Here is a 110398-nt window from a genome sequence, read left to right on the forward strand (position 1 = left end):
ATCATCGAGGCCAAGAGCCGCGGCATCTACGAGGCGCCCGGCATGGCCCTGCTGCACGCGGTGTATGAGCGTCTGGTCAACGCGATCCACAACGAGGACACCCTCGCCCACTACCACAACGAGGGGCGGCGCCTCGGCCGGCTGATGTACGAGGGCCGCTGGCTGGACCCGCAGGCGCTGATGGTGCGCGAGTCGCTGCAGCGCTGGGTCGGCGCGGCCGTCACCGGCGAGGTGACGCTGCGGCTGCGGCGCGGTGAGGACTACTCGATCCTCGACACCACGGGCCCGGCCTTCAGCTACCACCCGGACAAGCTGTCCATGGAGCGCACCGAGGACTCGGCGTTCGGCCCGGTGGACCGGATCGGGCAGCTCACCATGCGTAACCTCGACATCGCCGACTCGCGCGCCAAGCTGGAGCAGTACGCCGGGCTCGGCCTGATCGGTACCTCCAACCCCGCCATCGGTGCCGCCCAGGCGGCCGCGACCGGGCTGATCGGCTCCATGCCGGAGGGCGGCGCCGAGGCCATCGCGTCCCGCGGCGAGGTCTCCGGCGACGAGGAGATGCTGGACCGCGCCGCGATGGAGTTCGGCACCGACTGACCTACCCGACCACCGGAAAAGGCCGGTTCGGCGCCGACGGCGCCGAACCGGCCTTTTCCGTCACCCGCCCGGGGCGGGGCGGCGGGTGTCAGACCGGTGCGCTCTCCCGGTCGGCGTCCGCCCGCGTCCGGTCCTGCTTCCGTGCGGCCAGGATGACGAGCACGCCGGCGACGACACCCACGAAGTACGGAGACGGCACCAGCAGGACGCCGCCGACGAAGCACCACACCGCCAGGCCCCAGCCGATGCCGGCGGGCACGGCCACCGCGCGTCCGGCGAGGTGCCAGGTCAGGCAGCCCAGGAGGATCAGGGGCACGGCGAAGCTTCCCGGGCCGGCCCAGAAGGTGACCTGGTTCTGGAGGACCTCCCCCGCCGGGTCGGCGGGCCCGTCCGCCCCCGCCCGTGCGAGCGGGACGGCCGCCCACAGCCCCCGGTCCACCCACTTGGCCACGTCGTCCCAGGCGAAGACGGCCATCAAGGACAGGTGGCCCGTGCCCAGCGTGATCATGATGCCGCTCGCCCAGCGCAGCAGTCGCTTACAAGTAGTCATGGTCGTCAGGCCCCTTCACCGTGCCGCGCCGCGAGCTCGTGGCGGTCACGCCAGGCTCGTTCCCACTCCCGGGTCAGGGCCGGGTAGACGATGGCGTACCGGAAGGGTGCGATGGCGGCCATGTAGAGCCGCCCCCACCGTCCGTTGGGCTTGACGAGGACCGTCATCCGCAGCTCGTGGTCACCGTCCGCCCCGCGCACCCAGCCGAGGTGCATCACGGTGTGCACGGTCTTGTTCGCCAGTTCGCGCGCGGACTCGGTCGGGAGTTCGTAGACGGCCTTCAGGGGCATGGCGTCGGTGTCCTCGCCCCGTGGGGCGTCGCGGAGGTCGTCGGGGAGGCGGTCGCGGAGCGAGACGACCCGCGCGCCGACGCCCGCCGTCGGCTTGTCCCAGCCGAGGAGGGCGCCGAGCTTCCACCGCACGGCGAACAGGAACCGCACCGGCAGGGGCTGCCGTGCGAGCCCGCCGGACACCCGCATCGCGGTCAGCATCAGGGGAAAGTCGTCGGGCCCGGCGCCGGGGGTGCGGAACGCCCACACGTCCTCGACCCCGAAGTCGGAGGTGAACTCGTGGATGCGCCACGGCCGCTCGGTGTAGGTGGACTTCGCGAGTCGCGCCACGTGTCGACCTCTCGTTCTGTACGGAGTCGTATATTGATCTGTACGGTAGCGTACAAACTCACGTCATGACACCCCTTTCGAGAGCAGGTGAGCAGGTGCCCCCCGTCCCTCGTACACCGCGAAGTCGCTGGATCGAAGCGGGACTCGACGCCCTCGCCCGGGGCGGCCCCGACGCCGTGCGCGTCGAGGCTCTGGCCGCCGAGATGGGGGTGACGAAGGGCGGCTTCTACGGGTACTTCGACGGGCGGGCGGCGTTGCTCGCCGAGATGCTCGACGAGTGGGAGCACCGGTCCACCCACGCCGTCCTGGAGCAGGTCGAGTCCGAGGGCGGGAGCCCCGCCGAGCGGCTCCAGCGAGCCGGCCGGCTGACCTTCTCGGACGATCTGCACCGGATCGATCTCGCGGTCCGCGAGTGGGCTCGCCACGATCCGTCGGTCGCGGCGCGGCTGCGGCGGATCGACAACACCCGGATGGACTTCCTCCGCACGATGTTCGGGAGCTTCATCGCGGACCGCGACGAGGTCGAGGCACGCAGCACTCTCCTCTTCGCCCTGGCGATCGGCCGCCACTTCATCGCCGCCGACCACCCGGGCCGCACCCCCCGCGAAGCCATCAACCTGGCCGGAGAACTCCTCCTGCGCCCCTCCCTGTGAGCACGCGACGGGGGCGCGGCGCCCAGGCGGCGCCCGCCCGATGCGCGGCCTCGCCGATCCCCTGACCCAGGGCTCGCTCATGCTGGCCGAAGAGGGATGCGGCATGTTCGTACGGCTGGTGGTGAACGGCCCGCGGGCGGGCGAGATCTGGCGCATCGATCCTGACTGGGGCGGCTTCGTTCCGGCGCACCCGAATTTCCGCGTCTGGTACACCCACTGGCTGGAACGCCCGTGGCCCCCGGCCCGAGGCGCAGCTCCGGGCGGGTCACCGTGAACGCCCACCGAATCGTGGAGTTCGCAGGTCGGCCTGAACGGGGAGAACGGCATCTTCAACGCCCCGGCGGTCCGTTCAGAGGTCGAACTCGATGTGCTCGAGATCGGTGAACTCCACCAGTAGACCGTCGGCGCGGCGGCCCCGGTCCTTGAAGTAGATCTCCTGGAGGCCCTCGGCCGCGATGTCGCGCAGGCGTTGCTCCGTGGCTCCCTGGTCGCGGGCGTCGAAGAGGCGGGCGGCGAACTCGGGGGGCAGCGCCACGGTGAGGTGGCGCATCCGGCTGTCGTCGGTGCTGCCGGGGGCGGCGGTGTAGCCGAAGCGGGCGCGGGTGTCGACGACGATGCCGTCGGTGGTGGCGGCCCTCTCCTTCGCCTTCGCGCGGATCTGCGGCTGCCACCGCCGGGTGACCTCGGCCGCAAGGCGGGCGGCGAGCTCGGGGCGGGGCCGCCTGATCTGGTCCTTCACGTACCGTTCCACGGTGCGCTGGGAGATCCCGAGGACCTCGGCCGCCGCCCTGGTCCCCTTGAGCTGCCTGACCAGGTAGCGCATCCTCGCCCCGGCCGACTTCGGGACGGGGCGGGTGAACGCCTTCCGGACCGCCTGGTCGAGGCCGTCGCCGAGCTGTGCCATGATCCGCTACTCCCCGTCGTCCTGGTGCGTGACGTCGCCGTCCTTGATGTACCGGGCGAGGTTCAGCTCCGGGGCGTCGTACCGCTCCCGTACGCCCTCGCCCCAGAGCACGCTCTGGGTGCCCTCGTGCTTCACCATGCCCGGGCTGACGCCGAGCCGGAAGCCGCCCGGCAGGGGCTTGCCGTCGTGGTACGGCAGGAAGTCGAGCGGGGACGGTCCGTCGGACGCGTAGACGGCGCAGTCGGACAGGATCGCGACCGGGTACCGGCCGGTGACCGCGGCGTGCTTGAGCAGCTTGCGGTGCATGTTGATCCGCGTGCGGGAGATGACGGCGGCGCGGATGTCGGGTCGCCAGGTCGGGCGGGAGAGCGCCCGCCAGGGCTCGCCGGGCTTCCAGCCCTCGCCGCGCGGGCGTTCACGGAGCTTGCCGATGCCGCCCTTGACCGTCGCCTTGATCGCGGACAGGACGATCGCGAGGTGCGGGTCCACCTGCTTGTGGCCGTCCATGGCCGCGAGAAAGGCCTCCGGGGAGAGGTCGGCGGTCACGCCGAGGTCGGCCATCGTCGCCACGTACGCGTCGCGCAGCCGGTTGTACCAGCCGTCGAGGTAGCGGCCGTTCTCGTACCGGACGTACGCCTCGGTCGGCGCGACGTCGTAGCCGAGCTCCACCGCGTACGCGACGGTCGGCGTCGCGTACCAGGCCGGGCCCTCCGGCCGGTCGCCCCTCGGCGTGAACGGGCTCGGCAGCAGGTCGCCGTCCAGGCGCCGCCACTCCTTGCCGACGACGACACGGGAGAGGTCGACGTGCGAGAGGTCGACCAGCCAGGCGCCGGGCAGCTTCGGGTCGAAGACGGGGTTCCGGACGTGCGTCGGCGCGCCCAGGCCCACGATCGTGCCGTTGGCACCGGCGGCGAACGCCATGTTCACGTCGATGCCGACCAGATGCGGCTTGAGGCACTCGTCGTCGGTGAGCGGCCTCGCCCAGTCGTACGCCTCCTCGACCAGGACCTCGGCCGGGGTACGCCGGTGGAAGCGCGGCAGGCCGGCGAGGAGGGGGTGGCCGTCGGGGGCCTCGCAGGGCGCGGGGTCGACCGGGTCCTTGCCCAGGCTGCCCGGGTTGTGCTCGCTGTGCCGTACGCCGTTCTCGTCCGGCTCGGAGGCGCGGGTCGGCGGGTGCAGCGCCGTCATCAGCTCCAGTCCGGTCACGGCGGTGGAGCCCCGCGGCGTCATCACCCGGGTGGCGTACACGCCGAGGAGCCGGGCCAGTTCGGCCGGCGGAAGCGTGGCGGCGGTGCCCCAGTGGCGGGTGTCGAGCGCGCCCCAGGACGGTACGCACAGCTGTACGCACGAGCGCTCGGAGCCCCGCGCCGGGCGGTAGATGCGCGCCCACGGGCCGAATCCGCGCTTGGTCAGCTTCCATTCGGCGCGCGCCAGCTGCTTGACGACCTTGTGGCCCTCGGGCAGCCGTCCGGCGGTCCGCTCCTCGTCGGTCAGCCGGACGGGCAGTCCGTAGCGCTCGCAGGCGGCCTCGGTGAGCACGAGCAGCGGGTCGGCGTCCTTGCCCGGACCGGACAGCTTCGGCGCGCCGAGCTTCGCCTCGGTGAGGGTCCACTCGACCAGGCTCGCGACGGACTTCGCGGGCACGTCGAGGACGAGACCGCCGACGCAGTACGCGAGGGCGTGGCCGTCCTCGACGTCGACGACCGCGAGCGGGCCGTGTGCGAAGCGGGGGTCGGTGCCGGCCGCCGATGCCGATGCCGATGCCGATGCCGATGATGTCCTGGCGGCGGGGGCCCGGCGGGGGGCGGCGGTACGGGTGGGGCGCTCGGGGTTCCGGGCGGCGGGCGTGGCCGCGACGGCGGCGACCTCGGGCGCCGGAGGGCTGGAGGGGGTTCGCGGCGCCGGCGGCTCGGGCACGGCAGGCGGGGTGGGCGCGGTGGGCGGCTCGGGCGGCGTCGCGACGGGCGGGGCTGGGTAGAGGGCGGCGAGCTTCTCCAGGAGGCGCGCGTACGCCTCGCGCTCCGGCGGCCTCGGTTCGGTCCGGCCCGCCTCCCAGCCGCTGACGGTCGCGCGCCGCACCTTCAGCGCGCCGGCCACCTGGTCCAGTGTCAGCCCGTGCGCCAGACGCAGGCGCTTGCGCTCCTCCGGCGGGGGCAGGGGGGACGCGGACGCGATCAGCGCGTCGACGGCGTCGAACAGCTCCGACATGGAACACCTCCAGGCCGTCACCCTACTGCCCGGACCGTACGGACCGCGCACATCAGGCGTGCATGTCGCGTACGCACGCCGTACGTCGCCCGGCGGGCCGCCGGGCGACGTACGGGGTGCGGGGTGCGGCACATGCGGCGGCGTGCGGCCGGTTACTGCAGAACTGCCCCGGCGCGCATGGCGAGGAAGTTCGCCTTGTAGGCGTCGTGGGCCGTCGCGCCGGACAGGCGGATCAGGGCCTCGTCGTTCTCCCGCAGCGAGGAGAAGTCCAGGTTGTGCGAGCCGGTGAAGGTCCACTTCGTATCGGGGTGGCCCGCGTAGTTGCCCTCGATCAGCAGGTACTTGGAGTGGACGAAGTAGCCGTCGGCGTCGAGACGGTAGGGCTTGATCCGGGCGTGGCCCTGCAGGGTCGCGAGGTCGTTGGAGTCCTTGAAGACCACTTCGATCCAGCAGTCCTGGTCGGCGAGCGAGCGCAGCTTGGCCGCGATCTCGTCCCGGTGCAGGGCCCAGGCGGCGATCCGCACGATGGTCTTGTGGGAGGCCGTGCCGACGGTCGTGTTCCCGGTGCAGGAGACGTTGTTCAGGAACCCGAGCACGATGTCGCCGCTCTGCTGCGGGAAGAAGTAGTACTTCGTGTCGCCGGCCTCGCCCTGCCGGTAGTAGTCACTGGTCTTGTTCATGGCGGCGAGGTCGTTGAAGTAGCCGGTGTACGCCGTGTAGAGGGCGGTGTTGCCGACGACGGTGTACGCGTTGTTCCACTGCCGGGTCGTGGCCGAGACCGTCTGGTTGGCGGAGCTCTGGATGACCACGTCCTCGGCGACTCCCACGTCGCCGACGCGGGAGAAGAGGAAGAACTTGTTGTGGTTGATCGGGTTGGTGCCGCCCGCCGCGATGCAGGCGCCGCCGCTGGTGCACACCTGCACCCAGGAGCCCTGGGTCTTGTCGGTCCCCAGCGCGGCGATCAGGTTCTGCGCGGGCGCCGGGTTCGGTGCCTCGATTGACTTGTGGTCCAGGACGACGCGTACGTTGACGCCCCGGCCGTGCGCGGCGACGAGGGCGTCGGTGTAGTCCTGGTCCTGCATGACGTAGAGGGCGGCCCGCAGGGTGCGTCCCCCTTGGGTGTTGTCGATCGCCCGGATGATGTGGCTCTTCACGGCGTTCTGTTCGGCCGCCGTCCCCTTCGGGTTGTTGAAGACGGCACCGGTGACGACGGGGGGCGCGTCCTCCGCGACCGCGGGTGTGATGCCGGAGAACAGAAGGGCGAAGGCGACCGACATGGTCGCCCAGAAACGCTGACGGATGACTCCTCCTCGGCTGGATGGTGGCATGAGCCTGCCATGAGCCGTCGAGGAGGAAGAAGGGAGGGTGCACCGGATGGGTGCGGTGCGGCCGGACGGGGCGTGCGGCCGGCCCGGCCCGCCGCGGCGAGCGGCGGCGGCCGGGCCCGCGGCGTGCTCAGCGGGCCCGTGTCAGCCGGGCCAGGTGCCGGTGACCTTGCGGACGGCGGTGGCTCCGCTGCGGTCCACGACGGCCTTCACCGCGGCGAAGATGGCGCCCTGCACCGCCGCGGCGAGCAGGATCTCGCGCCAGGAGCGTTCCTCGTCGGTGGCGCCCGGTGCGTCCTCCTCGTGGCCCAGCAGCTTCCATGCCTGCTTGAAGAGCGCTCCGGCCATCATTCCGGTGGCGGCGCCCATCAGCAGACCCACCGGCTTGTACATGAGCTTCGACTTCTTCATGTCACCGTCCCCCGTTCCTGCGGGACCGCCACAGGACGGCCACGACCAGGATCAGCCCGGCCGCGCCGGCCATGACCAGGGCGCGGTGGCGCTGCGCCGCCTCGGCGGCGTGGCCGGCCTTCTCCCTGACGGGCGGCGGCGTCCTGTCCTGGGCCGCGTGGAGTGCGTGGGCCGCCTTGTCCTCGATCCGGGTGATCGTGTGCGAGGTCTTCCCCTTGGCGGCCGCCTTGACCTCGGCCGCCTTCTCCTGTGCGCGGGTCTTGACGTCCGCCCGCGCGGCCAGGGCCTCGATGGTCCTGCCCAGCTCCTCGCGGGTGACTTCGACCTCCTCGCGCAGCTGCTCGGGGGTGGGGGCGGACTTCTCACCGGGGGCCTTGTCGCCGGTCATCGGTGCACCCTTTCCTTGATCTCGGCCACATCGGCCTTCACGCTGTCGATGGTCTTGTCGGGGGTGGGTGGGGCCGCGCGGCGGACTTCCCGCTTGCCGACGGCGGCGAGGATCGCCGCGAGGGCCGCGAGGACGCCCGTGACGATCAGCGCCGACGCCCATACGGGCAGCGCAAGGGCGAGGGCGGCGATCGCGGCGGCCACCAGCGCCTGCAGGGCCAGGACGGCGACGAGGCCGGCGCCGCCGAAGAGGCCGCCGCCCATGCCGAACTTCTTGCCCTTGGCCTGCATCTCCGCCTGGGCCAGGCGCAACTCCTGGCGTACCAGCGTCGTCAACTGCTCGGCGGCCTGCTTCACCAGCGCGCTCGTCGAGTCGTGATCGTTCGTAGGTGCCGGGCGATGTACGGGGTGGTTCATCGCTGGAGCCTGCCTTCCCTCTCTGCCCGTGCGACCGACCGGGTCGCGGGTCTGGATGTCGCGGGTCCGGATGTCGCGGGTCTGGATGCTGTCCGGATCTGCGGGAGCCCCTGGGGCGCCGGTACCCGCCCCACGCCTCCTCATCCGTCGCCGCGGGGGCCCGTGTCGTCCGGTTCACCCATCCGCCGACGGTCCTCCTCGCTCCACTTGCTGGTCTCGCGGGGTTCGACGTACGGCTCCTCGTCGGCGGGGTGCCCGTCGAGGATCGCGCGTTCCCGGGACAGCTCGGCGTCGAACTCCAGGCCCAGCAGGATCGCCAGATTCGTGATCCAGAGCCATACGAGGAAGATGATGACGCCGGCGAGCGTGCCGTAGGTCTTGTTGTAGGAGCCGAAGTTCGCGACGTACAGCGCGAAGCCGCCGGAGGCGATCATCCAGATCACCAGCGCGAGGAAGCTTCCGGGCGTGATCCAGCGGAAGCCGCGGCCCTTCGCGTTCGGGGCGGCCCAGTACAGCAACGCGATCATGATCGTGACCAGCACCACGAGCACCGGCCATTTCGCGATCGACCAGGCCGTCACCGCGGCGTCGCTGACGCCGAGCGCGGACCCGGCCTGCCGGGCGAGGCCGCCGCTGAACACCACGATCAGGGCGCTGACGCAGGCGAGGATCATCAGCGCCAGCGTCAGCAGCACGCGCAAGGGGGTCAGCTTCCAGACCGGGCGGCCCTCGGGCATGTCGTAGACGGCGTTGGAGGAGCGGATGAACGCCGCCACGTACCCGGACGCGGACCACAGGGCGGCCAGCAGACCGACGACGGCCAGCACGGATCCGGTGCCGCCGCTCCCCTGCAACTGCTCCACGGCCCCGGTGATGATGTCGCGGGCCGAGCCGGGGGTCAGCTGGGTGAGATTGTCCAGGATGCTCTGCGTCGCCGACTTTCCCGTCACCCCGAGGAGCGAGACGAGGACGAGGAGTGCCGGGAACAGCGCGAGGACGCCGTAGTACGTCAGCGCCGCGGCGCGGTCCGGCAGCTCGTCGTCCTTGAACTCCTTCAAGGTGCGGCGCAGGACCGCTCCCCAGGACCTCTTGCCCATCTCGGTGGGCCCGTCGGGCCCGCCGGGGCTGTCGGGAGCCGGTGCGGGTTGCCTGTCTCGACCTGTGTCAGCCATGACACGCGGTTAACCAGAAACGCCGACGCGAACCATGCGACAGGCCTTCCCGTCCGGATGCGCCGTGAGCCGTGTCTCATCCGCGCCGCCGCGCTTGTGTATGCAACGAGTTGCATAGAAGGATTCGAGGCATGGCGCTCGAACACGCGATCCTCGTGTCGCTGCTGGAGAAGCCGGGCTCCGGCTATGAGCTGGCCCGGCGCTTCGAGCGGTCCATCGGGTACTTCTGGACCGCCAGTCACCAGCAGATCTACCGCGTGCTCAAGCGCATGGAGAGCGACGGCTGGGTCGACGTCCGGGACGTGCCGCAGCAGGGCCGCCCGGACAAGAAGGAGTACTCCGTCGCGGCCCTGGGACGGGACGCCCTCGCCGGCTGGCTGCACGAGCCGATCCAGCCCGAGAGCGTCCGGCACGACCTCGCCGTGAAGATCCGGGGCGCGGCCTTCGACGACCCGGCGGCGCTGATCCGCGAGGTCGAGCGCCACCGGCAGGCGCACACCGAGCGTCTGGCTCATTACCTCGCGGGCGAGGCGCGCGACTTCCCGGAATCGCGGGCGCCCGACGACGCAGCCCCCGGACTTCCGCCCGATGCCGGGCGGGAGCTCCAACACGTCGTGCTGCGCGGTGGCATCGCGTACGAGCGGATGATGCTCGACTGGCTCGACGACGTGCTCGCCACCCTTCGACGGCTCGGTTCCGCGCGCTGATCGTGCGCCGACCCGACCCGTCGGTACGACCCTTCCCCTCTTCACTCCACCCGAAGGCGGACATCCATGGCCGATTCGCTGCTGTTCAACCCGCGCACGTACGACCCGGCGCACTTCGACCCGGAGACCCGCAGGCTGCTGCGCGCCACCGTCGACTGGTTCGAGGACCGCGGCAAGCGCAGGCTGATCGAGGACTACCGTTCCCGTGCCTGGCTGGGCGACTTCCTCGCCTTCGCCGCCAAGGAGGGGCTGTTCGCGACGTTCCTCACCCCCGCCGCCGCGGCCGACCACGACGACAAGCGCTGGGACACCGCCCGGATCGCCGCGCTGAACGAGATCTTCGGCTTCTACGGCCTCGACTACTGGTACGCCTGGCAGGTGACGATCCTCGGTCTGGGCCCGGTGTGGCAGAGCGACAACGCCGCCGCCCGCGCCCGCGCGGCCGAACTCCTCTCCCAGGGCGAGGTGTTCGCCTTCGGCCTGTCCGAGAAGACCCACGGCGCCGACATCTACTCCACCGACATGCTGCTCGAGCCGGACGGCGAGGGCGGTTTCCGGGCCACCGGCTCCAAGTACTACATCGGCAACGGCAACGCCGCCGGCCTCGTCTCCGTCTTCGGCCGTCGCACCGATGTCGAGGGTCCCGACGGCTACGTCTTCTTCGCCGCCGACAGCCGCCACCCGGCGTACCACCTGGTGAAGAACGTCGTCGACTCCTCGAAGTACGTCAGCGAGTTCCGTCTGGAGGACTACCCCGTCGGGCCCGAGGACGTGCTGCACACCGGCCGCTCCGCCTTCGACGCCGCCCTGAACACCGTCAACGTCGGCAAGTTCAACCTCTGCACCGCCTCCATCGGCATCTGCGAGCACGCGATGTACGAGGCCGTGACCCACGCCCAGGGCCGCATCCTCTACGGCCGGCCCGTGACCGCCTTCCCGCACGTGCGCCGGGAGTTGACCGACGCGTACGTCCGTCTCGTCGGCATGAAGCTGTTCAGCGACCGCGCCGTCGACTACTTCCGCTCCGCCGGCCCGGACGACCGTCGCTACCTCCTCTTCAACCCGATGACGAAGATGAAGGTGACCACCGAGGGCGAGAAGGTCATCGACCTGATGTGGGACGTCATCGCCGCCAAGGGCTTCGAGAAGGACAACTACTTCGCGCAGGCCGCGATCGAGATCCGGGGGCTGCCCAAGCTGGAGGGCACGGTCCACGTCAACCTCGCGCTGATCCTCAAGTTCATGCGCAACCACCTGCTGGACCCGGCCGAGTACGCGCCCGTGCCCACGCGGCTCGACGCGGCCGACGACGCCTTCCTCTTCCGGCAGGGTCCGGCCCGCGGTCTGGGCTCCGTACGCTTCCACGACTGGCGTACCGCCTACGACGCGTACGCCGACGTGCCCAACGTCGGCCGGTTCCGGGAGCAGGCGGACGCCCTCTGCGATTTCGTCACCACCGCCGCGCCCGACGAGGAGCAGAGCCGCGACCTCGACCTCCTCCTCGCGGTCGGCCAGCTGTTCGCGCTCGTCGTGCACGGTCAGCTGATCCTGGAGCAGGCGCGCCTGACGGAGCTCGACGGGGACGTGCTGGACGAGCTGTTCGCCGTGCTCGTACGCGACTTCTCCGCGCACGCCGTCGAGCTCCACGGCAAGGACTCCGCCACCGCGGCGCAGCAGCGCTGGGCCCTGGACGCGGTCCGGCGCCCGGTCGTCGACGAGGCCCGCTCGGCGCGGGTCTGGGAGCGCGTCGAGGCGCTGGCGGGGGCGTACGAGATGGCGCCGTGACCCTGCGGTAGGCAGGTGGCCGGCGCCGGCCGGAGGCGCGGTCCACGCGTGACCGTCGGCGTGGTCGGCTCGTGGCCTTCGGCGTGGTCGGCGCGTGCCGGTCATGTCGTTCGCGGGCCGTCACCGGAGTCCGGCAGCCGCCGGAGCTTCGGGGGCGGCCCGTGCGGCATTAGGCTCGGGGCCGTGAGCAGCGAGGTGGCGGACGGTACGGCGGCGGCGACGACGGGCGAGGGGCGGTACCGGCGGGAGGAAGTGGCCCGGGCGGCCGGCGTGAAGGTCCGCAATCTCCGCTACTACCAGGAGCGCGGGCTACTGCCCCCGCCCCGCCGGGAGGGCCGGATCGCCTGGTACTCCGACGAGCACCTGACGCGGCTGCGGCTGATCGACGACCTGCTCGGCCGCGGCTACACCGTGAACGGCATCGCCGAGGTGCTGGATGCGTGGGAGCAGGGCGGCGGTATCGCCCAACTCCTCGGCCTCGGGCGGGAGATGGCGCAGGGGTGGGCGCAGGAGGAACCCGTCACGATGGACCTGGCCGAACTGCGGGAGCTGTTCGGCCCGGCGGCGACGCCCCAGGACACCCGGCGGGCCGCGGCGCTCGAGTACGTACGGATCGAGGGGGACACCGTCACCTTCCGGAGCCGGCGGCTGCTGGAGGCGACGCTGACGCTGGTGCGGCAAGGGGTGCCGCTCGCGGAGATCCTGGACGCGGGTGACTTCGTCCAGAGTCAGGCCGCGGCGCTGGCGGAGCGGTTCGTCGCCCTGTTCCGGCGGCATGTGATCGGCCCGGAGGGCCTGGAGCGGCTTTCGGCCGCGCGGTTGGATCACATCGGGGAGACCGCGGCGGCGCTGCGTCCGGTGGCGGGTGAGGTGGTGGCCACAGAGTTCGCACGGGCGATGGCCCGGAGGGTGGAGGCGGAAGTCGCCGCGCTGCTGCGTACGGAGCAGTAGGAGTTGTCCGAAAGGCAGCTCTCGCACAACCTTGCCAACCACCATTGGCACTCTTACATTCAACTCCACGGTCATACCGGCGAGTAACGATCACGCGCGACGGGACCGGATCACCCACCATGCCTCTCCCCACCCATCAAAGGGGATCTTCCATGGAACACGCATCGGACAACCGCGAGTTAGGCGACGGCCGGGTCAGATGGCGGCGCTTCGCCGTCCTGACGGTCCCGGCCGTGGGCGTCACCGCCGCGCTCGGCATCGCACTGGCCCAAGGAGCGCTCGCCGCCTCCTTCGCCGTCTCGGGCCAGCAGTTCAAGGTCTCGGCCGCGAGCCTGACCGGTGAGGGCTTCGTCCAGTACGGCAGCGTGGACGTCAACGCCCGGGAGGAACTCATCCCGGTGGCCGTCACCGCCATCAGGGAGGCCAAGCTCCACAGCCTCTGCCAGTCGGTGGTCACCACGCTGCCGGTGATCGGCGACGTCTCGCTCAACCTGACCGCCGGTCAGAAGACGCCGGTCGAGGCGACGAACCTCTTCGTCGACGCCACCCAGCTCTCCGGCAACGCGGCCTTCACCAACATCGAGATCGGCCGCGACGCCTCCACCCTGGACAAGGGCCCCGCCGACGCCCAGGGCATGCAGGACCTCTTCTCCCAGCAGGCCGACACCGTCACCATCACCGATCTGAAGCAGACGGCGTGGGCCACCAACGCCGGCACCTTCAAGCTCTCCGGTCTGCACATGAAGGTCAACAAGGGCAAGAAGGAATGCTTCTGACCCCCTGGCGGAAGCGGTTCCGGCGGTGGCGCCGCAGCCGTCCGTTCTGGGGCGGGCTCGCCGCCGTCCTCGCGGGGGCCGAGATCTGCGCCCTGCCGCTCGCTCCGCTGAAGGTCATGCTCACCCAGGGCGTGGCGGGGATCCCGTCCGTCCTGATGGGCCTCGTGATGATCGTCCTCGGCGTCTCGGTCTGGTTCGCCCCGCATTACCGCACCCTCGCCGGGATCGTCACCACCCTCATCGCCACCGCCGCACTGGTGCTGTCGAACCTCGGAGGGTTTCTCGTCGGGACCCTGCTGGGCATCGTCGGCGGCGGCCTCATGTTCGCCTGGCAGCCGCGCACCCCCGCCACCGCCGAACACGCGCCACCCTCCGCCGCACCGCTCTCCGATCCCCAAGGAGCACAGCCATGAGCCGCACCCACACCACCCTCACCCTCGCCCTCGGACTCGCCGCCGCCGGCGCGCTGACCCTCGGCACCGTCGCCGCCACCGCCGCGCCCTTACCGACGGCGTCGGCCGGCTCGACCACCGTCACACCGGCGGGCCACGCCTTCAAGGCGACGCTCAGCGGCAAGGCGACCTTCAAGGCCGGCTCGGTCACCGTGACCTGCTCGGTCTCCGTGTCCACCGGCACGGTCCCGGCCGCCCCCGGCAACCACAACCCGGCCGGACCGGTCTCCTCGCCGATCTCCGCCCCGACGTACAGCTCCTGCACGTCGAGCATGGCCGGCGTCACGCCGACCGTCACCACCAGCGGCGCCTGGCAGGTCTCCATGCAGAACGGGGCGCCCATCACGGCGACGATGACCGTCCCGACGGGCGGCCTCGTGCTCAAGACGACCGGTCTGGCCACCTGTACGGTCGTCGCCGCGCCCACCGCCCCGGCGAGCGCCCCCGGCACCTGGGCCAACGGCGCACCGCCGTCGCTGACGTTCACCAACGCCTCGGTCCCGGTCAAGGTCACCGGCGGGTTCGGCTGCCCGACCAGTGCGACGAGCTCCACCTTCAACGCGGTCTACACCGTGGCGGACACCACGGACCCGGCCCAGCAGATCACCGTGGCCCCGTAGGTCCGTACCGGGCGGGCCCGTCGCGGGACGGGCCCGCCCGGCATCTCCGCGATCAGCCCTCCGGCGGACAGCCGGACATACGACCGGCGGTTCGGGGGAAGGGAAGCCTCTGGCACATACGCACCCAAACGTGACAGAAGGCGAGGCGGGCGCATGGACGGGATCGTGCTGCTGCGCGAGGACCACGCGACGGTCGAGAAACTGTTCAAGAAGTTCGAGAAGACCGACGACGACGCTCACAAGGAGCGCCGGAGCATCGCGGATCAGGTGATCGAGGAGCTGACGGCGCACGCCTGGATCGAGGAGCAGATCTTCTATCCCGCGGCGCGCGAAGGAGCCCCCGACACGACCGATCACGTCCTGGAGAGCATCGAGGAGCACCACGCGGTGGTGTGGATGCTCTCCGAGCTCAAGGACATGCCGCCCACCGACGAGCGCTTCAAGGCGAAGATGAGCGTCCTCATGGAGAACGTCCGTCACCACGTCGAGGAGGAGGAGAAGGACTGGTTCCCCGAGGTCCGCAAGGCGCTCGGCCGCAAGCGACTGGTCGAGCTCGGGGAACAGATGCAGAAGGCCAAGCAGAAGGCTCCGCGCGATCCGCTCGCCGTGCCGAGCGCCACCCATGCCTGAGGCCGGCCTCCGGGAGATCCCGGTCTCCCTCGTCTCCCTCGTTTCCCTGCGGGTCAACGGGACGGAGCTTTCGCTACGGCTCGACAACCGCACGACTCTCCTGGACGCGCTGCGCGAACACCTGGACCTGGTCGGCGCGAAGAAGGGGTGCGACCACGGGCAGTGCGGCGCGTGCACCGTCCTCGTCGACGGGCGACGGGCCAACAGCTGCATGCTGTTCGCCGTGGCCTGCGACGGCTCGGACATCACCACGGTCGAGGGCCTCGCCGAGGGCGAGCGACTCCATCCGGTCCAGGAGGCGTTCGTCGCCCACGACGCCCTGCAGTGCGGTTACTGCACACCCGGCCAGATCTGTTCCGCCGTCGGCATGCTGGACGAGGCCGCCGAAGGACACCCCTCGTACGCGACCACGCTCGACGGCCGCGACACCCCCGGTACGCCTGATGGCCGCGACGCCCTCGACGCCCAGGAGATCAGGGAGCGGATGAGCGGCAACCTGTGCCGGTGCGGCGCCTATCCGAACATCGTCGACGCGATCGCCGAGGCGGCGAGGTCATGAGGCCCTTCTCGTACCTGCGCGCCGCGACGGCCGAGGAGGCGCTCGACACGTTCGCCGCCCGTCCAGGCGCCCAGTTCCTTGGTGGCGGGACCAATCTCGTGGACCTGATGAAGCTCGGGGTCACCGCCCCGGAGTTCCTCATCGACGTCAGCCGCCTCCCGCTGGACACCGTCGAGGCGACCGCCGACGGCGGACTCCACGTCGGGGCCACCGTCCGCAACAGCGACCTGGCCGCCCACCCGGTCGTCCGCACCCGCTACACCGCCCTGTCGCAGGCTCTCCTCTCCGGGGCCTCCGGGCAGTTGCGCAACACCGCGACCACCGGCGGGAACCTGCTCCAGCGCACCCGGTGCCTCTACTTCCAGGACACGTCCAAGCCCTGCAACAAACGCGAGCCGGGGACGGGATGCCCCGCCCGCGAGGGTGTCCACCGGGACCTCGCGGTGCTCGGCCACTCGGCGCACTGCGTCGCCACCCATCCCTCGGACATGGCGGTCGCGCTCGCCGCCCTCGACGCCGTGGTCCACGTGCGCGGGGCGGACGGCGAGCGGACGGTGCCCGTCACCGACTTCCACCGGCTGCCCGGGGACCGGCCCGACGTGGACACCGTCCTCCTCCCGGGAGAACTGATCACCGGCGTGACCATGCCACCCCGCCCGGACGGCGGGCACAGCGCTTACCGCAAGGCCCGGGACCGCGCCTCGTACGCCTTCGCCCTCGCCTCCGTCGCCGCCGCGGTGCGCGTCGAGGACGGCGTCGTCCGGGAGGCCTCGCTCGCTTTCGGAGGGCTCGCCCACCGGCCCTGGCGCGCCCGCGCGGCCGAGGAGGTGCTGCGCGGCGCGCCCGCCACCGCGGATACGTTCGCGCGGGCCGCCGACGCCGAACTGGCCGCCGCCGAGCCGCTGCGCGACAACGCCTTCAAGGTGGCGCTCGCCCGCAATCTCACCGTGAGCGTCCTGAGCGACCTCGCTTCCCGCGCCGAAGAAGGAGCCCGGCCCCCGACATGACCGACGCACTCTCCCCGGACACCTCCCTGACGGCGCCGACCGCGCCTTCTGCCCCCGGCTCCGCCGTTCCGCGGCGCGAGGCCCGTGAGAAGGTCACCGGCGCGGCCCGTTACGCGGCCGAACACACCCCGCCGGACTGCGCCTACGCCTGGCCCGTACCCGCCACCGTCGCGCGCGGCCGTGTCACGGCCGTCCACACCGCCGCCGCCCTGGCGCTGCCCGGTGTGCACGCGGTCCTCACCCACGCCGACGCACCGCGCCTCGGCCCCTGCGACGACCCCACGCTCGCCCTGCTCCAGGACGACCGCGTGCCCCACCGCGGCTGGTACATCGCCCTGGTCGTGGCCGACTCCCCGGAGAACGCTCGCGCCGCCGCCGATGCCCTGCGCGTCGAGTACGAGACCGATGAGCACGACGTACGCCTGAGCGTCGACCACCCGCGGCTCTACACCCCGGAAGAGGCGAACGCCGAGGAGCCGGCCGTACGGGAACGGGGCGACTTCGACGCGGCCTTCGCCACCGCCGACGTCCGCGTCGACGCGACGTACACCATGCCGGCGCTGCACAACCATCCGATGGAGCCGCACGCGTCCACGGCCTGGTGGACCGACGACGGCCGGCTGACCGTGTACGACTCGAGCCAGGGCTCGACGACCGTACGGGACGTCCTCGCGGGCCTCTTCAAGGTGCCCGAAGACATGGTCACCGTCCTCTCCGAGCACGTCGGAGGCGGCTTCGGCTCCAAGGGCACGCCCCGCCCCCAGGTGGTGCTCGCCGCGATGGCCGCCCGCCACACCGGCCGCCCGGTCAAGCTGGCGCTCCCCCGCCACCAGCTCGCCGCCGTCGTCGGCCACCGCGCCCCCACCGTGCAGCGGGTACGGCTCGGGGCCGGCGCCGACGGTGTCATCACGGCGCTCGCCCACGAGGTCGTCACCCACACGTCGACGGTCAAGGAGTTCGTCGAGCAGGCCGCCGTACCGGCGCGCACCATGTACACCTCGCCGAACAGCCGCACCGCCCACCGGGTGGTGGCACTCGACGTGCCGACCCCCTCGTGGATGCGCGCGCCGGGCGAGGCATCGGGGATGTACGCCCTGGAATCGGCGATGGACGAACTGGCCGTCGCCACCGGGATCGACCCCATGGAGCTGCGTCTGCGCAACGAACCGGCCACCGAGCCGGACAGCGGCAGGCCCTTCAGCAGCCGGCATCTCGCCGACTGTCTCCGCGAGGGTGCGCGGCGCTTCGGCTGGGAGCGGCGCGAGTCCCGCGCCGGCGTCCGCCGTGCGGGGGACCTGCTCCTGGGCACCGGGGTGGCCTCGGCCACCTATCCCGTCCTCGTCAGCCCCTCCACCGCCACCGCGCACGCCGACCGGGACGGCACGTACACCGTCCTGGTCAACGCCACCGACATCGGCACCGGCGCGCGGACCGTGCTCGCGCAGATCGCCGCCGAGGCGCTGGGCACCCGCCCGGAGGCGGTACGGGTCGACATCGGACGCAGCACGCTGCCCGCCGCCCCGCTCGCGGGCGGCTCGTCGGGCACGGCGTCCTGGGGGTGGGCCGTGCACAAGGCCTGTACCGCCCTCGCGGGGCGGCTGCGCGCGCACCCGGGCGAGCTGCCGGCCGAGGGGATGTCCGCGTCGGCGGACACGGAGGAGGAGGCGGGGCGGGAGTCGCCGTACGCCCGGCACGCGTTCGGGGCGCACTTCGCGGAGGTGCAGGTGGACGCCGTGACCGGCGAGGTGCGCGTACGCCGCCTCCTCGGTGTGTACGCCGCCGGGCGGATCCTCAATCCCCGTACGGCCCGCTCGCAGTTCATCGGCGGGATGACGATGGGGATCGGGATGGCCCTGACCGAGTCGAGCACCATGGACGCGGGCTTCGGGGACTTCGCGGAGCGCGACCTGGCCGCGTACCACGTCCCCTCGTGCGCCGACGTACCCGCGATCGAGGCGTACTGGGTCGAGGAGGACGATCCGCATCTCAATCCGATGGGGTCCAAGGGGATCGGCGAGATCGGGATCGTCGGCACCGCCGCGGCCGTGGCCAACGCCGTCCACCACGCGGTGGGGGTGCGGCTGCGGGATCTACCGCTGACGCCGGACCGCCTGCTGCCGCACCTCGCTCCGGGGCCTCAGGCGGTCGGGTAGGGGCCGGGTACGGGGCTGAGGAGCCACCGTCACCGCGTGTGGTCGCCGATGTCCGGGTCGTGGTCGGGCGTGGTCCAGGAGTCGCGGCCGTGCCGGGCGTTCGTCTGGGTCGGGTCCCCGACCGGGCGCCGACGGCGTGCGGCGCGGCGGCTCCCCCACCAGAAGGCGGCGAGCAGCACGCCGACGATCACCACGCCGATGGCGACGGCGAAGAGGAGGGCGTTCGAGCCGGCCGCCGCGAGTGTGACCGTGGAGTCGGCGGAAAGAGTGTGCGCGATCATGTTCGCCTTTCTCGGATCGGGCCCGCCCCGGCGCGTACGCGCCGGGGCGGATCACAGAGGGGCTGAGGCGGGACGCCTCACCAGTAGTGAGATCGGCCTCCCACCGCGTGCCCGGCGGCGCCTGCCACCCACAGCACCAGGCCCACGATCGCGAGGATCAGGCCTATGGTCCACAGAATGGAAATTCCTGTGACGAACCCGATGATCAGCAGGATCACTCCGAGGATAATCACGACGACCTCCCAGCATCCCCGTGGAATGACTCCGCCGCGATTAGCGGAGCGATAAGGCACTGTGCGAATACCATCACCGACGCCATATCATTCGCGTTCGGCGGAAGATTGTTCTGAGACATCGGAACGGTCACGTCCGGCTCCCTCTCCGTCGGTGAGAAGCGCCTCGTCCGCCTCCCTGCGGGCTTCCTCGTCGCCGCTCTCCCCGACCGCCTCGGACGGGGTGGTCTCCGGGCGGCCTGCTTCGCGCTTGTCCTCGGTCATGTCGCACTCCTTCGATGTCGGGGTGTCCGCCGGTCGCCGGTTCAGGACGGCGGGTAGGGGGCCGCCTTGAGTCGCCGGGCGAGGTGCGCCGTGTTGGCGGCGAGCGTGGCGGTGGTACGGGCGGTGGCCTCGGGGGTCTTGTCGAGGTCCTGGAAGTCGGTGCCCTGCATGGCCTCGCCGACCCAGTAGGTGACCGCGCCGGGGGCGAGGGAGAAGCCGACGTCGTTGAGGCCCTGGAAGAGGTCCGCGCTGCTCTTGTGCGCGCCGTCCTCGTTGCCGACCACGCAGACGGCCGCCACCTTCCCGTAGGTGAGCAGGCGGCCCTCCTCGTCCGTCTCGGACAGTTCGGCGTCCAGCCGCTCCAGCACGCGCTGGGCGATGCTCGACGGGTGTCCGAGCCAGATGGGGGTCGAGAGGACGAGGATGTCGGAGCCCAGAATCGTGTCCCGGATCTCGGGCCACTCGTCCCCTTCGCCCATGTCCGTCTTCACGCCGGGCAGGACGTTCCGGTCGGCGATGCGGATGGTCTTGCCGGTGACACCGTGCTCGCCGAGGGCGGCCATGGTCTGTTCCGCCAGCAGTTGCGAGCTGGAGGGGGCGGGCGAGGGGGACAGGGTGCAGACGAGTGCGACGGCGCGCAGGGGTGTGGTGTCCATGGGTTCGCCGCTACCCCGCGACGCGTCCTCCATGTCACCGGACGCGCCATATTGCGGCATATGGGCAGAGCACCCCGGCATCACGGCACCGCGGCATCACGGCATCACGGCATCGAGACGCCGCATGACCGCGTGCCGCCCCGCGGTGGCGGGGCGGCACGCGGTCATGCGGCGCTGTGGGCGCTCAGATCCGGCCGCGCGCGAGGCGGGTCAGCGGCCCGACCGGCGGCTTGGCCGTGGTGCGGCCGATGGCGAAGGCGGCGCCGGCCACTCCGGCGACACCCGCCGCGGCGCCGGCCGCGATCGCCTTGCGCTCCTTGACAACCGTCCATGCCGTCGTGGCCGCGGTGGCCGCCTTGGCGGCGTTGGCCGTCACCACCTGCTGGCCGCTCTGCAGACCGTTCGCCGCCGCGCGGCCGACCCGCTTGGTGGCCTCACCGGCGGAGCGCACACTCACCGCGGCGGCCTTCTCCGCGTCCTGGAGCGAGCTCTCGGCCGCGTTCGCCGCCGCCGAGGTCTTCTCCGCGGTCTGCTTGGTGGCCGTCTTCCTGGCACGTGTGGTGCGGGAATTCTTGGTGTTGTCGCTCTGAGCAGTCATGTGATTCCTCCTTGCCGCTCAACCGGGTATGAAACGGGGGGCGTTCTCACTCATCGAGTCGTGGGAAGCAGAGACCCCAGGGGTCCCAGATCAAGATTGAGATCGTCCATCGAAAGGCCGTACCTCCGGCACAGCTCTTCCATTCGTTCGTGCAGAATCATCAATGTCATTCCGATGCGTTCCTCCTGTTCCTCGCTGAGGTCTCCCCGGTCGACCCGGTGAACGGCGGTACGTTCCATGAGCTGGCGCAGCAGCTCGACGACGGTCAGGACGAGTTTGATGAGATCGCGTTCCACCGTGTCGGGGTCGGTGGCGAGCCTTCGGGCCACGCCACCGGCCGCCGTGAGCCGCTCGTCGAGGCCGTCGAAGTCATCGAGGCCGTCGAGGTCGTCGACACGGGTGGGAGCGGGGGTGGTGTCCTTCATCGCGATGCCCTCCTACCGGCGGCTTCGGGGGCCGGTCCGTCGCCTGCGGGCGCGGTCGCCCAGGGGGCGGGCGCGTCCTCGGTGATCGACCTGATCACCGCCCGCAGGTTGATGTGGACCAGGTCGACGTCCGCGACGGACAGGACCAGATCGCCGGTCAGCACGGCTCCTCCGTTCAGGAGCCGGTCCAGGAGGTCGATCAGGGCCACCGGCGGCCCGGCGAGGGGTTCGGTGTCCCGGAAGCCGCCGACCTGAAGCGGTCCGCTCGTCACGACGCGACCTCGTCCCCGCTCGTGTCCGGCGTCGCGAACGAGTAGGGAGCCCAGGGGCCGGTCACCTCGACACGTACGGCCGGAGCGCGCCGGCTCAGGGCCCCGACCCGCTCGCGGAACCGGTCCACGTCCTCGACGGCCACCAGGTACGCCTCGTTGGTGAGGTTCTCCCCGGCGCCGCTCGCCAACTCGCCCTGCTGGGGGCGGTGTACGGCGCGTGCCCGGGCGAACTCCCCCGCCACCGCCGCCGCCTCGGCGGCGATGTCGCCGGCGGCGCGGTAGAGGTCCTGGGTGCGGTGCCGCTGGGCCCGGCGCTGTGCCAGGTACGCCCGTCCCGGACTCGAGGGGGCCGCCGACGCGGTGGACACCTCGGCCGGCTCGGCCGGCTCGGCGGCGCCCGGGTCCACGGAGACCTTCACGCCCAGCTCGACGTGTCCGTCGAGCTCTGCCAGGAGCTCTTCGAAGCGTCGCCGCTCTTCGGTCAGCATCGCGACCACCCGGTCGTCGCCGCTGTAGACGGTGGCAAGGCGCAGGGGCAGCACGACCGTCTCGGCGAACGCGGCGTCCACGACGGTGTGGTGCGCGCGTGCCATCGCCTCCAGTGCGGTCAGGTCCTCCAGCAGGACGCGCAGCGCCCGTTCGCCGAAGACGTCCGACGGGACGGTCGACACGAGCGCGACGAGGCCCGCGCCGTCGATCAGCCGCAGGCCGTGACCGTCCACTCCACTCAGGCGGCCGACGACACGGCCGAGCGCCCCGTCGTCGCGGCCGACCGCGTACACGTACGTCAGCTCGTGCCCGCCGTGTTCGTGCCGGTCGTGCCCGGTGTCGCCGGTGCCCGGCGTCCGCACCGCCGTCCCTTCGTACGTGCTCACCTCGTGCCCTCCTCTCGCGCACCCCCGGCGTCGGCGGGGTCGAGCGCCGAGCGCAGCCGGTCGAGTTCGCCGCGCAGCCGTTCGTTCTCCTCGGCGAGGAGCTCTGCCCGATCGGTCGCCGCGGGCCGGGCTTCGACCGGTCGCGGCGGCCGGCTCGCCCGGGAGGAGAGCGAGGGGTCGTGCTCCCACCAGTCGATGCCCATCTCCTTCGCCTTGTCGACCGAGGCGACCAGGAGCCGGAGCTTGATCGTCAGGAGCTCGATGTCGAGGAGATTGATCTGGATGTCACCCGCGATGACGATGCCCTTGTCGAGCACCCGCTCCAGGATGTCCGCGAGGTTCGCGGACGAGCCCTGGTGGCCGGGGGCGGGTGTGCTGCGCGGTGGGGCCGCCAGGCGGCCTGCCAGTGAATCGGACACGGTGTCGTCCTGTCTGCTTACGGGTGTTCTCGGTCGGCGGTGGTCATGAGCCGCTGCCGCGTCCTCGCCGGTACGCCTCGATCTCGTCGAGCCGGTCCAGCAGTTCGTCCTCGCGCCGGTCGAACTCCTCGGCGTCGATACGGGAGTTCTCCAGGTCGTCGACGAGCGCGGCCAGTTGCCCGCGCACGCGCTCCGGGTCGTAGTACTCCCGTTCCGCCGCGAGCAGCACCTGGTCGAGGACCCAGGCCGTGCCCCGGACGGGCGCCATCGGCAGGGTCAGAATGCTGGTGACGAGTCCCATGACCAGCACCTCCTCCCGTGAGGGGTCACACGAAGCTGTACGGCGGAAGCGGGCCGGTCAGGGTGAAGCTGTACCCCTCCCCCAGCCGTTCCGCCTCCTCCCGTACGGCGTGCAGGAAGGTGTCCGTCGACGCGGTCGGGACGAGGAACGACACGTTCAGGAAGTGGGTCGCTCCGGGTTCGCCTCGGGAGAGGCGGGCCGCGGCGGGAGCCAGGCGCTTCGTCGTCTCCTCCGCCTGTGCCTCGCCCCGGGCGGCCACCTCCCGGGCGACCAGCTCGCCGAGGGCGATCCGGTCGTCGTGGGCTCCGGGGTCCGTGCGCGTGCGCCGGTTGAGCTCCCGGGCCTCCTCGGACCCCGCCATGATCTCCAGGAGCATGTCCTGCTCGTCCCGGGCGGCCTTGAGGTGGTACTCGACATGGCCGTCCAGCTCGGCCAACCGCTCCTGGTAGCTGCGGGCGTCGCGACCCAGGACCTCGGCGACCCGTTCGTCGTCCGGTCCGAGCAGACCGAAGCGCATCGGCAGGGTCGCCCCGTCGGCCATCAGGGCCTCCAGCACGCTCTCGTGTGCCACCACGTCGCGGCGTTTGGCCCGCAGGCCGGGCGGCGCGTCGCTGACGACGGCGGCCACGGGGCCGGAGATGACCGTGCGCAGGGGCGACGGCGGGTCGCCCACGCCTTGAAGGTCGTCGAGACGCAGGGGATGGTCGGCTCCGGTGATGGCGTACACGTAGGTGGACACCCGTCACTCCTCTCGCTTGGCTGACGAACGGCTGGACGTGGAGGAGCGGGCCGTGCGCTTGCTCGGCTCCTCCTCCGGTTCCTCGCGCTTGCGGTGCAGGGTGTCCGAGATCATTTCGGCGGCTCCGCTCAGCGCGCCTTTCGATTTTCCTTTGGCGCCGTTCTCGGTGATGTCACCGACGATGTCGGTGAGTTGCGTCGGCGCCTTGCGTCCGGATTCCAGGTCGAGCCGGTTGCACGCCTCGGCGAATCGCAGATACGTGTCGACGCTGGCGACGACCACGCGGACGTCGATCTTGAGTATTTCGATCCCGACGAGGGAGACGCGGACGAACGCGTCGATCACGAGACCTCGGTCGAGAATGAGTTCCAGAACGTCGTAGAGATTGCCCGAGCCGCTTCCGCCGCTCGTGGCGCTGGACTGCTGGACGAGTGTCACGATGAAACTCCTTCCGTCAGCGGCGGTCGATCTGGCCCCGTGCGTACCGCCTCGTACGTTCGTAGGCGAGGAGCCGGCCCTGGGGGTCGAGAGCGACGTGGTACGACGCCATCACGGTCATGGTGTCGGGCACCTTTTCCAGTTCGACCACTTCCACGTCGGCCGACCAGCCCTCGTCGGTGGATTTCACCGCCGAGACGGATCCCGGTTCGCACCGCAGGAGTTCCGAGAGTTGAGCGGAGGCGCTGCGCATCGCGGTGGAAATGTCGATGCGCTCTCCGGAATTCTTGCCATGTTCGTCGTCGTCAGTCGCGTTCATCATCCCGCCTGTTGGGCACAGAAGATCGGATTGGAGTCGCTCTCCATCCGCCGTCGATCGTTGCGGTTCGCGTGCCCGTGACTTCCGAACGTATGCGTGATACGTCTCACGCCGTCTCAATTCCGAGTTTTCTCGGCGGTGACCCGGACGGTGCTCAGGCCGGGGTCCGCCGCGTCCGGGATGTTCATGCCCGCCTCGACTCCGGTACGGAGATAGCGCAGGACGGGCTCGGTGAGCCGTTCCCCGGGCAGGACGGTCGGAATGCCGGGCGGGTACGGGGTGATCATCTCGGCCGCGATCCGGCCCGCGGCCGAGGCGAGCGGGACGTCCTCGGTGGGGGCGAAGTAGGCGTCGCGCGGCAGACAGGCCTGTTCCATGCGCAGCCCGGCGGGGTCGGGCACGTCGACGCGCGGGGCGGGGCGGAGTTCGGGTGCGTGGCGGACGAGGTCCCTCAGGGCCGTCAGCAGGGTGTCCGTGGTGTCGTGGTCATCGGCGTGGGTGAGTTGGGCGCTGATCCGGCGGTGGTCGAAGAGGTGGGTGTCGATGTGGTGGTGCTCGCGCAGCCAGTCGGCGGCGTCGTAGCCGCTGACGGCCAGTTCCCGGAGGTCGATGACGACCGGCAGCGGGTCGAACTCGGCCGCCCGTCCGGGTCCGCAGAAGTCGTCCGCGTCGTTGACGTGCAGTCCGTCGATGCGTTCGATCTCCGTACGGACGTCTGCGGCGAGCTTCAGCGTCTTGGTGAGCAGGTCGTGGCCGTGCCGGACCATCTGGCGGCGCCAGCCGTCGATGCCCGCGTAGAGAAGCACGGAGGGGCTGGTGGTGCCGAGGAGGTCGGCGCGTGAGGCGAGGTCGGCCGGGTCGACGAGTCCGCCCTGGAGGTGGAAGACGGAGCCCTGTTCCAGTCCGCTGCCCATCTTGTGGATGCTGGTGACGCAGACGTCGGCGCCCGCGTCCATCGCCCAGGTGGGGAGGTCGGGGTGGAACGGCAGGTGGGCGCCCCACGCCTCGTCCACGACGAGCGGCCGGCCCCGGCGGTGGCACACCTCGGCGATGGCCGCGACGTCCGCCGCGGATCCGTAGGGCGTCGGGCTGGTGACGAGGGCGCCCCGCGCGTCCGGGTGCTCCTGGAAGGCGCGCTCGTACGCCTCGGCGGAGGGGGGATGGGCGATGTGCCGCTCGGGGTCCCAGGCCGGCTCCACCCAGATGGGCCGCAGCCCGCAGAGGATGAGGCCGGAGACGACGGACTTGTGGGCGTCCCTGCCGACGAGCAGCTTCTCGTGCGGCGAGGCGACCGTCAGCATGGCGGCCTTGACGGAGAGGGAGCTGCCGCAGGTGGAGAAGTAGGCGTGTTCGGCGTGCACGGCCTCGGCCATGAGGCGTTCCGCGCGCTGCAGGACGTTGCCTCGGGTACGCCGGTCGTCCAGTCCTCCGCTGGCCAGGACGTCTCCGTGGAACACCGCGTCGCCGAGGATCCGGCGGACCTCCGGGTCCGCGCCTCGCGCCTGCTTGTGGCCGGGCGGCGTGAAGCCGAGCTCCCCGGAGCGGTGGTAGTTCTCGAGCGCCTCCAGTACCGGCGCCTGGTTCTGGTCGTTGTGCCGCATTTCCGTAGCCATTCCTCACCGCTTCCCCGAGTGCGCGGTTCCAGTACGTGGCTCCCGTTCGGCCGTTCGTCCGATGCGGTGGGATCCGCCGGCGTCGAGGCGTCGGATGCCCGCCCCGGGTAAGGAGTGGTCTCATGACTCGCACCGATGACGCTGTGATCGGAACCGTCACCACCAAGGTCCCCGCCCGGCTCGACCGGCTGCCGTGGTCGCGCTGGCACTGGATGATCGTGATCGGTCTGGGCACGGTGTGGATCCTCGACGGCCTGGAAGTGACCATCGTCGGGAACATGGCCGGCAGACTCTCCGAGCCGGGCAGCGGGCTGCCCATCACCGACGCCCAGGTCACCGGTATGGCGGCCGCGCTGTATGTGGCGGGCGCCTGTTCCGGCGCCCTGTTCTTCGGGTGGCTAACCGACCGCTTCGGCCGCCGGAAGCTCTTCCTGATCACTCTCGCGGTCTATCTGGCGGCGACGGCGCTGACCGCGCTGTCCACCTCCGTGTGGTGGTTCTTCCTGTTCCGCTTCCTGACCGGTTTCGGGATCGGAGGGGAGTACGCCGCCATCAACTCGGCCATCGACGAGTTGATCCCGAGCAAGTACCGGGGCCGGGTCGACCTGATCATCAACGGCAGTTACTGGCTGGGGGCCATGGGTGGCGCGCTGCTGTCCGTGGTGGCGCTCGACACCGACATCTTCCCGGCGGACATCGGCTGGCGGCTGAGCTTCGCGCTGGGGGTCGTCCTCGGTCTCGTCATCCTGGTGGTACGCCGGCACGTCCCGGAGAGCCCGCGGTGGATGTTCATCCACGGCCGCTCGGAGGGCGCCGAGGAGCTGGTCACGTCGGTGGAACGGCAGGTGGAGCGCGAGAAGGGCGTCAGGCTGCCGGAGCCGTCCCGGGCGATCACCATCGAGCAGCGCCGGAGCGTCGGTTTCATCGAGATCGGGCGCACGCTCTTCCACGCGTACCCGAAGCGGGCGGTGCTCGGCTTCGCGCTCTTCATCGGCCAGGCGTTCCTCTACAACGCCATCACGTTCGGCTTCGGTTCGATCCTGGTGAAGTTCTTCGACGTCCCCACGGGGAGTACGGGGTACTACTTCGCCGTCATCGCGTTCGGCAACTTCCTCGGTCCGCTCCTGCTCGGCCGGCTCTTCGACACGGTCGGGCGCCGGCCGATGATCGCGGGGACGTACATCCTGTCCGGTCTGCTGCTCTTCGGCACGGCGTGGCTCTTCGACCGGGGCAGTCTGGACGCGACGACGATGACGCTGTGCTGGTGCGTGGTCCTCTTCTTCGCCTCCGCGGGCGCCAGCTCGGCGTACCTCACCGTCAGTGAGATCTTCCCGATGGAGACGCGGGCGATGGCGATCGCGTTCTTCTACGCGATCGGCACGGCCGCCGGCGGCATCTCCGGGCCGCTGCTCTTCGCGAAGCTGACCGAGAGCGGGGTCGTCGGCGACGCCGTCCTCGCCTTCTGTGTCGGCGCGGCGCTCATGGTCCTCGCGGGTCTCGTGGCGCTGTTCCTCGCGGTCGCGGCGGAGGGCAGGTCGCTGGAGGACATCGCGACGCCGCTGTCGGCCACGACGGCGGCGGACGAGGACGGATCGGCCCCGCCCCCGGCCGCCCGCGTCGGCGGATGACCACACCCCTCCGCGATGTCACCCTTTCGATGACACCGGGCTTGTCGTCGGATGGATGACATGTTAGAACGGTGTCAGGTGAAGCGCATTGGCAGTTCCTGCCCGTACCGCTCTGGAGGTGTTTCGCGATGTTGATGCGCACCGACCCGTTCCGCGAGCTCGACCGGCTCACCCAGCAGTTCCTGGGCACACCCGGGACATGGTCCAGCCCCTCGGCGATGCCGATGGACGCGTACCGCGAGGGTGACGTGTACGTGATCGCGCTCGACCTTCCCGGCGTCGCCCCGGAGGCCATCGACATCGACGTCGAGCGGAACATGCTCACGGTGAAGGCCGAACGCCGGCCGACCGTGAAGGCCGACGACGTGCAGATGGAGCTCTCCGAGCGCCCGCTGGGTGTCTTCTCCCGTCAGCTGATGCTGGCCGACACCCTGGACACCGAGCGCATCACGGCCGACTACGAAGCCGGTGTCCTCACCGTGCGGATCCCGATCGCCGAGCGCGCCAAGCCCCGCAAGATCTCCATCGGCGGGGACGCCGGCCGGAAGCAGATCGACAGCTGATCCGGCCGTCCGCCGTGGCGGAGGACGGGACGACGATCTCCCCCTCCCGTCCCGTTCTCCGTCCACCGGACCGGCCCGGTGGGTCGCCCGGTGCAGACCGGTCGGCCGTCTCCTTCCACCCGGATCGCGCCTCGCGCGGGGGTCACGGCAGCTGACCCACCGGCGGGCGCGAGCCCTCTCACGAGAAAGGCACGCCACCCTTCCATGCCTGCCCTGCCTGAAGAGGCCCCGGCCGTGCCGGGCATGACGTACGACCAGATGCTGGAGCGCGTCCGCTACGAAGGCGCGTACCCCACGCGGGAACGGGCCGAGACCACCGTGCTCGCCGTTCTGGCGGCCCTCGGCCGCCAGGTCACCGGTGAGGAGCGCGTCGACCTCGCCGCCCGTCTGCCCGTCGAGGCGGCCCACGCCCTCGCGTCGCAGATCCCCGCCATCGAGCCGCTGACCGGCTGGGGCTTCGTCAAGGACCTCGCGGCCCGGCTCGGCGGCACGCCCGCGACCGCGCGCTGGGACACCGGCGCCGTTCTCAACGTCGTCGCCGACCTCGCGGGCCCCGACCTCCTCGATCGCGTCCTCGCCCAGCTGCCGCCCGGCTACGGCCTCCTCTTCGGCCGCGCCGAACTGGCCAGGGCCGCCTGACGCGCCCACCTCGCAGCACCGCCGCCGGGCCGTCGCCGGACCGTCGGCTGGACGGCGACCACTCCCAGCTGAAAGCCTCGACGGACGCCGGAGAGTGAGAGAGACGAGGAGGGCCTCATGAACGCCGCCGAAGAGGACCAGCACCCGCTGGACTCCGCCAGCGTCGTCAACGCGAAGAAGACCCTGCTCGAACTGCTCGGCCGCGCCGGAGTGTTCCACGCCGAGGCCGAGGAGCTGATCGCGCTCGTCGAGGCCGGCGCCGTCGTGGACGCGTACCGCGAGGTCCGCAAGGTCGAGGCGGGCGCCCCGAGGGGGAAGGACGAGCTCTACGGCGCCGGCTGGGAGGACGGCGCCCAGGCCGTCGTCGAGGAACTCGGCGGTGTCGCCGACCGGGCCCTGCGCCGCGCCCTCGGCCCCGCGGTGCCAGCCCCCTCCCCGCAGGCCGACCGGCCGGACGTCCCGCGCGGCCGTCCCCCCGTCGGAAGGGTCGACGTGGAGCGGGCGAAGGTGGCGGTGACGCCGCTCTACCTCGCGTTCACCCATGCCTCGGACCTCGACCCCGAGGTGTCGGACGAGGTCCTCAGGGCCGTCCTCGGCACGATGAGCGCCGTCGAGCGGGCCGGGTACGCGGGACGGCTGGGCGAGTTCGCCGAGACCCGGCGGGAACAGCTGTCGCGGCTGTACGCGGAGTACGGCCCCGGCAGCGACATCGCCATCCACGGCCGCTACTCCCTCACCCACTCCCCCGCCGGCATCGCCGTGCTCGAACGTCTCGCCGCCGCGCCGTCCCTGCTGCGGGAGGAGTGGGAACGCGCCGAACTGCCTCCGGTGTGGCTGGAGGGACTGGCGAACGCCTGGGAGGCCCCGCGGGACTGACCGGTTCCGGCCCCGGCCACCTCTGCGACGGACCGGGCCCGGGCGATTGCGGGTCTGCGCGGGCGTCGTCCCGTACACGGCAGTGGGGCCGCACCGTGACGGTGCGGCCCCACTCGTTCATGGGTCGGGCTCGGGAGGGATCGTCAGCCTGTCCGTCCTTCCGCTCGTCGGCCGATCACCCCCCGCTCGGCTCTGCGGTGGCGTCCGTGGGCCGCCGGACGGTCGGCCGGCAGGAGGATCACCGCCAGGAGGCAGGGGACGAGGACGAGCAGACAGAAGGTCACGCTCCCTCCCCGACGGTCTCCCTTCGTGGACGGGCGCGTCGGCGCGCGGTGGGTGGGGATGCGCCCCAGGCGGCTGCTCGCAGCCGCTCCATCGCCGGGGTGACACCGGTCAGTCGCAGCCGCCGGCCGTGCTCCGTCCAGTCCGTCAGGATCCGCAGCAGGGCGGAGTCCGCGAACGTGACACGCGAGGTGTCCAGGACGAGGCGCCGGTGTCCGAGGGTGGACGCGGCGGCCAGCAGCACCCGCAGCGGCCCTGCGCTGTAGTGGTCGACCTCTCCGTGGAGCTCGACCCGCACGGTCTCCTCGTCAAGGACGCTGCAGGAGCGGACGCTTATGCCACAGGGCGCGGATTCCGCGCCCTGGTCGATCGGTCCGGTGCCCGGTGTGACGGTGGGGGCGGTCAGTATCGGAAGGTTGCTTGCGGTACTCACGCCGGGTCAACCGCCCGGCCCCGCCGGGCGGCACGGCCCTTCACTCCACCGGACCCCCGCCTTGCCACCTGCGGGGGAGATCCGCCACCCGTACGAGCCACGATCAGCGGCTGTGGGCGGTGTGCAGCGCTTCGGCCATGCCGGACGCCCCCTCGGTGACGTACGCGCGGATCGACGCGAGGTAGGCCGCCCGGTCGACGCGGCCGTCGCCGTCGGTGTCCAGGGCGTCGAACGCCGCGCCGGCGTTGTCGGCCGGGTTGCCGAGCGCCTCGCGCAGCCGGGTGAACTCCGCCCGGTCCAGGGCGCCGTCGGCGTCGGTGTCGGCGAGGTCGAACAGCGATCCGAGCGCGGGCCTGCAGACCTTCTCGAACGATTCGGCGCCCGCCCAGGCCGCGTACTCCTCGAAGGTCACCCGCCCGTCGCCGTCCGCGTCCATCGAGGCGTACACCCGCTCGTGCGCCGCGCGGGCGACGGCGACGAGGGGATCGTCGTCGCCGCGTCCCGACACGGCGGCCGCGCGGGCGGGGCGGGTGAGGTACTCCTGCCGTGAGACGACACCGTCGCCGTCCACGTCGAGCATGGCGAAGATGTGGGCCTTGGCGGTCCTGCTGTCCATGAGGGGTCCTTCGGCTGGGGTGGGTGGTCGACGAGAGGTGTCGCCGGTGGCCGGCGACAACGAGGAGATCAACTGCCCGAGGCGGATTCGGTCACCGCCGGATGTCCCCGGGCGGTCGTCGTGAAGCCGGACGCCCGTGACAGGAACCGATCGGCGGCGTTGGCCCTCATGCTCCATGGGCCCGGAGTCGGCGCGCGGTTGGCGAGTCTGCCGGGTTCGTCGCGGCGTACCGCAGCGTGTGCGCCGTACCGGATCGTGTCGAGAAGAAGCCGAGGAAAACGTGCCCCTGTCATCGCGTCGACGCCTGGTCGTGAGTGCCACCCTGATCGCCGCCCTCGCCGGAGGTGTCGCCCCGGCCACCGCCGCGCCGGCCGCCGCCCCCGCCGGGCCCGCCGGGTCGGCGGTCCAGGACCGTCCCGCTCCCGACATGGAGGGGGTGGTCGCGGCCCTGAACGCCGCCATGGCGCAGGGCGCGCCCGGTGCCATGGCGCGGTACGTCGGGCCGTGGGGCGCCCGGACGCGGACCGAGGGGGTCCGCGACCGTGAGTCCGGCGCGCCCATGGACAGCCGGGCGCGGTTCCGGATCGGCAGCGTCAGCAAGACCTTCTCCACCGTGGTGCTCCTCCAGTTGGTGGAGGAGGGCCGGCTGGAGCTCGACGCGCCGGTGAACCGGTACCTGCCCGGGCTGCTGCCCGACGACAGGATCACCGTCCGTCATCTGCTCACCCATCGCAGCGGTCTGGCGGACTACACCGACGCGATGTTCCACCACACCGTGCCCGGCTTCGAGGCGGTACGGAACCGTGTGTTCAGCTACCAGGAGCTGGTGGACCTCTCGCTCAGCGAACCGCGCACCACCGAGCCCGGCGTGGCGTACAAGTACTCGAACGCCAACTTCGTGGTGGTCGGCATGCTCATCGAGCGGGCCACCGGCCGTCCGGTCGCCGAGGCGTACGAGAATCGCGTCATCAAGCCGCTGCGGCTGCGGAACACCTCGTACGTGCACCCGGAGACCCGGATCAAGGGGCTGCGGGTCCGCGGCTATCTGCACCCGGACGAGGCCGGCGCGCCGCTCGTCGACTCCACCGAGCAGACCGTGTCCTGGGCGCAGTCGGCCGGGGCGGTCATCTCCGACCTGGCGGACCTGAACACCTTCACGACGGCGCTCATGCGGGGCGAGCTGCTGTCGCCGCCGATGATGGACGCCATGACCACGGTCACCCCGACGGACGCGGCGGGCACCCGCTTCTACGGGCTCGGTCTGCGCCGCTACGACCTGTCCTGCGGCGCCCAGGTGTACGGGCACACCGGGACGGTGCAGGGCTACTACACGTACGCCTTCTCGACCCGGGACGGCCGGCGGGCTCTCTCCGCGATGGCGAACACCTCGAACCGGGGCGCTGCCAACACGGCGCTCGGGGGAACGCTGGAGGCGGCGTTCTGCGGTAAGAAGCCGGCGGCGGCGCGTGCGTTCTCGGAGCGGCCGGCCGAGGCCGACCTGACCGAGCGCCGCTGACGCCGACCGGGGCCGGGGCCGCCGCGGCGAGGGCGCCCCGGCCCGTGGTCGGGCCATGGTCGGGCGGTAGGGCGTCGACGTCAGGTCGAGGGTGAGGTCGAGGTCCAGCCGCGGTGGTGGAGGCGTTCGATGCCGTCCAGGAGGAGATCAAGGGCGAACTCGAACTCGAACTGGTCGTCGCAGCCGCCGCCGACGGCCGAATCCATGTCGTGGGCGGCCGCCGCGGCGATCTCCGCGACCCGCGGATAGGCCCTCGCCAGGTCCGCTGCCGCCGCTCCGGCGGTGGCGGGCGACGGCGTGGGCGCGGCCCCGCCCGTGTCGAACAGCTCCTGGGAGAAACCGAGCAGGCGGCTGCCGAGCGCGTGCATCACGTGGTGGGTGAGGTCGGCGGAGAGACCGCCGTCCCGGAAGGTGCCGATGACCGAGTCCAGGTAGGCCAGTACGGCCGGTGTCGGGCCGGTCCGTGACTCGATCACGCGCGCGGCCCAGCGGTGGTGCAGGAGCACGCTCCTGGCCGAGAGGATCTGCTGCCGTACGGCGCTCTTCCAGTCCGCCGAGGTGGTCGGCCGGGCGATCTCGCCGACGACCATGTCCACCATGCCGTCGAGGAGTTCCTCCTTGTTGGCGACGTGCTTGTAGAGGGCCATCGGGACGACGCCGAGCTCCTGGGCGAGCCGTCGCATGGAGAACGCCTCGGCCCCCGAAGCCCCGGACGCGTCGGCCAGCGCGACGGCGGCGTGCAGTACGCGCTCCCTGCTGAGGGGCGCCCGCTCGGCGCCCCGGCGTTCCTCGGCCATCTGCCCTGCCCTTCTCCCGGGATCGGTCACTTCACCACTTGCCTGAGTGTACGCCGTACACCTAGGGTGCGTTCCACGCGGAGGTGTACGCCGTACACCTCGCGTTCGAGAGGGGATCCCATGGACTTGAGCCGAAGGACCGCGGCCGTGACGGGGGTGCTGTTCCTGGTGACCGAGGCCGCCGCGATCGCGGGTCTCGCGCTGTACGGCCCCGCACTGGACGGCGCGCGGTACGTCGTCGGGCCGGGCGCGGACTCCCGGGTGCTGGCGGGGGCGCTCTGCGAGATGGTGCTGCTCTTCGCCGTGGTGGGTACCGGGGTGGCGCTGTACCCGGTCATCAGAAGGCGGCACGAGGCCTTGGCGGTCGGCTATGTGTGCGGGCGCCTCCTGGAGGCGGCGGTGATCGCCGTCGGCATCGTCGGCGTGCTGGCGGTGGTGACCCTCCGTCAGGACCTGGGCGGCGCCGGGGACGCCCGTACCGCCACCGCCGTGCAGGTCGTCGCCACGGCCCTGGCGGCGGTCCACGACTGGACCTTCCTGCTCGGGCCCAACATCGTCCTGGGCGCCAACACCCTGGTCCTGGCGTACGCGATGCACCGCTCGCGGCTGGTCCCCCGGCCGCTCGCGCTGCTCGGCCTCGTGGGCGGCGGGCTCATCTGCGTCTCCGGGGTCGCCGTGCTGTTCGGCTTCTACCCCCAGGTGTCCGCCGTGGGCACGGTCGCCGCGCTCCCGGTGTTCGCCTGGGAGGTGATCCTCGCCGTCCGGCTGCTGACCCGCGGCTTCGAGCCCGCGCGCCCGCTCACCGTCGCCCCCTAGGAGTGCCTCCTCAGCGAATGCCTCCTCACCGTGCCGAGACGGACGCGAAGGGGCTGGTGCCGAGGTTCGCGAGGAGGTCGGCCGGGTCGTCGTAGACGGCGGCGGCGCCCGCCTTCACCAGGTCGTCGTGGGGGATCCCGCCGCAGAGCAGGCCCACGCAGCGCACCTGGGCGCGGGCACAGGCCGTCATGTCCCAGACCGTGTCGCCGACGAAGACGGCGCGGTCCGCGGGCACGCCCACGAGGGAGAGGGCGTGCTCGATGGGATCGGGCGCGGGTTTGCCCTCTTCGACGTCGTCGGAGGTGGCGGAGGCGGTGATGGCGTCGTCGGCGTCGATCGCCCGGCGCAGGGCCTCCAGTTCGCGGTCCTTGGCCGAGGTCACCAGGACCACCTTCCAGCCGTCGCCCGCCAGCGCCCGCAGCAGATCCGCCGCCCCGCCGAAGGCGAGGAGGCGCTCGAAGTAGGTGCCGTAGAGCGTGTCGTGGGCCGTGGAGAGGCGTTCGTCGCCGGCCCGGTCGCGGTCCGCGCCGAGCAGGTGCTCCACGAGCTGGTCGCCGGGCAGGCCGATCGACCGGTGGATGGCGTGGGTGTCCACGTGGTGTCCGGCCTGGCGCAGCGCCTCCCACCAGGCGACGACATGGAGGTGGTTGGTGTCCGCGAGCGTTCCGTCGACGTCGAAGAGTGCGGCGCGGTCGGTGTCCGGCACGCTCACAGCTCCCGGAGTGCGGGCAGCAACGTGGTCCGGGCCCACTGGAGGAAGGGCTCCTGGTGCGCTCCTCCGACCTGGACCAGGGCGATCTCGTCGAAGCCGGCCTCGACGTAGGGGCGGACGGCGTCCACGAAGGCGGTGACGTCGTCGCCGCAGGGGACGGACTCCGCCACGTCCTCGGGGCGGACGGTCTCGCAGGCCTGGTCGAACGCGGTCGGTGAGGGAAGCTCGGCGTTGACCTTCCACCCCCCGAGGGACCACCGGAACTGCTCGTGGGCGCGTTTCACCGCCGCGTCCCGGTCGGTGTCGTAGCAGACCGGGAGCTGGCCGACCCGCGGCTTGCCGGCGCCGCCGTGCGCGTCGAAGGCGTCGAGCAGTTCCTGCTTCGGTTCGGTCGCGATCACCAGGTCGGCCTGGTGTCCGGCGAGTTCGCAGGAGCGGGGGCCGGAGACGGCGACGCCGATGGGCGGCGGGGTGTCGGGGACGTCCCACAGCTTGGCGTGGTCCACCTGGAAGTGTTCGCCGTGGTGGGTGACGTACTCCCCGCCGAACAGGGCCCGGATGATGTCGACGGCCTCTTCCAGCATGTCCAGGCGGACGCTCGCCGAGGGCCAGCCGGCTCCGACGATGTGCTCGTTGAGGTTCTCTCCCGAACCGAGGCCGAGCCGGAACCGGCCTCCGGAGAGCAGCTGCATCGTCGCCGCCTTCTGGGCGATGACGGCGGGGTGGTAGCGGAAGGTGGGGCAGGTGACGTAGGTCATCAGAGGGATACGGGAGGTGGCCTGCGCGGCCGCTCCCAGGACGCTCCACGCGTACGGGGCGTGTCCCTGCTCGTCCAGCCAGGGGAAGGAGTGGTCCGAGATCACCGAGAAGTCGAAGCCCGCCTCCTCCGCTCGCACCACATGCGCGACCAGATCACGCGGTCCGGCCTGCTCGGTCATCATTGTGTAGCCGATGTGCACCATGTTCCGCCCCTTGCCGCAACCGTCCACCCGGAAACCGGCTGAGTCGGCCGGTCCTCCGGGTGGCCCACGGGACGTGCGGCCGAGTGGCCGCACCGAGGCGTACGGGGGCGTACGGGGGCGTCCGTCAGCCGGTTCCGCCGGCCGTCGAGACGCAGGCGGGGTGGCCCCAGCCGTCGGGGTTCTTCGTGATCGTCTCGCCCTTGGCGTACGGGGCGCCGCAGCGGCACCTGCCCGGGAACCTGGCCTTGACCGAGCCGCCGCCGGAGGAGCGCGCGCCCGATGCGCGCTCCGTACGTCCGCGACCCGGCGTGCGGGCGCGGCCGGCTCCGGCGGAAACGGAAGCCGCCGGGGTGCCGGGCGGCGGGAGGGGGGACCCCGCGGCGGAGCCGATGGCCCGCTGGGTGACGGCCGCTTCGCCGGCCGCCCGGTCCGCTGCGTCGTTGAGCGGGTCGCCGTCCACCTGGTGGGCGGGGGTGTGGACGAAGTCGACCCGCCTGCCGGTCAGCAGTTCGTCGATCCGGACCACGAGGTCCTTGTTCGCCACCGGGGTGCCGGCGGCGGTCCGCCAGCCCTTGCGGCGCCAGCCCGGCAGCCAGGTGGTGACGGCCTTCATGGCGTACTGCGAGTCCATCCGCACCTCCGCCGGCACGTCCGGGTCGAGGGACTCGAGAAGCTTGAGCAGGGCGGTCAGCTCGGCCACGTTGTTGGTGGCCCTGCCCAGGGGGCCCGCCTCCCACCGGTCCACCGCGCCGTCGGCTCCGGCGACGACCCATGCCCAGGCGGCGGGGCCGGGGTTCCCCTTCGACGCGCCGTCGCACGCCGCGATGATCTTCGCTTCCGTCATCCCGCGATCCTCACATGCCACCGCCCCCTCACCGGCCCCGGGGCCGGTGAGGGGGCGGTGAGGGGGCAGCCCGGGCGTCGGTGGGGAACCACCGGCCGGCACGTCTACGGCCGTGGCGGTTCGCCCGCCGTGATGCGGGCGCAGGCGGCGACCGTCGCGGCGAGGCTCCCCTCGCTCCGGAGCAGCTTGCGCTGGACGCGGGCGCCGTTGCCGTGGGCCAGGAGGTCGGCGATGCCCGCCTTGACCCGTTCGGCGTCGCCCTGGTCCTGAAGGGCCGGTGCCACGTGGTCGTACAGCGCCTGGACGACGGTCTCGGGCGGTGCCGGGCGCATGGTCTCGGGGTGGATCAGCGGGCCGTCGAGGCCCGACCGGCCGGCGCGCCAGGAGGCCAGCCGGAGGAGGCTCGTGGGGACCGGGGCCGGCGGCTTCCCCTCCTGCCAGTCGCGGGAGGCGGTCTCGACCAGGCCGCGGATCAGGGCGGCCAGCAGGACGGGGGTGGAGGCGTCGAGGCACACGTCGGCGACCCGTATCTCGACCGTGGGGTAGTTGGCCGACAGGCGGGCGTCGAAGTAGACCATCCCCTGGTCGCGCAGCACGCCGGTGCCGAGCATGGCGCCGACCTGCTCGTGGTAGCGGTCGGCGGAGCCGAACGTGTCGACGGGGCCGGCCGAGGGCCATCTGTTCCAGACCTGGCTGCGGTAGCTGGCGTAGCCGCTGTCCTCCCCCTGCCAGAAGGGAGAGTTCGCGCTCATCGCCAGGAGCACGGGGAGCCAGGGCCGGATGCGGTCGAGCACCGCGACGCCCTCGTCGTCGGAGTCGACCGACACATGCACATGGCAACCGCAGGTGAGCTGCTCCTGGGCGGTCAGGCCGAAGCGCTCGCCGAGCCACTGGTACCGCTCCCCCTGGCTGAGCGTCGGGCTCACCGGGAGCGGTGAGGTGGCCACGGCGGCGACGACGGCGCCGACGGTCGCGGCGTGGCGTGCGGACTCGCCGCGCCACCGGACGATCTCGTCCGCGAGTTCGTCCATCCGCGTCACCGGCCGGGTGGCGAATTCCAGCTGTTCCTTCTGCAGTTCCTTCTCGAAGTCGGGATCGTCGTCGCTGCGGCCGTCGGCGCCGTCCTGAGCGGCCGAGCGCCGGGCGGCCGCCAGCACGGCGCCGGCCAGAGCCACCGGCTCGCCGCTGTCCGCGTCCACGATCAGCAGTTCTTCTTCCACACCTACGCTTCGCACGTCGCCGCCCCTCACTCACTCACTCACCCCGTTCGGTGGTCTCCCCCTGCCCCCGGACCGGGTCCCCATGCGGCGGAGTCTCGGGGTCCGCTGTTCCGTCGCACGCCGTGTGCGTGCACGCACGATCCGTACGGGGCCGCTGCGGGGCGCGGCACGCTCAGGAGCTCCGGTCGGGGCCGTGCAGAGCCGCGCGGGCCGTTCCGCGGAACTCGGCCAAGGCCTCCGAGGCGGCCGTCGCCGCCAGGTCCGCCGACCACGCCCACTCCGTGTCCTCCATGTGCTGGTGCTCGCTCAGGACGGCCTGCCAGGCGCGTACGGCCGTGGAGAAACGCTGCGCGGCCTGCGCCGCCTCCTCGGGGCCCTCGATCAGGACGACGCTGACGTGTCGGCGGAGCGCGCGCGGCACACCGCTCACCTGCTCGTGGATCGCCGGATAGTTGCTCCGTCCCAGCGCCAGGAGGCGGGTGACGTGGGCGAGCTCCTGGGTGGCGTCCTCCGCCGCGTCGAGGAAGGCGAGGTACGCCTCGCGCCGTGCCTGGCGGCGCGACTCCCGGTTCTCGCTCCTGGCCAGGGTGACGGCCGCCGCGATCGCGCCGGCCGCGCCCAGGGCGGCGCCGACGACCGCCGCCGTCGCGCTGACGAGTCCCACACCAGCGGCGTCCATGACCGGCATTGTGCGCCCGGACCGGGAGGACATTCTCATGCGTGACGACTTCACGACAGAGAGTGAGCGACATCGCATGGGTCCGTTCCGGGGCGGGGAGAACGACCTCGGAGTGGTCCACGCCCCGACCGGAGGAGCCGCCGTGCTGTCAGACATCATCGACCGGCTGAGGAAACGTCGGCGGAAGGGAGGTCGCGCGGGCCCGGAGGACGGTGTGTCCCTGCCCTCGCAGCGGACGGAGACCCCGGCGCTCACCGCCGACTTCACCTCGGAGGAGCAGTGGGTCGCGGGCCGGTCCTGGGCGTATCCGAACGGCGGCCCGACCAACCCCGGCGACAACAAGCTCGACCACCTCGTCGAGGACCCGGCGTACAGCCGCTCGGGGGTGTTCAGGGCGACCCGGCGCTCGGACGGGAAGTGGGACACGTGCCTGCTCACCACCGAGGGCAGCGCGGAGGATTTCATGGTCCGCGCCGGTGACGTCCTGGAGGCGCGGGTGCGGCTGCCCGAGGAGATCGGAGCCTGGCCGGCGATCTGGACCTGGCGGGACGGCGGCCAGGAGGTCGACGTCTTCGAGTACCACCCGGACAACCCCGATCTGCTGGAGCTGTCGAACCGCGTGCGCGGTGGCCACCTCTACTACCGGGATCCGGCGATCCGGCCGGGCGCCTGGGTGGAGTTGAGGATCGAGTTCGGCGCCCGCTCTGTGGTGTGGACGGTCAACGGAGTGACGGCCTTCTCCGACGAGCGCGGAGTGGGCCGCGGCTGGCGGGCGTACCTCATCGTGAACCTGTCGGTCTGCGCCGGGCGTTACCACCCGCCGCCCGAAGAGGGCGTCGACGAGATGTCGTTCGAGGTGACGGAGTTGCGCGTGTACCGGCCGTAGGGCGTGTCCTTCCGTGGGGCGCGGGGCATACCGACTGAGCCCGGCGCCTTCGGGACGCCCGACCTCACCCCGGGGGGCTCATGGGACTCCAGACCGATCGCATCGAGTCGCTCGTCCTCGACGCCGTGCGCGCGCGGGTCTGTCCCGGCGCGGTCTGGGCCGTCGGGGACGCCTCGGGCACCCTGGCGGGCGGCGCCGTCGGTCTCCTCGACCCGGCCCGGCCGCAGGAACCGATGCGGCCCGACACGGTCTTCGACCTCGCCAGCCTGACCAAGATCCTCGCCGTGTGGTCCGTCACCGGGACCCTCGTCGAGTCGGGCGCCCTCGAACTGCACCGGCCGCTCGGCGCGTTCTGGCCCGAGGTGGCGGGCCGGCCGCTGGGTGCGGCGACCGCCCACCATCTCCTGACCCATACGGCGGGGCTGCCCTTGCGCGCCAATCTCCGCCACCACTACGGAAGCGATCCGGTCGAGGTCCGTGCGGGGGTACTCCGTGAGCCGCTGCGCCACCGCCCGGGCGAGGCCGTCGCGTACACCGACCGGGCCGCTCTCGTCCTCGGTTACCTCGCCGAGCACCTCACGGGCCGGCCGCTCGCGGCTCTCGCGGCCGCCCGGGTCTGGAACCCCCTCGGCATGACGGAGACCCGGTACGGCCCGCTGCCCGCGGACGTCGTCGCGCGCTGCGCCCCCACGGAGTTCGACGACGCGACCGGCGCCCACCTGAAGGGGACGGTGCACGACTTCTCCACCCGGCTGCTCGGCGGCGCCTGCGGCATCGCGGGCGTCTTCGCGCCCCGCGACGACCTCTGCCGTTTCCTGCGCCACACCCTGTCACCCGGGCCGTCCTCGTCCGGCGCCTCCGCGTACGGTGCCTCGTCGTTCGGCGCCTCCTGGGTCCGGCGTTCGCTGCGCGTCCGCACCGGCGAACTGAAGCCCACCCGGGGCCTGTTGTGGCATCCCGACCCCGGTGCGGCGGCCGCCCGGCACGACGTGTGGGCGCACTTCGGCTTCACCGGCACGGCGATGTGGGTCTCGCCGGAGCGCGGGCGCTGGGCCGTCCTGCTGACCAACAAGCTGTACTTCACCCGCGACGGCGTCCCGGTGGCCCGGCTGCGCGCCGCCTTCCGCTCCCTCGCCTTCGCCTGAGCGGACGCCCGACGCCGACGCCGACGCCGACGGCGGCGAGGGCGAGGACGAGGGCGGGTGGGCCATGGGCGGTGCCGGATGGCAGACTCGGAGACCGCCTCACCTGCGGCGTACCGGGTAGGCGAACATGGACTGTTCGCGCGCGACACCTGGAAGCTGCCTCGATGACGATCCCTTGCTCCCACTCCGCCGGCCGGACGGACTTCCGTGCTCGCTTCAGGCGCTCGGCGCGCCGCTGGTGGCCGGCGCTGCGCGCCACGCCCGTGTCGATGTGGCGCGACGACGTGGCCGACTGGGCGGCCGCGCTGACGTACTACGCGATCCTCGCCCTGGTGCCCGCGCTGCTCGTCGCGGTGACGCTCACCGGCATGGTGAGCCCGGCGGCCACCGAGCGGCTGATCTCCCACGTGGCGGCGTGGGCGCCCGCCGAGTCGGGTGGCACGCTCCAGGAGACGCTGCGGGGTCTCGCGCGGGAGGAGACCGCCGCGTGGATGCTGATCGTCGCGGGCAGCGTCAGCGCGCTCTGGTCGGCATCGAGCTATCTCGCGGTCTTCCGGCGCGCGCTGCACGCGATGCACCGGGTCAAGGACCGGCGGCCGGCGCTGCACACCGCCCCGGTCATCCTGCTGAACGCCGCGCTTCTCCTGGTGCTGCTGGTGGCCAGCGCCGGGGTGGTCGTCGTCACCGAGCCCCTCGCGCGGCTGCTCGGCGCGTGGCTGCGGTGGGACACGGCCTCGGCGCCCGCCTGGGCGTCCGCCTGGGCGCTGATGAAATGGACGGGGCTCGTGGGGTTGGTGACGATGCTCGTTCTCGTGCTCTTCCGGACCGGCCCCGCCTCGGCCCGCGCCCGGGCCCACGCGGTGCCGGGAGCGACGCTCGCCGTGCTGCTCTGGCTGGCCGGTTCGGCGGCCTTCGCGCTGTACGCGACGAGTCTCGGCACGTACAGCAGGCTCTACGGCTCGCTCGCCGGAGTGATCGTCTTCCTCGTCTGGCTGTGGAGCGCCCATCTCTCGCTGCTCGCCGGGGCGCAGTTCACCGCGGAGCTGGCCCTGGCATGCGCGGGCGGACTCGGGGAAGCCGGAGGTTCCGCGTCGCCGCCCCCGACCGACGGAGGGAGGCGGCGCACGGACCGACCGTACGATCACGATCAAGGGAGCGAAGAGATGACCGAGAACATGTGGGCGTACGGCGACACCTCCGGCCACGCGGCGGGGGTCGTGCTGAGCGGCTACAAGGTCGAAGCGCTGGACGGCTCCATCGGAAAGGTCGACAAGCACTCGGACGAGGCGGGCTCGGCCTGGCTCGTGGTGGACACCGGTGTCTGGATCTTCGGCAAGGAGGTCCTGCTTCCGGCGGGCACCATCACGCGGATCGAACCGGACGAGCGGGTCGTCCACGTCAACCGTACGAAGGAGCAGATCAAGAACGCTCCGGAGTTCGTGCGGGAGCGGCATCTGGAGGACGCCGAATACCACCGGATGCTCGGCGGTTACTACAGCGGCCCGCTGATGTGACGGCGGGCCGCGCCGACGGCCTCCCGGGTGCGCCGGGCGAGGCCCGCGGCGGGCTGTGTCAGCGCTCCCGGGCGCGGGGCGGGCGGGAGAGCAGCACGAGGCCGCGCGACTCCACCGTCAGCTCGGTGGCCGCCTTGCATTCCGACTCGTCGGGCAGGCCCTGCGGGTCGGCGGTGTCGACACGGACCGTCCACCGCTCGCCGTACGCCGGGCCGGGAAGCCGGAAGGTCACCGGTTCCCAGTAGCTGTTGACCAGGATCAGGAAGGAGTCGTCGACGACGCGCCCGCCGTACGGATCGGTCTCGGCGATGGCGTCCCCGTTGAGGAAGACGCCGATGGCGTGGTCGTCGGGCCGGCCCCAGTCCTCGTCCGTCATCTCGCGGGCGTCCGGCCGCAGCCACACGAGGTCGGGCAGAGGCTGGCGTTCGTCGGTCGCGGTGTCGCCGTGGAAGAACCGGCGCCGCCGCAGGACGGGGTGGGCGCGGCGCAGCGCGACGGCCCGGCGGGTGAAGTCGAGCAGGTCGCGTCGCTCGTCGTCGAGGTTCCAGTCGATCCAGGAGACCTCGTTGTCCTGGCAGTAGGCGTTGTTGTTGCCGCCCTGGGTGCGGCCCAGCTCGTCGCCGTGGGCGAGCATCGGAATGCCCTGTGACAGCAGGAGCGTGGCGATGAAGTTGCGCTGCTGGCGCGCCCTCAGCTCCAGGATGCCGGGGTCGTCCGTCGGGCCTTCGGCACCGCAGTTCCAGGAGCGGTTGTCGCTCTCACCGTCCCGGTCGCCCTCTCCGTTGGCCGCGTTGTGCTTGTCGTTGTACGACACGAGGTCGCGCAGCGTGAATCCGTCGTGCGCGGTGACGAAGTTGATGCTGGCGCGGGGCCGCCGGCGGTCGCGCTCGTAGAGGTCGGAGGAGCCGGTGAGCCGGGAGGCGAACTCGGCCAGGCTGTGCTCGCCGGCACGCCAGAAGTCCCGCACCGCGTCCCGGTACTTGCCGTTCCACTCCGACCACTGCGGCGGGAAGTTGCCGACCTGGTAGCCGCCGTCGCCGATGTCCCAGGGCTCTGCGATGAGCTTGACCTGGCCGATCACGGGATCCTGCTGGATGAGGTCGAAGAAGGCGGAGAGGCGGTCCACCTCGTGGAACTGCCGGGCGAGGGTGGCGGCCAGGTCGAACCGGAAGCCGTCGACGTGCATCTCCGTCACCCAGTACCGCAGCGAGTCCATGATCATCTGGAGCACGTTCGGGTGCCGCATGAGGAGGCTGTTGCCGGTGCCCGTGGTGTCGTAGTAGTGGCGGGGGTCGCCCTCGACGAGACGGTAGTACGACGCGTTGTCGATGCCCCGGAAGGAGAGCGTGGGGCCGTACTCGTTGCCCTCGGCGGTGTGGTTGTAGACCACGTCGAGGATGACCTCGAGACCGGCGGCGTGCAGGGCCTTCACCATCGACTTGAACTCGGTCACCTGCCCGCCGCGCGTGCCACGGGCGGCGTAGGCGCCGTGCGGGGCGAAGAAGCCGATCGTGTTGTAGCCCCAGTAGTTCCGGAGGCCGCGGTCGATGAGCACGCCGTCGTGGACGAACTGGTGGACGGGCATGAGTTCGACGGCGGTGACACCGAGGCGGGTGAGGTGCTCGACGACGGCCGGGTGGGCGAGCCCCGCGTAGGTGCCCCGCAGCTTAGCGGGCACGTCGGGATGGTTGCGGGTCAGGCCGCGGACATGGGTCTCGTAGATGATCGACTCGGCATACGGCCGATGCGGCGCAAGGTCGTCGCCCCAGTCGAACGCGGGGTCGACCACGACGCCGAGGAAGCCGTGCCCGGCGCTGTCCTGCGGCGCGGGCCCGTCGGGAGAGCGCTCGTAGAGCGAGGGGTGGTTGTCTATCTCGCCCTCGACCGCTTTGGCGTACGGGTCGAGCAGCAGCTTGGCCGGATTGCAGCGGTGCCCGGCGTCCGGGTCCCACGGGCCGTGCACCCGGTAGGCGTACCGCTGACCGGGCCGGACGTCCGGCAGGTAGCAGTGCCAGACGAAGCCGTCCACCTCTGTCAGGGTGACACCGCGATGGGTGCCGTCGTCGTCGACGAGCACGAGCTCGACCCGCTCGGCCACCTCGCTGAAGAGCGCGAAGTTGGTGCCCTCGCCGTCGAACGTCGCGCCCAGGGGCCAGCCGCGTCCGGTCCATATGCGCACGGCAGCACGCTACGGGCCCACGGTCCGGCCCGCATCACCGCTGGGCCGGACGGGCGGCCTTCTGACCGAAACGATCCGGCCCTTCGTCCTGAAGGCGTTTCAACTGCCTTTGTCAGGTGAGCCGAGAGAGAGCGGTCCTTTTCCCCACACGACTGGAGGCACTGATGGAGAGCTGGCGCGCGTCCGCGGCCTGTCAGAACGTCGACCCCGACCTCTTCTTCCCGGTGGGGACCGGCGCGCCCGCGCTGGTCCAGGCCGAGGAGGCGAAGGAGGTCTGCCGTATCTGTCCCGTCCGCGCGGCCTGCCTGAGCTGGGCGATGGACGACTCCCGACAGGTGACCGGCGTCTGGGGCGGTCTGCGGGAGGACGAGCGGCGCGCGCTCAAGCGGCGCTCGCGCCGCAGGGCGCACGAGAGGTCGCACGAGCCGGGCTGAGGCCCGGAGCGGGGGACGGGCGCGGGCGTGGACGGGGGCGCGGGGGTGAGCAGGGCGCGGGGGGGCGCGGGCGCCTCAGTGGAGGGGGAGGAAGGCCCGTACGCGCTTACCGTGCGCAGTGGGCTCCACCTCGACCCCCGTACAGATCGCGAGCACGATCTCCATTCCGTGCCGGCCCACCCTCTCGGGGTCCCTGGGGCGGGCCACGGGCAGCGCCCCGTACGTGTCGTGGACGCAGATCTCCAGCAGGCCGGTGTGCAGCACGAGCTCCAGACGGCACGGGCCGGGGGCGTACTTCACGACATTGGTGACGAGCTCGCTCACGACGAGCCGGGCCGCGTCGACCGCTCCGGCGGCCGTGGAGGCGGACCGCTCCAGGAAGTCCACGGTGAAGTCCCGCGCGTGGCCGATGGCACTCTGCGTCCGGCCGAACTCCATGGCGGCCCGGCGGACGACGCCGTCCGGTCGTCGACGTCCGGTGGCACTCAGCCGTGTGGCACTCGGTTCTGTGGAAGTCACCTCTGTGGATCTCAGCTCGGTGGAACTCAGCTCGGTGGAACTCAGCTCGTTCACGTCGTCCCCCGTTCGCCTTCCTCGTACGTCGCCGCCCACCCCGAACGGCCTCACCAGAAGGGGGCTGGTGAGGCCGTTCGCCGTTCGTCCCGTAAAGGCGACGTCCCGTGGGGGGACGACGTGCGCCTGCCCCCGTTTCCGGATCTCACACCCGCCGGGCCGGGGTTCTTCCGCGAACCGTCCGTGCTCCGCGACTCCTCCGCGATCCGCCGCCGTTCCTACGCGGTGTCGAGCATGCCCTTGCGCAGCCGCGCCAGGTTGCGCGAGAGCAGCCGCGAGACGTGCATCTGTGAGATCCCGAGCTGCTTGCCGATCTCCGACTGGGTCAGCTCCTCCACGAACCGCAGGTGCAGAAGCTTGCGGTCGCGGTCGTCGAGCTCGACCAGCAGGGGCGCGAGGGTGTGGAAGTTCTCGAAGAGCTCGAGCGCCGGGTCCTCGACGCCGATGAAGTCGCCGAGCGCCGCCTCGCCGTCGTCGCCCTCTCCGCTGACGGCCGCGTCGAGCGAGGTCGAGTTGTAGCCGTTGGAGGCCAGCCGTGCCTCGATCACCTCGTCCTCGGAGAGGTTCATCAGCGACGCCAACTCGGCCACGCTCGGTGCCCGACCCAGCCGGGAGCTCAGTTCCTCCGTGGCCTTGGCCAGTTCGACCCGGGCCTCCTGCAGCCGGCGCGGCACATGGACCGCCCAGGAGGTGTCGCGGAAGAAGCGCTTGATCTCGCCCACGATGTAGGGGACGGCGAAGCTGGTGAACTCCACCTCTCGGGAGATGTCGAACCTGTCGATGGCCTTGATGAGGCCGATCGTGCCGACCTGGACGATGTCCTCCATCTCGTCGCCGCGGGCCCGGAACCGACCGGCCGCGTAGCGCACGAGGGACATGTTCATCTCGATCAGCGTGTTCCGCGCGTACTGGTACTCCTGCGTCCCCTCCTCCAGTACCGCCAGCTTGTCGAAGAACAGCTTCGACAGCTCACGTGCGTCCTTCGGAGCGACCTTGCGGGGCGCTTCGAGCATGGGAAGATCCCCCATCCCCGTCTCGAAGCCGGTCCTCGTCTCCGTCGTCACCTCAGTCGGCACTCTGATGACCTCCCTCTTCCAGCGGCTACTGCGTCCTCCCCGTTGGGGCGTCGCCTACCCCGGGATTCCAGGGGCACACCCACGAGTTTTCCGGCGGGTGCGTTCCGCCGCCTCACCCGAGTCACCGAGCGACCCCTCGGCCGGCCCCCGCGGCCTCTCGCGCGCCCCCGCCCCGGCGCCGCCCCCGGTCGACCGGACGGTGCCGACGCCGGTGGTTCTGCCGATGTCTTCGTCCCTCGTGGCCCCGACAGTGGCCCGAGCCAGACACCCCCACCGGCCGCCCCGGACCCCCGGCGGCGGCCGTCCACGACACGAGAGGACGACTCAGTCGTGAAACGACACCTCGCCGCGGCCGCGGCCGCCGCCGTCTGCTGCGTCACCCTGTTCACCGCGCCCGGAGCCCAGGCCGCGGACAACCCCTACGAGCGTGGCCCCGCCCCGACCACCAGCAGCATCGAGGCGGCGCGCGGTGTGTACGCGGTCTCGGACACCAGCGTCTCCTCCCTCGCCGTCACCGGCTTCGGCGGAGGCACCATCTACTACCCGACCTCGACCGCCGACGGCACCTTCGGCGCGGTGGTGATCTCACCCGGGTTCACCGCGTACGAGTCGTCCATCGCCTGGCTGGGCCCGCGCCTCGCCTCCCAGGGGTTCGTCGTCTTCACCATCGACACCCTCACCACGATGGACCAGCCCGCCAGTCGCGGCCGTCAGCTCCTGGCCGCGCTCGACTACCTGACCCAGCGCAGCGCGGTCCGCGGCCGCGTCGACAGCACGCGGCTCGGCGTGATGGGTCACTCGATGGGCGGCGGCGGCGCGCTGGAGGCGGCCAAGACCAGGCCGTCGCTGCAGGCGGCGATCCCGCTGACGGGCTGGAACACGGACAAGACCTGGCCGGAGATCAAGACGCCCACGCTCGTCGTGGGCGCCGACGGCGACACGGTCGCGCCCGTGGCCAGCCACTCCGAGCCGTTCTACGAGAGCCTTCCCGGCTCGCTCGACAAGGCGTATCTGGAGCTCAACAACGCCAGCCACTTCACGCCGAACACGTCCGACACGACGATCGCGAAGTACAGCATCTCGTGGCTCAAGCGCTTCATCGACAACGACACCCGCTACGAGCAGTTCCTCTGCCCGCTCCCCCGGCCCAGCCTGACGATCGAGGAGTACCGCGGCACCTGCCCGCACACCTCCTGACGGACGCCGCCCCTCCCGCCACCCGTGCCGGCTCCACGGCTCGGCGGTGGGAGGGGACAATCCGTCTGTGCGCGCTCACAGAGCAGCGCCCCCGCGCGTGGGCGGACGCCCACCGGGGCCTACCGCCCTTCCCTACGGGACAGTAACCTGACGGCCGTGAGCGGAGGGACGAGCGCGGCGGCCGCGGTACGGCTGCACGACCGCACGGCCGGACTCGCCGCCGTGGACGCCCTTTCGGCGCGCGTCGCCGCCGGGTCGGGCGGCGTGCTGCTGATCTCGGGCAGCCCCGGAGTGGGGCGCACGGCGCTTCTTCGGTATGCGGTACGGGAGTTCACCGGCCGGGCGCATCTGGTGGCCGCGCCGGCCGGGAACCGGGTTCCCTGGAGCGGTGTGCGGGCGCTGCTCTCCACGCTGGGGTGCACGCCGTCGGCGGCCCGCCGGGCGCTGCGCTCCGCACGGGGCGCGGAGGGCCTCGCGGCGGCGTTGGGCGCGCTCCGCGCCGAAGAGCCGTTGCTGTTGTGCGTGGACGACCACCACCTGTGGGACGCGCACTCGCGCGCCGTCCTCGCCTCCGCCTGGCGGGCTCGGGGCGGCCTTCGGGGCGTGGGGTGGGTGGTGTCGCTCGCCCGTCACCACCGTCCCCCGGCCGTGCCGGGAGCGTCGCTGCTGCGTCTGACCCGGCTGAGCCGGTCCGGAGCGGGCCGGCTGCTCGACGACGTGTGTGCCTGCCCTCCGTCACCGGCCGTACGGGCGAGGCTCCTCGACGAGGGCGCCGGGCACCCCGGCGTCCTGACCGCGATGGCCCGCCGCCTCTCCCGCGCGCAACTGGCGGGCGCGGCCCCGCTTCCGCGGCCACTGCCCGACGCCTCGGTCCTCACGGAGGTGTACGGCGGGCTGCTGGACTCGCTCCCCGCGCAATGGCGGCGCATGCTCGGCCTGGTCGCCCTCGCGGGCGAGGCGAACGACGGTCGGCAGGACGGGGACTCGGAGCGGCCCGTCGTCGCCTCCGACACCGTCCTCGCGGCCGCGCGCGTGCTGCGGACGTCCCCGGAGACCCTCGACCATCTCCTCACGGACGGTCTGCTCACCGGCCCCCGCGAGGCCCTCCGCTTCGAAGACCCCTTCTTGCGTCGGGCCGTCCTGTCGGCGACGCCGCCCACCTGGCGACGCTCGGCCCACGCCCTGCTCGCACCGCCGGGCGCCGCAGCCCCGGACGTCGTGCGCCCCGACCCACCGCGGCGGGAGCCCGCCGAACGACCGCCCGACGCCGGACCCGACGGCCCGCCGTCCGCCCGCGCGGCCCGCGATGGTGACGAGAAGCCCGGCGGCCCCCACGCCGCGGAGGCGGATACGGGTTCGGGCCGCCCCGATGGCCGGAAGGCGGGTTCGGATTCCCGTACGCGTGCGAACACGGGTCCTGACGCGGGTACAGCTCCCGGCGCGAGCGACCCGGACCCCGACGTACCGTCCGTCCGCGCGCCCGGCCACGACGGCGAGCAGCCCGGCCGCGCCCACGAACCGGAGAGGGGTACAGGCTCGCGTACAGGTCCCGGCACCGGCGGCCAGGACCCCGACGTGCCGTCCGCACCCGCCGTCAGCGGGTCCCAAGGGGCGGACGCCACCCCCGCCGTCCCCGGACCCTCGCGGGAGCGCTCGTTCCTGTCCGCGCGAGGGCATCGGGCGGACCGCCTCGGTGCTGACGACGGCATCCGAAGCCGCGCGGACGTGGCGCGTGGGCGGGAGGAGCTCGTCCGTGGGCTGCGCGTGCTGGCGGACGGTCCCGTCATGGACGCGTATCAGGCGCTGCTGCTCGCGGCCTCGCTGCTGCGGGCCGGCGCTCCGCGGGAGGCGTCCGATGCGCGGATCCTCGCGATGGAGGCGGCCTGGGCCGCGGGGGACCCCGACGCCTGTCTGACCGCTCTCGGGGAGGGGGACGGCGCCGACAGGACGGAGCGGGACTTCCTCCTCGGCATGCGCAACGCTCTCGCCGTCCGGCTCGACGAGGCGCGGGCCCCGCTGGCCCGCGTGGTGGCGGTCGACGGGTCGGCCGACGAGCCGCGCCTCCTGCTGCGCGCGGGCTCGGCGGCGCTCGTGCTCGGGGACACCGACGCGGCGGCACGCGTCCACGCCCGCGCCCTGGCCCGCGTCCGCGCGGAGGGGTGTACGGCGCTGCTGCCCCGGGTCCTCGAGCATCTGGCCTACGCCGAACTGCGGGCCGGCTGTCACGGCCGGGCCGGAGCGCACGCCCGGGAGGGGTTACGGGCGGCGGAGCTCACCGGTCAGCACAATGTGGCGGCCCATCAGCACGCCGTCCTCGCTCTGGTCGCCTCGGTCTCGGGGGACGTGGAGTCCGTGGCGGAACACGCGCGCCGGGCGCTCACGGTCGCGCGTCCGCACGGACTCGTCCAGGCGGCGACGCTCGCCGAGTGGGCGCTGGCCAGGGCCGAACTCGGCCGTGGTCTCGCCGTCCAGGCCGCGGCGCGGCTCGCTCCTCTGGTGGGGCCCGGGCCGCGCGGTGGTCACTTCGCGCTGCGCATGCTGGCCGTGCCGTGCTTCGTGGAGGCGGCCGACGCGGCCGGCCGGAGGGCCGAGGCCCGGGCCGCGGCCGAGGAGTTCGCCGTCTGGGCCGCGCAGGGGATCGATCCGCAGGCACCGGCCCAACTGGCCCGGTGCCGGGCGCTGCTCAAGGAACCGGAGGAGTCGGCGCACTGGTACGGCGAGGCCATGCGGCGTCATGAGGAGTCCGGCAACGACTTCGAGCGGGCCAGGACCCTGCTGGCGTACGGCAAGTGGCTCCGTCGGCGCAGGCGCCCGCTTGAGGCACGGGTCCGGCTGAGCGACGCGCTCGTCACCTTCGAGCGGGCCGCGGCGGGCACCTGGGCCGCCGAGGCCCGGGCGGAGCTGCGCGCCACCGGCGGGGCGGCCGGGAGGCCGAGCGACCCCGCGGCGCCGGACGACCTGACGCCCCAGCAGCAGCGCATCGCCGTGCTCGCCTCCGAGGGAGCGACCAATCGGGAGATCGCCGACCGGCTGTCCATCAGCCCGCGGACGGTCGACCATCATCTGCGGAACGTCTTCGCCCGGCTCGGGGTCCGCTCCCGGGTGGAGCTGTCGGGTGTCATGGTGCGTGCCGCCCGGCACGCGACGGACGAGCCGTGACACCTCCCCTTCGGGCCCCACGGTGGCCGAGGATCGGCTGTCACACCTCGCGCCACTTGGCGAGGCCGAAGGAGAACACTCCGAACAGTGCCAGTCCGACCGCCACGGCCACCAGCAGCCACTGGCCGGCGGGGGCGGTCGCGAACGAACGGATCGCGTCGTCCACGCCCTTGGCCTGGGCGGGGTCGAACTGGATGGCGGCCTTGAGGGCGAAGTAGCCGACGGCCGCGAAGACGAGGCCGCGCGAGACGCCGCCGGCGATGCCGGTGACGTCCATGAGGCGGCGCTGGTTCTTCGACAGGCGCCCCCACTTCAGGTGTTTACGGTACGTCCGCAACGCCGCGCGCCCCGCGATCCACAGGCCCGCGACGAGGATGCAGGCCGCCACCGCGCCGACCCACCACTGTCCGCCGGGCAGGCCGAGCAGCCGGCCGGTGACGTCCTGGCTCTGCCGGTCGCTCGACCCCGCGCCGCTGCCTCTGGAGCCCGCCGCGAAGGAGAACACGAGGAAGGCGACGAAGCCGTAGAAGACGCACCGGAAGGCCGACAGGGCCCGCTTGCCCGGCTTGCCGCCGTCCCGTCCGGCCGCGCCGTACACGGCCTCCGTCAGGCGCCACAGCGCCATGCCGGCGAGCCCCACGCCGAGCGCCCAGAGGAGGACGGCGCCGAAGGGGGTGGAGGCGACCTGGGTCAGGGCTCCACCCCGGTCGGCCTGCCGGCCGGCGCCCGACGGATCCTCGCCGCCCGTCAGGCCGATGCGTACGGCCAGCACGCCGACGAGCAGATACAGCACTCCGCGCGCCACGAAGCCCGCGCGGGCACCGGCCCGCACCGCGTCGCCGCGGGCCGCTCTCCTCGCCATGGTCACGTCTGACGCCTCCCTCGGGCCGGTGGACCGGACTCATCGGATGCCCGGCCCCGCCCGTCGCAACCCCTCCCGGACCGGAGCCGTACGCCGCGTGTCCGCCGCGCGACCGGGGGAAGGCGAGAGAGGAGCACATGACCAGAAATCGGGAGAAAGGGAAACCATGATGCAGCCCCCGGGTGACGCCTGGTCGTCCCGTGCACCGACGCGTCAGGCCCCTCATGGGCGTCCTGCCGGCGACGGCCGGACCGCGGCGGTGCGGACGTCCGCCGAGGCCAGAGAGGTCGCCCGGCGACGGCTTGCGGGCATCCGGCCGGTGAAGCCGGCGCAGGTCGACGACCTGATGCTGGTCGTGTCCGAGTTGGTGACCAACGCCGAACGGCACGGTGGCGGTGTCACCGCCTTCGGCCTGGAGGTGGAGCGGGACACCGTGACGGTGTGCGTCGGCGACCGCAGCGGTGAGCGGCCGGTGATCCGGCGTCGCGAGGAGCTGGTGCCCGGCGGCTTCGGCTGGCCCATCGTCCTGCATCTGTGCCGTGAGGTGACCGTGTCGGTCCATCCCGAGGGGAAGACGATCCGTGCGGTCGTGCCGCTCGAACAGTGAACGACACATGGTCGCGGGCCCGAGGGGCGGCGGCCATGTGTCGTTCGGTCCCGGACGGGTACGTTGGCGCTGGCCGGGCGCCTGTGCGGGCACCGGCTCCGGCGCCGACGACGAGGAGATGTGATGGGTCAGGCCGCCAGAGGTCGCGTGCGCAGGACGTTCGGAGCATGGGACCGCACGCTCTTCGGACACGTCGCGGGGCGGTCCTGGCCCGCCGCGGAACCGGTTCTGCCCCGGCTCAGCCGCAGCGCCGACCACGGGCTGCTGTGGTTCGGGATCGCCGCGGGCCTGTGGGCGTTCGGCGGGCCGAAGGGCCGGCGCGCGGCGGTGCGCGGCGTGACCTCGCTCGCGCTGGCGTCGGCCACCGTGAACACGCTGGCCAAGAGCGCCGTGCGCCGTGAGCGTCCGCTGATCGACACCGTGCCCCTCGTGCGCAGGCTGCCGCACCAGCCGTTCACGACCTCCTTCCCCTCCGGCCACTCGGCCTCCGCCGCGGCCTTCACGGCGGGTGTGGCGCTGGAGTCACCGGGGTGGGGGGCGGCGGTCCTCCCCGTGGCCGCCTCGGTCGCCTTCTCCCGGGTCTACACCGGCGTCCACTATCCGAGCGACGTCCTGGTGGGCGCCGGTCTGGGTGTCGGCGCCGCGTACGCCGTCCGCGGTCTGGCGCCGACGCGGGACCTGGTCGCCACGCCCGCCCGGCCCCGCGTCGAGCTGCCCGCCCGGCCCGACGGCGACGGTCTCGTCGTCGTGGTCAACCCCTCCTCCGGCGCCCAGTCGCAGCTCGTGGATCCGGTACGGCAGTTGCGCACCCTGCTGCCCCGGGCCGAGGTCGTCCTGTACGAGGAGAAGGCCGGTCCGCTGTCGGAGGTGCTGGAGGTGGCCGCCGCCGAGGCGGCCGCGCGAGGAGGCGTGCTGGGCGTCTGCGGCGGGGACGGGACGGTGAACGCGGCGGTGGCGCCCGCTCTGCGCCACCGGGTACCGCTCCTGGTCGTCCCCGGCGGGACGTTCAACCACTTCGCGGTGGACCTGGGGATGGACACGGTCGCCGAGGCCTGCGGGGCGCTGGCCCAGGGTCACGCGGTGCGGGCCGACGTCGGCCGGATCACCGGCGAGAGCGGTGGGGAGCCGGCGTACTTCCTCAACACCTTCAGTCTCGGTGTCTATCCGGAGCTGGTACGGCTCCGGGAGCGCTGGTCGCCCCGGGTCGGCGGGCCGGTGGCCTCCTTGCTCGGTGTGGCGCACGTCCTGCGGACGGCCCGGCCGCTGCGGGCCGTGGTGAACGGCAGGCCCACGTCCATGTGGCTGCTGTTCGCCGGGAACGGCGCCTACCGCAGTGTGGGGCTCGCCCCACTGCGGCGCCACGACCTGGCGGACGGGATGCTGGACGTACGGATCGCGCGCGGTGGCACGTTCGCCCGGACGCGGCTGCTCGCCACGGCGCTGGCCGGCGGGCTGGCCAGGACCCGCCTCTACGCCGCCGCCCGGCCGACCTCCCTCCGGGTGACCGGTCTGCCCGAGGGCACCCACATGGCGTACGACGGCGAGGTGGTTCCCGCTCCGCGTTCACTGCGCCTGGACAAGCTGCCGGAGGCCCTGACCGTCTACCGGCCGCTCACCGACTGACGCCCGAGCGGCCCCGCGCCCTCAGGGAGGGGCGGCTGCTACGGAAGGGCGGCGCCGCGGGCCGTCACCCACAGCGCGTACCACTCCTCGTGGGTCAGGTCCGGTTCGCCGCACGCCGCGTCGCGGCAGGCGCGGATGCGGGCGGGGTTCGACGTGCCGATCACGGGGACGACACGCGCGGGGTGGCGGCGCAGCCACCAGAGCACGATCGTCTCCGCGGTGGTGCCCTTGGCCTCGGCGAGCGAGGCGACGAGTGCGGCGGTGGCCCTCTCCCGCGGTGTCTCCGGCCGCCCGGTGTACCGGCCCTGGGCCAGCGATCCCCAGGCCTGGAGCGAGATCCCGTGGGTCAGGCAGTGCTCGACGGTTCCCGCGGGGAAGCCGTTGGCGGCCGACTCGGGGGTGTTGACGAGGACGCCGTCCTCGAGCCAGGCACGCCGGTGCAGGCTCATCTCCAACTGGTTCGCGACGAGCGGGAGTTCGGTGTGGGCCTGGATCCTGGCGATCTGGGCGGCGTTCATGTTGGAGACGCCGAAGCGGCGGACGAGGCCCTGGCGGTGCAGCGACGTCAGGGCCTCGCCGAGGTCGGCCGGGTCGGCGAGCGGGTCCGGGCGGTGCAGGAGCAGGACGTCCAGGACGTCGGTACGCAGCCGGGTCAGGCTCTCCTCGACCTTCCGTACGACGGTGGTGCCGCGCAGGTCGTAGAGGCCGGGCCGGTCGCCCTCGGCGAGCCGGATGCCGCACTTGGTCTGCAGAGTGATCCGCTCGCGCAGTCCGGCGGAGCGGGCGAGGACCTCGCCGAAGACCGACTCCGCCTTTCCGTGCCGGTAGATGTCGGCGTGGTCGAAGGCGGTGATGCCGCTCGCCAGGGCCGCCTCGACGGCCGCCTCCGCGGCGTCGATGTCGGCGGCCGTGGCGGGGCTCGTGTCCCATGCGCCGCCGAGGCCCATGCAGCCGAGGACGATGCGGTCGGGCTTCTCGCTGGTGGTCACGGGGCCACCCTCGCACATGTGCGGCGGGTGGCCGCAGGGGGGCGTCAGTCTCCGCTGGTGTAGCGGATCCGGACCCACAACGGCAGGCCGAACCAGCAGATCAGGTACCAGGCGAGAACGCCGGAGACCAGCCAGGGGACGTAGGTGTCGTGCGTGGCCACGCGCAGGATCAGGAAGAGCGCCGAGGTCAGGGTCGCCAGGAGCAGGAGGAGCCCGACGAAGGTGAGCCGGGAGGCCCAGGCGACGGCCTGGGGTTTGATCCGCCGGCCCGAGACGATCCGGTGGAAGGCCACCGGGCCGATGAGCGCGCCGGTGGCGAGGGAGCCGAGGACGACCGTGACGATGTAGATCGTCTTGTCGGTCTGTTCCAGTCCCTGGAAATGGGGGGTGAACACCACCGTGAGGAGGAAGCCGAGGAGGATCTGGACGCCGGTCTGCGCCACCCGTATCTCCTGGATGAGTTCCTGCCAGCGCCGGTCGGCCCGCTCGTCCTCCGTCTCGCGCCGCCCGTCCTGCCGTGCGTCGACTCCTCCGTCCGACCCCGCGTCCTCCCGTACGTCCACTCCTCCGTCCGACCCCGCCTCCTCCCGTACGTCCACTCCTCCGTGCGACCCCGCGTCCTCCCGCGCGTCCACTCGCCTGTCGGGGCCGACCGCGCTCTCTCGTCGCTCCATGGGGGTTCCTCCTCCTCGAACGTCCTCGCCCCTTCCAGGGTGCGCCACCAGGCACGGCTTCCCCGCCTTCGAACACACACACCCCTGCTCCGCTGCTGCGAGGCGCTCGCGGTTTCAGCCGTCCGCCTCGGGTGCGCGGGCTGCGATGGCGTCCAGCATCAGGTCGAGCGCGAAGTGGAAGTTGGCGTCGTCCTCCACCGACGCCAGGTACGGCGCCGCCGCCGCGATGTGCGGGTGGGTGGCGGCGGGCACCGCCGCGTACGCACCGCTCCAGGCGGACTCGTCGCCGTGCCGGGTGCCCGGGTCGAGCGCCAGGTAGGTGGCCTCCATGCACGACCAGCCCAGCATGAAGTCCACCAGCGCGCGGTAGTGGCGTACCGCCTCCTCGGGCGGGAATCCGGCGTCGGACAGCGCGGCGAGGATCATTTCGATCACCCGCATCTCCGCCGGGCGCCGGGTGATGCGGACCGTCGCGAGGACGGCGGCGCGCGGGTGGGAGAGGTAGACGGTGCGGTTGCGGATGAACAGCGTCCGCAGCGTCTCCCGCCAGTGACCGGACGGCTCGAAGCCTTCGAGGCTCTCCTCGAGCAGGTGGTCCGCCACGGCGAGCAGCAGGTCGTCCTTGTTACGGAAGTGGCGGTAGAGGGCCGTCGGGTCCGCGCCCAGCCGGCCGCCGATGCGGCGGAAGGTGAGGGCGTCGGCCCCCTCGGCGTCGAGCAGTTCGAGGCAGGCCTCGACGATCAGCCGGGGGCTGAGCGACGGGCGGGTACGGCCCGCGGCGCCGCCTCGCCCCCCGGCCGTCGCGGCCCGCTTCCCCGTACGTGACGCCACTGCGCACTCCCCTTCGCTCCGGTCGGCTCCATTGTGCCGCCCGGCCCCCACCGCTTCCGGTCAGCCAAGAGTCAACATTGTTGTCAACGCTGTTGACTCCGTGGTCGGGATCCTGCCACGCTGCCGCGTGCTCTCCCTTCCCCCTTTTCAAGGAGCAGCTCCGATGAGCCCCGCAGACACCGTCTTCACCTCCGGTTCCGTGATCACCATGGACCCCTCGCTCGTCGGCGCCACGGCCCTGGCCGTCACCGGGGAGCGGATCTCCGCGGTCGGGGGTGACGAGGTGCGCGAGCTGATCGGTCCGGACACCGAGGTGGTGGACCTGGCGGGGCGGGCGCTGCTGCCCGGCTTCCAGGACGCGCACGTCCACGCCGTGTTCGGCGGGCTGGAGCTCGGCGTCTGCGACCTGACCGGGACGACGGACCCGGCCGAATACCGGCGGATCATCACGGCCTACGCGGCCGCCCACCCCGAACGGCCCTGGATCACCGGCGGCGGCTGGTCGATGGAGAGCTTCCCCGGCGGCCTGCCGACCCGGCAGCTGCTCGACCGGCTCGTGCCCGACCGCCCCGTCCTGCTCGCCAACCGGGACCACCACGGCGCCTGGGTCAACACCCGGGCCCTGGAGCTGGCGGGGGTGACCGCCTCGACGCCCGATCCGGCCGACGGGCGTATCGAGCGAGAAGCCGACGGCACCCCGTCGGGGATGCTCCAGGAGGGCGCGGTGGAGCTCGTCGGGCGGGCTGCCCCGCGGCCCACCGAGGACGATCTCCTGGCCGGCCTGCTCCGCGCCCAACGGCTGCTGCACGGCTACGGGATCACCGCCTGGCAGGACGCGCTGCTCGGCGAGTACGGCGGCCATCCCGACGTCTCGGGCGCGTACCTGACGGCGGCCCGGCGCGGCCTGCTGACGGCCAGGGTGGTCGGCTCCCTGTGGTGGGACAGGGACGCCGGGGCCGAGCAGATCCCGCTTCTGGTCGAGCGCCGCGAGGCGCTGCGGTCGGGCGGCCGGTTCCGCGCCGACACGGTGAAGATCATGCAGGACGGCGTCGCGGAGAACCGCACGGCGGCCATGACCGCGCCGTACAAGGACGCCTGCGGCTGTGCCACCGCCGACAGCGGCCTCAGCTTCGTCGATCCGAAGGCGCTGCGCGGGTACGTCACCGAGCTCGACGCCCTCGACTTCCAGGTCCACTTCCACGCGCTGGGCGACCGGGCCGTCCGCGAGGCCCTCGACGCGGTCGAGGCGGCACGCGACGCCAACGGGCGGCGCGGCAACCGCCACCATCTCGCCCATCTCCAGGTCGTCCATCCCGTGGACGTGCCGCGCTTCGCACGGCTGGACGCGGTCGCCAACCTGCAACCGCTGTGGGCCGCCCACGAGCCCCAACTCGACGAGCTCACCACCCCGTTCCTGGGCGAGGACCTGGCGGAACGGCAGTACCCCTTCGGCGACCTCCACCGTGCCGGGGCCCGGCTGGCGGCGGGCAGCGACTGGCCCGTCAGTTCCCCGAACCCCCTGGAGGGCGTCCATGTCGCCGTCAACCGGATCGTCCCCGGCGGCGACCTGCCGCCGTTCCTGCCCGGTCAGCGGCTCGACCTGACGACCGCTCTCGCCGCCTACACGTCGGGTTCCGCCTACGTCAACGGACTCGACGACACGGGCGTCCTGCGCCCCGGGCACCTCGCCGACCTGGTCGTCCTCGACCGCGACCCGTACTCCGTGCCGGCGCCCGAACTGGCGTCACTGCGGGTCGAGGCCACCTACGTCGGTGGGCGGCGCGTCTTCGGCTCCTGAGGCGACGGGGCGTCTCGCGGCGGGACCGGTGGCTCGGCCGGTCGCGGCGAGACCGGTGGCTCGGTCGGTCGCGGCGGGACCGGGGCCCCGGTCGGCCGCGGCGAGACGGGCGAGGGCGGCGGCCTCCGGGCTGCCTTCCTCGGCGCTGTAGACGTGCACGACCAGGCCGGTCTCGCCGGGGGCGGCCGGGACGTGCAGCGTCTCGAAGTCCAGGGTGAGCAGCCCGACTTCGGGGTGCCGCAGCCGCTTGCGGCCGGCCGTGCACATCAGCACCTCGCCGGTGGCCCAGATCCGCCGGAACTCGGGGCTGTGGGCGGAGAGTTCGGCGATGAGCGCGGCGAGTTCCGCGTCGTCGGGGTAGCGTCCGGCGGCGACCCGCAGCTGCCCCACGACCTCGGCCGCGCGGTCCTCCCACTCGGGCTGGAGCGCCCGGCCGGCGGGGTCGAGGAAGAGGTATCGGGCGTTGTTCCCGTCACGGCGGCCCGGCTCGTCCATGCCGCCCAGCAGCGCGGCGCCCGGCCGGTTCCAGGCCACCACGTCGAGGCGATGGTTGGTCGCGAAGGCCGGCAGCGGGGCCAGGGCGTCGAGGATCCGTCGCAGGGCCGGCCCGGCCTGGGCCCGGGGCGCGGGGTCGCGCCGGGCGGCGGCCAGGGTGGCGAGGTGCCTGCGCTCCGCGGTGTCGAGGCCGAGGGCGCCGGCGAGCGCGTCCAGCACCTCGGCGGACGGCTGGGTGGCCCGGCCCTGTTCGAGGCGTACGTAGTAGTCCACGCTGATCCCGGCCAGCTGGGCCAACTCCTCGCGCCGCAGCCCCCGTACGCGCCGGCGCCTGCCCCCGGCGAGCCCGACGTGCTCCGGCGCCACGCGTCCTCTGCGGGCGCGCAGGAAGCCGCCGAGCTCCCGTCCGGTGTCGCCGGTCCCCTCGACGCGGCCGCCCGCGCCGCCCGTCCGCTCGATCTGGTCCGCCCCGTTCATGCCGTCCAGTATGCGTGGCCCTCGCAGTACCAGGATCGCCGTTCCGCCGGTTGAACAGGGTTCTGGTTCCGCCGGCGCCCGGGAGAACGTGGCCGCATGAACGAAGCAACGGCACCATCGCGACAGCGCGCGGCGCAGCGGCATCAGCCTCGGCCGAAGAGGATCCTCGTCGTCTGCGCCCACCCGGAACCCCGTTCCCTCACCGCCGCTCTCACCGCCTTCGCGGTCGAGCACCTGCGGGCGGCGGGGCACGAGGTGCGGGTGTCCGACCTCTACGCGATGAAGTGGAAGGCCACGGTCGACGCCGACGACTTCCCCGGGCACACCGCCGACCGGCGGCTGCGGGTGGCGGCGGCCTCCGAACAGGACACCCTGGCCGGCCGGCTGGCGCCCGACATCACGGCCGAACAGGAGAAGCTGCTCTGGTCGGACGCGGTGATCCTCCAGTTCCCGATGTGGTGGTTCTCGGCCCCCGCGATCCTGAAGGGCTGGATCGACCGGGTCTTCACCAACGGCTTCGGTTACGGGCCGGCCCTCCCGCCGCCGTACGGCGACGGCGCTCTCACGGGCCGCCGGGCGCTGCTGTCGGTGACGGCGGGCGCGAGGGAGTCGGCCTTCTCCGACCGGGGCATCCACGGGCGGCTCTCGGACGTCCTCCACCCGCTCCAGCACGGCCTGTTCTGGTTCACCGGCATGGCGCCGCTCGAACCGTTCGCGGTGTACGACGCCAACGAACTGCCCGCGGAGCGGTTCGCCGCGGCGCGCGAGGCGTACGGGCGACGGCTCGACGGGCTGTTCACGGACGAGCCGGTGCCGTTCAGGCCGCTGGCGGGCGGCGACTACGGTCGCGACATGCGGCTGCTGCCGGACGTGGAGGCACCGGGAACGAACGGCCTGGACCTCCACGTCCGCCCACGACGCTGAGGGCCGGGAGGCCGGGGCTCTTTCGATAGGGTGCCGTGCGAAACGTCGGCGTTCTGTGCGGGAGACATGAGTTGATGAGTGGTCAGCGGCCGGACCGTGGCGGATCCCCTCAGGTGTTCAAGCCGCTCGCCGAGGACGACCCGACCACCGTCGCCGGCTACCGACTGGCCGCGAAACTCGGCGCGGGCGGCATGGGCAAGGTGTACCTGTCGTACACGCCCGGTGGGCGGCCCGTCGCCATCAAGGTGATCCGGCCCGAGTTCGGCGAGGACCCGGAGTTCCGGCGTCGGTTCGCCCAGGAGGTGCGGTCGGCGCAGCGCGTGCAGGGGCTGTTCACCGCGCCGGTCATCGACGCCGACACCGCCGGCCCGCGGCCGTGGCTGGCGACGGCGTACGTGCCCGGCCCGTCACTCGCCGACGCCGTCGTCGCGCACGGGGCGCTGCCCGCGGAGACGGTCCTGCTCCTGGTCGCGGGCATGGCCGAGGCCCTGCACGTCATCCATGGCGCGGGCATCGTCCACCGTGACCTGAAGCCGTCCAACGTCCTGCTGGCGGCCGACGGGCCCCGGGTCATCGACTTCGGCATCGCGCATGCCGCCGACGCGACATCGCTCACCGGCAGCGGCGTCATCATCGGCACACCTTCCTTCATGGCCCCCGAGCAGGCGAAGGGGACCCGGGTCACCCCGGCGACCGACATCTTCGCGCTCGGCCAGGTCGCGGCCTACGCGGCGACGGGGACGCCGGCGTTCGGCGAGGGAACCTCGCACGGTGTGCTCTACCGCATCGTCCAGGAGGAGCCCGACCTGACCGGGGTGCCCGAGCGGCTGAGGGAACTGGTCACGCGGGCGCTCGCCAAGGATCCCGAGGCACGGCCGTCGATCGCCGAGATCATCGCCCTGTGCCAGTCGGCGAACGCGGAGACGGTTCTGCGGCGGCCGGAGGACTGGCTGCCGGGCGCGGTGGCGGCCGACATCACGGTCCGCGCGGCGGCCCCCGCGCCGGTCCAGACCCCGCCGCCCCCGGCGGCCGCCCCGCCCACCGCCCCGCCCGCCCCGGCCTACTCCCCCACCGCGCTCTCGGCGCCCGGTGACCGGACTCCGCCTCCGCCGTCCGCGCCCCACTCCCCCACCGCGCCGAACTACGGCCCGCCCCGGGACCCGCGGTACCGCACGCCGCCACCGGCGCACGCCCAGTCCCACGCGCACGCGCACGCCCACGCACCGACGCAGTTCCCCGGGCAGGCACCGCCGTACCCGGGAGCGCCCGTGCCTCCGGCGCCGCGGCCCTCGGCCGGCGCGGGCGGGCGCGGTATCCTCATCGCCCTCGCCGCCGCGCTGGTCTTCGGTGTCGCCGGTGGTGGCACGGCGTATCTCCTGCTCAGGGACGAGGAGCAGCCGACGCGAGGGGGCGGCTCCGCGCAGGGCGACCAGAAGGGCGACGGGGGCACGCAGGCGGGCCCGACGCCGACGCCGTCGGCCGGCACGACCGAGCCGAAGCCCGTCACCTACAAGGGCATCAACCTCACCGCCGGTTACCACCTGACGCTCGGGGACGACGAGGTCCGTCCGCAGCAGGGCGAGGACGGGGGGTACGAACTCTCCTACGACACCGGTGGTTATCTCGACGCGGAGATCCAGGACGGGAATCTGGTGCTGCTCGATCCCGGACAGGTGGGTTCCCTCGCCGCCTGCCGCGCGGACACCCGGTTCACCAAGGAGGTCTACGTGAACAAGCTCTCGAAGGGCCGGCAGGTCTGCGTCACCACGGGAACGGGGCACATGGGCCTCGTCACGGTCCGGGGCTTCTCGACCGAGGACTCCCCCAGTACGTACCTGACGCTCGATCTGACCGTCTGGCGCAACGCCGCGGGCGCCTCCTCCTGAACCCGGGCGCCGAATGACCGGTTTACGACACCCGGGCGGGCACAATCTTCTGGCACATGCATAGCCCTGCCCCGAGTATCGGTATAAAAGCCGCATGGAAAGCGTCGAACGGTACGAGCTGACTTTTCCCGTGTCGGGTGACTCGATCATCGTCTCCCGCACGGAGCGCACGGGCGCCGGCGGGCACCCCGTCTACGCCGACGAGACCGGCATCGTGCAGGCCGAGATCAACGAGCAGGGCCAGGTGCGCATGGTGGCCAGTGGCGGTCACCAGAGTCATGACGTACCCGTGCGGGCCGTCCCGGTCCCGTGACCCGCCCTGTGCGTGGGGAGGGGATCCGACGAGCCATCAGGTCATCTGTCCCGGACTCTTGACTCGGCCCGCGGCAGTGGGGATTCTCGACGCACCTTTCGCGCGCCCTTCCCCCACCGAAGACGTGAGTGATGTCCATGACGCGACCCACGCACCGCAGGCGCAGTCCCCTGGCAGTACTGTCGTTGCTCCTCGCGACGCTGGCCCTGCTGCTCGGCCCCGCACCCGGCTCGGCGGCCGACACCTCCTGGTGGAACCCCGTCGCCCGGCCCGCACCCGACTCCGAGGTCAATGTCACGGGCGAGCCCTTCAAGGGCACGAACGCCCGGGGCGAGGTGCGCGGATTCGTCGACGCGCACAACCACATCATGTCCAACGAAGCCTTCGGCGGCCGTCTGATCTGCGGCAAGCCCTTCTCCGAACAGGGCGTCGCCGACGCGCTCAAGGACTGCCCCGAGCACTACCCCGACGGCTCGCTCGCGGTCTTCGACTTCATCACCAAGGGCGGTGACGGCCGCCACGACCCCGACGGCTGGCCGACGTTCGAGGACTGGCCCGCCCACGACTCGCTGACCCACCAGCAGAACTACTACGCCTGGATCGAGCGGGCCTGGCGCGGCGGGCAGCGGGTGCTCGTCAACGACCTGGTCACCAACGGAGTCATCTGCTCGGTCTACTTCTTCAAGGACCGGGGCTGCGACGAGATGACGTCGATCCGCCTCCAGGCCAGGAAGACGTACGAGATGCAGGAGTACGTCGACCGGATGTTCGGCGGGCCGGGCAAGGGCTGGTTCCGGATCGTCACCGACTCGGCGCAGGCCCGCGAGGTGATCGAGCAGGGCAAGCTGGCGGTCGTCCTCGGCGTCGAGACCTCCGAGCCCTTCGGCTGCAAGCAGATCCTCGACGTGGCGCAGTGCGACCGCGACGACATCGACCGGGGTCTGGACGAACTCCACCGGCTCGGCGTCCGCAGCATGTTCCTCTGCCACAAGTTCGACAACGCGCTGTGCGGCGTCCGCTTCGACGAGGGGGCGCTGGGCACCGCCATCAACGTGGGCCAGTTCCTGTCGACCGGAACCTTCTGGAAGACCGAGAAGTGCACCGGCCCGCAGCAGGACAACCCGATCGGGCTCGCGGCGGCGCCGACGGCGGAGCGGGAGCTGCCGGCGGGGGTGAGCGTCCCGGCGTACGCGGCGGACGCGCGCTGCAACACCCGGGGGCTCACCGAGCTGGGCGAGTACGCCGTGCGCGGCATGATGGAACGCAAGATGATGCTCGAGATCGACCACATGAGCGTCAAGGCGGCGGGGCGGACGCTGGACATCCTGGAATCCGTGTCGTACCCGGGGGTGCTCTCCTCGCACAGCTGGATGGACCTGGACTGGACCGAGCGGGTCTACGGACTCGGCGGGTTCATCGCCCAGTACATGCACGGCGCCGAGGGGTTCGGCGCGGAGGCGAGGCGGACGGACGCCCTGCGCGAGAAGTACGGGGTCGGATACGGCTACGGCACCGACATGAACGGGGTCGGCGGCTGGCCGGGCCCGCGTGGCGCGGACACGCCCAACCCGGTCCGCTACCCCTTCCGCAGCACCGACGGCGGCTCCGTCCTCGACCGGCAGACCACCGGCGTGCGCACCTGGGACCTCAACACCGACGGCGCCTCGCACTACGGTCTGGTCCCGGACTGGATCGAGGACGTCCGGCTGGTCGCCGGCCAGGACGTGGTGGACGACCTCTTCCGGGGCGCCGAGTCGTACCTCGACACCTGGGGCGGCTCCGAGCGGCACCGGGCGGGCGTGAACCTGGCGGCGAACGCGGCGGCTTCGGCGTCCACCTCGGAGTGGTGGACCCCGTTCGTCTCCTACGCGCCGGGCCGGGCCGTGGACGGCGACCGGGGCACGCGCTGGGCGAGCGAGTGGAGCGACGGCCAGTGGCTCCGTATCGACCTGGGCGCGCCCCGGCTGGTCAAGCGGGTCACCCTCGACTGGGAACGCGCGTACGGGAAGGCGTACCGCGTCGAGCTGTCGGACGACGGGACCACGTGGCGGACCGCCTGGTCGACCACGACCGGTGACGGAGGCCTGGACACCGCGCGGTTCGCGGGGACGACGGCCCGCCATGTACGGATCCAGGGCGTGGAGCGCGGCACGGGGTGGGGGTACTCGCTCGTCGAGGTCGGCGTCTTCAGCAGCTGACGGCTCGCCACCCGCTCCCGCACCCCCGCGGGGGTGCGGGAGCTAGGAAGGAACGGCCGTATGACCCGCATGCCGCTCGCCGATCGGCGCCGGCAGCTCACCGAGGCGGCGATCCGCGCGATGACCAGGGACGGCGTCCCCCGGACGACAACCCGGTCCATCGCCGCCGAGGCGGGTGTCTCCCTGAGCGTCTTCCACTACTGCTTCGACTCGAAGCAGGCCCTCCTGGAGTCGGTGATCACGACGATCACCGACCACTACGTGGGCGTCGTGAAGGAGGCGCTGCGGCCACGCGGCACGCTCAGGGAGACCGTCCGGGCGGGCTTCGGGGCGTACTGGGAGCATGTGCGTGCCCACCCGGGCGAGCACATGCTCACGTACGAGCTCACGCAGTACGCCCTGCGCACACCGGGGTTCGAGCCGCTGGCCCGCCGCCAGCACGAGCGGTACGCCGAGATCTACCAGGAGCTCATCGAGCAGCTCGGCGCCACGATGGAGCTCGAACTGAGAGTCCCCGTCCCGGTCCTCGCCCGCTATCTGGCCTCGGTGACCGACGGCCTGACCCTGAACTTCCTGGTCCTCGGCCACGACCCGGCCGTCTCGGCGACGATTCTGGACCTCATCTCGGACCAGGTCGCCGCCCTCGCCCAGGACGGGAAGCCTCCGGCCTGAGCGGCGAGCCCTCACCCGGACGGACCTGTCCGACATGGCGGGGGGCGTCGTTCGGGCCGGTCGGGGGCAGGCTGGCCTGACGACGGTACGCAGCGGGGTGGCCGTGCGGGCTCGGAGGCGGGGGCGATGACGGTGAAGGGCAGCAGAGGCGCGGCGGGGGCGGCGCGGTGGGCGGCCAGGGGCGCCCTGGTGGCGGCCGCGGGGGCGGTCGCCGTGCTGCTCCTGACCCTTGGCGGCGGCGGGCTCCTGGTGCTGCTGGGCGGGGCCGCCGGCCTGGTCGTCACGGCCGTCGCCGCCTGGTGGGTGCTCGCGCACCGGGGGCCGCTGCGGCTGTGCGGAACGCTGCTCATGGGCGGCGCGCCCGCCGGTGTCCTCGTCCTCTTCGTACGCAGTGGCCTGTGGTCGACGGCTCTGGTCGCGCTCCTCCTGTGGAGCGTGTCCCTGGCCTGCGCCCGGGCCGCCCTGCGCAAGCCGCTTCCCCCGGCCGCGGGGCCGGGGCGGCCGGTGGCGCCGCCCCGGCGGCCGGTCCTCCTGATGAACCCGGCTTCCGGCGGCGGCAAGGTCGAACGCTTCGGTCTTGTCGCGCGGGCGGAGAAGCTGGGCGCGCGGGTGATCCTGCTCGACCCGTCGGCCCCCGCCGATGTGGGGGCGGTCGCCCGCGAGGCGGTGGCCGAGGGTGCGGACCTGCTCGGAGTCGCGGGCGGCGACGGCACGCAGGCGCTGGTGGCCGGGGTCGCCGCCGAGCACGACCTGCCGTTCCTGGTGATCGCGGCGGGTACCCGCAACCACTTCGCGATGGACCTGGGCCTGGACCGCGCGGACCCGGCCCGCTGCCTGGACGCCCTGACCGACGGCGAGGAGCTCCGGGTCGACCTCGGCACGGTCGCGGGCCGGGCCTTCGTCAACACGGTGTCGTTCGGGGTGTACGCGCAGGTCGTGCGGCACCCCGAATACCGCGGCGCGAAGGCCGGAACGGCGCTGGAGGTCATGCCCGATCTCCTGCTCGGGGGCGCGGGCGAGCGCCTGGACGCGGTCGTGGACGGCACACCGCTCCCGGGCCGGCAGGCCCTGCTGGTGAGCAACAACCCGTACGCGACGGCCGATCCGCTGGGCGCGGGCCGCCGGCCCCGGCTCGACGGGGGCAGGCTGGGCGTGATCGGCGTCCGGGTGGACGGCGCCGCGGGGGCGGCCGAACTCGCCGTCCGGGGACACCTCTCGGACGGCCTGAACGTGCTGACCGCCCGGCGGGTCGAGGTCACCGCCACCACCCCGACCGTGCCGGTCGCGGTGGACGGCGAAGCACTGACGCTGACCGCGCCCGTCACCTGCGCCATCCGCCCGGGCGCCCTGCGCGTCCTGGTCCCCCGTGACCGGCCGGGGGTACCGCCGGTCGCTCCGCCGCTCGACTGGCGGCGTGTCCTGACCCTCGCGCTCGGCCGGCCGGCGACCGCCGGAGACGACACAGGCGACCGAGTCGACAGAGCCGGCAGAGACGACAGAGACGATCGTTGACGGGAGACGAGCACATGCGCCCGATCCACCGCATCAGCCCCGAGGAGAAGAGCATGACCGAGGAAGACCGGCCCACATCCCCGGGGCCCGGCCGCGAACCGCGGCGCCACGGACCACGCCAGGAACCGCGCCGGCACCTCGCCGCCGTGATCGGCGACCTCAGTGCCGTCGACGGGGCCGTGTACGCCGCCGTGGCCGCCACTCCCACCCCGGCGCTCGACGCGGGACTGCGCCGTCTGTCCGCCGCGGCGGACAAGTCCAAGATCTCCTTCGGTATCGCCGCCGCCCTGCTGGCCGTCGGCGGTGGCCGGGCGCGACGGGCGGCGGTCCTGGGCGTCGGAGCGGTCGCCGCCGCCTCGGCCTCGGCCAACCTGCTCGGCAAGCGCCTGGTGCGGCGGCGGCGCCCGGACAGGGAGGCGGCGCGGGTGAGCACGGACCGCCATGTGCCCATGCCGACGTCCGCCTCCTTCCCGTCCGGTCACACCGCCTCCGCCGTCGCGTTCGCCACCGCCGTGGGGGTCGTGGTCCCACCGGCGGCGATCCCGCTCGGGGCGCTGGCCTGCGCGGTGGGCTACTCCCGTGTCCACACGGGCGTCCACTACCCCGGCGACGTCGCCGCGGGCGCGGTCCTCGGGGTCGCGAGCGCCGCCGCCGTCCTCGCCGTCGACGCGCTGCCGTTCACCACGCGGCTGCGCCTGCTCGGGCGGCTGGGGTCGGCGGTCTCGTCCCTCACCTGACGTGGGGCCGGCGGCGCGCGGCGCCGGTCGGACGTACCGTCACCCGCGGGTCCGGCTCCGGGCCGGGTCTCAGATCCGCGCGGGCACCGGGCCGAACGTGACCTCCGCGGCGGGGGTGGTGACCTCCGCGTCGCTGCCCAGGGCCCATGCGGCGACCCGCGAGACCGTGTCGGCGGGGACGCGGTCGCTGATGCCGGGGGCCGCCGGTATGTCCTGGGTGGCGTGGGCGTCGTGCGGGACCACGACGCGGTAGCCGAGGTCCAGGGCCGTACGGGCCGTCGCCTGGACGCACATCTCGGACATCACGCCGCAGACGGCGAGCGCTGTCACCCCCGCTTCGGCCAGCAGGCCTCCCAGCGGCGTGCCTGCGAAGCCGTCGTCCCGGGTCTTGCGGATCACGACCTCCGTGGGGCCGCTCTCGACGCGGTGGTGGAGCTCCCAGCCCGCTGTGTGCGGCTCGTCATCCGATCCGGGTGGCCCGTCGTTCTGGAGGTGGACGACGATCGCTCCGCTCCGTCGCGCCCGTGCGATCAGGTCGGTCGTCCGCTCCAGGAGGCGGGCCGCCGCGGGGACGGCTCCGTCACCGGTCACGAAGGCCGCCTGGACGTCCACAACGAGGAGCGCCTCCACCGGAGATGCGGGAGACGAGGAGGGTACGGGATGGCTCATGGGCGCCATCATGTCCCGCCGCCCTCTCTCCCGTCGCCGCATTTGCGCCGCCCTCACGCCGCCGCCCCCTCGGGCCGTCGCCCGCACGCCGCTGCCCTCGGGCCGGGCGGCGCGGGTTCCGGGTGATCCCCCGCACACACCGCCCGGTACGTGCGCCTCGGCGTGCTAGCGTCCGCCACCGTGACCTCTGCCCTCAGCCGCCCCGCCTCCCTCACGGACACCACCGGACTCTGTCCGTACGGCGAGGGAACGCACGGTGCGGTCGGCGCGGGCGATGCGGCCGGCGCGGGCGGGGCCCACGATCCGTACGGCCTGCTCGACCTCTTCGGCGAGGGTTTCGTCCGCGATCCTCACCCCTGGCTGGACAGCCTGCGGGCCGAGGCGCCGGTCCACCGGGATCCCGGCACCGGGCTCTGGCTGATCAGCCGTTACGACGACATCCGCCGGGTGCTGCTCGACCCGACGGCCTTCCGTCCGGACAACGCCCAGCACGCGATCACCCCGCTGGGCGTGCCGGCCCTCCGGGTGCTCGCCCGGGCGGGCTTCCGGGTGCGGCCGGCGCTGGCGAACAACGCGAGCGCGAGCCATGCCGGACTGCGCCGGGTCGTCACCCGGTTCTTCAACGCCGAGCGGGTCGCGGCCGCCGTGCCGGTCATCGAGCGCGTCGCCGACGAACTGCTCGACACCGTGGGTACGGAGATCGACACGACCGACGGCAGCGACCTCTTCGGGGCCTTCGCGCACACTCTGCCGTGCCGCGTGATGATGGAACTCCTTGGCATCCACGGTCTCGACACCACGACCCTGGTCCGCTGGAGCGACGCCTCGCTCGAGCTCTTCTGGGGGCGCCCTTCGCCCGAGCGTCAGCTCGAACTGGCGGCGCTCGTCGGCGAGTTCCACCAGTGGCTCACCTCGCTCGTGAGCGACCGGACGGCCCCGGCGGACAGTTTCGTGGGGGCCCTGGTCCGACACCGGCTGCCCGACGGGGAGTTGCTCGACCTGGAGACCGCCGTCGGCGCGTGCTTCTTCGTGTTCATCGCGGGGCAGTCCACGACCGGACAGCTGATCGCCACCGTCCTGCGCAGCGCGCTCGCCGAGCCCGGCCTGTGGCCGCGCCCGGGCCACGAGGAGGGCCTGGCGAAGGCATGGGTCGAGGAGGTGCTGCGCCGCGAGCCGCCCGTGACCACCTGGCGCCGTGTCACCGCCCACGCGGTGGAGCTGGGCGGCACGCCGCTGCCGGCCGGCGCCGAACTGCTGCTGATGCTCATGGGCAGCGGTTCCGATCCCGGGGTTTTCGAGAGCCCCGAGGAGATGCGCCCCTACCGCGCGAACTCCCGCCACCACCTGGCCTTCGGCGTGGGCCGCCACCGCTGCCCGGGCGCCTCTCTCGCCCGTACGGAAGCGGCGGTCGCGCTCCGCGCGGCGGCCCGCCGACTGCCCGGCGTCCGGCTGACGGCCGAGGCGGCCCACTCGCCCGTGCTCGACCTGCTGTCCTTCCGCGCGCCGCTGCGCGTCCCGGTCACGTCCTCACCGGCTCTCTGACAGCACTCCCTCGCCGGGCCCGACGAGCGGACCGCCTTCCACACGTTCACGTAGACGAACGCCTTCCACCGGCATGGACAACTCTCCCTTTTGTTTGGACCGTTGACTAAAGCGCTTCGGGCTTCTACGTTCAGCGAGCTGAATTTCGTATCTCATACATGAGAGGTGCGCCATGCCGCTCGTACGTCATGTCCTGCACGTCACCGTCACCGCCGGCCTGTTGGCGGCCCTGAGCGTGCCCGCCTCCGCCGAGGGCCGGGGGGACGGCCGGGAAGGCGGGCGGGGCATCGAGCGTGAGACCCTGCCGGCCGGCGACGGCTGGGCCGCCGCGGACGGCGGGACCACGGGTGGGGCCGCCGCCGACGACGCCCATGTCCTCACCGTCCACGACCGTGCGGGGCTCGTGCGCGCCCTCGACGGCGGCAGCGACGCCCCGAAGATCATCCGCGTCGTCGGGACGATCGACGCCAACACCGACGACCGCGGCCGTCGCCTCGACTGTGACGACTACGCCGCCGACGGCTACGACCTGAGGAAGTACCTGGCCGCCTACGACCCCCGCGCCTGGGGCGGCGCCAAGCCCTCGGGGCCGCAGGAGGAGGCGCGCCGGGCGTCCGCCCGGCGCCAGGCCGAACGCGTCGAGCTGTTTGTGGGATCGAACACCACCCTCGTCGGCATCGGCTCCGGCGCCGTCCTGAAGGGCGCGAGCCTGAAGGTGGAGAACGCCGACAACGTCATCATCCGCAACCTCGAGTTCCGTGACGCCTACGACTGCTTCCCCGTCTGGCAGCCGAACACCGGCGGTCTCGGCGACTGGAAGAGCGCGTACGACAACCTGTGGCTGCGCGGCGCGACGCATGTGTGGATCGATCACATCACCGCCTCCGACGCCGGGCGGCCGGACGCCGCCGAGCCGACGTACTTCGGCCGGAACTATCTGCGCCACGACGGGCTGCTCGACATCACCAACGGCTCGGACCTGATCACCGTGGAGTGGAGCCGGTTCGCCGATCACGACAAGGCGATGCTCATCGGCAACAGCGACACGGCCACCGGCGACAGCGGGAAGCTGCGCGTCACCCTCCACCACAACGAGTTCAGCTCGGTCGTGCAGCGCGCCCCGCGCGTGCGCTTCGGGCAGGTGCACGTCTACAACAACCGCTACGTCGTGCCGCAGGACGCGCACGACCACCGCTACTTCCTCGGCATCTCGACCGAGTCCCGCGTCCGCGCCGAGAACAACGCGTTCACCACGCCGGGCCACATCGAGGCCGCCGACCTGGTCAAGAGCTGGAACGGCAGCGCCCTGCACGCCACCGGGACGCTCTTCAACGGGTTCCCCGTCGACCTGGTCGCGCTCAACAACAGCTACAACTCCGGCAGCGAACGCGACCTGACGTCCGACGTCGGCTGGGCGCCGACGCTCCACGGCCCGATCGACACCGCCGAGCGGGCCGACCGCGAGGTGGCGCGCGGCGCGGGCGCCGGACGACTGCCTGCCCCTGCGGACCGCACCGCCACACCGTCCACGCACTGACCGAGAACGAGAACGACAGCCTGTTGGGAGCCGCAATGCGAGACATCCTCCCCCCGTCCGTCATGCGCCGCAGAGGCGGAGTGCGGGCCGTGGTGGCCGCCGCCACCACGCTGCTCGCCGCCCTGGCCACGCCCGTCGCCGCCCAGGAGGCCCGGGCGGACGCCCTACCCGGTACGACCCGGTCCGCCGCCGTCCACTCCGCTGCCGAGCCCTCCGGTGCGGAGCTTTCCGGTGCGGAGCTTTCCGGTCCCACCGCGAGCGGCAGGTGGTCCGACACCGCCCACGGTTTCGCCTCGCTCGCCGGCGGCACGACCGGAGGCGCCGGCGGGAAGGTCGTCACCGTCACCGACCAGGCGGCGCTGAAGGCGTACGCCGGCGCCCCGGAGCCGTACATCATCCGGGTCCAGGGCACCATCGAGGTGGATCCGTTCGGCGCGGAGATCGACGTGACGTCCGACAAGACGATCGTCGGCATCGGCGCCACGGGCGAGATCGTCCACGGAGAGCTGCATCTCGGCCCCGGGACCAGCAATGTGATCATCCGTAACCTCACCATCCGCGACTCGTACGTCGAGGGCGACTGGGACGGCAAGACGAACGACTTCGACGCGATCCAGATGGACACGGTCGACCACGTCTGGATCGACCACAACCGCCTCACGCACATGGGGGACGGACTGATCGACCTGCGCAAGGACAGCCAGTACGTCACCGTCTCGTACAACCGGTTCGAGAACCACAACAAGGCGTTCGGCATCGGCTGGACCAGCAACGTGAAGACGCAGGTCACCATCGACCACAACTGGTTCGACGGCACGAAGCAGCGCAACCCCTCCGCCGACAACTGCGCCTACGCCCACCTCTACAACAACTACCTGTCGGCGCAGGTCGACGACGGCGACCCGGTCTGGACGTACGGGAACTACGCGCGCGGCAAGACCAGGATGGTCATCGAGAACAGTTACTACGACGGGATCCAGCACCCCTACCAGGCCGACGCGACCGCGGAGCTGGTCCAGCGGGGCTCCATCCTGAAGGGCACCACGGGCCGCCACGACACCTGGGGCGCCGCCTTCGACCCGCGGGACTTCTACGCGTACCGTCTCGACCCGGCCTCCGCCGTCCCGGCCCTGGTGACGCGCTTCTCGGGGCCGCAGAAGACCATCGGCACGAACACCGTCCTCGACGTGCCCGCCGACTACCCCACCGTGCGGGCGGCCGTCGACGCCGTGCCGGCGGGCAACGCCACGGAGATCACGATCCGACTCGCCCCCGGGACGTACCGGGAGAAGGTACGGGTCGGCCGTGACCGCCACCACGTGACGCTCCTCGGCACCGGCCGGAGCCGTTCCGACACGCTCGTCGTCCACGACACGCCGGCCGGTGCGCCCAAGCCCGGCGGCGGCACGCAGGGCTCATGGGGCAGCGCGACCGTCGTCGTCGAGGGCAACGACTTCACCGCCCGCAACCTGACCTTCTCCAACGACTTCGACGAGGCCGCTGTCGAGATCGCCGGAGAGCAGGCCCTCGCCGTGAAGACCACCGGTGACCGGCTGGTCTTCGACGACACCGCCTTCCTCGGCAACCAGGACACGCTCATGGTGGACACCCCGCAGCTGACCACGCGCAGCCGCGTCTACGTCCGCGACTCCTTCGTGGAGGGGGACGTCGACTTCATCTACGGCCGGGCGACGGCGGTCATCGAGGACTCCGTCATCAAGGCCCTCAGCCGTGGCTCCGACAGCAACAACGGCTACATCACCGCCGCTTCGACCTGGGCCGGCAATCCGTACGGCATCCTGATCACCCGCTCGAAGGTCGTCAGCGACGCGCCGGCCGGGTCCTTCCACCTCGGCCGTCCGTGGCACCCAGGAGGCGAGCCGCGGGCCGTCGGCCAGGTCCTCGTCCGCGACACCGAACTCCCCGCCGCCGTCAAGGCGTCACCGTGGACGGACATGAGCGGTTTCTCCTGGCGGGACGCCCGCTTCGCCGAATACCGCAACACCGGGCCGGGCGCGCTCCTCACCGCCGACCGCCCGCAGATGTCCGCGGCCGAGGCCGCCGTCCACACCACGGCCCACTACCTCGCGGGCGGCGACGGCTGGGCCCCGCACCGCTCGCGGTGAACCCCGCTTCCCGGCCCCGGGCCCGTCCGTGCTCCTGTACGGGCGGGCCCGTCAGCTTTCGACACCGCCGCCGACGCGGGCGGCGACGGGCTGGTGGGCGAGGAGCCGGGCGCATCTCCGGCAGGCGCGGGCCGACGGCGCCGTGAGCGCGTGCGACGCGGCCGCGAGCGCGCCGGCGAGCGCGACCAGCGGCCAGTTCGCCGTCATGAGGGAGGCGACGGCGAGGGCGAGCGTGGCCAGTGCCATGGCCACGCTCGCGGTGGTACCGGTCCATGCGACGGCGAGCGGCAGCCGGTGCGGCAGGGGCAGCCGGCGGCCGAGGCCACCTGTGGCGGCCAGCGCGGCGGCGGCGAAGAGGGCGGCGACGCCCGCCACACCGGCCAGGTGGACGGCGAGCAGCTGGACGGTGCGCGGTCCCGGCGGCTCCCCGCCCGGCCCGGCGGGCAGGAGCAGGTACCAGCAGGCGACGAGGAAGGGCGCGGTGAGGACGACCGTGCGGGCCGTGTGCCGGGCCTGAGCCACGGTCAGTTCCCGCTGGCAGGCGGGCGCCAACTCCGCGGGGGTGCCGAACTCCTCCACCGCGCGGCGGAGGGCGTGGTCATGGGACAGCCCGTCCTCGGTGCAGGCCGCGGCCGTGTCGGCGAGGCCGTCGCGGATCTCCTCGATCATCCGCGCCTTGGCCCGGGGCGGGCCGTGCAGGAGCCCGGTCAACTCCGCCACGTACTTTTCGATCGGGTCGCCCGACGAGTGGGCGGCGGCGCTCACGTGGCGGGCCGGGGTTGCACGCCCGGGTTCAGGACCGAGCCGATCGCCGTCGTGAACTCCTGCCAGGCGGCCCGCTCGCCGGCGAGGCTGCCGCGTCCCGCCTCGGTGAGGGCGTAGCAACGCCGGCGGCGCTCGCCGACGGCGTCCCAGCTGCTGCTCAGCAGGCCTAGCCGCTCCAGCCGGTTGAGCGCCGGGTAGATGGTGCCTGTCTTCAGGTCGAGCACGCCTCCGCTGCGCTGCTGCACGGCGGCGATGATCGCGTAGCCGTGCAGCGGCCCCTGTTCGAGCACGGCCAGCAGCAGGCCGTCCAGATGTCCTCGTACCGCGTCTGCCCTCATGAGTAGGCAGCCTACTCATCTTCAGCGTTGGCGTGCTATCTATTGGCAGCCAACATATTGATGACCGGCTGAAGGGCCTCGTCGTGACGAAGCTGCTGCTGTCCATACACGTGCTCGCGGCGATTCTGGTGGTCGGACCGATCGCCGTGGCCGCTTCGCTCTTTCCCCGGTACGGACGTCAGGCGGCCACCGCCGGCCGGGACCCGGACGCACGGGCCGGCGGGATCGCCGCGCTTCTGCACCGGATCTGTCGCGGCTACGCCGTCGTGGGCGTCGCCGTGCCGGTCTTCGGGATCGCGACCGCCGTCCAGCTGGGGGTCCTGACCGACGCCTGGCTGCTCACCTCACTGGCGCTGACCGCGCTCGCGGCGGCTCTCCTGGCGCTGGTCATCCTGCCGGGACAGGAGCGTCTGCTGGCTGGGGCCGACGCAGCCGACAGCGGCGGTGACGGCGGCGGCGGTGGCGGTGGCGCGCCCGCGTCGACGGCGGCCCGGCTGAGCATGCTCACGGGGATCTTCAATCTGCTCTGGGCGATCGTCGTGGTCCTGATGATCGTCCGTCCCGGCTCGACCACGGGAGCGTGAGAGCGATGCGTACCTTGCGTATCGCGGCGGGCGTCGAAGCCGCCTCCCTCGCGCTCCTGCTGGCCAACCTGCTCACCACGCACACGGAGGCGGTCTCGTCGCTCGCCGGCCCCCTCCACGGCACCGCCTATCTCGTCGTCATCGCGATGACCTGGCAGATCACCGCCGCCGACTCGAGGAGCGCCCGATGGCGATCCGTCGTCCCGGGCGTCGGCGGACTGCTCGCCCTGCGGCGCCTGAGGGAGAGACCTTCCGCGCGGGCGTGACGGGCGAGTGGCCCACGGGCGGGCGCGTCGCCGTGTGCCCGCCTCGGGGGCGTGGCAGCATCCATCGGGATTCCGATGGGCGGCATTGGAATCCTCATTGGAAACCTATGGCCGCGGGTCCTACCGTCGATGACGTCGCCCCATGCGGGATCTGGTTCCGGTTCCCGGATCCGGTTCCGGTTCCGGGGCGACACGGAGACCGTCCGACGGCCCCGCGACCGCACCCCCTGGAGTGACCCACCATGTCGAAGATCCTTTTCGTGATGACCGGCGCCGATCACTGGACGCTGGCCGACGGCACCAAGCACCCGACCGGCTTCTGGGCCGAGGAGGCCGTCGCCCCGTACGAGGCGTTCAAGGAGGCCGGGCACGAGATCGTCGTCGCCACCCCCGGCGGCGTCGTCCCGACCGTGGACCGGGGCAGCCTCGCTCCCGAGGCCAACGGCGGCCAGGAGGGCGCGGACCGGATCGCCGCCGCGCTCGCCTCGATCGCGGAGCTCCGGCGTCCGATCGCGCTGGAGGACGTGAACCTCGACGAGTACGCGGCCGTCTTCTACCCGGGCGGCCACGGCCCCATGGAGGACCTCGCCGTGGACGCCACCTCGGGCCGGATCCTGATCGACGCCCTGGAGTCGGGCAAGCCGCTCGCCGTCGTCTGCCACGGGCCCTCCGCGATGCTCGCCGCCACGAAGGACGACGGCGCCAACGCCTTCGCCGGCTACCGGGTGGCCGCCTTCACCAACGCCGAGGAGACCCAGGCCGGTCTCGCCGACAAGGCCCCGTGGCTGCTGGAGACCCGCCTGACGGAGGCCGGCGTCGACGTCCGGGTGGGCGAGCCGTGGGCCCCGAACGTCGTGGTCGACCGCAACCTCGTCACCGGCCAGAACCCGGCCTCCTCCGCCCCGCTCGCCGCCGAGGTCCTCAAGAAGCTGGCCTGACCGCCGGCGACAGCGGGACGGAGGGCGTCGGCGACGGTGCGGCCGCCTCCGCCGCGATGCGGTCGAACTGGGCGCCCATCGCCTCGGCCAGCGCCTGGGCGGCGGAGAGCGGTCGCACCATCACGGTGAAGTCGTCGATCTTCCCGTGCTCGTCGAAGTGGAGGAAGTCGCAGCCCTGGATCCGCTTGCCGTTCACCGAGGCCGTGAAGACGAGGGCGTGGTCGCGGCCGTCCGCGTCGCCGATCTCGCGCGTGTAGGCGAAGTCCTCGAAGACGCGCATGACTCCGCGGAGGATCGCGGCGGTGATGGCCTTGCCGCGGTACGGCTTGAACGCGACCGGGCTGGTGAACACCACGTCGTCGGCGAGCAGGGACTCCAGGGCGGCCGCGTCACGGTCTTCGACGGCCTTGCGGAACGGGTGCATGAAACCGACCCTTCATAGTCACCAAAGTTAATAGGTGTCTCGGAGAGTAGGGGTTCACCGCCGTCACCGTCCACCCCTGGGGAAGCGCTGCGGAAGCGCTCGGGAAGCCGCCGGTGGGACGACGAAGGGGGCGGTTCGCTCCGCCGTCACCGGCGGAGCGGACCGCCCCCTTCACCTGGTGGGTGGGTCAGGAGCGCCGGCTCTCCGGCTGCTCCGCGCGCTGCGCGTTCTTCTCCTTGATCCGCGCGGCCTCCTTGCGCACCTCGGCCTGGGTGGCGCGCTCCTTCTGGAGCCACTCGGGCTCTTCCTTCTTCAGGGCCTCGATCTGCTCCGTGGTGAGGGCGTCCGTGATGCCGCCCCGCGCGAGGCCGGAGATGGAGATGCCCAGCTTCGCCGCGATCACCGGACGGGGGTGCGGGCCGTTGCGCCGCAGTTCGCGGAGCCACTCGGGCGGATCGGCCTGCAGGTTGTTCAGCTCGGTGCGCGAGACGACACCCTCCTGGAACTCGGCGGGGGTGGCCTCGAGGTACACACCCAGCTTCTTCGCCGCGGTCGCGGGCTTCATCGTCTGGGTGCTCTGGTGCGACGTCATGGTGTCAAGGGTATCGAGCGTGTGCACGACCCGTGACCACGGCGGGTAACCTGGCGGAGTGACAGGCTCGGAAACATCCTCTTCGTTCCGGCTCGCGTACGTCCCCGGAGTGACGCCCACGAAATGGGTGCGGATCTGGAACGAGCGGCTGCCCGACGTCCCCCTGACCCTCGTGCAGGTGACCGCTGCCGAGGCGTTCGGCCTGTTGCGCGAGGGCGGCGCCGACGCGGGCTTCGTGCGACTGCCTGTCGACCGTACGGATCTCAGCGCGATCCCCCTCTACACCGAGACGACGGTCGTCGTGGTCCCGAAGGACCACGTCGTGGCGGCGGTCGAGGAGGTCGCGGCGGAGGATCTGGCCGAGGAGATCGTGCTGCACCCCCTCGACGACACCCTCGACTGGGAGCGGCCCCCGGGCCTCCCGGCGCTGGAGCGTCCGGCCACCACCGCGGACGCGGTCGAACTGGTCGCGGCGGGCGTGGGCCTGCTCGTCGTCCCCCAGTCCCTCGCCCGGCTGCACCACCGCAAGGACCTCACCTACCGGCCGGTCAGGGGCACGCCCGAGTCGCGGGTCGCCCTGTCCTGGCCGCAGGAGGAGACCACGGACCTGGTGGAGGAGTTCATCGGGATCGTGCGCGGCCGGACCGTGAACAGCACGCGGGGCCGCCCCGCGACACCGCCCCAGCCGAAGAGCAAGCGCCCCGACGCGGGCGGCAAGCAGGGCTCCAAGCAGGCGGGGAAGGCGGGCGGCAGGACGGGCGGCAAGGCGACCGCGAAGTCGGGCGGCGGGCCGGCGGGGAAGACCTCCCGGAGCGGTTCCGGCGGGGCGGGCGCCGCCAAGGGCGGCAAGCGAGCCAAGCCCGGCAAGCCCCGCCGCCGGCCGTAGCCCTTCGCCCGGAGGACCGCGCTCCCGGAGGACCTCGCTCGCGAAGACCTCGCTCCGGAAACCTCGCTCCCGAAGGCCGCGCCCGGCCGCCCCCTGGGAGCGCTCAGGTGGAGGCGCGGCGTACCAGTTCCGTCGGGAGGATCACGGTGGCCGGTTCCTCTCCCGCTATGCGGGCGAGGAGCGTCCTGACCATCTCCGTGCTGATCCGGTCCCACGGCTGACGGATCGTGGTGAGCGGCGGGCGCGAGGAGAGTGCGGCGGGCGAGTCGTCGAAGCCGCCCACGGCGATGTCCTCGGGCACCCGGCGCCCGGCCCGGTCCAGCGTGTCCAGCACGCCCTGGGCCATCAGGTCCGAGGCGACGAAGACCGCGTCCATGTCCGGGGCGCTCTCGAGCAGGCGCGCCGCGGCGGACTCGCCGCCGGCCCGGCTGTAGTCCCCCTGCGCGATCAGCGCCTCGTCCACGGGCAGTCCGTGTTCGGCGAGCGTCTCGCGGTAGCCGGCGAGACGCTCGACGCCGCCGGGTGTGTCGAGGGGGCCGGTGACGGTGGCGATCCGCCGGCGGCCCGTCTCGTACAGGTGGCGGACCATGTCCCGGGCGCCGCCGCGGTCGTCCGCGGCCACGTAGCCGATCCTGGCCGTCTGGCCGAGCGGCTTGCCGCAGGCGACGACCGGGACCCCGGCCTCGTGCAACCGCGTCACGACGGGGTCGCCGGAGTGGCTGGAGACCAGGAGGACGCCGTCGACGTGCCCCGCCTCGATGTAGCGCAGGTTGCGCCGCCGCTCGTCGTCGGTGCCGGCGATCATCAGCAGCAGCGGGATGTCCTGCGCGGCGAGCGCCTGCGTACAGGCGCGCAGCAGCACGTTGAAGTTGGGGTCCTCGAAGAACCGCTCCTGGGGCTCCGTCAGCAGGAAGGCGACGGAGTCGGACTTGCCGGTGATCAGCGAGCGGGCGTGCCGGTTGACGACGTAACCCGTTCTGCGGATCGCCGCGTCGACGGCCGCCTTCGCCGTCGGGCTCACGTAGTGACCGCCGTTGAGGACCCGCGAGACCGTTCCGCGCGAGACCCCCGCCTCGCGCGCCACGTCGTGGATGGTCGCCGGGCGGCGCCTGTTCGCTGTTGTGCTCATGCTCTGTACCCCTGTTCCCCTGTGCTCAGGACTTTACGGCGCCGGACAGCAGGTCGAGGCTCCAGAACCGCTGGATCACGAGGAAGAGGGCGATGAGGGGGACGATGGCGAGGAGGGCGCCGATGATCACCAGGGTGTAGAGGGCGGGTTGGCCCGCGCCCTGCTTCAACAGGGTAAACAGGCCCACGGTCATGGGGAACCTCTTGTCGTCGCCGAGCATGATGAACGGCAGCAGGAAGTTGTTCCAGATGGCGACGAACTGGAAGAGGAAGATCGTCACGAGGCCGGGGGACATCATCGGGACGGCGATCCGCAGGAAGATCCGCCACTCGCCGGCGCCGTCCATCCGCCCGGCCTCGACCAGTTCCATGGGGATGGCGGCCTCGGCGTAGATCCGCCCGAGGTAGACGCCGTACGGGGAGAGGATCAGCGGCAGCAGGACGGACAGATAGCTGTCCGTCATGCCGGCCTCGGCCATCAGCAGGTACTGCGGGATGGCGAGGATCACCGGGGGCATCAGGACGCCCATGAGGATCGTGTCGAAGAAGGCCTCGCGGCCCCGGAAGCGGTAGACGGCGAGGGCGTAGCCGGCGAGGGCGGACACGACGGTGGACAGGACGGCGCCCAGGCCCGCGTAGAAGACGGAGTTGGCCATCCAGCGCCAGTAGATGCCGTCGCGGTACGCGGAGAGGTCGGCGAGGTTGTCGCCGAAGCCGTCGCCGGGCAGGAAGGTGAATGTGGCGAAGAGGTCGGCGCCCGACTTGGTGGAGGCGACGAGGACCCAGGCGATGGGCAGCAGGCAGTAGAGCGCGCCGAGCACCAGGGCGGCCGTCGGCAGCAGGGCGACGCGGCGCGGGCCGGGGGTCCCCGCGCCGGAGGCGGTGGGAGGGCCCTGGGAGGTTCCGGGGGTCGTGCCGGCCGCGGGTGCGGCCTTGCGCACCTGCTGCGGGGAGGCGAGCCCGCTCATCGGGTGGCTCCTTGCTTCGTACGGCGGTTGGAGGCCTTGAGCAGGCCGAAGGAGAGCAGGAAGGTCGCCAGGGCGAGGACCACGGCGGTGGCCGAGGCGGCGTGGACGTTCCCGCCGGTGAAGGCGTCGTTGTAGACCTTCATCAGCGGGCTCCAGGTGGTGGGGATGCCGTTGGTGAGCGGCCGGAGCGTGGTCGGCTCGTTGAAGACCTGGAGGGTGGCGATGACGGAGAAGAAGAAGGTGAGCACCAGCGAGGGCACGACCATCGGGATCTTGATGCGCAGGGCGATCTGCAGCTGTGAGCAGCCGTCGAGCCGGGCCGCCTCGAAGACCTCGGCGGGCAGGGAGCGCAGCGAGGTGTAGATGACGATCATGTTGAAGCCGGTGCCGCCCCAGACGGCGATGTTGGACATCGCCAGGTACAGCGGTCCGCCGTCCATCAGGTCCGGCCGCGGCAGTCCGAAGGCGTCGACCAGGTAGAAGAAGGGGCTCACGTCCGGCACGTACAGGAAGCCCCACATGAGGGCGGCGATGACGCCGGGGACGGCGTACGGCAGGAAGATCGCGAGCCGGGAGAAGGAGCGGGCGCGGACCCGTTCGGAGTCGAGCAGCAGCGCGAAGAACAGGGCAAGGCCGAGCATGACGGGGACGACGATCATGCCGTAGCCGGCGATGCGCAGGGCGCCGGCGCCGAGTTCGGAGTCGGTGAGGGCGGCGGTGTAGTTCTCCAGGCCGGCCCAGACCTCGCTCCTGGCGCCCTTGCCGAGGCCGAGGCCCTTGACCTCGATCTTGTGGAAGCTGAGCCAGATCGCGTAGCCGATGGGCAGCGCGAAGAAGAGGGCGAAGAGGACGGCGGCCGGGAGGAGGAAGAGGTAGGGCGCGCTGCGCGCCCGTTTCACGCCGGTGGTGGCGATGGTGGTGGCGGTGGGCGAGGGGTGGCCGTACGGGGCCGGCCGGGCCCCGTACGACCGGCGTGCGCCCGTGGTGGGCTGCGTCACGGGGCGACCTCGAAGCCCTGCTTCTTCAGGTCCGCGACGGTGGCGGCCCGCATCGCGGTCAGGGCGTCGGCGAAGCCTTCCTTGGACCTGGCCTTGGCGGCCTTGCCGAACTCGTCCTTGAAGGAGGTGTAGGCGACGTTGACGTTCGGGCCCCAGGCGGCGGGGGCGGTGGTCTTCGCGATCGCCGCGGCCTGGGTGTAGAAGTCGGGCTGGTTGGCGAAGAAGTCCGGGGCCTTGGCGAGCGCGCCGCCGGTCTGGGCGGCGGTGGCGGCCGGGTAGATGCCGGACTCCTTCACCAGCGCGGCGAGCGCCTCGGGGTCGGTGTTGAGCCAGGTGGCGAACTTCGCGGCCGCCGCCTTGTGCTTGGAGTCGGTGGTGACGGCGGTGGTGGAGCCGCCCCAGCTGCCGGTGGCCGGCTTGGCGGTGTCCCACTGGGGCAGCGGGGCGACGGCCCACTTGCCCTTGGTGTCGGGGGCGGCGGTGGTGAGGACGCCGGGTGCCCAGACGGCGCTGACCCAGCCGATCTGCCGACCGGTGTTGAGGGCCTTGTTCCAGGCGGGCGTGTACATGGGCTGGTTGTCGACGGCGCCCTCCGCGACGAGTCCGCCCCAGAAGTCGGCGACCTTCCGGGTGGGGGCGTCGTCGACGCCGACCTTCCACTTCTGGCCCTCGGTGGTCCACCACCGGGCTCCGGCCTGCTGGGCGAGGCCGGCGAAGAGACCGGCGTCGTTGGAGGAGAAGGTCGTCAGCGACCTGTCGGGGGCCTTGGCCTTGAGCGCCTTCGCCGTGGCGGCGAACTCGTCCCAGGTGGTGGGCACCTTCAGCCCGTACTGCGTGAAGAGGTCGGTGCGGTAGTAGAACATCATCGGCCCGGAGTCCTGGGGCACGGCGTAGACGGCGTCGCTGCCGAGCGTGGTCTGCTGCCACAGGCCCGGGGCGAACTCGTCCTTGACGCCGCCGACCTCCTGGGAGATGTCGGCGAGGGCGTCGTTGCTGACCAGCGTCGGCAGGGCCTGGAACTCCGCCTGCACGAGGTCGGGGGCCTGGTGCGCCTTGGACGCTGTGATGATCTTCGTCACCAGGTCGTCGCCGGACGCCTGCTTCTGGACCGTGACCTTGATGTCCGGGTTCTTCCGGTTCCAGAGCGCCGCCACCTTGTCCATGTTGGGCGCCCAGGCCCAGTAGGTGAGCGAGACCGGACCGGATGCGGCCTGGTCGTCGCCGTCGGACGAGCCGCAGGCGGTGAGCGTGGCCGCGCCCAGGGCGACGGCGGTGGCGACGGAGACAGCACGGAGGTGACGCGAAACGATGGGCATGGAGCCTCTCCCCTGACGAGCGGCCTCCCTCGCTGGAAGGCCGGCCATGCATCTGTGAGCGTTCACAGTAGAGAAACGTTCCGGACACTTGTCAATGGTGGATCGTGTGCGCTTATGTTGCGTTGCCACATCGAGATCTGATGTGTGTACGTTCACAGACGCCGCCGTTCCGACGTTCAGGAGACACTCATGCGGGAGACCACTCCCAAGGGCCTGCACCGGCTCGCCTTCGGCGGGGACTACAACCCCGAACAGTGGCCGGAAAGCGTCTGGCAGGAGGACGTCCGGCTGATGCGTGAGGCCGGCGTCACCATGGTGAGTGTCGGGATCTTCTCCTGGGCCCTGCTCGAACCCGAGCCGGGCGCCTACGACTTCGGATGGCTCGACCGGATCCTCGATCTGCTGCACGAGAACGGCGTCCGCGTCGACCTGGGCACGCCCACCGTGGCGCCGCCCGCCTGGTTCTACCGCGCCCACCCCGAGGCGCTGCCGGTCAGCCGCGAGGGCGTGCGGTACGCCTTCGGTTCCCGCGGGGCGATCTGCCACAGCTCACCGGCCTACCGCGAGGCCGCGGCGCGGATCACCACCGAACTCGGCCGGCGGTACGCCACCCACCCCGCGCTCGCGCTCTGGCACGTGCACAACGAGTACGGCGTCCCGGTCAGCGCCTGTTGGTGCGACACCTGCGCGGACGGCTTCCGCCGCTGGCTGGACACCCACCACGGCTCGGTGGAAGCGGTCAACGAGGCCTGGGGCACCGCCTTCTGGGGCCAGCACTATACCTCGTACGAACAGATCGACCCGCCGCGCCTGACCCCGACCGTCGGCAACCCGGCCCAGCAGCTCGACTACCGCCGCTTCGCCGACGCCACCATGCGGGAGAACTTCGTCCGGGAGCGGGACATCCTGCACCGGCTCTCCCCCGGCGTCCCGGTCACCACCAACTTCATGACGGCGCTCAGCCAGTGCGACTCGGTCGACTACTGGGCCTGGGGCCGCGAGGTCGACCTGGTCACCAACGACCACTATCTGATCACCGACGGCCGCCGCACCCACGTGAACCTCGCCATGGCGGCCGACCTCACCCGCTCCGTCGCCGGCGGCGCCCCCTGGCTGCTCCTCGAACACTCGACGAGCGGCGTCAACTGGCAGCCTCGCAACCCCGCCAAGCGCCCCGGCGAGATGGCCCGCAACTCCCTCGGCCACGTCGCCCGCGGCTCCGAGGGCGCCATGTTCTTCCAGTGGCGCCAGTCCCGGCGCGGCGCCGAGAAGTTCCACTCCGCGATGGTGCCGCACGCCGGGACCGACTCGCGGGTCTGGCGCGAGGTGGTCGGGCTCGGCGCCGACCTCGACTCGCTCGCCGCGCTGCGCGGTACGCGCACGGTCCCGGACGTCGCCATGGTGTGGGACTGGCACTCCTGGTGGGCCCAGAGCCTGGAGTGGCGCCCCACCGAGGACCACGAGGCGCGGGAGCGCGCCGACACCTTCTACGAGACCCTCTACGACCGGCACCTGACCGTCGACTTCGCCCATCCCGAGGCGGACCTGTCGGCCTACCCCCTGGTCGTGGTCCCCGCGCTCTACCTCACCACCGAGGCGGCCGGGCTCAATCTGCGGGAGTACGTGGAGAACGGCGGCACGCTCGTCGTCTCGTACTTCTCCGGGATCGTCGACGAGCACGACGCCGTCCACCCGGGCGCGTACCCGGGCGCCCTGCGCGACGTCCTGGGGCTGACGGTCGAGGAGTGGTCCCCGCTCGGCGACGGCGAGTCGGTACGGATCACCGGGCCGGACGGCGCGTCGCTGACCGGCGACGTCTGGACCGAGTTCGTCGTGGAGCGCGGGGCCCGGCCGGTGTGGACGTACGCCGACGGACCGGCCGCCGGCCGTCCCGCCGTCACCCGTCACCGGCTGGGCGAGGGCACCGCCTGGTACGTCTCCACCCGGCTCGACGCGGCCTCGCTGGACGTGATCCTGGGCGCCGCCTGCGAGGACGCGGGCATCGAGCCGCGCGGGGAGCTGCCCCGCGACGTCGAGGTCGTCCGCCGCTCCGGCGACGGGGGCGACTACCTCTTCGCGCTGAACCACACCGCGCACGACGTGAAGGTGCCGCTGGAGACCCCCGGCACCGAACTCCTCGGCGGCGAGCGCGCGTCCGGGCATCTGCCCGTCCCCGCGGGCGCGGTCCGCGTCGTACGCCTCGACGCCTGACCTCCTCACGACTCCCCGGGCGCGGCCGCCCCAATGCGACCGCCCCCGGGTGAACGGCACCACCCGCACGACCCGGCGCATCGCGGCACACCGCCGCCGCCCCGGGCGCAAGACACCAACCCCGCACGACCCGGCCCATCGCGGCACACCGCCGCCGCCCCGGGTGAAAGGCACCAACCCGAACGACCCAGGGCACCTCGGCGCACCGCCGGCGCCCCGGGTGAAAGGCACCACCGAGCACCACACTCCCCCTCCCTCCACCGTCGAAGGGACTCGACAGTGCACGCCGTTCCCCGAATCCCACGCCCGTCTCGCACCTCACGCGCCCCGCGGTCGGTGCGCGCCGTGGTCGCCTCCGCGGTCGCGGCCCTCTTTCTGACCGCGCTGCCCTCGGCGCCGGCCGAAGCCGCGGCCACGCTCACCAACGCCGGTTTCGAGTCGGGCGGCACCGGCACGGCGACACCCGCCGGCTGGTCGACCTACTCGGCGGGCGGCCAGAACGCCGCCTCGTTCACCGAGTCCGGCGGCCGCGTCGGCGGTCACCGGCTGACCCACTGGTCCTCCTCCGCCTACAAGGTGGAGACATACCAGCATCTGACCGGGCTGACCAACGGCACCTACACGCTTCAGGCCTGGGTGCGTTCGAGCGGCGGGCAGAACTCCGCCTATCTCGCCCTGCGCAACTGCGGCTCCGCGGAACAGCGCACCGACCTGCCCCCCACACCCAACGGCACCTGGATACGTCTGGTCACCTCGATCGCGGTGACCGGCGGCCAGTGCACGGTGAGCATCAACTCCGACGCCAGGGCGGGCAACTGGATCAACGTCGACGACGTCACGTTCGGCTCCGGTGCGACCGGTCTCCCGGTCCGGGGTGTCGACGTCTCCTCGCTGAAGAAGAGCCAGGACCTCGGCGGGACGTACCGGACCGCCGCCGGGGTCACCGGTGACCCACTGGCGATCCTGAAGTCCGCGGGCGCCAACTACGGCCGCCTCAAGGTGTGGGTGAACCCTGCCGACGACTACAACGACAAGGCCCGCGTGCTGGCCTCGGCGCAGCGCATCAAGGCGCAGGGCATGAAGCTCCTCGTCGACTTCCACTACTCCGACACGTGGGCCGACCCGGGCGCCCAGACCAAGCCGGCCGCATGGGCGGGACACTCGTACGGTCAGCTCACGACGGACGTCTACAACCACACGTACGACGTCCTGAACGCCCTCAAGGCACAGGGCACCACCGCCGACATGGTGCAGATCGGCAACGAGATCAACACCGGCATGCTCTGGCCCGAGGGTTCCACGGACAACTGGTCCCAGCTGGCGGGGCTGCTGAAGTCGGGGGCGTCGGCCGCCAAGGCGGTCTCCTCGTCGACCCAGGTCGCCCTGCATCTGGCCCACGGCGGTGACAACGGTCTGTACCGCCGGTGGTTCGACAACGCCACCGCGCAGGGCGTGAGCTTCGACGTCATCGCCCTGTCGTTCTACGGCTACTGGCACGGCCCGCTGTCCGGCCTGCAGGCCAATCTCGACGACATCTCCGCCCGGTACGGGAAGAAGGTGCTGGTCGCCGAGACCGCCTACGCCTTCCGGCTGGACAGCGAGGACGGCCACGAGAACATCATCGACACCCCGGCCGAACTCGTCTCCGGCTACCCGGCGACTCCGGCGGGGCAGGCGGCCTGGCTGCGCGATGTGATGAACGTGGTCGAGGCCGTGCCGAACGGCCGCGGGCTCGGCGTCGTCTACTGGGAGCCCACCTGGACGGCCGTCGCCGGCAACGGCTGGGACCCGGCGGACCCGTCGTCGGGCAACGGATGGGAGAACCAGGCCCTGTTCGACTACGACAGCAGGCTGCTGCCGGCGGCGGGGTGGCTCGGCCACCGCTGACCGGTACGGTCGCGCAGAGGACTGGGGGCCGGCTCGTGAGGGGCCGGCCCCCGCTTCAGCTCCCGCTCCGGCCGAGTGCGCCTTCCACCGCCGCGTACGTGACGCCGTGGTCCGCGAGGGTCTCGGCGACGACGCCCGGGCGGGCCGTCAGGGCCAGCAGCAGGTGTTCGTCACCGATCGACTTCTCGCGGCGGCCGAGGCAGACCCGCAGCGACTGTTCAAGGACCCCCTTGGCCTCGCGGGTGAAGGGCCGCCGCCCCGAGCGCCGGGTCCGGTCCTCGCGGTCGTCGGCGAGTGCGCCGGGGCCGTGCGCCTCCTCGACCCGCGCGACGATCTCGGTCACATCTATGCCGAGGCCGGCCAGCGCGTCCGTGTCGGCCTTCGAGAGGCCGCCCCGGCGGCGGGCCGCCGCGAGCGCCGCCTCCAGCGACGCCCGCCGGTCCTTCGCCCCCAGGGCGCGCAGCGCGAAGGCCGCCTTCGTACCCTCCGCGTCGAGCAGCGCCAGCAGAAGATGCTCCTCGGTGACGACCGGCGCGCCCTCGCGCTCGGCCGCCGTCACGGCCCCGGTCACCACAGCCTTGGCACCCTTCGTGAATCGTTCGAACATCAATGCCTCCCGTATTTCTTGTGGACGGCCTGGCGGCTGACGCCCAGTTCGGCCGCGATCTCCTGCCACGACCAGCCCTGGGTGCGAGCGCTGCGCACCTGGACGGCTTCCAGCTGTTCGAGGAGACGCCGCAGCGCGGAGACGGCGCGCAGCCCGACCCGGGGGTCGCGGTCGCCCGCCCGCGCGGCGAGATCGGTTGCATCGGTCATGATGTCAACCTACGTTGACACCCCCTCCTTGTCAACCATAGTTGACAAGGAGGGGGTGTGGGCCGCCCTGGCCGACCGCTGTCGGCGGCGCGGCGGGGTCAGCGCGCGAGATCGGCGGCGGGTCCCATGACCACGACGGGCTCGCGGTCCGGGTCGAGCGCGCGCAGCAGCTCCCGCATGTCGTCACGGGGAAGGGAGACGCACGCCTGCGTGGGGCCGCCGTGGTCGACGTGGATCCAGACGCCGCCGCCCTTCGCCGGACCGAGGGGGCGGTTCTTGTCGAGGGGGGTCCTTCCCGGGACGCGGTTGTAGTCGATGGCGACCACGTAGTCGAAGGAGCCCTCCAGGGGCTCGCCGAGGAAGCCGACGCCCGAGGTGGCGAATTCCTTGTCCTGGTCGTAGGGCAGCCGCGCGCCGGGGTCCGGCAGCCGGCCGCCCGCGTCGCCCAGCCTGAAGACGCCGGTCGGCGTGCGGAGGTCACCCGCCCTGTGGTCGGCCGTCCAGCCCCGGAGCGCGTTGTGCGCGGCCCAGGGTCCCGCGGCGCGGCTCCAGTTGCCTGCCGCGTCCCGCTCGTAGAGGGTCGCCGTGGCCGTGTTGGAGTCCCGGTCGCCGCCCCTCACCACGAGGGCCTGGGTCGTGCCGTCCGGGATTCCGGCATGGGTGACCGGGCCGACGCCGGGGAGGGCGGCGGGGACGGGCGCGGGGGCGGCCGACGCGGTCGGGCCGGCGGCACCCGCGTTCTTGGCCGCGGCGCGTGGGTTCGGGCGCGGTGCGGGTTCCTCGGACGAGACCTTCATGTAGCCGACGAGCGCGAGGGTCGCGCACAGGGCGGCGGTCAGCACACGCGGGCCGGGGCGGCCCTTCCTGGCAGACATGGGACGGCATCCTCCGACGCTGGGGAAGGCAACGCGGCGATACGTACCCGATCCGTGTCCGACCCTGTCGGAGGATCCGCGCACTCACCCGACCGGGGCAGAGGCGGGGTGAGCGGGGCGTGCGTTCGGGCGTGCCGCCTGAGCGCCTCGTGCGGGGCCGGACTGGCCCCCCCACCGCGGTGCGCGTCCCGGCGGCCGGGAGAGCCGTCCGGAGGGGGCCGCGTGACGAGAGGCTGCGTGACGAGCGGTCAGCCGGCGACCGTGGTGGGGGCGGCGGTCTCCGCGTCGGCGGGGGTCTCGTCGAGCTCCCAGGCGTGGCGCTTGAACTCCCGGACGAAGTCGGGGTGGTCCTCCCAGTTCCGGGCGACGCCGCGCAGGACGTCCCAGTTGTGTTCGAGGGCCTGGTCGATGATGTGGCGCAGCGCGGGGTCGGCGGCCGCCCGCTGATCGGCGAGTCCCTTGACGGCCGCGGCCGCCTTCACGGTGCCGAGGAGGGCCCGCAGGGCACGGGAGGTGTCGTCCATCCCGAAGCCGTGGTCGCTGCCGTTCTCGGGGTCGAAGAGGGGGCGCAGGCGAGCCTCGATGAACGCGGTGACGCGCTCGAAGTACTGGACGTCCATCGGGGTCTCCATCTCCGCCGCGCCGCCACGGGCCCGGCCTGTCGGGTGCTTCGTCGTTCCGGGAGCGCGCACGACCCGGGGTCGGCGCGGCCCCCGTGATTATCCCGTGGCGGTCGTGGGCCTCTCGTCCGGGTCGGGGCGCGCGCCGTGCGTGGAGGAGGGGGAGCTGGGGAGTGGGGAGGCGCGCAGGCCGCGCCACAGGGCGTGCGCCGGGCTCGCGCCCTCCTCGCGGTCGGCCGGGACGTCCCAGACGTGGACCGAGGGGGCGGACGGGTCCGTGAGCTGCGCCCAGCCCGGGTCGCCGCTGGTCGCGAAGCCGGCCCACGCGCGGACCATCCGCCGCGACAGCGCGCGGTCGTCCTCGTCGGCGGGGCCGCCGGTGAGGAAGTCGACGCCCTCGGCATCGAGGTTGCCCAGGGCGAAGGGCACGTCGGCGGCGTGCCAGGCCCGCACCCGGCCGCCGTCGGGACGGGCGCGGCGGCGGTCGAAGCGGGAGAGGAAGACCCGGGCGCCCGCACGGGCCCGCGCGTGGGCTTGGGCGTGGTCGTGGGCGTGGGCGTGGGCATGGGCTTCGGCGAGGCGGACGGTGTGGGTGGTGAAGAGGGCGTCACCCGCGAGGGCGAGGTAGACGTCGAGCACCGGCGCCCCCGGCAGGTGCGCGCGGTACCGGGCGACGAGGTCCGGGGGCAGACCGTAGTCGGCGGCGAACCGGGCGAGGCCCTCCTCCGTCGTCACCGGCGGCATGCTGCCGACCTCGTGCATCAGCCAGTACTCCTCGGTCGTGTGGCACACCAGGAGGTCGACCCGCCCGCCGCCGCCGGCCGCCAGGGCGTCGAGCGGATCCTTCGTCAGGAGTGCGCCGTCGAGCACCGGGCCGTAGATGACCGTGTCGTAGTGCAGGGGCCCTGAGGAGGGGTCGGAGGCGTACCGCGCCACCACGCGGTCGGAGGCCTGGACGAGGGCCTGGGACGTGGCCGAGAGCAGGCCTTCGGCGGTGGGAGCGACGCCGGCCTCGGCCGCCACCTCGCGGGCGAGGGCGGCGGCGAGCGCGGGCGGGAAGGTGGCGTCGGGCACGCTGTGCGCGATGGCGCGACGGAAGAGCCCTTCGGCCCGCGCGGTGCTCATCAGGCAGGCGATCGAGCCGCCGCCCGAGGACTGACCGGCGACCGTGACGTTCTCCGGGTCTCCGCCGAACGCGGCGATGTTGTCGCGCACCCACTCGAGGGCGGCGATCTGGTCGAGCAGCCCGCGGTTGTCGGGGTGGCCGGGAACATGGCCGAACCCTTCGAAGCCGAGACGGTAGTTGCAGGTCACCACGGTGAGACCGGCACGGGCCAGGGCGGCGCCGTCGTGGTCGGGCTGGGCCGAAGAGCCGAAGGTGTAGGCGCCGCCGTGGATCCAGAAGAGGACGGGCAGCGGTCCGGGCGCGTCCGCCGGAGACCATACGTTGAGGGTGAGGACGTCCTCCTGGCCCGGGCGCCAGACCGGGGCGCCGGGCAGCTCGGCGGACTGCGGGGCGACCGGCCCGAAGCGGGTCCCGTCCCGTACCCCGTCCCAGGCCTCGGCGGGCCGGGGCGCCTGGAAGCGTCCGGCGCCGAACGGCGGGGCGGCATAAGGGATGTTCAGGGTGATCCGGAGGCCGTCGACGATCCTTCCGCGTACCGCACCCCGCTTCGTCGTGACGGTCTCCTCGGCGGCTGCCGTACCCACAGGCGGAACTCCCTCGTCGCGCCGTCGGCGTGTCCGGACGGCGGCGGCACAGGCTCGCACGGCACCGGGGAGGCGGCAAGCGAATAAAGCGTACGAAGGGTCAGTCGCCGCTGTTCCGGGCGGGTGTGTCGGCGGGGTCGAGCGGCTGCTCCGCCCAGATCACCTTGCCCTCGGCCGTGTAACGGGTGCCCCAGCGCCGGGTGAACTGGGAGATCAGGAAGAGGCCGCGGCCTCCCTCGTCGGTCGTGCGGGCGTGCCGCAGATGGGGCGAGGTGCTGCTGGCGTCGAAGACCTCGCAGATCAGCGTGCGTTCGAGGATCAGGCGCAGCCGGATCGGTCCTGCGGCGTGCCGGATGGCGTTGGTGACCAGCTCGCTGACGACCAGTTCGGTGGTGAACGCCAGCTCCTCCAGCCCCCAGATGCCCAGTTGGCGCGCGGCCATCAGACGGGCGCGGGCGACGACGGCCGGATCGGCGGGCAGGTCCCAGGCGGCGACGTGGCTCGCCGCCAGTCTGCGGGTCCTGACCATCAGCAGCGCGGCGTCGTCGGTGTAGGGCCTGCTGGGCGCCAGTTCGTCGACGATGCTCCGGCAGAGCTGGTCGAGCGGCAGGTCGCGTTCGGCGAGGGCGCGGCGCAACCCCTCCTTGCCCGCGCCGGGTGCGGCGATCAGACCGTCGGTGTAGAAGGCCAGCACGCTGCCCTCCTCCAGCGGCAGCTCGACGGACTCGAACGGCAGGCCGCCGAGGCCGAGGGCCGGGCCGGGCGGAAGGTCGGGGAAGTCGACCGTGCCGTCGGGTGCGACGACGGCGGGCGCGAGGTGGCCGGCGCTGGCGAGCTCGCAGCGCAGGCCGACGGGGTCGTAGACGGCGTAGAGGCAACTGGCTCCGACGGCCCCGGGGCCGGCCACGCCGCCGGGGTCCGCCTCCTGCCCCTCCCGCGTCACCTGGATGACGAGGTCGTCGAGGTGGGCCAGGAGTTCCTCGGGCGACAGGTCCAGGTCGGCGAGCGTCCGTACCGCCGTACGGAGCTGCCCCATGGTGGCGGCGGCCTCGATGCCGTGCCCGAGGACCTCGCCGACGACGAGCGCGACCCGGGCTCCGGAGAGCGGAACGACGTCGAACCAGTCGCCGCCGAGCCCGGACAGTTCGTCGGCCGGCCGGTAGAAGGAGGCCGCGTCGACCGCCTCCTGCGGTGGCACTCCGTGCGGCAGGAGACTGCGCTGCAGTACGAGGGCGGCGGCGCGCTCGCGGGCGTATCGGCGGGCGTTGTCGAGGCAGACGGCGGCGCGCGCGACGAGTTCCTCGGCGAGCCGCAGATCGTCCTCGTCGAAGGCCTCGTCGCGGCGCGAGCGGAAGAACGTGGTCACCCCGAGGGTGACGCCACGAGCGAGGATCGGCACGACGATCGCGGTGTGCGGGACGGCCTCCTGGGTGGGCTTCCTGGACCGGCCGGGGCCACTGGGCCCGGGCTCGGGTTCATCGGCTTGGTCGGCCGGGGGACGGGGGGCGGGCTCCGGAGAGCCGGGGGGCTCCGGCGGGCGGGGGGAGTCCGGCCTGGGAACGGCCGTGGGTTCGCGCGTCGCCGTGGTCTCTGGTGTCGTCGTGGTTTCTGGTGTGGCCGTGGGTTCTGGCGTCGCCGTGGTTTCTGGCGTCGCCGTGGGTGCTGGTGTCGCCATGGGTACGGGCGGCGCCGCGCGTTCGGGGGTCGCCGCGTCTCTCGTGGCGGGGTCCAGCCGGGCGGCGTGCCAGGACCTGCCGTGGGCGAGGGAGCCGATCTGGGGCGACCACGGCCGGTAGGCGGCGGTCTCCCCCGGCTCCAGCGCTGTCTCGGGCGTGTCGCCGCCGACGCTCAGCCGGCCCGCGCGCACCAGCCGTGCGGCCGTGGCGCCCGCGGTCGGACCCGGGGTCGGTTCCGCGCCTCTGATCACCGAGTCCAGCAGGTCGACGGCGACGAAATCGGCCAGGCCCGGAACCGCCACCTCGGCCAGGTCCTGGGCCGTTCCCATCACGTCCAGGCTGCGCCCGATGCGCTCGCTGGCCCGGGCCATCAGATCCAGCCGCAGGCGTGCCCGGTAGCGCTCGGTGATGTCGACGACGGAGTAACAGACCCCGAGCGGGCGGCCGTCGTCGTCGTCGAGCCGGATGAAGGACATCGCGTGCGCGCGGTCGCGGTGCGGGTCGGCGCGGGTGCGGCCCACGTGCTCGTAGTCCATGAGCGGTTCCCCGGTCTCCAGCACCTGGCGCATCTTCGCTTCGAGCAGTTCGGCGTCGAGGCCCGGCTGGATCTCCGCCAGCCGTCGGCCGCGGCGCTGTTCGACGGGCCCGCCGCCGAAGTGCTCGAGCGCGGTGTTCGACCAGACGCACCGCAGTTGGGTGTCCACGAGCGCGAGCCCCACGGGCGACTGCGTCATCATCCGTTCGAGCAGGGCGGGCCCCATGGTCCACTGGCGGGACGGGGAGGCGCCCACGGCGAGGGCCAGCCAGCGTGCCCCGCCCGTCTCTCCCGGCAGGGGAAGGACGGTGACGTCCACGGCCACGCCGCGGCCGTCCCGGCGATGCGCGAAGAGCACTCCCGACCAGCCGCCCCGGGCGGCGCAGCTCTCGGCGATGACAGGGACGCGGGCGGCGTCGTCCGGCATCAGCAGCGTCGTGACGTGCCGGCCGCGCAGTTCGGAGGAGGGGCGGCCGAGGAGGCGTTCGGCGGCGTAGGGGCGGCCGACGACGACGCCGTTCTCGTCGAAGAGGAGAACGGCGGAGTCGGGGACGCCGAACGTCGCTCCTCGCCCGGTGCTGGCTGTGCCCTCAGGTCTCCCCACGGCCGTCGGCTCCGTTTCTCGCACCCCCGCCCTTTTCCCTTTTTATCCCTTTAGCACACTGTGCCAGCAATGCTGTCGTACTGCGCGCGGCGACCGGCGCCTCACCGCCCGGCGTACGGCGGGCCGGCGGGGCGTCGGGCGGCAGGCATCGGGCGGCCGGCGTCGGGCGGCTGTCCGACGGCGTCACCCCTTCGGCGGGCAGCCCGGGTTTCCGATCGGTTCGAGGGGTTAGTCAGCTCTCCAGGAGTGAGTCGGCTCTTCCGGAGTAGACGACACCCGACGACCGACGAACCGGAAGGGCTGGAATCGTGACGCGACCGAGGATTCTCGTGGTGGGCGCGGGCTTCGCCGGAGTCGCCTGTGTACGGCGGCTGGAGCGGCGGCTGACCAGCAGAGAGGCCCAGGTCTCGCTGCTCTCGCCGTTCTCGTACCAGCTCTACCTGCCGCTGCTGCCCCAGGTGGCGGCCGGGGTGCTGACCCCCCAGTCGGTCGCGCTGTCGCTGCGGCGCAGCGAGCGGCACCGTACGCGCATCATCCCGGGCGGCGCCGTCGGCGTGGACCCCAAGGCGAAGGTCTGCGTCGTGCGGACCATCACCGGCGAGCACACCGTGGAACCGTACGACCATCTCGTACTCGCGCCGGGCAGCGTGACCCGTACCTTCGACATCCCCGGTCTGGCGGAACACGCGCGGGGCATGAAGACGCTCGCGGAGGCCGTCTACATCCGCGACCACGTGATCGCGCAGCTCGACCTCGCCGACGCCAGCCAGGACGAGGCCGAACGAGCGGCGCGGCTGCAGTTCGTGGTGGTGGGAGGCGGATACGCGGGGACGGAGACGGCCGCCTGTCTGCAGCGGCTCACGCACAACGCGATCAAGCGCTACCCGCGCCTCGACCCGAAGCTGATCAAGTGGCACCTGGTGGACATCGCGCCCGCTCTGATGCCCGAGCTGGGCGAGAAGCTCGGCCGCGCCGCGCTCGACATTCTCCGCCGTCGCGGGATCGAGGTCTCGCTCGGCGTGTCGGTGGCCTCCGTGGACGCCGACACCGTGACCCTCACGGACGGGCGGGTGCTGCCCAGCCGCACCCTGATCTGGACGGCCGGTGTCGCCGCCAGCCCGCTCATCGGCACGCTCGGCGCCGAGACGCACAAGGGCCGCCTCGTGGTCGGAGCCGACATGGTCGTCCCCGGTCTGGACGGCGTCCACGCGCTCGGCGACGCGGCGGCGGTACCCGACCTGGCCAAGAAGGAGGACGGCGCGGTCTGCCCGCCGACCGCGCAGCACGCCCAGCGCCAGGGGCGGCAGGTCGCCGACAACCTGGTGGCGGCCCTGCGCGGCGAACAGACCTACCCCTACGTCCACAAGGATCTCGGCCTGGTGGTGGACCTCGGCGGCAAGGACGGCGTCTCGAAGCCGCTCGGCGTCGAACTGCACGGCCTGCCCGCCCAGGCGGTGGCACGCGCCTACCACTGGGCGGCGCTGCGCACCAACGTCGCCAAGGCCCGTGTGATGACGAACTGGCTGCTCAACGCCGTGGCCGGCGACGACTTCGTCCGTACGGGATTCCTGGCCTCCAAGTCCGGAACCCTGGCCGACTTCGAGTACACCGACGCCTACCTCACACCTGAGCAGGTGCGGAAGCACACCGCCTCACTGCGCGCGACGCACGGCTGACCGTGGCCGGCCCCTGTCGGCTGCCGGTTGCCGGTTGCCGTTGCGGGTTGCGAGGAGGGGGCGTCAGAGCCAGCCGTTGCGGCGGAAGCTCCGGTGGAGCAGGAAGCAGGCGGCGGCCATCGCGCCGACCACGAGCGGGTAGCCGTAGGTCCAGCGCAGCTCCGGCATGTGCTCGAAGTTCATCCCGTACACCCCGCAGACCATCGTCGGTACGGCGATGATCGCCGCCCATGCCGTGATCTTGCGCATGTCCTCGTTCTGCGCGACGGTCACCTGGGCGAGATGGGCCTGCAGGATGGAGTCGAGCAGCGCGTCGAACGACGTGATCTGTTCCGTGATCCGGGACAGATGGTCGGCGACGTCGCGGAAGTACGGCTGTATGTCGGCGGCGACGAGCGGCAGCGGCTGGGAGGCCAGGGCCTGCAGGGGGCGGTCGAGCGGGGTGACCGCCCGCTTCAGTTCGAGGAGTTCCCGCTTGAGCTGGTAGACCCGGCCGGCGTCGTTGCGGGAGGAGTGCTCGCTGAAGACGGCGGTCTCGACGGCGTCGATGTCGTTCTGCACGGCATCGGCGACGGCGAGATAGTCGTCCACCACATGGTCGGCGATGGCGTGGAGCACCGCCGCCGGCCCCTTCGACAGCTGCTCGGGGTCCGCTTCCAGGGCCTCTCGCAGCGGGCCCAGCGAACCGTGCCTGCCGTGCCGGACGGTGATGACGAAGTCCGATCCGGTGAAGACCATCAGCTCGCCGGTGTCCACCACCTCGCTGGTGGCGGTCAGTTCCTCGTGCTCCACGTAGCGGACCGTCTTGAAGACGGCGAAGAGCGTGTCGTCGTACCGCTCCAGCTTCGGCCGCTGATGGGCGTGCACGGCGTCCTCGACGGCCAGCGGATGGAGCCCGAACAACTCGGCGAGACCTGCGAACTCGTCCACCGACGGCTCATGCAGACCGATCCAGACGAATCCGTCTCCTGACTTGCGGACCCGCCGCACCGCCTCCGGCGCGGGACACGCCCCCTGCTGCCGCGCCCCGTCCTCGTACAACACGCAGTTGACGACGGCGGTTCCCAGGGGCGAGCGCGCCGGGTGACTCAGGTCGACGGTCCGGCGGTAGGCACGGCGGACGGTGCGCCGGAGATTGCGGATTATCGGCACGTGGGCTCCTCAGGACGATCAGCGGCCAGTGTGCCACCCGCCCACCCGCGCACGGGACCCTGGCCCGGCGGCCGCAGCGGGGCCGCCGCCGGGGCCGTCGGGGCCGCCGGGCGCCTCACCGAGGGCCGCCACTCCTGACAAATGTCACGTCTTCCTGTGCGCGAGATCCTCCTGGAGGCGGAGGGCTGGCCGGGGGCGGCGAGGCGAGGATGTGATCACCGCTGAACGCTCGTGACCCGAGCACCGTCGACCGAAACCAGGTTCCTCCATGTCCTCGCACCGTCCGACCTCCTCCCCCGCGCCCTCCCTCGTGTCCTTGGCCGCGCTCCGCGGAATACGCCTCTCAGCGGTCGCGGCGGCGACCGTGTTCGCTCTCTCGGCGGCGGCGTTACCCGCACAGGGGGCCTCCCCCTCCCCCTCCCCCACCCCTCCCTCCGCCTCCGCTCCCATCGGCGCTCTCGCGGGCAGCACCCTCGACCGTGCGGCGTTGCGGGCCTCGTTGGACGCATTCCACGCGGCGGGCATGTACGGCGCGTACTCCGCGGTCCGCGACGGCTCCGCGCGGTGGCGTGGCGCCACCGGTGTCGCGGACGTGGACACCGGGCGGCCGATGCGGCCGGACTTCGAGCACCGGGTCGGCAGCATCACCAAGACCTTCACCGCCGTCGGCGTGCTCCAGCAGGTCGGCGCGGGCCGTATCGACCTGGACGCGCCGATCGGCCGCTATCTGCCCGACCTCGTCCCCGGCGAGCGCGGACGGCAGGTCACCGTACGCATGCTGCTCAACCACACCAGCGGCATCGGCGACTACGTCCTGCCCGCCTTCCCCGGCGTCCTGGAGAACCCCGGCAAGGTCCTCGACGAGCACCGCTCACGCCATGTCGCCCCGGAGGAGCTGGCCCGCCTGGGGCTCGCCGCCCCGCCCGCCGCGGCGCTCGGGACGCACGCGTACTCCAACACCAACTACATCCTCGCCGGGCTGCTCCTGAAGCGGGTCACGGGCCAGGAGCCCGAGGCGTACCTCACCCGGAACGTCATCCGCAGAGCCGGACTGCGCCACACCTACTTTCCCCGCTCGCCGTACATCCGAGGTCCGCACGCCGGGATGTACGAATCGATGTTCGGTCTGATCGACCCGCCGCGCGACTACAGCGTGTACGACATGTCCTGGGCCGGCACGGCCGGCGCCCTGGTCTCGACGACGAGCGACCTCAACGACTTCTACCGGACGCTGCTCAGCGGCCGCCTGCTCGGACCGGCGGAGCTGCGCGCGATGAAGACGACCGTCCCGGCCTACGAGGCACCTCCGGGCGAGGATCCTCTGATGCGGTACGGACTGGGCATCTACACCTTGAGGATGCCCAGCGGCGGCTGGTACTGGGGGCACGACGGCGCCGTCTTCGGCGCCGGTACCTGGGCGCTCTCCACCGAGGACGGCAGCCGTCAGGTCGCCGTCGGCTACAACCTGATGAAGTACCAGCGCTTCGACGACCAGGGCCGACCGCTGCCTGACCCCATCACCGAAGCGCTGTACGCGCACGTCGACGGCGCACTCGCGGGACCGGCCGCATCGACCCGCCACGCGGTTCCGCAGGGTCCCGGGCGGACGGTGCCGATGCCGAGGATGCCCAACCGGCTGATCGGCCCGGAGGCGCTGCTCCACGACAGGGCGACGCGATAGGACAACGCGATAGGGCGACGGCCGTGGGGCCTGAGTGCGCCGCCCCCTCCGGGCGGTGCGCTCAGCGCGACTGCAGGGCGTCCAGCGCGACGGCCTGGGCTATCGCCAGGCGGCGGTCGAGCGTCTCGTCGGCGATGTCGAGTATGTAGCGGTCGCGGAGGCCCAGTTGCTTCTCCACGGACATGACGGGGCGGCCGGCGGTGGCGAAGTCGAAGTGGTACGGCCAGGCGAACGGCACGAAGTCGGTGAAGGGGATCACGCTCCAGATCCTCCGCACGAGGGCCACGACCCGGTTGCGCTCGACTCCGGTCGTCGGGGTCGTGGCCCCCTCAGGGGTCATGTGCCAGGTGCTGCGCAGCAGGGAGGCGGCGAAGTCCTTGCGGAGGGTGCCGAGGTGGCTGCCCGAGGCCGCGTGTATGTCATAGGTCGCGCCGAGGTCCACGACCTGCCGGGCCCGGAAGGTGAAGAGGACCTGGCTCTGCGACTCGTCGGTGTAGAAGGTGATCTGTTCCTTCAGGGCCAGCCGCTTCTGGTGGGCGAAGGCGACGATCTCCCCCTCGCCGCCTTCCGGACCGGCCGCGTGGACCACGTACCGGTTGGCCATCGGCGTCAGCTTCTGACGGATGTGAAAGCGGTGCTGCGACTGTTCGAGACCCACGATGCGCTCCCCGCTCGTCGACGACTTCACCCGATGATCGCGCCCGGCGGGCACCGGGCGCAGTCATCGAAAGTCGTTCACCGTAGAGACGATCGGCTCGACCACTGCCGTGCTCCTCGGAGCTGCCCCTCCTCGCGGCGGTCTCTCCCGGTGGGACGGGAGCGGCCCGCCGGGAGAGACTGGGAGGAGAAACCGAAAGCCGGGACAGCTCCGGTGAGCGCCGGAGCGGATCAGTCGTGGAGGCGCCATGACGGCAACAACACGGGGCGACACACCGGTGGCGATCGCGGGTGACGGCGTGGAGCTGCGCATGCGGGACATCGGCGGCGACCTCACCGTGGCCTTCGTCCATCTGCCCGCCGGCACGGACATGGGGCCCGCTCTCAAGGGGATGCCGAACGACCTGTGCCAGTGTCCGCACTGGGGGTATCTGTTCTCCGGGCGCCTGAAGATGCGGACCAAGGACGGGGACCACGTGTACGAGGCCGGTGAGGCCTTCTACTGGCCTGCCGGGCACGCCCCCGAGGCGCTCGAGGACTGTGACTACGTGGACTTCTCGCCGACGAAGGCGTTCACCGAAGTGATCGATCACGTGAAGGCGGCGGCGGGGGGCTGAGCGGCCCGTCCAGGAGTGCGCCTTCCAGTGCTTCGGCGGTGATCAGAGCGGTGGAGCCCGGTGCCGTACAGGCGTGGGCTCCCGCCATGGCGCCCAGGCGGGCGCACTCCAGGACGTCGCGGCCGCCGAGGGTGCCGTACAGGAAGCCGGATACGTAGGCGTCGCCGGCGCCGTTGGTGTCGACGACCGGCGCCGGGGGGACGGTCGCCGGGACATGGTGCGGCGTGGGGCCACCGTCCTTGGTGAGGACGTACGAACCGTCCGCACCCGCCGTGGCGACGACGGTCCGGGCGCGCCCCTCGCGCAGGATCTCGCGCATCAGGGCGGTGGTCCCGTCGCCGGTCCCCTCCGCGCTGAGGAAGACGAGATCGGAGCGGAGGGCGAACTCCCGGTGGTGGTCGGCGAGTCCGTCCCAGTCGTGCAGGTCGGTCGAGACGGGGATCCCCAGGTCCTCGATGTCGTCGTAGAGGTGACGCGTGAAGTCGATGATGGAGAGATGGACGTGGCGCGTGCGGCGCAGCCGGGGCAGGTAGAGGTCCCTCGGCATGCGCAGGTCGGCGGGGTCGCGTGCGTCGTAGAACGACATCCGGCGCCCGGAGCGGTCCACGAGGTTCACCGCCCGGCGCGTGCCCGCGGGCGAGATCACCGCGTCGAACTCCACGTTGCCCTCGGCGAGGCGCTCTCGCACCAGCGTGCCGGTGTGGTCGTCGCCGACGCAGTCGAGGAACGCCACTCGCAGGCCGAGCGCCCGGGCACCGAGGGCGACGTTCGCGCCGGTGTGGCCGGGCCACTCCTCGATCGGACCGACGTGGACCGAGTCGGCGAGCGGGACGGGCAGGGTGTCGACGCGGACGACGGTGTCCACGCCGCTGCCGCCGATCACCAAGAGGTCGTACTTGGCGTGCTGTTGACTCATCGTTCCGCCTTTCGGGTCCCGCCGCGCCACAGCCTAGGCGGCCCCGTCCCGGCTCGCCGCCTCGGCCCGCCGCCCCGGCCCGCCGTCCCGGCCGACCGCTTCACCTACCCGCGCACCGCACCACACCCTGGAATGATCCCGTTATGAGCGAAAAGTCGATTGTCGTGGGTGTGGACGGTTCCGAGCACAGTCACCGGGCGCTGGAATGGGCGCTGAGCGCGGCGCGCGGGCTCGGCGCCCCTCTGCTGGTCGCGCACGTGCGCCCGGAGGCGCTCCAGCTCGGTGCCGCCCGCATCGAATCGCTGGGCGAGGCCCCCGCCATCCCGGACGCGGTCCTCGACGGCGTGCGCGAGTGGATCCAGGACCGGGCGGAGGATCTGCCCGTACGGTACGAGTCGCTCGACGGCTCGGTGACCGGCGCCCTGCTCGGGGTGGCCGGGGACGCCCGCCTCCTGGTGGTCGGCTCCCGTGGGCGCGGCGGCTTCACGAGTCTGCTGCTCGGCTCGACCAGCCGGGCGCTGGCCAACGCGGCGCCCTGCCCGGTCGTCGTCGTCCCGCACGAGGCGCGCGCCGGGTCTCTGGAGAGCGACGCGGCGGCGGGCCGGGTCCTCGTCGGGCTCCATGTCGAGGAGACCTCCGACGACGTCCTCGCCTTCGCCTTCGAGGACGCGCGGCGGCGGGGTGTGGCCCTCGAAGTGGTGACGGCCTACCGCCTGCCTCCGTCGCCGGTCATGCTGGTCGGCCCGCCGGCGCCCGCCCTGCAGGTCCCGCCGCCGCTGCCCGTGGACGAGGTTCCGGAGCTCGTCCGGGAGACGGCCCGGCGGCAGGAGGAGCGGCTGGCTCCGTTCGTGGCGCGGTACCCGGACGTGGAGGTCTCCCCCACGGTCGTTCCGGCGGACGCGGCGGGGCGGCTCGTCGACGGCTCGCGCGACGCGGGCCTCGTCGTGGTGGGACGCCACCGCAGGCTCCGGGTCGAGTCGCTCCTCATGGGTTCGGTCGCCCACGCCGTCCTGCACCACGCGCACTGCCCGGTGGCCGTCGTCCCCTCCGCTCCCCCCGCTTCCCGCTGAGCACATCGCAATGCACTCGCAGTGCACTCGACGTACATCGAAGCGCTTCGACAGACTCGGCCCAGAGACCTGGACACACATCAACACCCGGGATACGGTCGTGCTGTTCAGAGCCGGATAAGCCTCAGTTGCCTTCGTCGAAGCGCTTCACAACACCCGGGAGTGTGGATGGTCACCCTTGCCGAGGTAGCCCGGCACGCCGGAGTGTCCGCCAGCACGGTGAGCTACGTCCTCAGCGGCAAGCGTTCCATCTCCGCCGTCACCCGGCAGCGCGTCCGCGAGAGCATCGAACACCTCGGCTACCACCCGCACGCCGGAGCCAGAGCCCTGGCCAGCAGCCGGTCGCGCATCATCGCCCTGATGGTGCCGCTGCGCAGCGACATGTACGTGCCCGTGATGATGGAGATCGCCATCGCCGTCGCCACCACGGCCCGCGACCACGGGTACGACGTGCTCCTCCTCACCGGCGAGGAGGGCCCCGCCGCCGTGCGACGCGTCACCGGCAGCGGACTCGCCGAGGCGATGATCCTGATGGACATCCAACTCGACGACGAACGCCTTCCGTTGCTCCGCGACGGGGGCGGCCGGCCGGCGGTCCTGGTCGGACTGCCGGCCGATCCCTCGGGACTCACCTGCGTCGATCTCGACTTCACGGCCACCGGCGCGCTGTGCGCCGACCATCTGGCCGGGCTCGGCCACCGGGAGCTCGCCGTCATCGGCGAGGCCCCCGGCGTCTACGAACGGCACACCGGCTTCGCCGAGCGGACCCTCGCCGGGCTGCGCGACCGCGCGGCCCGGCTCGGGCTCAGCGTGCTGCACCGGCCGTGCGAGGGCGGCTACGGCTCCCTCGCCGGGACACTCGGCCGGATCTTCGACGAACGGCCGGGCACCACCGGGTTCGTCGTGCAGAACGAGGCGGCGGTGGAGCCGCTGCTCGCCCTGCTGCGCCAGGACGGGCGGGCGGTGCCGGAGGACGTCTCCGTGGTCGCCGTCTGCCCGGAACAGGTCGCCACGCAGGCCTCCGTACGGCTCACCTCCGTCGCCGTGCCCGCGCGGGAGCTCGGGCAGCGGGCGGTGGAACTGCTCATGGCCAAGCTGCACGGCCGCCCGGACGAGGAGGTCGTCCTCCTGCCGCCCGAGCTGACCGTGCGGGACAGCTCGGGCCCGGCCCCTGACGTCAACTCGCGTTGACCGTCAGGCTGTTGGTACGGAAGTCCTTGCCGCCGGACGACGAGGTGATCTCGAAGCCGAACTGGAGGTCACCGATGGTCTCGTCGCCCATCCACCCCTTCGTGTCCTTGATCCACTTGAGCACCGGCAGGATGTTCACCGTCCCGGACGTCGAATCCGAGGTCCGCAGGAACGAGAAGACGTCGTGGTGGCTCCCGTCGGCGTTGTGGACCTTCCCCTTGTACACCCGCCAGGTGTGGCCGCCGAGGGTGGCCGTGCCCTGGTAGTCGCCGAGCGCGCCGACGGCGCCCGTGTCGTTGACCCAGAGCATGATCTCGTAGTCGTAGTCGGTGTCCCAGATGTCGTACGAGCTGTTGAACGCGCCGGAGGACGGGACCGTCACGTTGTAGGCGCTGGTCAGCGTGGTGAGCGCGCTGATCCTCTTGTTCACGGTCTTCTTGGCGTTGGGGTAGGACTTGATGCCGCCCGTGTCCGGGTGGTTGGCCCAGACCCCCCAGTTCGTACCGGAGTTGGCCCAGACGCACTGGTTTCCGGCGCCGGAGCCCCAGATGTTGTTGTAGAGCGTGTAACCGCCGAGGGTGGTGTTCCCCCATTGGTCGCAGGTGTTCCACACGGCGGCCTCCGCCGGGGCGGCGGCCAGGCCGAGAGTGGCGCCGAAGGCCAGGGCGGGTGCGAGCAGCGCGGTGCGCAGGCGGGCGAGGGTGGTCGTACGTCGTGCCATGGGGGGTGCCTTTCCCTGGGTGGGGGTCTACCGGGGCTCGGGGGTGAGCACGCGGTCGTCACCGGCGCGTAGGTCGAGCGGGCGCGATCCGGTGGGCGTTCGGAGGTCGACGCGGAGGCTGCGGGTGGGGCGGACGACGACGGTGTACGTTCCCGGCGCCCAGCTGAGGTCGATCCGCGCGCCGAACCGTGTGCGGATGCCGGTGAGCCGGCCGCGCGGGTACGCGGCGGGTGGCGCGGGCAGCAGGACGAGCCGCTCGGGTGTCGACTGCACCAGCATCTCGATGAGCAGGGCGGGCAGCGCGTGGGCGGCGTCGGCGTTGTAGACGTCGCGGGCCGGGTAGTGGGAGCTCATCAGTGAGGCGTGGAAGTAGTCGCCCGCGAGGACCCGGTGCAGCGCCGCCTCCGCGCGGGGCGCGTCGCGCAGTCGGGCGGCGACGAGGGCGTGGTGGATGTGCCCGTGCGCGGAGTCGTTCTCGGCGCCGCGCAGTTCGAGGGCGCGGTGGGCGGCGGCGGCCAGGGTGGGGGTGTCGTACGGATTGATCTCGGCGAGCGGCCAGACGGCGTAGAGATGGCTGAGGTGGCGGTGGTCGTAGGCGTCGTCGAGGCCGGGCCAGGCCCATTCGGCGAGCGCGCCGTCGTCGTTGATCCGGTACGGCGGAAGGCGGCGGGCGAGCGCGCGCCGGCGTTCGGCGGCGGGGCCGGGGTCGTAGGCGGCAGCCGTCAGCAGGGCGTGGCGCGCGGCGGCGATGTCCATCGTCGCGTTGACCGCGCCCCAGCTCGCGTTGGCGGGGCGGTTCTCGGGCGAGTAGGAGGGGACGACGGCGATCGTGCCGTCCGGTCCGGTCCTGGTGAGGAAGTCCTCGTAGAAGTCGGCGAGTTCGCACAGTGCGGCGGCGAGGCGGGGGTCGCGGGCGCCCCGGGTCTCGTCGTGGTCGACGAGCGGCGCGAGGAGCCAGTCGGCTCCGGCGGTCCAGAGGTGGAGGGGGTAGGCGCGGCTGAAGTGGTACGAGTGTCCTGTGACGCCGTCCGTGTGGGCGGGGGCGACGATGCCGCGGGCGCCGAAGACGCTCCGGGCGTTGTCCCGCCAGTCCGCCAACTGGCCGTGGACGAGCCGCGCGTGCGCCTCCGTGACCTCCGGGAGGTCGGCGGCGACGGCGGAGGCGGTCTGGAGGTTGAGGTTGGCGTCGGTGGTGAAGGCGCCGGACCAGGCGGTGTTCCAGTCGCCGGTCCACAGGCCGGTGAGGCGGGGCGGGAACAGCCCCGAGGCCGAGAGCAGGTGGTAGCGCCCGGCGGCGAAGAGCCGCTCCAGGAGGGCGGGGCTGTGGGGGCGGCGCAGCAGCGCGCTGCCGGGAAGTGCGCGTTCGGCCGGATCGGCGTCGAGGTCGAGGGTGACGCGCTGGTACGCGGGGCGGTGCAGGGCGATGTGCCGGGCGAGCAGCCGGGCGTGGACGGCGGCGGGGTCGACCGGGACGGCGGTGGAGTCTCCGTGATCGGCGGGGTCCGTCGCGGCGGCGCCGGCGACCGGGACGGCGGTGGAGTCTCCGTCGGCGGGGAGGCCGACCGGGACGGCGGTGGAGTGTCCGCCGGCCGCGAGGCCGACCGGGACGGCCGTGGCGTCTCTCGCGGTGGCCGGGGCGGGGCCGGCCGTGACGGGGGGTTCGCCGTCGAGCGCGGGGGCCGTCAGGAGCGTGCGCAGCGCGGCCGCCTCGGTCGCGAGGTCCGTCTCGCCCTCGTGACGGCGGACGCGGGTCAGGAGGAGCAGGGCCCGCGCCCCCTGGAACCGTACGCCCGTCGGGGTGATCTCCGTACGGCCTCCGTCCGCGACGGCCAGGGAGACTCCCGTGAAGCCGAGCGGGCTGCCGGGGTAGCCCACCCGGAGGGTGAGGAGAGCGCCGTCCGGGGTGAGCGCCGTGCCCCGCCCGACCGCCAGGTCCGGCGGGGCGCCGGGAAGCCGGTGGTCGAGACGGAGTTCGGCCTCGGGGCCCGGGCCCGTCACGTACTGGACGACGACGTCGTCCGCGCGGGAGACGAAGACCTCGCTGCGCCGCCGGCCGCAGTCGGCGCTCACGACTCCGGTGGTGTAGTCGACGCCCCGTCGGAAGGGGGATGTCGCCTCTCCCTGGCCGCGCCGCAGCCGGGTCTGGAAGCCGGGGTGGAAGGGGCGGACCCAGCGCAGCGGGCGTCCGTCGGTGAAGCGCTCGGCCGCGGTGAGGTCGCCGGCCAGCAGGCGGTCCTGGAGACCGGAGAGGCGGTCGGCGAGGCGCGGCGGCCGGGTGTCCTCCTCGGCGTTGTTGGGCCGTACGAGCGTGTGGTGGGTGATGATCACCCGGTCGTCGTCCGGGTCGCCGAAGACCGTGGCCCCGTGCCGGCCGTTGCCGCTGAGGAGGCAGTCCTCCCAGCGGCCGGCGGGCGAGGCCTCCCATGTGCCGTCGACCGCGCCGGACTCGGCCGCCGCCCCGGTCATGTCGGCCCCGCTCATGTCGGCCTCAGCCATGCCGGCCCCGCTCATGTCGGCTCCGCCAGCACCGCCACGCCGTAGCGGTCCAGGCGCAGCGTGGACTCGACGAGGGCGCCGGTGAGCAGGTCGCGGTGGCGGCCGGGGATCCGTACCGTCGTCTCCTCGCGGTGGTGGTTGAGGAGGAAGAGGAGCCCCCCGCGGCGCACGGCCTCGACACCGTCGGGGAGGCCCTCGGGCAGGCCGCCCGGGAGGAGGTCGAGGGCCGGCCGTACTCCCGCCTCATGGGCGATCCGGGTGAGGAGGGCGCGCAGCGCCGGGGGATCGGGCAGGGTGGAGACGTACCAGGCGCGGCCGTTGCGGAGCACGGCGGGCAGTCCGTCGAGCTCGCCGCCCCAGTAGGCGGCGACGGTCTCCGCTCCGGGCGCGGGCGTCAGCTCCTCGGACCAGAGGGTGCCGTGGAAGTCGCCGCAGTCGGCGCGTTCGCCGGAGTCCAGGGGCCACCACTCGTGGAGGGTCGCGATGCCGAGGAGCGCGCGCAGGCGCGGGTCGATGCCGCCCTCGCGGACGCGGTCGTCCTCGTCCGCCACCGCGGTCAGGAAGCCGCAGACCAGGGTGCCTCCGGCGCGGACGTAGCCGAGCAGGTTCTCGATCGCGGTGTCGTCGAGGAGGTAGAGCTGCGGGACGACGACGAGCCGGTACGCGGAGAGGTCGTGCGCCGGGTGCGCGAAGTCGACGGTGGTGTGGGCCTCCCACAGGGCGCGGTGCCAGGCGCGGACGATCTCGGGGTAGTCGACGAGGGAGGAGAGCCGGCCGTCCTGCTCGCCGGCCCACCAGGAGTTCCAGTCGTGCAGGACGGCGACGTCGGCGGTGACCCGGTGGCCCGCCACGCGCTCGCCGAGGAGGGAGAGTTCGTGGCCGATCTCCTTGACCTCGCGGAAGACCCGGCCTTCCTCCCCGGCGTGACCGACCATCCCGGAGTGGAACTTCTCCGCTCCCTGGCGGGACTGGCGCCACTGGAAGTAGCAGACGGCGTCGGCGCCACGGGCGACGGACTGCAGGGACCAGAGGCGGTTGAGTCCGTACGGCTTGGGGTGGTTGACACCCCGCCAGTTGACGGGCCCGGCCGCCTGCTCCATCACCACCCAGGGGCCGCCGCCGGCCTGGGAGCGGGTCATGTCGCCGATCATGGCGTTGTACTGGCCGCCGTACGGATCCTTCGGGTCGGGGTAGATGTCGACGGAGACGACGTCCTCCTCCCTCGCCCAGGTCCAGGCGTCCTGGCCGGTCCAGAACGGCATGAAGTTGGTGGTGACGGGGAGGTGCGGGGTGTGGCGGCGGACGATGTCCCGCTCGGCGCGGTAGCACTCCAGGAGCATCTCGGAGGTGTAGCGCTTGAAGTCGAGCACGTGGGTCGGGTTCTTCATGTAGTGGGCGCGCCGGGGCGGGAGGATCTCGTCCCAGGAGGCGTAGGCCTGGCTCCAGAAAGCGGTGCCCCAGGCGGTGTTGAGTGCGTCGAGGGTCGCGTACCTTCGCCGCAGCCAGTCGCGGAAGGTGCGGGCCGCCTCGTCTCCCCAGTCGTAGGTGCAGTACTCGTTGTTGATGTGCCACATGGTGAGGGCGGGGTGGCTCGCGTAGCGGGCGGCGAGGTCCTCGGTGAGGGCGGCGGCGTAGCGCCGGTAGACGGCGCTGGAGTGGGAGAAGTGCTGGCGCGAACCCCACCATTCGGTCGCGCCGTTCTCGTCGCGGGGCAGGGTCTCGGGGTGCAGACGGCCCATCCAGGGCGGGGGTGAGGAGGTGGGCGTGGCGAGGACGACGCCGATGCCGTTCTCGTGCATGAGGTCCATGAGGCGGTCGAGCCAGCCGAACTCGCGTGCCCCGGGGGTCGGTTCGATGCGGGCCCAGGAGAAGACGCCGAGGGTGACCGAGTTGACGCCGGCCTCCTTCATGAGGCGGACGTCCTCGGGCCAGGTCTCCTCCGGCCACTGTTCGGGGTTGTAGTCGCCGCCGAAGAGGATCCGGGCCGGGCCTCCGTCTTCGGGGCGGGTCAGGTCGTCGAGGCCGGGCATCAGGCGATGTCTCCGTACTGGATGCCCCGGCCGTTGGTGCCGAGGTAGACACGGCCGTACACGCGCGGGTCGCCGGTGATCACTTCGCCGGTCCAGCCCCACTGGTGGGCGTCGTCGTTGATACGGGTCCAGCTCGCGCCCTCGTCGTCCGAGCGGTACACGCCGACGAAGTCCGCCGTCGCCCCGGTCTGGTAGAGCGCCGGGTAGCCGCCCGGCGCGGCCGCCCGGCCGAAGCCGAGGGCGTACGAGGCGCGGCAGCCGGCCGTCTTGGCGAAGGTGCGGCCGGCGTCGGTGGAGCGGTGGAGACCGTTCCCCTTGGCGGAGAGCCACAGGTCACCGCGGCGCCCGGGGGCGGCGGCGATGCGGAACTGGCTGTCCCCGGCGGGCAGCCCGGTCGCACCGACGGTGAACGAGGCGCCACTGTCAGTGCTCACGTATACGGTTCCTGTGTCGGTGTCGTACGCGTAGAAGAGCGTCGGGTCGGCCGGGTCGGCGACCGGCGTGGCGCCCTTCGGGAAGGAGGAGATCTCGGTCCAGGTCGCACCGTTGTCGGTGGAGCGGTGCGTGGCGTGCCTGGTGCCGTCCCAGTGCACGAAGGACCAGAGCATGGCCGTGGCGTCGGCGCCGAGGGCGATCGGTCCCGGTGCGTCCTTGGCGATGGGGGGCTGGGCGGAGAAGGGCGCCCAGGTCCGGCCCCCGTCGGTGGAGTACGCGCCGTTTCCGTGGTCGCCCCAGCCGGTGCGGACGACATGGCCGGGCCGCAGCGCGGCCTGCGCGAGCCCGGTCGCCGACCCGAACACGGGACGCGTGGCCATGCCGCGGGAGGGGGACGCCGTGAGGCTGTCGTGGTACATGACGCCGACGTCGCCGAGCCCGCTGATCAGATGTGCCGTCCCGACCGGTGGCGAGATCAGCTGGCGCACGGCGGACTCCTCCAGGCCGCGCACGCGCGGGGCCCAGTGGGTGAGGTCGCGGGTCGCGTAGAGGGTCGCGCCGGTGCCGTAGAGCAGATGCTTCGCGTCGAAGGGGTCCAGGGCGAGCGCCTGGATCCACCAGCCGAACTTGGGGTGTTTCTCGCCCCACTTCAGGAAGGGGGTCTCCGATACGTCGAAGGCAGCGGTGTTCTTGAGCGAGGTCCAGGTCGCGCCGCCGTCGGTGGAGCGGAAGAGCGTGTCGACGTCGGCCCAGCGGTTGTTGGTGGAGACCACGACGGTGCCGGGACGGCGGGCGTCGACGGCGACGCCGCCGTAGCCGAAGGTGTCTGCGGAGCCGTCGGCCGTCGTGCCGCCGGGGCGGACGGGCGTGACCTCGGTCCAGCGGCCGGTGACGGTGTGCAGCTTGTGGACCGAGCCGGTGGACTGGCCGTTGGGCCCGGGCGCGTCGGCGTAGGTGACGTACAGCTCGTGGGCGCAGGCGTCGTACGCCGCCCGGACCGGGACCTTGGCGGCGGGTCCTGTGGGGTGTCCGGGAACGGGTTCCCAGCCGGTGGCCGTGGAGCGCAGCAGGGTCGCGCCGCCGTCGCCCCAGCCGGCATAGAGCGTGCGGCCGGCGGCGGTGAGGAAGGTGACGCCCTGTCCGTTCGCGGTGGGCGGGCCGGGGAAGCCGGTCGCGGTTGCCCAGGTGGCGCCGCGGTCGGTGGACTTCAGCAGGCCGTCGTGGCGGGTGCCGAGCCAGAGGGTGTCGCTGTCGCGGGGGTCGACGAGGAGGCGTTCGCCCGTGCCGCGGCCGTCCTCGTTGGCACCGAGCTTGACGGTGAGGTCGGTGCGGGACCAGGTCGAGCCGCGGTCCTCGGAGCGCAGGACGGCGCCGTTGCCCGCCCAGGGCTGACTGTAGGTGCCCAGGGCCAGGTAGAGGCGGTCGGGATGGGACGGGTCGACGGCGAGGGCCTCCACGCCGAGGAGGTTCCAGTCGTCCCAGCCGAGGTGGTCGGTGAGCGGGGTCCAGCGGGCGGAGCGGGCGTCCCAGCGGTAGGCGCCGCCGATGTCGGTGCGGGCGTAGGCGAGGCCGCGGACGGTGGGGTGGAAGAGGACACCGGTGATGAAGCCGGTGCCGCCGATGACCGCGGTGCGCCAGCGGTACGGCGTGTCCGCGCCGCCCTGCGGGGACGCGGCGCCCGCCGGGGCGGGGGCGCCTGCCAGGGCCGAGGCGTGTGCCGAGGCGTGTGCCGTGCCGGTGCCCGGCAGGACGGGGAGGGCGGTGGCCGCGGCGGCGGCTCCGGCGAGGACGGCGCGCCGGGACGGCAGGGGCGGGGGCGGGGGCGGGGGCGGGGACTGGGGCATGACGGACCTCACGCTCGACGGGGGGCAAGGGGGTGCGCGGGGGCGGAAGGGCGGGGCGGAGGGGTGGGGGTCAGCCCTTGACCGCGCCGGTAAGCATGCCCTTCTTGAAGTGCTTCTGGACGAAGGGGGAGAAGACCGCGACCGGCAGCAGGGCCAGCACCATCACGGCCATCTGGACGGCGATCCCGGACAGCGGTCCGGCCTTGACGGCCTGGCCGAGCCCCACCGGGATCTCCT

Annotated in this window: 111 protein-coding genes (2 of these 111 only partly in view); 49 read left to right on the forward strand and 62 right to left on the reverse strand. The window is 72.5% G+C overall.

Features of this window, described 5'->3' with window-relative positions; translation table 11 throughout:
- Positions 1-600, forward strand: partial view of an argininosuccinate synthase gene (gene argG / locus ACF06X_RS27580; protein WP_392289980.1) — the final stretch only. Its footprint begins 846 nt before the window's first position; the window shows 600 of its 1446 coding nt (coding positions 847-1446); its start codon lies beyond the left edge, outside the window; the stop codon is at positions 598-600.
- An 88-nt stretch (positions 601-688) separates the two neighbouring features.
- On the opposite strand, the gene ACF06X_RS27585 is transcribed toward argG, so the two are convergent.
- Together ACF06X_RS27585 and ACF06X_RS27590 are read right to left on the reverse strand one after the other, a co-directional pair.
- On the reverse strand, positions 689-1150 hold the full coding sequence (locus ACF06X_RS27585; RefSeq protein ID WP_392289981.1) for a DUF6463 family protein: 462 nt from the start codon (positions 1148-1150) through the stop codon (positions 689-691).
- Between the two features lie 5 nt (positions 1151-1155).
- A complete protein-coding gene (locus tag ACF06X_RS27590) occupies positions 1156-1770 on the reverse strand; it encodes a DUF2867 domain-containing protein (protein WP_392289982.1) in 615 nt (204 codons plus the stop codon).
- A 95-nt stretch (positions 1771-1865) separates the two neighbouring features.
- On the opposite strand from ACF06X_RS27590, the gene ACF06X_RS27595 reads away from it, so the two are divergent.
- Positions 1866-2423: a TetR/AcrR family transcriptional regulator gene (locus tag ACF06X_RS27595; RefSeq protein WP_392289983.1), complete on the forward strand. Its 558-nt coding sequence runs from the start codon at positions 1866-1868 to the stop codon at positions 2421-2423.
- Between the two features lie 40 nt (positions 2424-2463).
- Positions 2464-2697: a hypothetical protein gene (locus ACF06X_RS27600; RefSeq protein WP_392289984.1), complete on the forward strand. Its 234-nt coding sequence runs from the start codon at positions 2464-2466 to the stop codon at positions 2695-2697.
- A gap of 75 nt (positions 2698-2772) precedes the next feature.
- Here ACF06X_RS27600 and tpg read toward each other — a convergent pair whose 3' ends face one another.
- From tpg to ACF06X_RS27635, 7 genes are all read right to left on the reverse strand, one after another.
- Entirely contained in the window at positions 2773-3327 is a 555-nt protein-coding gene (gene tpg, locus ACF06X_RS27605) for a telomere-protecting terminal protein Tpg (protein ID WP_392289985.1), read from the reverse strand.
- 6 nt (positions 3328-3333) lie between these two features.
- Complete coding sequence (gene tap, locus ACF06X_RS27610) at positions 3334-5535, reverse strand: telomere-associated protein Tap (protein WP_392289986.1); 2202 nt, start codon at positions 5533-5535, stop codon at positions 3334-3336.
- 152 nt (positions 5536-5687) lie between these two features.
- Positions 5688-6812, reverse strand: a complete 1125-nt coding sequence (locus ACF06X_RS27615; RefSeq protein WP_392289987.1) for a phosphatidylserine/phosphatidylglycerophosphate/cardiolipin synthase family protein — start codon at positions 6810-6812, stop codon at positions 5688-5690.
- Between the two features lie 192 nt (positions 6813-7004).
- Positions 7005-7271: a DUF4235 domain-containing protein gene (locus tag ACF06X_RS27620; protein ID WP_392289988.1), complete on the reverse strand. Its 267-nt coding sequence runs from the start codon at positions 7269-7271 to the stop codon at positions 7005-7007.
- Between the two features lies 1 nt (position 7272).
- Positions 7273-7659 carry a DUF3618 domain-containing protein gene (locus tag ACF06X_RS27625; protein WP_392289989.1) on the reverse strand — a complete coding sequence of 129 codons (387 nt, stop codon included), beginning with the start codon at positions 7657-7659 and terminating at the stop codon, positions 7273-7275.
- A complete protein-coding gene (locus tag ACF06X_RS27630) occupies positions 7656-8075 on the reverse strand; it encodes a phage holin family protein (RefSeq protein WP_392289990.1) in 420 nt (139 codons plus the stop codon). Before ACF06X_RS27630 ends, ACF06X_RS27625 begins: the two co-directional genes overlap by 4 nt.
- A gap of 140 nt (positions 8076-8215) precedes the next feature.
- Complete coding sequence (locus tag ACF06X_RS27635; protein WP_392289991.1) at positions 8216-9247, reverse strand: YihY/virulence factor BrkB family protein; 1032 nt, start codon at positions 9245-9247, stop codon at positions 8216-8218.
- 131 nt (positions 9248-9378) lie between these two features.
- Here ACF06X_RS27635 and ACF06X_RS27640 point away from each other — a divergent pair, with 131 nt between their 5' ends.
- From ACF06X_RS27640 to ACF06X_RS27685, 10 genes are all read left to right on the forward strand, one after another.
- A complete protein-coding gene (locus ACF06X_RS27640; RefSeq protein WP_392289992.1) occupies positions 9379-9954 on the forward strand; it encodes a PadR family transcriptional regulator in 576 nt (191 codons plus the stop codon).
- Positions 9955-10020: 66 nt separating this feature from the next.
- Positions 10021-11739 (forward strand): acyl-CoA dehydrogenase family protein, encoded by a 1719-nt coding sequence (locus tag ACF06X_RS27645; RefSeq protein WP_392289993.1) that lies wholly within the window; start codon positions 10021-10023, stop codon positions 11737-11739.
- Positions 11740-11922: 183 nt separating this feature from the next.
- Positions 11923-12690, forward strand: coding sequence for a MerR family transcriptional regulator (locus ACF06X_RS27650; protein WP_392289994.1), 768 nt, complete (start codon positions 11923-11925; stop codon positions 12688-12690).
- A 152-nt stretch (positions 12691-12842) separates the two neighbouring features.
- A complete protein-coding gene (locus ACF06X_RS27655) occupies positions 12843-13466 on the forward strand; it encodes a DUF6230 family protein (RefSeq protein WP_392289995.1) in 624 nt (207 codons plus the stop codon).
- Positions 13457-13879, forward strand: a complete 423-nt coding sequence (locus ACF06X_RS27660; RefSeq protein WP_392289996.1) for a DUF6114 domain-containing protein — start codon at positions 13457-13459, stop codon at positions 13877-13879. The genes ACF06X_RS27655 and ACF06X_RS27660 overlap by 10 nt, the downstream gene beginning before the upstream one ends.
- Positions 13876-14538, forward strand: coding sequence for a hypothetical protein (locus ACF06X_RS27665; RefSeq protein ID WP_392289997.1), 663 nt, complete (start codon positions 13876-13878; stop codon positions 14536-14538). The genes ACF06X_RS27660 and ACF06X_RS27665 overlap by 4 nt, the downstream gene beginning before the upstream one ends.
- 153 nt (positions 14539-14691) lie before the next feature.
- Positions 14692-15168: a hemerythrin domain-containing protein gene (locus ACF06X_RS27670; RefSeq protein WP_392289998.1), complete on the forward strand. Its 477-nt coding sequence runs from the start codon at positions 14692-14694 to the stop codon at positions 15166-15168.
- Positions 15161-15727, forward strand: coding sequence for a 2Fe-2S iron-sulfur cluster-binding protein (locus ACF06X_RS27675; RefSeq protein ID WP_392289999.1), 567 nt, complete (start codon positions 15161-15163; stop codon positions 15725-15727). The genes ACF06X_RS27670 and ACF06X_RS27675 overlap by 8 nt, the downstream gene beginning before the upstream one ends.
- Positions 15724-16734, forward strand: coding sequence for an FAD binding domain-containing protein (locus tag ACF06X_RS27680; RefSeq protein ID WP_392290000.1), 1011 nt, complete (start codon positions 15724-15726; stop codon positions 16732-16734). Before ACF06X_RS27675 ends, ACF06X_RS27680 begins: the two co-directional genes overlap by 4 nt.
- Complete coding sequence (locus ACF06X_RS27685; RefSeq protein ID WP_392290001.1) at positions 16731-18887, forward strand: xanthine dehydrogenase family protein molybdopterin-binding subunit; 2157 nt, start codon at positions 16731-16733, stop codon at positions 18885-18887. The genes ACF06X_RS27680 and ACF06X_RS27685 overlap by 4 nt, the downstream gene beginning before the upstream one ends.
- Before the next feature lie 29 nt (positions 18888-18916).
- On the opposite strand, the gene ACF06X_RS27690 is transcribed toward ACF06X_RS27685, so the two are convergent.
- The 14 genes from ACF06X_RS27690 to ACF06X_RS27755 all read right to left on the reverse strand — a co-directional run bounded on the left by ACF06X_RS27690 (position 18917) and on the right by ACF06X_RS27755 (position 26308).
- Complete coding sequence (locus tag ACF06X_RS27690) at positions 18917-19168, reverse strand: DUF6479 family protein (protein ID WP_392290002.1); 252 nt, start codon at positions 19166-19168, stop codon at positions 18917-18919.
- A 77-nt stretch (positions 19169-19245) separates the two neighbouring features.
- Entirely contained in the window at positions 19246-19401 is a 156-nt protein-coding gene (locus ACF06X_RS27695; protein ID WP_392290003.1) for a DUF6131 family protein, read from the reverse strand.
- A gap of 87 nt (positions 19402-19488) precedes the next feature.
- Positions 19489-19665 (reverse strand): hypothetical protein, encoded by a 177-nt coding sequence (locus ACF06X_RS27700; RefSeq protein ID WP_392290004.1) that lies wholly within the window; start codon positions 19663-19665, stop codon positions 19489-19491.
- A 41-nt stretch (positions 19666-19706) separates the two neighbouring features.
- Positions 19707-20321 (reverse strand): flavodoxin family protein, encoded by a 615-nt coding sequence (locus ACF06X_RS27705; protein WP_392290005.1) that lies wholly within the window; start codon positions 20319-20321, stop codon positions 19707-19709.
- A gap of 184 nt (positions 20322-20505) precedes the next feature.
- Entirely contained in the window at positions 20506-20919 is a 414-nt protein-coding gene (locus ACF06X_RS27710) for a hypothetical protein (protein WP_392290006.1), read from the reverse strand.
- 50 nt (positions 20920-20969) lie between these two features.
- The gene (locus ACF06X_RS27715) at positions 20970-21344 is read right to left on the reverse strand and encodes a gas vesicle protein K (RefSeq protein ID WP_392290007.1); all 375 of its coding nucleotides are present in this window, start codon (positions 21342-21344) and stop codon (positions 20970-20972) included.
- Entirely contained in the window at positions 21341-21553 is a 213-nt protein-coding gene (locus ACF06X_RS27720; RefSeq protein ID WP_392290191.1) for a gas vesicle protein, read from the reverse strand. The genes ACF06X_RS27715 and ACF06X_RS27720 overlap by 4 nt, the downstream gene beginning before the upstream one ends.
- A gap of 59 nt (positions 21554-21612) precedes the next feature.
- Positions 21613-22491, reverse strand: coding sequence for a GvpL/GvpF family gas vesicle protein (locus ACF06X_RS27725; RefSeq protein ID WP_392290008.1), 879 nt, complete (start codon positions 22489-22491; stop codon positions 21613-21615).
- On the reverse strand, positions 22488-22910 hold the full coding sequence (locus ACF06X_RS27730) for a gas vesicle protein (protein WP_392290009.1): 423 nt from the start codon (positions 22908-22910) through the stop codon (positions 22488-22490). Before ACF06X_RS27730 ends, ACF06X_RS27725 begins: the two co-directional genes overlap by 4 nt.
- A 43-nt stretch (positions 22911-22953) precedes the next feature.
- The gene (locus ACF06X_RS27735) at positions 22954-23211 is read right to left on the reverse strand and encodes a gas vesicle protein GvpG (RefSeq protein WP_392290010.1); all 258 of its coding nucleotides are present in this window, start codon (positions 23209-23211) and stop codon (positions 22954-22956) included.
- Between the two features lie 25 nt (positions 23212-23236).
- On the reverse strand, positions 23237-23950 hold the full coding sequence (locus ACF06X_RS27740) for a GvpL/GvpF family gas vesicle protein (RefSeq protein WP_392290011.1): 714 nt from the start codon (positions 23948-23950) through the stop codon (positions 23237-23239).
- Positions 23951-23953: 3 nt separating this feature from the next.
- The gene (locus tag ACF06X_RS27745; RefSeq protein ID WP_392290012.1) at positions 23954-24388 is read right to left on the reverse strand and encodes a gas vesicle structural protein GvpA; all 435 of its coding nucleotides are present in this window, start codon (positions 24386-24388) and stop codon (positions 23954-23956) included.
- Between the two features lie 16 nt (positions 24389-24404).
- On the reverse strand, positions 24405-24707 hold the full coding sequence (locus ACF06X_RS27750; protein WP_392290013.1) for a gas vesicle protein: 303 nt from the start codon (positions 24705-24707) through the stop codon (positions 24405-24407).
- Positions 24708-24823: 116 nt separating this feature from the next.
- The gene (locus ACF06X_RS27755; RefSeq protein WP_392290014.1) at positions 24824-26308 is read right to left on the reverse strand and encodes an aminotransferase class I/II-fold pyridoxal phosphate-dependent enzyme; all 1485 of its coding nucleotides are present in this window, start codon (positions 26306-26308) and stop codon (positions 24824-24826) included.
- Between the two features lie 134 nt (positions 26309-26442).
- Here ACF06X_RS27755 and ACF06X_RS27760 point away from each other — a divergent pair, with 134 nt between their 5' ends.
- The 4 genes from ACF06X_RS27760 to ACF06X_RS27775 all read left to right on the forward strand — a co-directional run bounded on the left by ACF06X_RS27760 (position 26443) and on the right by ACF06X_RS27775 (position 30026).
- Positions 26443-27948: an MFS transporter gene (locus ACF06X_RS27760; RefSeq protein ID WP_392290015.1), complete on the forward strand. Its 1506-nt coding sequence runs from the start codon at positions 26443-26445 to the stop codon at positions 27946-27948.
- Positions 27949-28076: 128 nt separating this feature from the next.
- Positions 28077-28511 carry an Hsp20/alpha crystallin family protein gene (locus ACF06X_RS27765; RefSeq protein ID WP_392290016.1) on the forward strand — a complete coding sequence of 145 codons (435 nt, stop codon included), beginning with the start codon at positions 28077-28079 and terminating at the stop codon, positions 28509-28511.
- Positions 28512-28715: 204 nt separating this feature from the next.
- Positions 28716-29150 carry a DUF2267 domain-containing protein gene (locus ACF06X_RS27770; RefSeq protein WP_392290017.1) on the forward strand — a complete coding sequence of 145 codons (435 nt, stop codon included), beginning with the start codon at positions 28716-28718 and terminating at the stop codon, positions 29148-29150.
- Between the two features lie 117 nt (positions 29151-29267).
- Complete coding sequence (locus ACF06X_RS27775) at positions 29268-30026, forward strand: hypothetical protein (protein WP_392290018.1); 759 nt, start codon at positions 29268-29270, stop codon at positions 30024-30026.
- Between the two features lie 280 nt (positions 30027-30306).
- Here ACF06X_RS27775 and ACF06X_RS27780 read toward each other — a convergent pair whose 3' ends face one another.
- The gene (locus ACF06X_RS27780; protein ID WP_392290019.1) at positions 30307-30606 is read right to left on the reverse strand and encodes an STAS domain-containing protein; all 300 of its coding nucleotides are present in this window, start codon (positions 30604-30606) and stop codon (positions 30307-30309) included.
- A 238-nt stretch (positions 30607-30844) separates the two neighbouring features.
- Positions 30845-31357, reverse strand: coding sequence for an EF-hand domain-containing protein (locus ACF06X_RS27785; RefSeq protein WP_392290020.1), 513 nt, complete (start codon positions 31355-31357; stop codon positions 30845-30847).
- Positions 31358-31667: 310 nt separating this feature from the next.
- On the opposite strand from ACF06X_RS27785, the gene ACF06X_RS27790 reads away from it, so the two are divergent.
- Positions 31668-32873: a serine hydrolase domain-containing protein gene (locus tag ACF06X_RS27790; RefSeq protein WP_392290021.1), complete on the forward strand. Its 1206-nt coding sequence runs from the start codon at positions 31668-31670 to the stop codon at positions 32871-32873.
- Between the two features lie 80 nt (positions 32874-32953).
- On the opposite strand, the gene ACF06X_RS27795 is transcribed toward ACF06X_RS27790, so the two are convergent.
- Positions 32954-33670 (reverse strand): TetR/AcrR family transcriptional regulator, encoded by a 717-nt coding sequence (locus ACF06X_RS27795; RefSeq protein WP_392290022.1) that lies wholly within the window; start codon positions 33668-33670, stop codon positions 32954-32956.
- Positions 33671-33790: 120 nt separating this feature from the next.
- On the opposite strand from ACF06X_RS27795, the gene ACF06X_RS27800 reads away from it, so the two are divergent.
- Positions 33791-34486, forward strand: a complete 696-nt coding sequence (locus tag ACF06X_RS27800) for a DUF4386 domain-containing protein (RefSeq protein WP_392290023.1) — start codon at positions 33791-33793, stop codon at positions 34484-34486.
- 25 nt (positions 34487-34511) lie between these two features.
- On the opposite strand, the gene ACF06X_RS27805 is transcribed toward ACF06X_RS27800, so the two are convergent.
- The 5 genes from ACF06X_RS27805 to ACF06X_RS27825 form a co-directional block, all read right to left on the reverse strand.
- Positions 34512-35192 (reverse strand): HAD family hydrolase, encoded by a 681-nt coding sequence (locus ACF06X_RS27805; protein WP_392290024.1) that lies wholly within the window; start codon positions 35190-35192, stop codon positions 34512-34514.
- A gap of 2 nt (positions 35193-35194) precedes the next feature.
- On the reverse strand, positions 35195-36160 hold the full coding sequence (locus tag ACF06X_RS27810) for an LLM class F420-dependent oxidoreductase (RefSeq protein ID WP_392290025.1): 966 nt from the start codon (positions 36158-36160) through the stop codon (positions 35195-35197).
- 124 nt (positions 36161-36284) lie between these two features.
- Positions 36285-37004 carry a ribonuclease H gene (locus ACF06X_RS27815; protein WP_392290026.1) on the reverse strand — a complete coding sequence of 240 codons (720 nt, stop codon included), beginning with the start codon at positions 37002-37004 and terminating at the stop codon, positions 36285-36287.
- A 104-nt stretch (positions 37005-37108) separates the two neighbouring features.
- Positions 37109-38239 carry a glutamate--cysteine ligase gene (locus tag ACF06X_RS27820; RefSeq protein WP_392290027.1) on the reverse strand — a complete coding sequence of 377 codons (1131 nt, stop codon included), beginning with the start codon at positions 38237-38239 and terminating at the stop codon, positions 37109-37111.
- A gap of 157 nt (positions 38240-38396) precedes the next feature.
- Positions 38397-38903 carry a hypothetical protein gene (locus tag ACF06X_RS27825; RefSeq protein WP_392290028.1) on the reverse strand — a complete coding sequence of 169 codons (507 nt, stop codon included), beginning with the start codon at positions 38901-38903 and terminating at the stop codon, positions 38397-38399.
- A 214-nt stretch (positions 38904-39117) separates the two neighbouring features.
- Here ACF06X_RS27825 and ACF06X_RS27830 point away from each other — a divergent pair, with 214 nt between their 5' ends.
- From ACF06X_RS27830 to ACF06X_RS27840, 3 genes are all read left to right on the forward strand, one after another.
- Entirely contained in the window at positions 39118-39789 is a 672-nt protein-coding gene (locus ACF06X_RS27830; protein WP_392290192.1) for a beta-glucanase, read from the forward strand.
- An 80-nt stretch (positions 39790-39869) separates the two neighbouring features.
- Entirely contained in the window at positions 39870-40934 is a 1065-nt protein-coding gene (locus tag ACF06X_RS27835; protein WP_392290029.1) for a serine hydrolase domain-containing protein, read from the forward strand.
- A 164-nt stretch (positions 40935-41098) separates the two neighbouring features.
- Positions 41099-42448, forward strand: a complete 1350-nt coding sequence (locus ACF06X_RS27840; RefSeq protein ID WP_392290030.1) for a YihY/virulence factor BrkB family protein — start codon at positions 41099-41101, stop codon at positions 42446-42448.
- 58 nt (positions 42449-42506) lie between these two features.
- Here ACF06X_RS27840 and glgX read toward each other — a convergent pair whose 3' ends face one another.
- Entirely contained in the window at positions 42507-44627 is a 2121-nt protein-coding gene (gene glgX, locus ACF06X_RS27845) for a glycogen debranching protein GlgX (protein ID WP_392290031.1), read from the reverse strand.
- Positions 44628-44791: 164 nt separating this feature from the next.
- Here glgX and ACF06X_RS27850 point away from each other — a divergent pair, with 164 nt between their 5' ends.
- Positions 44792-45061: a WhiB family transcriptional regulator gene (locus ACF06X_RS27850; RefSeq protein WP_392290032.1), complete on the forward strand. Its 270-nt coding sequence runs from the start codon at positions 44792-44794 to the stop codon at positions 45059-45061.
- Positions 45062-45136: 75 nt separating this feature from the next.
- Here the strand turns inward: ACF06X_RS27850 and ACF06X_RS27855 are convergent, their stop codons facing one another.
- Both ACF06X_RS27855 and ACF06X_RS27860 read right to left on the reverse strand, forming a co-directional pair.
- Positions 45137-45580, reverse strand: a complete 444-nt coding sequence (locus tag ACF06X_RS27855; RefSeq protein WP_392290033.1) for an ATP-binding protein — start codon at positions 45578-45580, stop codon at positions 45137-45139.
- Between the two features lie 272 nt (positions 45581-45852).
- Positions 45853-46662, reverse strand: a complete 810-nt coding sequence (locus ACF06X_RS27860) for an RNA polymerase sigma factor SigF (protein WP_392290193.1) — start codon at positions 46660-46662, stop codon at positions 45853-45855.
- Positions 46663-47040: 378 nt separating this feature from the next.
- On the opposite strand from ACF06X_RS27860, the gene ACF06X_RS27865 reads away from it, so the two are divergent.
- A complete protein-coding gene (locus tag ACF06X_RS27865; RefSeq protein WP_392290034.1) occupies positions 47041-47907 on the forward strand; it encodes an alpha/beta hydrolase family protein in 867 nt (288 codons plus the stop codon).
- A gap of 156 nt (positions 47908-48063) precedes the next feature.
- A complete protein-coding gene (locus tag ACF06X_RS27870; RefSeq protein ID WP_392290035.1) occupies positions 48064-51066 on the forward strand; it encodes a LuxR C-terminal-related transcriptional regulator in 3003 nt (1000 codons plus the stop codon).
- A 40-nt stretch (positions 51067-51106) separates the two neighbouring features.
- On the opposite strand, the gene ACF06X_RS27875 is transcribed toward ACF06X_RS27870, so the two are convergent.
- Positions 51107-51928 carry a DUF1206 domain-containing protein gene (locus tag ACF06X_RS27875; protein ID WP_392290194.1) on the reverse strand — a complete coding sequence of 274 codons (822 nt, stop codon included), beginning with the start codon at positions 51926-51928 and terminating at the stop codon, positions 51107-51109.
- A gap of 259 nt (positions 51929-52187) precedes the next feature.
- On the opposite strand from ACF06X_RS27875, the gene ACF06X_RS27880 reads away from it, so the two are divergent.
- Together ACF06X_RS27880 and ACF06X_RS27885 are read left to right on the forward strand one after the other, a co-directional pair.
- Positions 52188-52535 carry an ATP-binding protein gene (locus tag ACF06X_RS27880; RefSeq protein ID WP_392290036.1) on the forward strand — a complete coding sequence of 116 codons (348 nt, stop codon included), beginning with the start codon at positions 52188-52190 and terminating at the stop codon, positions 52533-52535.
- Between the two features lie 123 nt (positions 52536-52658).
- Complete coding sequence (locus tag ACF06X_RS27885; RefSeq protein ID WP_392290037.1) at positions 52659-54158, forward strand: bifunctional phosphatase PAP2/diacylglycerol kinase family protein; 1500 nt, start codon at positions 52659-52661, stop codon at positions 54156-54158.
- Between the two features lie 38 nt (positions 54159-54196).
- On the opposite strand, the gene ACF06X_RS27890 is transcribed toward ACF06X_RS27885, so the two are convergent.
- From ACF06X_RS27890 to ACF06X_RS27900, 3 genes are all read right to left on the reverse strand, one after another.
- Positions 54197-55147 (reverse strand): aldo/keto reductase family oxidoreductase, encoded by a 951-nt coding sequence (locus ACF06X_RS27890; RefSeq protein ID WP_392290038.1) that lies wholly within the window; start codon positions 55145-55147, stop codon positions 54197-54199.
- A 44-nt stretch (positions 55148-55191) separates the two neighbouring features.
- Complete coding sequence (locus tag ACF06X_RS27895) at positions 55192-55710, reverse strand: DUF6328 family protein (protein WP_392290195.1); 519 nt, start codon at positions 55708-55710, stop codon at positions 55192-55194.
- Between the two features lie 225 nt (positions 55711-55935).
- Positions 55936-56652 carry a TetR/AcrR family transcriptional regulator gene (locus ACF06X_RS27900; RefSeq protein WP_392290039.1) on the reverse strand — a complete coding sequence of 239 codons (717 nt, stop codon included), beginning with the start codon at positions 56650-56652 and terminating at the stop codon, positions 55936-55938.
- 163 nt (positions 56653-56815) lie between these two features.
- Between ACF06X_RS27900 and ACF06X_RS27905 the strand changes: the two genes are divergently transcribed.
- Positions 56816-58450 carry an amidohydrolase gene (locus ACF06X_RS27905; RefSeq protein ID WP_392290040.1) on the forward strand — a complete coding sequence of 545 codons (1635 nt, stop codon included), beginning with the start codon at positions 56816-56818 and terminating at the stop codon, positions 58448-58450.
- On the opposite strand, the gene ACF06X_RS27910 is transcribed toward ACF06X_RS27905, so the two are convergent.
- Positions 58397-59422, reverse strand: coding sequence for a helix-turn-helix domain-containing protein (locus tag ACF06X_RS27910; protein ID WP_392290041.1), 1026 nt, complete (start codon positions 59420-59422; stop codon positions 58397-58399). The genes ACF06X_RS27905 and ACF06X_RS27910 overlap by 54 nt on opposite strands.
- Before the next feature lie 96 nt (positions 59423-59518).
- On the opposite strand from ACF06X_RS27910, the gene ACF06X_RS27915 reads away from it, so the two are divergent.
- The 7 genes from ACF06X_RS27915 to ACF06X_RS27945 all read left to right on the forward strand — a co-directional run bounded on the left by ACF06X_RS27915 (position 59519) and on the right by ACF06X_RS27945 (position 67664).
- A complete protein-coding gene (locus tag ACF06X_RS27915; protein ID WP_392290042.1) occupies positions 59519-60346 on the forward strand; it encodes an NAD(P)H-dependent oxidoreductase in 828 nt (275 codons plus the stop codon).
- 74 nt (positions 60347-60420) lie between these two features.
- Positions 60421-62232 (forward strand): serine/threonine-protein kinase, encoded by a 1812-nt coding sequence (locus tag ACF06X_RS27920; protein ID WP_392290043.1) that lies wholly within the window; start codon positions 60421-60423, stop codon positions 62230-62232.
- A 94-nt stretch (positions 62233-62326) separates the two neighbouring features.
- On the forward strand, positions 62327-62545 hold the full coding sequence (locus ACF06X_RS27925) for a DUF6296 family protein (protein WP_392290044.1): 219 nt from the start codon (positions 62327-62329) through the stop codon (positions 62543-62545).
- A gap of 137 nt (positions 62546-62682) precedes the next feature.
- Complete coding sequence (locus ACF06X_RS27930) at positions 62683-64743, forward strand: discoidin domain-containing protein (RefSeq protein WP_392290045.1); 2061 nt, start codon at positions 62683-62685, stop codon at positions 64741-64743.
- A gap of 60 nt (positions 64744-64803) precedes the next feature.
- A complete protein-coding gene (locus ACF06X_RS27935; protein ID WP_392290046.1) occupies positions 64804-65415 on the forward strand; it encodes a TetR/AcrR family transcriptional regulator in 612 nt (203 codons plus the stop codon).
- 126 nt (positions 65416-65541) lie between these two features.
- Positions 65542-66927, forward strand: a complete 1386-nt coding sequence (locus tag ACF06X_RS27940; protein WP_392290047.1) for a diacylglycerol/lipid kinase family protein — start codon at positions 65542-65544, stop codon at positions 66925-66927.
- 53 nt (positions 66928-66980) lie between these two features.
- Complete coding sequence (locus ACF06X_RS27945; RefSeq protein ID WP_392290048.1) at positions 66981-67664, forward strand: phosphatase PAP2 family protein; 684 nt, start codon at positions 66981-66983, stop codon at positions 67662-67664.
- A gap of 69 nt (positions 67665-67733) precedes the next feature.
- Here the strand turns inward: ACF06X_RS27945 and ACF06X_RS27950 are convergent, their stop codons facing one another.
- Positions 67734-68333 carry an isochorismatase family protein gene (locus tag ACF06X_RS27950; protein WP_392290049.1) on the reverse strand — a complete coding sequence of 200 codons (600 nt, stop codon included), beginning with the start codon at positions 68331-68333 and terminating at the stop codon, positions 67734-67736.
- Between the two features lie 180 nt (positions 68334-68513).
- Here ACF06X_RS27950 and ACF06X_RS27955 point away from each other — a divergent pair, with 180 nt between their 5' ends.
- The 3 genes from ACF06X_RS27955 (at position 68514) to ACF06X_RS27965 (ending at position 73538) form a co-directional block, all read left to right on the forward strand.
- On the forward strand, positions 68514-69875 hold the full coding sequence (locus tag ACF06X_RS27955; RefSeq protein ID WP_392290050.1) for a cytochrome P450: 1362 nt from the start codon (positions 68514-68516) through the stop codon (positions 69873-69875).
- Positions 69876-70047: 172 nt separating this feature from the next.
- Complete coding sequence (locus ACF06X_RS27960; protein WP_392290051.1) at positions 70048-71412, forward strand: polysaccharide lyase family 1 protein; 1365 nt, start codon at positions 70048-70050, stop codon at positions 71410-71412.
- A 35-nt stretch (positions 71413-71447) separates the two neighbouring features.
- A complete protein-coding gene (locus ACF06X_RS27965) occupies positions 71448-73538 on the forward strand; it encodes a pectinesterase family protein (protein WP_392290052.1) in 2091 nt (696 codons plus the stop codon).
- A 51-nt stretch (positions 73539-73589) separates the two neighbouring features.
- Here ACF06X_RS27965 and ACF06X_RS27970 read toward each other — a convergent pair whose 3' ends face one another.
- Together ACF06X_RS27970 and ACF06X_RS27975 are read right to left on the reverse strand one after the other, a co-directional pair.
- On the reverse strand, positions 73590-74258 hold the full coding sequence (locus ACF06X_RS27970) for a permease prefix domain 1-containing protein (protein ID WP_392290053.1): 669 nt from the start codon (positions 74256-74258) through the stop codon (positions 73590-73592).
- Between the two features lie 41 nt (positions 74259-74299).
- Positions 74300-74641 carry a PadR family transcriptional regulator gene (locus ACF06X_RS27975; RefSeq protein WP_392290054.1) on the reverse strand — a complete coding sequence of 114 codons (342 nt, stop codon included), beginning with the start codon at positions 74639-74641 and terminating at the stop codon, positions 74300-74302.
- An 83-nt stretch (positions 74642-74724) separates the two neighbouring features.
- On the opposite strand from ACF06X_RS27975, the gene ACF06X_RS27980 reads away from it, so the two are divergent.
- The 3 genes from ACF06X_RS27980 (at position 74725) to ACF06X_RS27990 (ending at position 76429) form a co-directional block, all read left to right on the forward strand.
- Positions 74725-75225 carry a DUF2269 family protein gene (locus ACF06X_RS27980; protein ID WP_392290055.1) on the forward strand — a complete coding sequence of 167 codons (501 nt, stop codon included), beginning with the start codon at positions 74725-74727 and terminating at the stop codon, positions 75223-75225.
- Between the two features lie 5 nt (positions 75226-75230).
- Complete coding sequence (locus ACF06X_RS27985; protein ID WP_392290056.1) at positions 75231-75491, forward strand: DUF3817 domain-containing protein; 261 nt, start codon at positions 75231-75233, stop codon at positions 75489-75491.
- 242 nt (positions 75492-75733) lie between these two features.
- On the forward strand, positions 75734-76429 hold the full coding sequence (locus ACF06X_RS27990; protein WP_392290057.1) for a type 1 glutamine amidotransferase domain-containing protein: 696 nt from the start codon (positions 75734-75736) through the stop codon (positions 76427-76429).
- On the opposite strand, the gene ACF06X_RS27995 is transcribed toward ACF06X_RS27990, so the two are convergent.
- A complete protein-coding gene (locus tag ACF06X_RS27995; RefSeq protein ID WP_392290058.1) occupies positions 76413-76853 on the reverse strand; it encodes a nuclear transport factor 2 family protein in 441 nt (146 codons plus the stop codon). The genes ACF06X_RS27990 and ACF06X_RS27995 overlap by 17 nt on opposite strands.
- Positions 76854-77040: 187 nt before the next feature.
- Entirely contained in the window at positions 77041-77445 is a 405-nt protein-coding gene (locus tag ACF06X_RS28000) for a DUF5997 family protein (RefSeq protein ID WP_392290059.1), read from the reverse strand.
- 58 nt (positions 77446-77503) lie between these two features.
- On the opposite strand from ACF06X_RS28000, the gene ACF06X_RS28005 reads away from it, so the two are divergent.
- Complete coding sequence (locus ACF06X_RS28005) at positions 77504-78331, forward strand: LysR substrate-binding domain-containing protein (protein WP_392290060.1); 828 nt, start codon at positions 77504-77506, stop codon at positions 78329-78331.
- Between the two features lie 103 nt (positions 78332-78434).
- Here the strand turns inward: ACF06X_RS28005 and ACF06X_RS28010 are convergent, their stop codons facing one another.
- From ACF06X_RS28010 to ACF06X_RS28025, 4 genes are all read right to left on the reverse strand, one after another.
- On the reverse strand, positions 78435-79460 hold the full coding sequence (locus tag ACF06X_RS28010) for a LacI family DNA-binding transcriptional regulator (protein ID WP_392290061.1): 1026 nt from the start codon (positions 79458-79460) through the stop codon (positions 78435-78437).
- 25 nt (positions 79461-79485) lie between these two features.
- Entirely contained in the window at positions 79486-80427 is a 942-nt protein-coding gene (locus ACF06X_RS28015) for a carbohydrate ABC transporter permease (protein ID WP_392290062.1), read from the reverse strand.
- Positions 80424-81341, reverse strand: a complete 918-nt coding sequence (locus ACF06X_RS28020) for a carbohydrate ABC transporter permease (RefSeq protein WP_392290196.1) — start codon at positions 81339-81341, stop codon at positions 80424-80426. Before ACF06X_RS28020 ends, ACF06X_RS28015 begins: the two co-directional genes overlap by 4 nt.
- Before the next feature lie 80 nt (positions 81342-81421).
- Entirely contained in the window at positions 81422-82741 is a 1320-nt protein-coding gene (locus ACF06X_RS28025; protein ID WP_392290063.1) for an ABC transporter substrate-binding protein, read from the reverse strand.
- Positions 82742-82930: 189 nt separating this feature from the next.
- Here ACF06X_RS28025 and ACF06X_RS28030 point away from each other — a divergent pair, with 189 nt between their 5' ends.
- Positions 82931-84952, forward strand: a complete 2022-nt coding sequence (locus ACF06X_RS28030) for a beta-galactosidase (RefSeq protein ID WP_392290064.1) — start codon at positions 82931-82933, stop codon at positions 84950-84952.
- 336 nt (positions 84953-85288) lie between these two features.
- Positions 85289-86839, forward strand: coding sequence for an arabinogalactan endo-beta-1,4-galactanase (locus ACF06X_RS28035; RefSeq protein ID WP_392290065.1), 1551 nt, complete (start codon positions 85289-85291; stop codon positions 86837-86839).
- Positions 86840-86894: 55 nt separating this feature from the next.
- On the opposite strand, the gene ACF06X_RS28040 is transcribed toward ACF06X_RS28035, so the two are convergent.
- From ACF06X_RS28040 to ACF06X_RS28065, 6 genes are all read right to left on the reverse strand, one after another.
- Positions 86895-87446 carry a Clp protease N-terminal domain-containing protein gene (locus tag ACF06X_RS28040; protein ID WP_392290066.1) on the reverse strand — a complete coding sequence of 184 codons (552 nt, stop codon included), beginning with the start codon at positions 87444-87446 and terminating at the stop codon, positions 86895-86897.
- Positions 87446-87655 carry a helix-turn-helix domain-containing protein gene (locus ACF06X_RS28045; protein ID WP_392290067.1) on the reverse strand — a complete coding sequence of 70 codons (210 nt, stop codon included), beginning with the start codon at positions 87653-87655 and terminating at the stop codon, positions 87446-87448. Before ACF06X_RS28045 ends, ACF06X_RS28040 begins: the two co-directional genes overlap by 1 nt.
- A 98-nt stretch (positions 87656-87753) precedes the next feature.
- Positions 87754-88530 (reverse strand): L,D-transpeptidase family protein, encoded by a 777-nt coding sequence (locus ACF06X_RS28050; protein ID WP_392290068.1) that lies wholly within the window; start codon positions 88528-88530, stop codon positions 87754-87756.
- Between the two features lie 248 nt (positions 88531-88778).
- Positions 88779-89150: a hypothetical protein gene (locus ACF06X_RS28055; protein ID WP_392290069.1), complete on the reverse strand. Its 372-nt coding sequence runs from the start codon at positions 89148-89150 to the stop codon at positions 88779-88781.
- A gap of 99 nt (positions 89151-89249) precedes the next feature.
- Positions 89250-90860, reverse strand: coding sequence for a carboxylesterase/lipase family protein (locus ACF06X_RS28060; RefSeq protein WP_392290070.1), 1611 nt, complete (start codon positions 90858-90860; stop codon positions 89250-89252).
- Positions 90861-90960: 100 nt separating this feature from the next.
- Entirely contained in the window at positions 90961-93675 is a 2715-nt protein-coding gene (locus ACF06X_RS28065) for a SpoIIE family protein phosphatase (protein ID WP_392290071.1), read from the reverse strand.
- A 308-nt stretch (positions 93676-93983) separates the two neighbouring features.
- On the opposite strand from ACF06X_RS28065, the gene ACF06X_RS28070 reads away from it, so the two are divergent.
- On the forward strand, positions 93984-95351 hold the full coding sequence (locus ACF06X_RS28070; RefSeq protein WP_392290072.1) for an NAD(P)/FAD-dependent oxidoreductase: 1368 nt from the start codon (positions 93984-93986) through the stop codon (positions 95349-95351).
- Between the two features lie 63 nt (positions 95352-95414).
- Here ACF06X_RS28070 and corA read toward each other — a convergent pair whose 3' ends face one another.
- Entirely contained in the window at positions 95415-96497 is a 1083-nt protein-coding gene (gene corA, locus ACF06X_RS28075; protein WP_392290197.1) for a magnesium/cobalt transporter CorA, read from the reverse strand.
- Between the two features lie 505 nt (positions 96498-97002).
- Here corA and ACF06X_RS28080 point away from each other — a divergent pair.
- Complete coding sequence (locus tag ACF06X_RS28080) at positions 97003-98184, forward strand: serine hydrolase domain-containing protein (RefSeq protein ID WP_392290073.1); 1182 nt, start codon at positions 97003-97005, stop codon at positions 98182-98184.
- Between the two features lie 61 nt (positions 98185-98245).
- Here the strand turns inward: ACF06X_RS28080 and ACF06X_RS28085 are convergent, their stop codons facing one another.
- Positions 98246-98842, reverse strand: a complete 597-nt coding sequence (locus ACF06X_RS28085; protein WP_392290074.1) for a hypothetical protein — start codon at positions 98840-98842, stop codon at positions 98246-98248.
- A 247-nt stretch (positions 98843-99089) separates the two neighbouring features.
- On the opposite strand from ACF06X_RS28085, the gene ACF06X_RS28090 reads away from it, so the two are divergent.
- Positions 99090-99458, forward strand: a complete 369-nt coding sequence (locus tag ACF06X_RS28090) for a hypothetical protein (RefSeq protein WP_392290075.1) — start codon at positions 99090-99092, stop codon at positions 99456-99458.
- On the opposite strand, the gene ACF06X_RS28095 is transcribed toward ACF06X_RS28090, so the two are convergent.
- Positions 99415-100374 (reverse strand): carbohydrate kinase family protein, encoded by a 960-nt coding sequence (locus ACF06X_RS28095; protein WP_392290076.1) that lies wholly within the window; start codon positions 100372-100374, stop codon positions 99415-99417. The two genes, ACF06X_RS28090 and ACF06X_RS28095, sit on opposite strands and share 44 nt — an antisense overlap.
- A gap of 143 nt (positions 100375-100517) precedes the next feature.
- On the opposite strand from ACF06X_RS28095, the gene ACF06X_RS28100 reads away from it, so the two are divergent.
- Both ACF06X_RS28100 and ACF06X_RS28105 read left to right on the forward strand, forming a co-directional pair.
- Entirely contained in the window at positions 100518-101444 is a 927-nt protein-coding gene (locus ACF06X_RS28100; protein WP_392290077.1) for a universal stress protein, read from the forward strand.
- A 168-nt stretch (positions 101445-101612) separates the two neighbouring features.
- The gene (locus ACF06X_RS28105; RefSeq protein ID WP_392290078.1) at positions 101613-102635 is read left to right on the forward strand and encodes a LacI family DNA-binding transcriptional regulator; all 1023 of its coding nucleotides are present in this window, start codon (positions 101613-101615) and stop codon (positions 102633-102635) included.
- Here ACF06X_RS28105 and ACF06X_RS28110 read toward each other — a convergent pair.
- The 5 genes from ACF06X_RS28110 to ACF06X_RS28130 form a co-directional block, all read right to left on the reverse strand.
- Complete coding sequence (locus ACF06X_RS28110; RefSeq protein ID WP_392290079.1) at positions 102622-103356, reverse strand: hypothetical protein; 735 nt, start codon at positions 103354-103356, stop codon at positions 102622-102624. The genes ACF06X_RS28105 and ACF06X_RS28110 overlap by 14 nt on opposite strands.
- Positions 103357-103383: 27 nt before the next feature.
- Positions 103384-105852 (reverse strand): glycoside hydrolase N-terminal domain-containing protein, encoded by a 2469-nt coding sequence (locus ACF06X_RS28115; protein WP_392290080.1) that lies wholly within the window; start codon positions 105850-105852, stop codon positions 103384-103386.
- Between the two features lie 11 nt (positions 105853-105863).
- Positions 105864-107882, reverse strand: a complete 2019-nt coding sequence (locus tag ACF06X_RS28120; RefSeq protein ID WP_392290081.1) for a beta-galactosidase — start codon at positions 107880-107882, stop codon at positions 105864-105866.
- Complete coding sequence (locus ACF06X_RS28125; RefSeq protein ID WP_392290082.1) at positions 107882-110161, reverse strand: 1,4-beta-glucanase; 2280 nt, start codon at positions 110159-110161, stop codon at positions 107882-107884. The genes ACF06X_RS28120 and ACF06X_RS28125 overlap by 1 nt, the downstream gene beginning before the upstream one ends.
- 70 nt (positions 110162-110231) lie before the next feature.
- Positions 110232-110398, reverse strand: the end of a protein-coding gene (locus ACF06X_RS28130) for a carbohydrate ABC transporter permease (RefSeq protein ID WP_392290083.1). 781 nt of this gene lie beyond the right edge of the window; only the last 167 of its 948 coding nucleotides appear in the window; its start codon lies off the right edge, out of view; it ends in the stop codon at positions 110232-110234.

Source organism: Streptomyces sp. NPDC015346 (assembly GCF_043078785.1).
Taxonomy (GTDB): domain Bacteria; phylum Actinomycetota; class Actinomycetes; order Streptomycetales; family Streptomycetaceae; genus Streptomyces.

What these genes read in the sequence shown, in the direction of transcription:
- ACF06X_RS27585 (WP_392289981.1), bottom strand. Translation starts at nt 1,150, where the DNA reads ATGACTACTTGTAAGCGACTGCTGCGCTGGGCGAGCGGCATCATGATC.
- ACF06X_RS27600 (WP_392289984.1), top strand. Translation starts at nt 2,464, where the DNA reads ATGCGCGGCCTCGCCGATCCCCTGACCCAGGGCTCGCTCATGCTGGCC.
- tpg (WP_392289985.1), bottom strand. Translation starts at nt 3,327, where the DNA reads ATGGCACAGCTCGGCGACGGCCTCGACCAGGCGGTCCGGAAGGCGTTC.
- tap (WP_392289986.1), bottom strand. Translation starts at nt 5,535, where the DNA reads ATGTCGGAGCTGTTCGACGCCGTCGACGCGCTGATCGCGTCCGCGTCC.
- ACF06X_RS27615 (WP_392289987.1), bottom strand. Translation starts at nt 6,812, where the DNA reads ATGTCGGTCGCCTTCGCCCTTCTGTTCTCCGGCATCACACCCGCGGTC.
- ACF06X_RS27620 (WP_392289988.1), bottom strand. Translation starts at nt 7,271, where the DNA reads ATGAAGAAGTCGAAGCTCATGTACAAGCCGGTGGGTCTGCTGATGGGC.
- ACF06X_RS27625 (WP_392289989.1), bottom strand. Translation starts at nt 7,659, where the DNA reads ATGACCGGCGACAAGGCCCCCGGTGAGAAGTCCGCCCCCACCCCCGAG.
- ACF06X_RS27630 (WP_392289990.1), bottom strand. Translation starts at nt 8,075, where the DNA reads ATGAACCACCCCGTACATCGCCCGGCACCTACGAACGATCACGACTCG.
- ACF06X_RS27635 (WP_392289991.1), bottom strand. Translation starts at nt 9,247, where the DNA reads ATGGCTGACACAGGTCGAGACAGGCAACCCGCACCGGCTCCCGACAGC.
- ACF06X_RS27640 (WP_392289992.1), top strand. Translation starts at nt 9,379, where the DNA reads ATGGCGCTCGAACACGCGATCCTCGTGTCGCTGCTGGAGAAGCCGGGC.
- ACF06X_RS27645 (WP_392289993.1), top strand. Translation starts at nt 10,021, where the DNA reads ATGGCCGATTCGCTGCTGTTCAACCCGCGCACGTACGACCCGGCGCAC.
- ACF06X_RS27655 (WP_392289995.1), top strand. Translation starts at nt 12,843, where the DNA reads ATGGAACACGCATCGGACAACCGCGAGTTAGGCGACGGCCGGGTCAGA.
- ACF06X_RS27660 (WP_392289996.1), top strand. Translation starts at nt 13,457, where the DNA reads ATGCTTCTGACCCCCTGGCGGAAGCGGTTCCGGCGGTGGCGCCGCAGC.
- ACF06X_RS27665 (WP_392289997.1), top strand. Translation starts at nt 13,876, where the DNA reads ATGAGCCGCACCCACACCACCCTCACCCTCGCCCTCGGACTCGCCGCC.
- ACF06X_RS27670 (WP_392289998.1), top strand. Translation starts at nt 14,692, where the DNA reads ATGGACGGGATCGTGCTGCTGCGCGAGGACCACGCGACGGTCGAGAAA.
- ACF06X_RS27675 (WP_392289999.1), top strand. Translation starts at nt 15,161, where the DNA reads ATGCCTGAGGCCGGCCTCCGGGAGATCCCGGTCTCCCTCGTCTCCCTC.
- ACF06X_RS27680 (WP_392290000.1), top strand. Translation starts at nt 15,724, where the DNA reads ATGAGGCCCTTCTCGTACCTGCGCGCCGCGACGGCCGAGGAGGCGCTC.
- ACF06X_RS27685 (WP_392290001.1), top strand. Translation starts at nt 16,731, where the DNA reads ATGACCGACGCACTCTCCCCGGACACCTCCCTGACGGCGCCGACCGCG.
- ACF06X_RS27690 (WP_392290002.1), bottom strand. Translation starts at nt 19,168, where the DNA reads ATGATCGCGCACACTCTTTCCGCCGACTCCACGGTCACACTCGCGGCG.
- ACF06X_RS27700 (WP_392290004.1), bottom strand. Translation starts at nt 19,665, where the DNA reads ATGACCGAGGACAAGCGCGAAGCAGGCCGCCCGGAGACCACCCCGTCC.
- ACF06X_RS27705 (WP_392290005.1), bottom strand. Translation starts at nt 20,321, where the DNA reads ATGGACACCACACCCCTGCGCGCCGTCGCACTCGTCTGCACCCTGTCC.
- ACF06X_RS27710 (WP_392290006.1), bottom strand. Translation starts at nt 20,919, where the DNA reads ATGACTGCTCAGAGCGACAACACCAAGAATTCCCGCACCACACGTGCC.
- ACF06X_RS27715 (WP_392290007.1), bottom strand. Translation starts at nt 21,344, where the DNA reads ATGAAGGACACCACCCCCGCTCCCACCCGTGTCGACGACCTCGACGGC.
- ACF06X_RS27735 (WP_392290010.1), bottom strand. Translation starts at nt 23,211, where the DNA reads ATGGGACTCGTCACCAGCATTCTGACCCTGCCGATGGCGCCCGTCCGG.
- ACF06X_RS27750 (WP_392290013.1), bottom strand. Translation starts at nt 24,707, where the DNA reads ATGAACGCGACTGACGACGACGAACATGGCAAGAATTCCGGAGAGCGC.
- ACF06X_RS27755 (WP_392290014.1), bottom strand. Translation starts at nt 26,308, where the DNA reads ATGCGGCACAACGACCAGAACCAGGCGCCGGTACTGGAGGCGCTCGAG.
- ACF06X_RS27760 (WP_392290015.1), top strand. Translation starts at nt 26,443, where the DNA reads ATGACTCGCACCGATGACGCTGTGATCGGAACCGTCACCACCAAGGTC.
- ACF06X_RS27765 (WP_392290016.1), top strand. Translation starts at nt 28,077, where the DNA reads ATGTTGATGCGCACCGACCCGTTCCGCGAGCTCGACCGGCTCACCCAG.
- ACF06X_RS27770 (WP_392290017.1), top strand. Translation starts at nt 28,716, where the DNA reads ATGCCTGCCCTGCCTGAAGAGGCCCCGGCCGTGCCGGGCATGACGTAC.
- ACF06X_RS27775 (WP_392290018.1), top strand. Translation starts at nt 29,268, where the DNA reads ATGAACGCCGCCGAAGAGGACCAGCACCCGCTGGACTCCGCCAGCGTC.
- ACF06X_RS27785 (WP_392290020.1), bottom strand. Translation starts at nt 31,357, where the DNA reads ATGGACAGCAGGACCGCCAAGGCCCACATCTTCGCCATGCTCGACGTG.
- ACF06X_RS27795 (WP_392290022.1), bottom strand. Translation starts at nt 33,670, where the DNA reads ATGGCCGAGGAACGCCGGGGCGCCGAGCGGGCGCCCCTCAGCAGGGAG.
- ACF06X_RS27800 (WP_392290023.1), top strand. Translation starts at nt 33,791, where the DNA reads ATGGACTTGAGCCGAAGGACCGCGGCCGTGACGGGGGTGCTGTTCCTG.
- ACF06X_RS27810 (WP_392290025.1), bottom strand. Translation starts at nt 36,160, where the DNA reads ATGGTGCACATCGGCTACACAATGATGACCGAGCAGGCCGGACCGCGT.
- ACF06X_RS27815 (WP_392290026.1), bottom strand. Translation starts at nt 37,004, where the DNA reads ATGACGGAAGCGAAGATCATCGCGGCGTGCGACGGCGCGTCGAAGGGG.
- ACF06X_RS27825 (WP_392290028.1), bottom strand. Translation starts at nt 38,903, where the DNA reads ATGGACGCCGCTGGTGTGGGACTCGTCAGCGCGACGGCGGCGGTCGTC.
- ACF06X_RS27835 (WP_392290029.1), top strand. Translation starts at nt 39,870, where the DNA reads ATGGGACTCCAGACCGATCGCATCGAGTCGCTCGTCCTCGACGCCGTG.
- ACF06X_RS27840 (WP_392290030.1), top strand. Translation starts at nt 41,099, where the DNA reads ATGACGATCCCTTGCTCCCACTCCGCCGGCCGGACGGACTTCCGTGCT.
- ACF06X_RS27850 (WP_392290032.1), top strand. Translation starts at nt 44,792, where the DNA reads ATGGAGAGCTGGCGCGCGTCCGCGGCCTGTCAGAACGTCGACCCCGAC.
- ACF06X_RS27860 (WP_392290193.1), bottom strand. Translation starts at nt 46,662, where the DNA reads ATGGGGGATCTTCCCATGCTCGAAGCGCCCCGCAAGGTCGCTCCGAAG.
- ACF06X_RS27875 (WP_392290194.1), bottom strand. Translation starts at nt 51,928, where the DNA reads ATGGCGAGGAGAGCGGCCCGCGGCGACGCGGTGCGGGCCGGTGCCCGC.
- ACF06X_RS27885 (WP_392290037.1), top strand. Translation starts at nt 52,659, where the DNA reads ATGGGTCAGGCCGCCAGAGGTCGCGTGCGCAGGACGTTCGGAGCATGG.
- ACF06X_RS27905 (WP_392290040.1), top strand. Translation starts at nt 56,816, where the DNA reads ATGAGCCCCGCAGACACCGTCTTCACCTCCGGTTCCGTGATCACCATG.
- ACF06X_RS27910 (WP_392290041.1), bottom strand. Translation starts at nt 59,422, where the DNA reads ATGAACGGGGCGGACCAGATCGAGCGGACGGGCGGCGCGGGCGGCCGC.
- ACF06X_RS27915 (WP_392290042.1), top strand. Translation starts at nt 59,519, where the DNA reads ATGAACGAAGCAACGGCACCATCGCGACAGCGCGCGGCGCAGCGGCAT.
- ACF06X_RS27920 (WP_392290043.1), top strand. Translation starts at nt 60,421, where the DNA reads ATGAGTGGTCAGCGGCCGGACCGTGGCGGATCCCCTCAGGTGTTCAAG.
- ACF06X_RS27925 (WP_392290044.1), top strand. Translation starts at nt 62,327, where the DNA reads ATGGAAAGCGTCGAACGGTACGAGCTGACTTTTCCCGTGTCGGGTGAC.
- ACF06X_RS27930 (WP_392290045.1), top strand. Translation starts at nt 62,683, where the DNA reads ATGACGCGACCCACGCACCGCAGGCGCAGTCCCCTGGCAGTACTGTCG.
- ACF06X_RS27935 (WP_392290046.1), top strand. Translation starts at nt 64,804, where the DNA reads ATGACCCGCATGCCGCTCGCCGATCGGCGCCGGCAGCTCACCGAGGCG.
- ACF06X_RS27940 (WP_392290047.1), top strand. Translation starts at nt 65,542, where the DNA reads ATGACGGTGAAGGGCAGCAGAGGCGCGGCGGGGGCGGCGCGGTGGGCG.
- ACF06X_RS27945 (WP_392290048.1), top strand. Translation starts at nt 66,981, where the DNA reads ATGACCGAGGAAGACCGGCCCACATCCCCGGGGCCCGGCCGCGAACCG.
- ACF06X_RS27950 (WP_392290049.1), bottom strand. Translation starts at nt 68,333, where the DNA reads ATGAGCCATCCCGTACCCTCCTCGTCTCCCGCATCTCCGGTGGAGGCG.
- ACF06X_RS27960 (WP_392290051.1), top strand. Translation starts at nt 70,048, where the DNA reads ATGCCGCTCGTACGTCATGTCCTGCACGTCACCGTCACCGCCGGCCTG.
- ACF06X_RS27965 (WP_392290052.1), top strand. Translation starts at nt 71,448, where the DNA reads ATGCGAGACATCCTCCCCCCGTCCGTCATGCGCCGCAGAGGCGGAGTG.
- ACF06X_RS27975 (WP_392290054.1), bottom strand. Translation starts at nt 74,641, where the DNA reads ATGAGGGCAGACGCGGTACGAGGACATCTGGACGGCCTGCTGCTGGCC.
- ACF06X_RS27985 (WP_392290056.1), top strand. Translation starts at nt 75,231, where the DNA reads ATGCGTACCTTGCGTATCGCGGCGGGCGTCGAAGCCGCCTCCCTCGCG.
- ACF06X_RS27990 (WP_392290057.1), top strand. Translation starts at nt 75,734, where the DNA reads ATGTCGAAGATCCTTTTCGTGATGACCGGCGCCGATCACTGGACGCTG.
- ACF06X_RS27995 (WP_392290058.1), bottom strand. Translation starts at nt 76,853, where the DNA reads ATGCACCCGTTCCGCAAGGCCGTCGAAGACCGTGACGCGGCCGCCCTG.
- ACF06X_RS28000 (WP_392290059.1), bottom strand. Translation starts at nt 77,445, where the DNA reads ATGACGTCGCACCAGAGCACCCAGACGATGAAGCCCGCGACCGCGGCG.
- ACF06X_RS28010 (WP_392290061.1), bottom strand. Translation starts at nt 79,460, where the DNA reads ATGAGCACAACAGCGAACAGGCGCCGCCCGGCGACCATCCACGACGTG.
- ACF06X_RS28015 (WP_392290062.1), bottom strand. Translation starts at nt 80,427, where the DNA reads ATGAGCGGGCTCGCCTCCCCGCAGCAGGTGCGCAAGGCCGCACCCGCG.
- ACF06X_RS28025 (WP_392290063.1), bottom strand. Translation starts at nt 82,741, where the DNA reads ATGCCCATCGTTTCGCGTCACCTCCGTGCTGTCTCCGTCGCCACCGCC.
- ACF06X_RS28030 (WP_392290064.1), top strand. Translation starts at nt 82,931, where the DNA reads ATGCGGGAGACCACTCCCAAGGGCCTGCACCGGCTCGCCTTCGGCGGG.
- ACF06X_RS28040 (WP_392290066.1), bottom strand. Translation starts at nt 87,446, where the DNA reads ATGTTCGAACGATTCACGAAGGGTGCCAAGGCTGTGGTGACCGGGGCC.
- ACF06X_RS28045 (WP_392290067.1), bottom strand. Translation starts at nt 87,655, where the DNA reads ATGACCGATGCAACCGATCTCGCCGCGCGGGCGGGCGACCGCGACCCC.
- ACF06X_RS28050 (WP_392290068.1), bottom strand. Translation starts at nt 88,530, where the DNA reads ATGTCTGCCAGGAAGGGCCGCCCCGGCCCGCGTGTGCTGACCGCCGCC.
- ACF06X_RS28055 (WP_392290069.1), bottom strand. Translation starts at nt 89,150, where the DNA reads ATGGACGTCCAGTACTTCGAGCGCGTCACCGCGTTCATCGAGGCTCGC.
- ACF06X_RS28090 (WP_392290075.1), top strand. Translation starts at nt 99,090, where the DNA reads ATGACGGCAACAACACGGGGCGACACACCGGTGGCGATCGCGGGTGAC.
- ACF06X_RS28095 (WP_392290076.1), bottom strand. Translation starts at nt 100,374, where the DNA reads ATGAGTCAACAGCACGCCAAGTACGACCTCTTGGTGATCGGCGGCAGC.
- ACF06X_RS28100 (WP_392290077.1), top strand. Translation starts at nt 100,518, where the DNA reads ATGAGCGAAAAGTCGATTGTCGTGGGTGTGGACGGTTCCGAGCACAGT.
- ACF06X_RS28105 (WP_392290078.1), top strand. Translation starts at nt 101,613, where the DNA reads ATGGTCACCCTTGCCGAGGTAGCCCGGCACGCCGGAGTGTCCGCCAGC.
- ACF06X_RS28110 (WP_392290079.1), bottom strand. Translation starts at nt 103,356, where the DNA reads ATGGCACGACGTACGACCACCCTCGCCCGCCTGCGCACCGCGCTGCTC.
- ACF06X_RS28115 (WP_392290080.1), bottom strand. Translation starts at nt 105,852, where the DNA reads ATGGCTGAGGCCGACATGAGCGGGGCCGACATGACCGGGGCGGCGGCC.
- ACF06X_RS28120 (WP_392290081.1), bottom strand. Translation starts at nt 107,882, where the DNA reads ATGCCCGGCCTCGACGACCTGACCCGCCCCGAAGACGGAGGCCCGGCC.
- ACF06X_RS28125 (WP_392290082.1), bottom strand. Translation starts at nt 110,161, where the DNA reads ATGCCCCAGTCCCCGCCCCCGCCCCCGCCCCCGCCCCTGCCGTCCCGG.